The organism is Johnsonella ignava ATCC 51276 (assembly GCF_000235445.1).
GTDB lineage: Bacteria > Bacillota > Clostridia > Lachnospirales > Lachnospiraceae > Johnsonella > Johnsonella ignava.
On the sequence record NZ_JH378830.1, the window covers coordinates 314,933 to 430,275 of the forward strand.

Below are 115,343 nucleotides of genomic sequence, written 5' to 3' on the forward strand. Positions count from 1 at the left end.
AAACAGGAGAAATATAATGAAAATGAATATATTTGAAAAAATTTTCTTTTCGTCAGTATTAAGTATAATTATAAATTTTATGTTTAATTGTATTTTGTTTTGGCCTCTTGTTGAATTGTTATGGGCGCTGGATTCAAAATTGAATTTTTCAAAGTTTACAGAAGCTAGTATGGTAACTATGACTATTCAATTTTTAGCATTTTTCATACCATGGTCCATGTATAATATATACAGATATCATATATGGAAAAAAAATCAAAAGTCAAAAGCAGGTTATATGTGTACGTTAATTATACCTTCATTTTTTTTGTATTTATTGCAATTATAATAACTATATATGATTATATAACGTATGATCCCCATAGAGGTATTTTCCATATAGGGTAAAAAATACTATATTTTTAAATGAGGTGAAAATATATGGATGACTTCGAAAAAAAATATTTTTCATTGTTACAGTCTTTAAAGGAACAGATGATCTTATACTCTGTAAGCATAATTACTAAAAATCTACATTTAAGAAACTGAGGGAATATAATGAATAAATTTGAAAGACATTTCTTTTCATTAGTCGCAAGTATAATTATAAATTTTATATTAGGTTGTATTTTAGCTTGGTCGCTATTTTTCCTGTCATGGACACTAAATTTTTCAGGATTGTCAGAGATGAGTAAAGATGATGTTGCGAGCATAATTATAATATTCTTTGCATTTTTAGTGCCGTGGGTGATATATAATATATACAGATATCATATATGGAAAAAATTCCAAAAATCAAAAGTTATTTATATTTGTACACTTGTTATACCTTCTTTTTGTATTAGTCTCATTGTAATTATAATACATATAGATAACTATATAAGGAACGGTCCCGGTCCACATTCTTTTATGATCTAGAGGGGACTGTAAAAAAATCGCAGGCACAACCACCTGCGATTTTTTACATATCCTGTAGAACTATCTTATAATGTTACAATATAAAAACGATAATTACATTTTGCCGGGAGGGAAATAAAGTTTATAAAAATATTTATTATTTTTTGAAGCCGGTATATTATCATTGATTTCAACAATATCAATGTCATCATACATACTCTCCGGTTCGTCAATTGTATAGTCATAATAAAATTTATATTCAAAATCAGATTTAAACTGTTTAAATGAGTTATAGCGTTTATGATTAAAAATTATTGATGTTTCAAGTAAATATTTTGAACTAAACACATTTTCCCAGCTTTCAGGCACTTTATTAAATAATAGGGCGGCTATTTTAGTTCTGTCATATTTTCTTATATATTCATCTCCGAAATAATGGGGTGAAAAGCCTGAAGCTAAAATATCTTCTATATCATTTTTGTCTGTATAGAACTTTAGATTATAGGTTGTATCATCTAAATTTATTTTTACGGCGTTCTTACGCATTACACTGTATGGAACTTGATCGATTATTTGGTCAAAATCTACTTTCATACCATAATCAAACGCAAAGATCAGTTCTTTATGTTCGTCTGCTTCATGGTCCGGTGATACAATTATTGCTGAATCTATATTTTTTACATCAAGTGAACTTCCGACTTCAACTCCCATCTTTTTCAGTACGGAAATAGTATTTGTAAATGATGTATATACCGGATAAAAGCCTATACCGTATATATCATTGACATAATAATCTGAATCTTCTGAATCATGTTTATCCTGTTCTTTTTCTGATTTTTTTTTGTCAACTGTATCGGTTCTGAATTGTATATAGCCAAGACTCGGTTTTTCTGTATAGGTTGAGGAGTCAAGCTCCAAAAAATCTGCTCTATAAGCTTCAAGAAGTTCATTTTTGATATCTTCGCTATTGTCCGAAAATTTCAGTTCAAGATACATATCATCAATTTCTCCGTAGGTTATTGAAGAGAGCTTTGACGATTCCATACTGAAAACAGGATACACTGATTTTTTATATTCATCATCAGAGATAAGCTTTATATATTCATCTGCTATATCATAGTAATTTACTGTATATTTTCTGTATACTGTTTTTTTGTTTTTAAGGTGATAGGCTAAAATAATTTCAGCAGGCACATAATCCAATTGTTGGGAGTCCATTGAAATACTGAATGGAGAATCCTTCTTTTTATTCAGTTCAATTCCCTTTTGAACGATTGAATATATATTGTCAAAATCGGTGTATTTCATATTATTTATTGCATTAAGTATATAATCCTTATATACAGGTTTATCATTTATAGAATACAGTTCCTGCTTATAGTCTACATCATAAGAAAATGAATCATTGTCGTAATACTGTTTTAAATTTTCAAAGGATTCCATATAATGGCTTTTCAGGCTGTCTTTAACATTAATTACAATACCGGCACTTTCCAGAGAATCCCTGCCCGGCATATATCTGTCATATCCTGAGAGGTCAAATCTGTAAAATGAAAGAAACAGAACTGAAAATAAGGAAATTATAATAAGCTCATGAATATTTGAAAAGAGCTTTTTAAAATCCGCATTGTAGATTATCTCAAGTATGAGACATGAAATTACCGTGCCTGATATAAGTCCGAAAAATATCCAGCCGTTCGAATCTGTAATAGCTGCAAAAATCAATGAAAAAATGTTGGCACTTTCAAAAGCTATTATAAATTTAATAGGCGCTTTAGCATATTTAAATGCTATTGCATTTCCGGCTGCTTCAGAAGGTCTTATTTTGTAAAGTATAAAAGCTGATATAAAACATAAAACAGCTAAAAACATTATCATACAGAGCCGTACCGAATACGGTGAGTTATATGCAAAGCCGATAGTTGACGGCGAAATATATTTTAAAATATTAAATGACGGTATAGCATAGTAGGTGCTGAAATAAGCGTTTTTATAAAATGTGATTAATGAGTCTGCACAGTATGAAGCAAAATACAGTATAAAGCTGCCGAGTATACTTAAAAGGATTTTTCCTGTAAGCATCACTGCAAGGACTGTAACCATATGAAACATAAACATGGTACACATATTCACTATAAAACCGGTAAAGGTAATCTTTATAATAAGTAAAGTATCCAGGCAGCCAATAAAAATAAGCGGCATCGACAGTATAAAAAAGAGATAGGGTATGCCTACAATTAATATACTGTTTAAGCATATGATTAAAAACAGCTTTTCCCTCTTAACGGGAAGGCAGTGGTAAAAGTCGGTCCGGTTTTTATTTAATAAAAATGAGAATCCCGATATTGCTGTAACCAATGAGAGAAGCATTATAAAAAAAGTTATGTAATTATTGTTTCCACCGAAATATGAGGATAACATTCCCGTAAATTCAGCCTCAAACATATCCAGCGTTTTTTTGACATTTTCGGCTGTACCCGGACTGTAAAAGGGGGCATTTGCATTGTAATAATTTCTCATAAATATGGCTACAACTATAAATAGAAAAAACTGTATAAGCACTGAAAGCCCTACACTCCAAATTCTTCGTTTAAAGTCTTCTTTTATAAGATTAAACAATGAGTTTTTTGATGTCATATCCCTTTGCCTCCGTCTCGGTTATAAATATTTCTTCAAATGTAAGCGGTATTATTTCAAAAAAAATCGGTTCATATTTTGGGATTTTCTCTTTTATTTCCTGTTCAGATGCTCTTATAGTTAATGTATATATACTGCCTGATTTTTTTACTCCCATAATATGCAGATCATTTATAAGATTTATATCAAAATCAGGTTTTACAACTACCTGTACATTGTTTACACCGGATCTAAAATCACCGAGTGTTCTTGAGAATAAAATACCTCCTTTATGAAGAAGACCTATATGGTCGCATATATCCTCAAGTTCACGCAGATTATGTGAGGCTATGATAGGAGTAAGTCCTCTATTTTTTAGTTCTTCACAAAACAGACCTTTTACCGTCTGCCTCATTACGGGGTCCAGTCCGTCAAAGGTTTCATCACAAAATATGTATTTTGTTTTTGATGAGAGAGCGAGAATTACAGAAAGCTGTTTTTTCATACCCTTTGAAAATGTGTTTATTTTTCTGTTTTTATCAAGTCCGAACAGATTTATTGCATAATTAAAATATGTACTATCAAAAGTTTCAAAATATCTCATATAAAAAATCTTCATGTCTTCAGGAGATGCGTTTTTTAAAAAATATTGTTCATCTGAGATATAGAAAAATTTTGATTTTATTTTAGGATTTTCAAATACGCTCTCATTGTCTATCATTATTTTTCCGTCATCAGGTTTTAATATGCCGGATATCAGCTTTAAAAGAGTGCTTTTGCCGGCACCGTTCGTACCTACAAGTCCAAATACACCGCTTTCATTTATAGTGATGTTTAATTCCTTTATTGCAGTGATGCCGCCGAATTTTTTTGTAATATTAATGGTTTCTATCATTTATTACAATCCTCCTGTATATAGGTTATATACTAGCGTTAAAAAAACTACATAAATCAGAAGTATTGTAGCATCTGTATATATCTGTGTCAAATCAAAATTATTGAAGTGTGTATAGCCTGTAAATAAAAGAAACTGCCCTTTTAGAGGACAGCTCCGATACAAAATTACAACAAATATTGTATTTTAAATAAAATCGGTCAAACTAGGCACGCTCAACCTTGCCTGAGCGCAGGCATGAAGTACATATATGTATTCTTTTTGCACCGCCTGCAGTCTTAACCTTAACTGTTTTAATGTTAGCCTTCCACATCTTATTGGACCTTCTGTGAGAATGGCTTACACTATTGCCAAAATGGACTGATTTATCACAAATTGCACATTTTGCCATATTAACACCTCCTTATTACGGATCAAACTTATACTTAAAAAGTCCGCAGCAAAGCATATACTATCAGAAAGATGGAGGTTTTGCAAGCATTAAAAAGAAATTCTTCCAATTTTTTCAAAAGTAATGTATACTGTAACAGTAAAATCCTGAAACAAAAAGAAACACGGAGGAAAGGCATGAATAAAGGATTAATCAATAATAATTTCGGTCAGGTTCGCATATCGGGTGAAGTGATAGCAATGTATGCCGGACTGCAGGCTGTCGAGTGTTTCGGCATAGTCGGTATGGCTGCTATAAATATGAGAGACGGTCTTGTAAGGCTTCTAAAAAGAGACAGCCTTTCAAAAGGCATAAGTGTAAATATAATTGATAATAAGGTCAGTATAGATTTCCATGTTATAGTGTCTTACGGTGTAAGTATTATGGCAGTGTCTGATAATCTTATGACATCCGTGAAATATAAAGTCGAAAAATTCTCAGGCATGCAGGTTGACAAAATCAATGTTTTTGTCGAGGGTGTAAGGGTTATAGACTAAGGAGGAATATTTAAGTGAGTTATAATATACTTGATGCTTCAGCATTAAAAAAGGCGTTTTTAGCAGGTGCGGCAAGTCTTGAAGAAAAAAAGGAATGGATAAACGAATTAAACGTTTTTCCGGTACCTGACGGCGATACCGGCACAAATATGACAATGACTATAATGTCTGCGGTAAAGGAAGTATCGGAAGTATCTGATGAAAACATTCCGGATATATGTAAAGCTATATCGTCGGGGTCTTTGAGAGGGGCAAGGGGAAATTCAGGTGTCATACTCTCACAGCTTTTAAGAGGTTTTACAAATGTACTTAAGGAATATGACAGTGCAGACACAATTGTACTTGCCGCTGCTATGGAAAAAGCGGTAGAAACCGCTTATAAGGCGGTAATGAAGCCTAAAGAGGGAACTATACTTACTGTTGCAAGAAGCATGAGTGATAAGGCTATGTCAATTGCTTCTGAAGTTGAGGACATAGAGAGCTTTATGAAGGAGGTCATAGATGAAGGTGAAAAGACACTTGCAAGAACACCTCAGATGCTTCCGGTACTAAAGCAGGCAGGTGTTGTTGACTCGGGAGGACAGGGACTTATGCAGATAATGCGTGGAGTTTACGCATATATTACAGGTACTGAGCCTGACTATTCAAGATTTGAACGTCCAAGTATGGATAGAAGTCTTCATTCTCAATTCCAATTTGCTGATATAGAACATATAGATACGGCAGATATAAAATTTGGATACTGTACCGAATTTATAGTCAATCTTGAACATAAAATTGATGACAAGGATGTAGATGATTTTAAAAGTTATCTTGAGTCAATAGGTGATTCTATAGTATGTGTAGCAGATGATGAACTTATAAAGATCCATGTACATACCAACGACCCGGGACTTGCAATACAAAAAGCTCTATCTTACGGCTCCCTTTCAAGGATGAAGATTGACAATATGAGAGAGGAGCACAAGGAGAGGCTTATAAAGAACTCTAATAAATTGTCAAAGGAAAATGAAATTCCTAAAAAAAATGAAGTCGTAAAAACTCCACTTAAAGATTACGGTTTTATAAGTGTATCTGCCGGAGAAGGACTTTCTGAGATATTTAAGGGAATAGGTGCCGACTATATAATAGAGGGTGGGCAGACTATGAACCCGAGTACGCAGGATATGCTTGATGCGATAGATATGGTCGCTGCAAAGGATATATTTATACTGCCTAATAACAGAAATATAATACTTGCAGCGGAACAGGCTGCGAATATGAGTAAAGATAAAAAGGTTCATGTAATTCCGACAAAAACTATACCTCAGGGAATTTCTGCACTTGTAGCATTTATGCCTGAAAGCTCTATTGAAGAAAATACCGAAAATATGATTCAGGAGCTTTCCTGTGTGAAATCACTTCAGCTTACTTATGCAGTAAGAGATACCTTAATAGACGGTATAAATATACATGAGGGCGATATAATGGCGATAGGAGACAGAGGGATAGTATATGCCGGTAAGGACATTGAAAGTACGCTTATGGAATCCGTTAAAAGGCTTGTAGATGAAAAAACGGAAATTATAAGTCTGTTTTACGGTGCCGATGTAAATGAAGAAAATGCCAAAAAAGTTGCTCAGGATATAGAAAAACTATTTCCCGATATTGAGGTTGAGCTTGATAACGGAGGACAGCCTGTATACTATTACATAGTATCTATTGAGTAAAAAGCTGATTATTAATTAAATACTGATGTCTTGTAATTATGATTTAAATCAGAATATTTTAAATATAAAAGGGGTTGGAGAAAAAACAGCCGAACTTTTTAAAAAACTTAATATAGTAACTGTTGATGACTTGTTGCACCACTATCCGATAAGATATGAAAAGTATAAAAATCCCGGCGAAATTGATTTTAAAACATCAGAACCTTTGCCTGATACGGTTTGTATATATGCAGCTGTATCGGGATTTATAAAAAAATCAGTTTCAAACAATTACATAATAAACAGCTGTATGCTGTATGACGGAAAAAAAAGTATTAAGGCGATCTGGTATAACAGTACATATATAGCTTATAAGATTAAGCCCGGGTTTAAATATATATTTACAGGCAGACTTGTAAAAAGAAATGATGAGGTATTTCTCTCACATCCGGTTGTATATGGTATTGAGGAGTATAAAAAACTTGTTGGTACATTTAAACCTGTATACGGGCTGACCGGCGGTCTTAGCGGTAAGACTGTTATAAAAGCAATTAAAAACGTATCATATATAGTTGAATCTATTCGTGATTATCTGCCTGATAGTATAAGGATTAAATATAATCTTTTAAGCCTGGGGCATGCACTCAGGCAGATACATAATCCGCTTAGCGAGGAAGAGATACTGAATGCAAGGAAAAGGCTTGCATTTGATGATTTTTTTCTTTTTTTATATAATATAAGTCTGCTTAAGAATGAAAGAAAAAATATTAAAAGTTCCTACATACTTTCATACAGGCTTATAGGAGAGAACTATTTAAAAAAAGAATCAACAGGTTATGAAGATACCGGAAGTTGTGAGGGTGCTTACAACCTGCACAACTATATCTTTATTGAGGAATATCTTAAGGCACTTCCTTACAGTCTTACTTCGGCACAGCATAGAGTAATGACTGAAATTTTATCGGATATGTCAAGCAAAAGGCAGATGCACAGGCTTATACAAGGCGATGTCGGCTCCGGAAAGACTGCAGTCGCCTTCGGTGCGATTTTTGCCGCATACAGCTGCGGGTTTCAAGGTGCTGTCATGGTGCCGACAGAGATTTTAGCATGTCAGCATTATAAATTTCTGCTTTCAGTTATTTCCAATATGAAGAATCCTCCAAAAACTGCACTTCTTACGGGTTCTGTACCTAAAAAAGAAAAGCTTGCGATTTATGAACTTATTAAAAATCATGATATAGATATAGTAATAGGAACACATGCGGTTATACAGGAGGGTGTAGAGTTTTCAAAGCTTGCCGTAGTTGTAACCGATGAGCAGCACAGGTTTGGCGTAAAACAAAGGCAGTCTTTATATAATAAAGGTTCAGACAGTGTTATGCCTCATGTACTTGTGATGAGTGCAACTCCTATCCCAAGAACTCTTGCACTTATACTATATGGAGATATGGACTCTTCCGTGATTGATACAAAGCCTGAGGGCAGACTTCCTGTGAAGAATGTCGTTATAACTCCAAAGCAGCGTAATAAAGCTTATATACACATTGATAGAGAAATTAAAAATGGGCGTCAGGCTTATATAATATGTCCTCTTGTTGAGGAGAGTGAAGGAATAGAAGCAGAAAATTTATACAATTATAGGGAAAAACTTGCAAAAAGTATTCTAAAAAATTATAATATAGATATAATACATGGAAAAATGAAGCAATCTGATAAAGATAAGTCCATGAGTAAGTTTATTGACAGAAAAACAGATATACTTATTTCAACAACGGTTATAGAAGTAGGTATAGATATTCCAAATGCCACAGTAATGATGATTGAAGATGCACAGCGCTTCGGTTTGGCATCTTTGCATCAGCTCAGAGGCAGAATCGGAAGAGGAGATTTTCAAAGTTACTGTATTTTTGTCAAAACAGATCAAAATGAGCTTTCAAAAAAAAGACTTGATGTTGTCGGAAAATCAAATGACGGTTTTTATATTGCATCACAGGATTTAAAGCTGAGGGGGCCTGGAGAGCTTTTCGGGCTTATGCAGAGCGGAATTCCGGTATTTTCTTTTTCAGATATTTTTAATGATTCTAAAATATTTGATGATGCAAAATCTGCTGTTGATGATATAAATGACAGGAGTGTAGAAATATATGCAGATGAGGCTGCTGTGCTGTCTCAAAAGATAGAAGGATATCAAAAGGAATTTTATAATAAAATAAATTTATAAAGGGTGGGTAATGTTTAATAATAAAAAGGACAGATCGGGATTTGGAAGTAAAGGTCGCAGTGGTCTGTTCGGTAAAAAAAAGCCTGCGACTGAAGAAAACAAGGATATATTTGCTGATTATCTTGACAGAGGAATGTACGGAACAAGAGGAGAGGCAAATTCGGGGGCTTCACTTGAAAACGGCATGTATGGAAACCGTTCAGGTGTTTCACTTGAAAACGGCATGTATGGAAACCGTTCAGGTGTTTCGCCTGAAAACGGCATGTACGGGAGGCGTTCAGGTGTTTCACTTGAAAACGGTATGTATGGAAATCTAAAACCCCCTCAACCTAAGAAGATACCTAATGTCAACACAAGACCTTTAGATCCCGATATGCAGCGAAACAACAGGAGACCGGCTCCTCCGGCTGCACAAAATACAAGAAAGTTAAATAATGCAAGGCCTGCTGCAGGCGTACATAATACAGGAAACAGCAGAAATTTAGCTGCTCCCGGAAATATGCCGTCTGAGAGGGTTGCTCTGCAAAAACCTCCGCAGCAGCCAAATATGCGTACAGCTACAGCAAGTCAGATTAGAGGTGCTCATAATCCGGCAGGTGTCGGAATGGAAAATCTGCGGATGCCGCAAAATGCAAACCGTAAAATTCAAAACAGGCCGTATCCTGTAAACAATAATCCGGGGTTAGGTGCAGGTATGCAAAAACCAAGGGCTTCTCTTGAGGGAGGTATGTACGGGACTAATAATACAATGCAGCAAAATGCTTATATGCGGCAGCCTTCATCAATGACCGGAAAAAGCTTTGAAGAGATACAGGCATTAAATTCCGACAAATATTCAAGAGGAAAGACTAAAAACAGAAAGGCTGCCGGCAGGGCTCCGTACGCTGATTTTGGAAATAACACAAAAGTTAGAAATGTGCCATGGAAGCCTCAAGCATATGCACCGGCGAGGAAGGCTTCAGGTTTTAGTGCATTAAGGATAATTCTGCTTCTTTTGGTTGTTACATTCGGTGGCTATTTTGTGTATTCAAGAAAATATACAAAAACATTTTTCCCTAATACCTATGCCTACGGTATAAATATATCAAACAAAAGCCCTGAACAGGCTAGAGAACTTCTTAAGCAAAGTGTAAAAGATTACAGTATTAAGGTTAAATCTAAAAACGGAGAGGAAACCTTAAGTGCAAGTCAGCTTGGACTTAAGTATGTTTATGACGAAAGTCTTGATAATATACTTGCGTCTCAAAATGCACTTGTATGGGCAAAATACATTTTTGGAAAGTCTGAAATTAAACCTGAAAATATATTGCAGATCGATGATGCGGCATTAAAGTCATCATTAATATCAATGGGATTTTTTAATACAGGATATGTAAACGCCGATATTGAAAATTCAGTGGTATCAAAGTATGTAAGCGGTGTGGGATACCAGCTTGTATCTCCTGCTGCCGGCGATGGCAATGGTGCGGATTCTGAAAAGGCACAGGTTGCGATAAAGGCTGCCGCACTGTCTCTTGCTAAAGAGGTGGATTTAAACGATCCAAGTTTGGGTGTTTATATGGAGTCCGATTCTGCAAATGCCGACAACGGAATGCAAAAGCAGATTGATCTTATGAATAAAAGTCTTAAATCCGTTATAAAATACGATAACGGTACTGAGCTTAATATAGATGTTACAAGTCAGTGGATAAGTCTTAGCGGCAGTGGTGAGATAACCTTTGACCAAAAAGCGGTTGAAGATTTTGTGGCAGAGCTTGCCAAATCATATAATACCATATATAAACCGAGGACATTTACTGCCACTACCGGAGAGACCTTAACTATAACCGGAGGAAACTATGGCTGGAGAGTAAATCAGATAGGTGAAGCTGCTGCTATAAAGAAGCTTATACTTGAAGGTAAGGCTTCTGAACGGACCCCTGAGTTTTCAAAAACTGCGGCTTCAAAGACTGAACCTGACTATGGAAATACTTATATTGAGGTCAATCTGACAAGTCAACATCTTTATTATTATAAAAACGGACAGAAAGTTTTTGAATCTGATTTTGTTTCCGGGAATGAGGCTTCCGGCAAGTCTACACCGGCAGGTGTTTATCAGGTTATGTATAAACGTGAAAATGCAGTGCTTTCAAACGAGGGCGAAAACAATAATGCAAAATATTGGCTGCCATTTAACGGCAATATAGGTTTTAATGATGCACCGTGGAGGAGCGGTTTTGGAGGTGAAACCTACAAAAATGAAGGTTCGCAGGGTAATATAAATCTTCCTCCTGATGCGGCTAAATCTTTATTTGAAAGTGTTGAAAACGGAACTCCGGTGCTGTGTTTTAGAACTGATAACACGGATGATATTGTAAAAACACAGCCTGATCAGTCTGAGAGTGTGGCTGTGGCTCAGGCTGATGAACAGCCGACTGAAACTGTACCTGAAACTACGCCGCCGCCGCAGACGGCTCCGCCTGAAACCACACAGGCTCCAACAACGAAAAAAGGTAAAAAACAAAAGGCAACGACAGCGGCAGCAGGAGAGACTACTGCTGTTGTAAAAAATAAGAACAAAAATAAAAATGCAAGAAAGACACAGCCTTCAACGACAGTGTCTGCTGGTGCGTCATCTAATCAAACCTCTGCACCGCCGCAGACCAGTACGGCACCACGTACTACGGCTGCACCGACACAGCCTTCAAAAGTGGTAATAATTGAAGATACCGTACCTCAGGTAAATGAGCCTATAAGAGCCAATCCAAACGGTCCCGGCGTGAAAAAGTAGTGTGTTTTGGAGGATAGTAAATGCGTGTAATAGCGGGTACTGCCAGAAGACTATTATTAAAAACACCTGTCGGTAAAAATACACGTCCGACTTCAGATATTGTCAAGGAAACCTTGTTTAATATGATTAATGACAAATTATATAAAGCAAGGTTTTTGGATTTATTTGCAGGCAGCGGAGCTATAGGTATTGAGGCATTGAGCCGTGGGGCAGATATGGCTGTTTTTGTTGAAAATGATTTGGAAGCATGCAGATGTATTTCTTATAATCTTGAACATACAAGACTTGACATGTATGCTACAATATTGAAGATGGATGTGTTTTCAGCAGTAAGACTGCTTTCAGGAAGAGAAACGGAATCTGCTTTTGATATTATTTTTATGGATCCTCCGTATAACAAAGAGCTTGAAAGCAAATGTCTGAGGCTGCTTGCCGATTCAAGACTTGTAGATAATGATACTATTATCATAGTGGAGGCTGATAGTCATATGAAACATGTACTGTTTGAGGACTGCTGGAATATAATAAAAGTTAAAGAATATAAAAACAATAAACATATATTCTTAAACAGGAGGCAGATATGTCAATAGCCCTATATCCGGGCAGCTTTGATCCTATTACAAAAGGACATCTTGATATAATTGAGAGGGCTGCCAGAATGTATGATAAACTTATTATAGGAGTGCTTAAAAACAGTATAAAAGATCCTTTATTTACAGCAGCGGAAAGAGTTGAAATGATAAAAGACGTTATAAGTCATGTAAAGAATACAGAAGTTATAGCTTTTGACGGACTTTTAATTGACTTTGCCCACGCAAATAATATAAAAATTATTGTCAGAGGACTTCGTGCTGTAACGGATTTTGAATATGAATTGCAGATTGCACAGACAAATAAGGTGCTTGCTCCTGATATTGATACTGTATTTTTAACTACAAGTTTGCAGTATTCATACCTAAGCTCAAGTATAGTAAAGGAAATAGCTTCCTATGACGGGGATATAAGTGCTTTTGTAAATGAAAGGACTGCTTTTGATATTAAGAAAAAAATGAAAGATATGAGGTAACAAATGGGTAGGATTGAACAAGTAATAGGTGATATTGAGGATTACATAGAAAACTGCAAACCTGTGCCTTTGTCAGGTAATAAAATTTCGGTAAGTAAGGAGGAAATGAATGATCTTCTTACCGAGTTAAGACATCAGATCCCTGAAGAGGTAAAGCAGTACCAAAAGATTATCTCAAATCAGGAAGCAATAATAAATGATGCAAAACTTCAGGCAGATAAGCTTATTGATGAAGCGACCCGCAAAGCCGAACGTCTTGTAGATGAACATGAAATTATGCAGAAGGCTTATGATACGGCAAACAAGCTTATAGATGATGCAAATACTCAAGCACAGCTTATAATCGAAAAAGCAACAAACGAGTCTAACAGCATAAAAACCGCATCTATAAAATATACTGATGATATGCTTAAAAATATCCAGTCAGTAGTTTTTAATACTATGAATGAATCACAGACCAGTTTTGAGAATTTTATGGATGTGCTTCGCAGAAATTATGATGTTATCTCTCAAAACAGGCAGGAACTGTCAGGTACTCCGCAGGACAGTGTTTCAATAGATATTGATATCAATAAGCCTTGATGTTGAATAAGATTATTTTGTATATTTGTATATGGGATGATATACAGTATATATTTAAATTCTAAAGCCGGAGCAGGTTTAAATTGACCAGATGCTGTTGGCTTTATAATAGATAGTTCAGGGGAGGGATTATTTATGGAATATAGTGATGTAATCAAAGAACGGTTTTCTGTAAGGAGCTTTAAAAAGGATCCGATAGAAAAGGAAAAGCTTGACAGGATTCTTGAAGCAGGCAGGATAGCACCTACTGCCAAGAACTCTCAGCCTCAGAGGTTTTATGTGCTGAGTACTGAGGAAAGCTTTAAGAAGCTTGGAGATTCGAGAAGGATGGCATATGAAGCCCCGATAGTTATAATGGTATGTGCCGATATGGAAAAGGCATGTAAAATCGCTATTGAGGAAGGATATGATACTTCTGAAATGGACTGTTCGATAGCAGCCACTCAGATGATGCTTGAAGCATGGAATATAGGTGTAGGTTCAGTATGGGTAAGATGGTTTAATTCAGACAATCTGCATAGGAGTTTTAATCTTCCTGAACATATAAAACCGATACTTCTTCTCACGCTTGGCTATATGACAGATGACTGCCGTCCACGAGAGGGCTCTCATGATGTAAAAAATAAAATAGAAGATGAGGTTGTATATTTATAAAAGTTTTAAATCCCGGTCTTAAGTGTATATGCACTGGTATCGGGATTTATTATTTAATAAAGGAATACATAAAGATAATATAATGAATTCTTTTACAAATAGTTTAGATAATAATTTAATAACAAAAGAAAATCCTGTTCCTGAAACGGAGCCGCTTAGACAGGAATATTTTATATCATGTTTAAATGATATAATACAGGAAAAAACTCTGGAGGCAGGCAGAAGACCAACCTATAAAATAGTAACTTTCGGTTGTCAGATGAATGCAAGAGATTCCGAAAAGCTTGCAGGGATATTAAGTAATATAGGTTATGCAGAGGGTGAAAATGAGGAAACTTCAGACCTTGTAATTTTTAATACATGTACTGTAAGAGAAAATGCCAATGACAGACTTTATGGAAGATTAGGAAAGTTAAAAAAGCAAAAAAGTCTGAATAACGATATGCTTATAGGTATATGCGGCTGTATGATGCAGGAAAAAGATGAGGTTGAAAAGATAGTAAAAAGTTACAGATATGTTGATATGATATTTGGAACTCACAATATTTATAAACTTGCCGAGATTCTTTATAACAGGCTTCATGGCAGGAAAAGAGTTGTTGATATAATAAATGGCACTGATATGATAGTTGAAAAGCTTCCAAGCAAAAGAGTTTATAAATTCAAATCAGGTGTCAATATTATGTTCGGATGTAATAATTTCTGCAGCTTCTGTATAGTTCCCTATGTAAGAGGACGTGAACGTTCAAGACAGCCTGAAGATATAGTTGCTGAAATTAAAAGCCTTGTTGAAGACGGGGTAGTTGAAGTCATGCTTTTAGGACAAAATGTAAATTCCTATGGCAGGGGACTTGGCAGAAATATAAGTTTTGCAGGACTTCTTGCTATGATAGCTGAAATTGAAGGGCTTAAAAGAATAAGGTTTATGACACCACATCCTAAAGATCTTTCAGATGATGTTATAAAGGTAATGAAAAATAATCCTAAAATATGCCGTCATATACACCTGCCGCTTCAGTCAGGAAGTTCAAAGGTACTTAAGAATATGAACAGGATTTACGACAAGGAAAAATATCTTGAACTTGCACTTAAGATAAAAGATGAGATTCCGGATATAAGCCTTACGACTGATATAATAGTCGGTTTTCCTACTGAAACCGAAGATGATTTTTTAGATACGCTTGATGTCGTAAGACGTGTAGAATATGATTCTGCTTTTACTTTTATTTATTCAAAAAGGACAGGTACACCTGCAGCAAAATATGATATAAAACCGGATGAGGCAGTTATAAAAAACAGATTTAACAGACTTCTTAAAGAAGTACAACAAATTTCTACAAAGCGGGCTTTATCACATGTAGGACAGATACATGAGGCTTTGGTAGAAGGGATTGATGAACAGCTTGAAGGATATGTTACTGCAAGACTCGGTAATAATATGATAGTTCATATTCCCGGAAATAAAACCGAGATAGGAAGCTTTTTTAATGTTATGCTTGATCAGGCCAGGGGATTTTATTTTATGGGACACAGGATTTAAAGAAATTGTATATAAAAGAGCTATATATAAACTCTATATAAAGAGGCTATATTAAGACAACGTATATAAAATAGATGAGGAGGCGGTATTTTGTCGGGAATGACCCCTATGATGAAACAGTATCTTAAGACTAAGGAGGAATATCCGGAATGTATACTGTTTTACAGGCTTGGAGATTTTTATGAGATGTTTTTTGAAGATGCAAAGCTTGCCTCAAAGGAGCTTGAATTAACTCTTACAGGTAAAGACTGCGGGCTTGAGGAGAGGGCACCTATGTGCGGTGTTCCATATCATTCGGCTGAAGTTTACCTTGATAAGCTGGTTCTAAAGGGTTACAAAGTGGCTATCGCTGAACAGGTTGAGGATCCTAAGCTTGCAAAGGGGCTTGTCAAACGTGAAGTAGTAAGGATTGTAACCCCGGGTACTATAACAAGCTCAAATGTACTTAAGGATGATAAAAACAATTATCTGCTTAGTATATCCTATCTTTCAAATCATTTCGGTATAGCGGCGGTTGATATAAGTACTGGAGATTTTTTTGTTACGCAGGCAGACAGTGTACATGAATTATATGATGAAATAAGCAGGTATTCACCTTCTGAAGTGATATGCAATCATGCTTTTAAGATCAGTACAGCCGAACTTGATGTATTAAAAAATCAATATGGGTTTGGAATATCATTTTTAGACGATCAATATTATAATGAAAAGGAATGTAGAAATATTATATCCAGGCAGTTTAATATATCAGCCGGTGAACGACCGGGATTTTTTGCTATGCCGGAGGGTATAATATCAGCAGGGGCGGCACTTAGATACCTTTATGAAACACAAAAATCATCATGTCCGAATATACAAAGTATAAATTATTACAGTTGCGGTGAGTATATGATAATGGACGCAGGTTCAAAGAGAAATCTTGAACTTTTTGAAACTATGCGTGAAAAGAAAAAATATGGAAGTCTTTTATGGGTAATTGACAAAACAAGGACTGCAATGGGGGCAAGACTTTTAAGAAGTTATATTGAACAGCCGCTTATAAACACAGATGCGATAGAAAAAAGACATGAGTCGGTTGCGGAGTTTCTTGACAGGTATATAGACAGACAGGAACTGGGTGAATATCTCTCTTCGGTATATGATCTTGAAAGACTTATAGGCAGGATAAGCTCAGGGCTTGCAGGAACAAAGGATATGCTCGCCCTTGCAGCCTCACTTAAGATGCTTCCTCATATAAAGAATATTATAAACACCTTTTCAAGCAGACTTATATGCAGCCTGAACCAGGACTTTGATGTGCTTGAAGATGTTTATGAACTTATATTTAATTCTATAAGTGAGGATGCTCCCGCTTTATTAAAAGAGGGAGGGATAATAAAATCCGGATACAGCGATGAGATTGATAAACTTAGAAGTGCAGGCAGCGAGGGAAAGAACTGGCTTGCCAAACTTGAAACGAAAGAGAGAAAAAAAACGGGAATTAAAACCTTAAAAATAAAATACAATAAGGTTTTCGGATATTATTTTGAAGTTACAAATTCATATAAAGCCTCCGTACCTGACTATTTTATAAGAAGGCAGACACTTGCAAATGCCGAAAGGTATACAACCACAGAACTTGCTGAAATTGAAGAACTTATACTGGGTGCAAATGGTAAACTGATTGAGCTTGAATATTCTGTTTTTAATTTAATAAGAGAAAAAACCGCAGCACAGGTTGCCAGAATACAGGCAAGTGCAAAGACGATTGCCGCTTTTGATGTACTTATATCATTTGCAAATGCGGCATATAAATATAATTATGTAAAGCCGTCAATTAATTCAAAAGGAATTATCAGTATAAAGGAGGGCAGGCATCCGGTAGTTGAAAGAATGATAAAAAATGAGGCATTTATAGCCAATGATACCTTCCTTGACAATGCTAAAAACCGTATGGGTATAATTACAGGTCCAAATATGGCGGGAAAATCGACTTATATGAGACAGAATGCACTTATAGTGCTTATGGCACAGATAGGGGCATTTGTGCCTGCAAAATCTGCCGATATATGTATATGCGACCGTATATTTACAAGAGTAGGTGCATCGGACGATCTTGGAAGCGGTCAGTCTACATTTATGGTTGAGATGAATGAGGTTGCGGATATTTTAAAAAATGCTACAAAAAACAGTTTTATAATTCTTGATGAAATCGGAAGAGGTACTTCAACTTTTGACGGACTTTCAATAGCATGGGCAGTAGTTGAGCATATATCAAATACTAAGATACTTGGAGCAAAAACTTTATTTTCAACACATTATCATGAACTTACCGAGCTTGAAGGCAGTATATCGGGGGTAAACAACTACTGTATACTTGTAAAGGAAAGCGGTGATAATATAACATTTTTACGAAAAATAATAAAAGGTGGTGCAGACAAGAGCTATGGTATACAGGTTGCAAAACTTGCCGGCATACCTGAAAATGTTATAAAAAGGGCAAAAGAACTGCTTGAGGAGCTTTCAGGGGCTGATATAGCCAACAATGCAAGGGTGATAGCCTCAGGAAAGGGATATAAGCCTGTTCCAAGGCAGGATGAGCTTGAAGCATCACAGCTCTCAATATTTGATACTGTAAAAGATGATGAGATAATTTCGGAGATAAGAGATATTGATCTGTCGGTAATAACACCGATAGATGCACTAAATACCTTATATAGACTTCAAAATACTGTAAAAAACAGGGTTTGATGTCATGCAAACTTTATATAATATGGGGTCTTATTATGATTGCAATACTTGATAAAAATACAATTGATAAAATAGCTGCAGGTGAAGTAATTGAAAGACCTGCTTCAATAGTTAAAGAGCTTCTTGAAAATGCACTTGACAGCGGTGCAAATGCAGTGAGTATAGAGATTAAGGACGGCGGCACAAGTCTGATAAGAGTAACCGACAATGGAAGCGGAATTAAAAAGAATGAAATAAAGACCGCTTTTTTAAGGCATGCAACAAGTAAAATAAAGTCCGCTTCAGACCTTGAGTCGGTTCTTACATTAGGTTTTAGAGGAGAAGCGCTCTCAAGCATAGCGGCAATATCAAAAACTGAGATACTGAGCAAAATGCGTGGAGAACTTATGGGAGCGAGATACTGTATTGAAGGCGGTTTTGACGTCGCTTTTGAAGATGTCGGTACACCTGAAGGAACTACCGTAATTGTAAGAGATGTATTTTTTAATATACCTGCCAGACGTAAATTTCTTAAATCCGATCGTACTGAAACGGCATATATAAGCGAACTTGTACAAAAATTGGCACTTTCAAACAGAAATATCACTTTTAAATATATAAATAATAATAAAATCCTGCTGCACACACAGGGTAACGGCAGTCTTAAGGATATAGTATACCAGATATACGGAAAAAATGCAGCCTCATCAATTTTAGAAATAAATTATGAAAATGAGAATATTAAAATAAGCGGCTGTGTAGGAAAGCCTGAGTTCTGCCTTGCAAACAGAAATATGGAGATTATATTTATAAATGGAAGGTATATAAAGGATAAGTATGTATCAAGGGGGATTGAGGACGGTTTTGCAGATAAGATGATGCAGCATAAATACCCGTTTGCTATATTATATATTACGACAGACACACATAGTGTTGATATAAATGTACATCCGGGAAAGCTTGAAGTAAGGTTTGAAGATCCTGAATATATATATAATGCTGTAAAAGATGCAGTATCAGAGGTGTTTAAGAATGAAGCTCTTATAAGGCAGGTTAAAATAAAAGATGAAAAGAAAGCAAATAATGAAAAATATTATAAATATGAACAAAAAAATGATTTAAAAGCTCCTTTAAAAAGTGATGTAAAGTATTATGCAGAAAAAAAGACAGCAGAAAAAATTCCTAAGCCTCCTGAACCGTTTGAAGTAAAAAGAAGTGCTGATAAAAATATAAATAATGCCACACATTATAATACTATCTACGATTCAATAATTAAAAAAGATGAGCACAAAAGTGAGCAGGATATTTACAAATCTGATATAAAAACAGATATTGATTTTAAAAATAATGATGTAACTGCCGAAACAGTCAGTGTTCCCCATAAAAAAAATAATTTTTCACAGGTAAGTTTTTTATCTGAGGAGGCAAAGCCCTATCACAGAATAGTCGGACAGCTATTTAACACTTATTGGATAATTGAATTTGATGATAAAATGTATTTTATAGATCAGCATGCGGCACATGAAAAGGTCATGTATGAAAAATTTCTTAAGCAGTACAAAGATGCACAGATAACCTCACAGCTTTTAAGTCCTCCTCTTATAATTACCTTAAGTGATATTGAAGCCGAGGCGGCTTATAGATATAGGGATTATTTGCTTAAGCTGGGTTTTGAGTTTGAGAATTTTGGAGGAAAGGATTATAGTGTAGGTGCTGTTCCTTCACTGCTGCCGTCAGTTTCAAAGGAATCCGTGTTTAAAGAAGTGCTGTCAGGACTTTCAGAGATAAATACCGATATGGAACCGATTTCAGTAATTGAAAAGATAGCCTCCATGTCATGTAAGGCTGCGGTTAAGGGGAATCAAAGACTTTCATATTCTGAAGCGGATAAACTTATAGATGAACTTTTAAGCCTTAAAAATCCTTATAACTGTCCGCATGGCAGACCTACTATAATTGAAATGACAAAATATGATCTTGAAAAAAAATTTAAGAGGATAGTCTAGTATTTATATGCTTAATAATAAAATCATAATAATTGCCGGACCTACTGCCGTAGGAAAAACTGCCGTTTCAATAAAACTTGCAAAAAGAATAGGTACTGAAATTATAAGTGCCGATTCAATGCAGGTTTACAGAGGTATGGATATAGGTACTGCAAAGATAACCCAAAAAGAGATGGAAGGTGTAAAACACCATCTTATAGATGTATTGTCTCCATTTGAAGATTTTAACATTACAATTTTTAAGGATATGGCAGAAAATGCGGTAAAGAACATCCATAGTGCAGGGAAAATACCTATAATCACGGGCGGAACCGGATTTTATATACAGTCGCTGATTTACGGTATTAATTTTGAAAAAAAAGCTTCCGGGTCCGATGATTTAAGAAATAAGCTTGACAGAGAATATGACTTATACGGAGCCGATTATATGCATAAAAAGCTTGCAGCCCTTGATCCTGAGTCGTCCTGCTTAATTCATAAAAACAATAAAAAAAGAATAATAAGAGCACTGGAGTATGTAATGCTTACAGGAGAGAAAATTTCGGAACATAACAGGATTCAAAAAGAAAACAAGCCCCTTTATGATTTTAAGTATTTTGTTTTAAATATGGACAGAAATACGCTTTATAAGAGGATTGATATAAGGGTTGACAAGATGATATCTGACGGTTTTGTTGATGAAGTCAGAACTCTTAAGGAGAAGGGACTTACATCTAACTATATTTCAATGCATGGAATAGGATATAGGCAGCTGCTTGATTATCTGGACGGAAAATACAGTTTTTCAGAATCGATAGACCTTATTAAAAAGGATACAAGACATTTTGCGAAACGTCAGCTTACATGGTTTAAACATGAAAAAGATGTTATATGGATTGATGTTTTAAGATATTCTGATAATAAAGAGGCACTTATTGACCATATTATGGAATATATTGATTTTTAACATTATTTAGACAGAGTGTTGTTTTGTAAAAAATCCTTATGGTAAAAACAAACAAAATAATGTATTATATAAATTATATAACAATTTTGTGATGGAGGTAAATTTATGAACAAAAAAATAATTAGTACGAATTCAAATACTAAAATAGTTCTTTTAGCCGCATTTGCAGCTTTTCTTGCAGCAGGTATATCATCAGCAGACATAAGTAAATTTAATACAGGTCCGCAATATAAAACTACAGCAGATTATACCGTTTTAGGAAAGGTAAACCGCATCGCTAAGAAAAAAGTACCTAAGATAAAACATACTACGCTTAATAAAAAAGAAATTGATACCGAAGGCTGGAACCGGGAAAAAGATGGAAGATGGTACTATATTCAAAATGGCAAGAGGATTGTTTCCTCGTGGATTAAAGATAATGAGCGCTGGTTCAGATTCAATGAACATGGAATACTTGAAGAAAACTCTCTTATAAATGTAAATGAAAAGTGGTATTATGCACAGCAGGGAGGATATATAGCTGAACATCAGTGGTTTTCAATTAACGGTAACTGGTATTATGCTGAAGACGGCGGATATCTTGCATGCAATTTATGGAGATATATAGACGGAAAGTGGTACCATTTTAATGAACGCTGTGAACTTTCTGTAAATACAACAATCGGTGATTACAGAGTAAATGAAAATGGGGAAAGAGTTGAATAAATTAATCCGGCATATGGTGAAAGAATTGATATGTCAGGAATATGAAAAATAAAATTTTAAATATAAAAGACGGAATATTATTTACATGCTTGATATTACAAATCTTCCAGAAAAATATCTTGAATCAATGAAAAAGCTTTTAGGCGGAGAATATCCGCTTTACATTGAAAGCCTTGGAAAAAAAGCATATTCAGGAGTAAGGGTAAATACATTAAAAATCGCTCCTCAGAGATTTAAGGAATTATTTAAAAATGATTTTAAGCCTGTACCATGGACATCAAACGGTTTTTATACAACTCAAAAAACAAGTTTGTCAAAAAATCCTTATTATCATGCCGGACTTTATTATTTGCAGGAACCTTCCGCTATGGCACCGGCTGCTTTAGCAGATATAAAACCTCATTCAAAGGTGCTTGATCTTTGTGCGGCACCCGGCGGCAAAAGTACTGAAGCCGCCGCAAGACTTGGAGGAGACGGGCTTCTTGTATCAAATGACATAAGTGCCACAAGGGCAAAAGCACTGCTTAAGAATCTGGAACTTACGGGTGCGGGAAATATAATTATCACTTGTGAAAAGCCTGAAAATCTGGTGAAATGTTTTAGCGGTTATTTTGACAGTATAATACTTGATGCACCATGTTCAGGGGAAGGGATGTTCAGAAAAGACAGGGCAGTGCTTGAAGAATATAAAAAGAGAGGACCTGAGGCATTTACTGCTATACAGGCACAACTGATTGATATAGCCTCGAGACTTTTAAAGCCCGGGGGAAGCATAATATATTCAACCTGTACATATTCTGTCGCCGAAAATGAGTATGTAGTAGGGGGCTTTTTAAGATTACATAATGATTTTTATCTTGAACCGATTGATATATATAAGGGATTTTATAATTCAACACACCTTGAAGGGTCTGTAAGACTTTTTCCTCACAGAATAGACGGAGAAGGGCATTTTATTGCAAAAATTAAAAGGCGCAAGAAAGATGAAGATACTGATATATATACATATGAAAAAGAAGATTTAAATCACTGTATCAATAAATATACTGATAGTAAAGTCTCTAAAAACAAATCTGTAATAACAAAGAAAAAACATGGAAAAAGGGTGGAAACAACATCTAAAATACCTGAAAGTTGTATGGAATTTCTTAAGCATATATACAGAAATTGGGATAGAGACAGATTTTATATAAACAGGGAATATATATATTATCTTCCCGAATTTTATGTTTTGGATAATAACCTGCACTATTTAAGGACGGGGCTTTTGCTGGGAAGAATAAAAAATTTAAGATTTGAACCGTCTCAGGCACTTGCTATGAATTTAAAAGCAGATGAATGGGATAATCCGCTTGATTTAGATATAGATGACAACAGGGTTATAAAATATCTTAAAGGTGAAACCATAGAAGATACAAAGCTATATGACGGCTTCAGGCTTGTATGTGTATGTGGCTATCCGCTTGGTTTTGTAAAGCAAAGCGGATACAAATGTAAAAACAAGTATTATCCCGGCTGGCGTATGACTTAGACAGGTAAAACAAATAAATTTGTCAATTAACCCGATATAACGCATAAAATGCAGCTGATTAAAATACAATATAGAAAATAAAGAGATATCGGATGATATGATTAAATATTATGAGTAAATATAAAGATATGATTATGCACATAAGAGATAATATAAAAACATGCCTATTTGACCTTGACGGCACACTTGTTGATTCTATGTGGATGTGGGGTGAGATAGACCGTGAATACCTTGCAAGATATGGAATTTCATGTCCTGACGGTATCGAAAGAGAGATAGAGGGCATGAGTTTTACAGAAACGGCAACCTATTTCAAAAATAAATTTGAACTTCATGATGAAGTTGACAAAATAAAGTCAGACTGGGAGGAAATGTCGGTTGATAAATACAAATATGAGGTCAAGTTAAAAAAGGGAGTATATGATTTTTTAAATTATATAAAAAGAAATGGCATAAAGACCGGAATTGCAACAAGCAATGGACGCAGAATGGTAGATGCGGTGCTTGAGTCGCTTAATATAAAGAAATATTTTGATACAGTAGTTACGGGCTGTGATGTTAAAAAAGGTAAGCCGTCTCCCGATATCTATCTGAGGGCGGCGGACATACTTTCAAGTGATGTAAAAAGCTGTCTTGTATTTGAAGATGTTCCGGCAGGAATTATGGCGGGAAAGGCGGCAGGCATGAGAGTATATGCGGTTGAAGATGATTTTTCACTTCATTTAAAGGAGGAAAAGATTCGACTTGCCGACGGATATATAGTTGACTACCGTGATATAATATAATTTAAAAATTACAGCAATAAATACTGTTGAGCAGTTATAATATGATGTAGGTGTCAAATACTTTTGACACCTACATCATTTGGAGGAATATATGAATATAGCAGTTATAACAGGGGCATCTTCAGGTATGGGATTACAGTTTGCACTTAAATTGAACAGTCTTGATAAGGACATTGATGAGTTTTGGTTGATTGCCAGAAGAAAAAAGCGGCTTGAGATTCTTTCACGAAAGCTTGGCTCAAAAACCAGGATATTTGCACTTGATCTTGAAAAAACCGCTTCAATAGAGGAACTTCAAAAAGATTTAAAAAACAATAACCCTAAAATTAAATATCTTGTAAATGCGGCAGGTTTCGGAATTATAGGTGATGTAGGTGAGTATGATATGAGGATTGAAGCTGAGATGCTGGATTTAAATGTAAGAGGTGTTACGCTGCTTACCAATATATGTCTTAAGTATATGTCAGAAGGATCTTCAATATTTATGTTAGCTTCGGCAGCTGCGTTTATGCCGCAGCCGGGATTTGCCGTTTATGCCGCTTCAAAGGCATATGTACTTTCTTATTCAAGAGCATTATCTAATGAGCTTAAAAAAAGAAAAATCAATGTAATTGCAGTATGCCCCGGACCGGTTTCAACAGAATTTTTTAAAAAAGCCGAAAAAAAACATAGTATGGCATTTTATAAAAAAATATTTATGGCAGATGCCCGGGCGGTAGTTTCAAGAGCAATCTCGGATTCACTGCTTAGGAGGTCCGTGTCGGTTTACGGCTTTGGTATGAATATATTCAGATTTTGTACAAAACTGATGCCGCATGGTTTTTTGATGAAAATTATAAAATTGAAGTAATGAGACAGATATATATAAATGAGTCGGATTCAGGTCAAAGACTTGATAAGCTGTTAAAAAAATATATGCCGGATATTCCTTTGAGCCTCATATATAAGATGCTTAGAAAGAAAAATATAGTCTTGAACTCAAAAAAAGCTGATGGTTCTGAAAGGTTATGTGCAGGTGATAATATAAAATTATGGCTTGCTGATGAATTTTTTGAAAAATCTGAAAACGTACATAAGTTAAATCCTATCGTTAAAAAGCAGGATAGAAAGGTGGGTAAGATGTATGAAAAGGATATGCTTACCGCAAAGGATATAGTATACGAAGATGCCGATATTATAATGATTAATAAACCGGTAGGCGTACTTTCACAAAAAGCCGCAAGCGGAGATATATCGGTAAATGAGCTTTTAATAAATTACCTTATAAAAAAGGGTGCTATTGATGAGGAAAAATTCAGGCTGTTCAGACCGTCGGCATGCAGCAGACTGGATAGAAATACAAGCGGGCTTTTGATATGTGCAAAAACCTATAAGGCGGCAAAAAAAATGAGTACGCTTATAAAGGAAAGACAGCTTGATAAAAGATATGTATGTATAGTTAAAGGCATTGTTAATGAAAAAAAAGTTATAAAGGGCTGGCTTTATAAAGATGGTTCAAATAATAAGGTTAAAATCGTAACTGCCGAGTTTCCAGACTCAAAATACATAGAGACGGAATATACCCCGCTTAGAAGCCTTGGAGGCATGACATTGCTTGAGGTTAGGCTGATTACCGGAAGGACGCATCAGATAAGAGCACATCTTGCTTCGATAGGGCATCAGATAGTAGGAGATAATAAATATTTTTCAAGTAAATCAAATGAAGATGTACAGGATTATAATACTAAAGACATAAATACCGTCAATACAAAGGCAGTGTTTAAAAAATACGGTTTCAGATACCAGCTGCTGCACTCATATACTATAAAAATGCCCGATATAACCGGTGAGTTTTCATATTTAAGCGGCAGAACATTTACTGCACCGATGCCTGAAATATTTGAAAAAATTATGCCGCTGCCATAACCGTTTTTATTATTTATCATTAAAAATATTATAGTATAAACTTATAGAAAGGCATAGGCATGGCAACATGGAAATCGAGAGGACTTAGGGGTTCAGCTCTTGAAGATATGATTAATTATACTAATGAGATTTATAAATCGGAAGGACTTGCACTTGTTCAAAAAATCCCTACACCTATAACTCCTGTTAATATAGACAGAACAAGCCGACATATTACTCTTGCATATTTTGATAAGAAAAGTACGGTTGATTATATAGGAGTTGTACAGGGTATACCTGTATGTTTTGATGCAAAGGAATGTGCAGCCGAGATATTTCCTCTCAGCAATGTGCATATACATCAGATGGAATTTATGAGAGCTTTTGAAAAGCAGGCAGGAACCGCCTTTTTAATAGTATTTTTTACATCAAAAAACGAAGCTTATTATATCCCTTTTTCTACACTTTCAGAATTCTGGCAGAGAATGCTTGATGGGGGTAAAAAAAGTTTTTCGTATAACGAGCTTGACAAGAGTCTTTTAATAAATATAAAAAACGACTTCATGCTGCATTACCTTGAACAGCTTGAGATTGATTTAAAAAACAGATATAGATGATAATTTAAGGGAAAAAGATTTTATGAGAAAACTTGCTTTAAGTGATAAACAGCTGCTGTCAGTTGAAAAACCTGCAAGATATATAGGCGGTGAGATGAATAGTGCCTGTAAAGAGTTGCATAGTGACATTATAAGATTTGTGATGTGCTTTCCTGATGTTTATGAGATAGGCATGAGTCATATAGGGATACAGATTTTATATGATATGTTTAATAAAAGAAATGATGTATTTTGTGAGAGGCTTTTTTCACCGTGGGTTGATCTTGACAGGCTCCTGCGTAAGGAAAATATACCTCTTTTTTCACTTGAGAGCCAGCAGCCTGTAAAGGAGGCTGATTTTTTAGGTATAACATTACAGTATGAGATGTGCTATACCAATATACTCCAGATTTTAGATTTGTCAGGCATACCTATACACTCATGTGAGCGTACCGATGATATGCCGATAGTTATAGGCGGCGGTCCATGTTCATATAATCCGGAGCCGCTTGCCGATTTTTTTGACATATTTTATATAGGCGAGGGTGAGGTAAGATATGATGAATTATTTGAACTTTATAAAAAATGCAAAAAGCTGAAAATTGCAAGGGGGGATTTTCTAAGGCTGGCATCACATATTGAAGGAATGTATGTACCGTGTTTGTATGAGGTGCAGTATGATAATGACGGTATTATAAGCAGTTTTAAACCCGTTTTTGATGATGTCCCTGAAATTGTAAAGAGGCAGATTGTAACCGATATGGACAAGGTGCATTTTATAAATAAGCCTGTAGTTCCGTTTATAAAAGTAACTCAGGATCGTGTTGTACTTGAACTTATGAGAGGCTGTATAAGAGGGTGCAGATTCTGTCAGGCGGGGTTTGTATACAGACCTTTAAGAGAACATTCTGTCGAGTACCTTAAAAATTATGCACTTACTATGCTTGAGATAACAGGTGCACAGGAGATATCACTCAGTTCATTAAGTTCAAGCGATTACAGCGGACTTTCGCAGCTGCTTGAGTTTCTTATAGAATATACCGGAAAGCACAATATAAATATATCACTGCCGTCTTTAAGGATAGATTCATTTTCTCTCGATATAATGAAAAGAGTTCAGGATATTAAAAAAAGTTCACTTACTTTTGCACCTGAAGCAGGTACGCAGAGACTGCGTGATGTTATTAATAAAGGCATAACACAAGAAGATATAATAGGTGGTGCCATGCAGGCTTTTAAAGGTGGCTGGAACAAGGTTAAGCTTTATTTTATGCTTGGGCTGCCCACTGAAAATGAAGATGATATAAAAGGGATCCCTTTACTATGTGAAAAGCTTGCGGAAAAATATTATGAAATCCCTAAAGATGAAAGAAACGGCAAGGTGCAGATAACTGCAAGCTCATCATTTTTTGTTCCTAAACCCTTTACTCCTTTTCAGTGGTCATCTATGTTAAAAAGAGAACAGTACCTTGAAAGGGCATATCTTGTTAAAGACACTTTAAAAGAACAGCTGAATAAAAAAAGTATAAAATATCAATACCATGATGCTGAAGTAACTGTACTTGAAGGTGTATTTGCAAGAGGAGACAGGAAGGTTTGTGCAGTTATAGAAGAAGCTTACAGGCTTGGAGCATTATATGATTCATGGTCTGATATGTTTGATAATGATATATGGATGCGGGCATTTAAAAATACAGGTGTTGATTATGAGTTTTATACTTTAAGAGAAAGGAAAGTTGATGAGGTGCTTCCTTGGGATTTTATTGATATAGGTGTTGACAAAAGTTTTTTAAAAAGAGAATGGGAAGCCGCCTGCAAAGACAAGGTTTCTCCGAATTGCAGGCAGGCATGTCTGGCATGCGGTGCGAGAAAGTTTAATTCGGGTGTATGCTGTGGACATTAGGATAAAATTTTCAAAAACCGGACATATGAGATTTGTAGGGCATCTTGATATAATGAGGTTTTTTCAGAAGGTTATGAGAAAATCCAATTTGCCGATTAAGTACAGTGAAGGTTTTTCACCTCATCAGATAATGTCATTTGCCGCTCCGCTGGGACTTGGTATTGAAGGACTTGGTGAATATATGGATATAGAGCTGTATGATGAGGCATGTGCCGGGCTAAAATCAGATGAAGCCGTAAAAATTCTTAATGAAAATATGTGTGAAGGAATGGAAGTGCTTTCATTTAGGCAGCTTAAAGGACCTAAAAAAAATGCCATGTCGTCTGTTGGACTTGCAGATTACATACTTCTATTTAATTTATCAGGTATAAATGATGAAGATAATATACAGTCGAATTTCTCAGAAAATGATTTCAGAAAATATCCGGAACTGCTTATGTCAAATGAGAGTCTTTTAATTGAAAAAAAAAGTAAGGATAAAGTAAAAGTACTTGACATTATGCCGTTTATAAGGCATATTGAATATACGAGAAATACGGTTGTAAATAAAAAGTCTTTTTATGGAGATATGATATTTATGAATATCACACAAGGAAGCACTGATAATTTAAAACCGGAGCTTGTTTTACAGGCGCTAAAAAAATATGGAAGCATGCCTGACATAAAATGCAGTATTATAAGAACAGAGCTTTATGATGAAGGGCATCGTAGTTTGGAGGACTATGGAGAGGATATCACATAAAATTATTATTACCAGGTATAACAAAAAGATCATTTCAATAGTCTATGTGAATGGCAAAGCGTATGATATAGATACACATATACTGGGTGAACCGCTTTTGAATTCCATACATGTAGCAAAGGTAAAAAATATAACCCCGAATATAGATGCGGCATTTCTTGATATATGTGTACAAAAAGATAATAGAGGAAGGAACATGAAATGCTTCTACAGCCTAAATGATAATAAAAGTCATCTCTACCTTGATAAAATGCCTCACAGCAATCTGAAAGAGGGAGATGATATACTTGTACAGGTAATAAAGGAATCTGCAAAATCTAAAGTACCTATTACAAGTTCACATATATCACTTAGCGGTATATATGCAGTGGTATCAATAGGTAGGGGGAGGATTCATTTTTCATCAAAGATTAAGGACGGTGAATGGAAGCAGGAGATGTCTGAGGCTTTAAAGGAATATCTTGATGCGGACATTGATATACTTTTAAGGACAAATGCCTACAATGTTGATAAGGCACTTATTATAAATGATATAAAAACATATAAAGAAAAGCTTGGAGATATCTTTGAAAAGGCGGCTTACAGGACTTCACCCAGCTTTTTATATTCATCAGATAAAAGTTATATAAGTATGGTAAAAAAGTATCTCAACTCAGGGCTTATGGAGATACTTACCGATATTGAGCCTATTTATAATGAGATAAGGCAGTTTGTTGAATATCATGACAGCAGCTATCTGCCACGAATACGGTTTTATAATGATCTTCTTCAACCGCTTTCAAAGCTTTACAGCATAGAAACTCTCCTTTCTGAGGTACTTACTAAAAAGGTCTGGCTTAAGTCAGGGGCATATATAGTAATAGAATATACTGAGGGGCTTACTGTGATTGATGTAAACACCGGAAAACGCAGCAATAAGGGAAGTGCAAATGAAAATGCAAAACGTACAAACATTGAAGCTGCTATTGAGATTGCAAGACAACTTAGGTTAAGGAATATTTCAGGAATAGTGGTAGTGGATTTTATAGATATGAATACAAAACAGGATCAGGACGAGCTTTTTTGTATTATAAGCGATGAATTAAAAAAGGATCCGCTTAAAGCAGTTGCAGTTGATATAACCGCACTTAACTTAGTGGAAATAACAAGACAGAAGATAAAGAAGCCGCTATATGAGCAATTCATGCTTGACATATAGTACAATCTCTGGTATACATATTCATACATAAGCAACATATTCTTAATATTTCGTAACATTTATAATTTTTGCAGATCTTTAAGTCTATGTATGCAGTACTTTATGGTGCATCGGTATTAGCTGCCTATATAGTCGCTTATGTATATTTTGTTGTATAAAAGGAAGGAAATCAATATAGTGTTAAAAAAATCTTTATGTTTAATTTTGTCTATATTCATGTATATACTTACATTTAGCTTCGCAGCAGTTTCTCCGGGTATGTACGAAGTTTATGCCGATGAATACAGCTCATATGTCGGTAAATTAAATGTGAGTGCATACAGTGATAATCTAAAGACCTTTTACGGTGAAAAGCCCGTTGCAGGAAGGACTGTGTCTGCAAAATTAAGCATGTTTGATATGGGAGAAAATATAAAGATAGGTGATAAGGTTTATAGAGTTGAATCAACTCTTGCGGAAAATGCTTCTGAAAATATAATGGTTTATTGCGACAGTAAAGATGCCGCAATAAAGTATGGACTTAAAACTGAAAAGGTTTACAGAAAGTCCCCATCGGAAAGAACTGCCGCTAAAAAGGATTCCACGTCAAATTCGAAGAAGTCCTCACAGGAAACCAAAAAAACAGCACAAAAGTCAAAATCAGGAAGTGAAAAGGAAACGTCAGGTTCAAAGTCCGTGAGTACACATATATCCGGTAAATCTTTAGGCAAGTTCCAGATTACTGCATATTGCAACTGCCCTATATGTTCAGGACAGTTTGCCGGAAAAGCTACAAGCAGTGGTGTTATGCCAAAGGAAGGGCGTACCATAGCGGTAGATCCTTCAGTTATATCTATTGGAAGCAAAGTAGTAATAGATGGAGTTACCTATACTGCGGAAGATACAGGAAGCGGAATATATGGTAACAGGATAGACATATATTTTACCGATCATGCACAGGCACAATCATATGGTCTTAAGACCAAGGAAGTATTTGCCGCACAATAATAAAATATAATATAATTTTGGGAGAGTAAGATGAGTAATATACCTACACCGCATATTGATGCGAAAGAAGGAGAAATAGCACAGACGATACTTCTGCCCGGTGATCCTTTAAGGGCACGTTTTATTGCGGATAATTTTTTGGATAATGTAAGGCAGTTTAATTCGACAAGAAATATGCTGGGTTTTACCGGCACATATAAAGACAGAGAAATATCCGTTATGGGTACAGGCATGGGCTGCCCTTCAATAGGCATTTATTCATATGAGCTTATTAATTTTTATAAGGTAAAAAACCTTATAAGAATCGGTACAGCAGGCTCTTTAATGTCTGATGTTCATATAAAGGACGTAGTTTTCGGCATGGGTGCATGTACTACATCAAATTATCCGAATCTTATGGGGCTTAAGGGAACTTTTGCACCTATATGTTCATATTTCCTGCTTGAAAAGGCGGTAGCAGCTGCTAAAAAACTTGGAATTAACTACCATGTAGGAAATATTTTAAGCTCGGATATGTTCTACGGTCCCTACAAGGAGATATCAGGGGGCATGGATTGGTCCGATATGGGAGTTATGGCGGTAGAGATGGAGGCGGCAGCTTTATATACCAATGCTGCAGCGGGAGGTGCAAATGCTCTTTCCATACTTACTATAAGTGATTCTATAATTACAGGGGAGTCAACAAGCTCATATGAAAGACAGACTGCATTCACTTCAATGATGGAGGTGGCGCTTAGTCTTGCCTGAGATTTTATTTTTACAGGTTAAATAATGTAACCTGTGTTATCTGAATATATTTTCAGAGAAACACGGATTAAGTGTTTTCAGTGTAAAAATCTCAGGTATTTTGTTCAATTCCCGGAGGAATTTTTGACATATACACATCTTATTACATAAAATAATAAGTTTGGTTTTTCTTTTTAATATACTTAGGGCAGGAGATCTGTTCTAAGTATATTTTTTTAATCTTTACAAATTCTGTATATTTAGCTCAAAATTTATATTTGTTCATAAAAAAAAACATGTCTTGTTTATTTAAAAGAACAATATCTATATTGTAAATCCCTAGCTTTTTGGTATACTATCATTACATAATAAAAAATTAACAATTTTTTATGACTTATTCTAAAAAATATTATATTTTAAAGGAGGATGTTATGTATAAAGGCTGGGAAGGCTTTAATTACGGAAAGTGGAATGACAGGGTAGATGTAAGAGATTTTATACAGAGAAACTACACTGAATATACCGGTGATGAATCATTCCTTGCACCCGCAACAGAGGCGACCTTAAAACTCTGGAAAATGGTAATGGAACTTTCAAAAAAGGAGGCACAGGCAGGCGGTGTACTTGATATGGACACAAAGATTGTTTCAACCATTACAAGCCATGGTCCGGGATACCTTGACAGAGAGCTTGAAACTATAGTCGGCTTTCAAACAGATAAACCTTTTAAGCGTTCTCTTCAGCCCTATGGCGGTATAAGGGTGGCAGAGCAGGCGTGTGAGGCTTATGGCTATAAGGTTGATGATGAAGTTGATGAAATCTTTACAAAATATCGTAAAACACATAATCAGGGGGTTTTTGACGTATATACCCCTGAGATGCGTGCCGCAAGGAAATCAGGCATAATTACAGGACTTCCGGATGCATATGGCAGAGGAAGGATTATAGGCGATTACAGAAGAGTTGCTCTTTACGGCATAGATTACCTTATAGAGGATAAAAAACAGCAGCTCGGAACTTCTCTTGAGAGAATGACAGGTGATAATATAAGGCTTCGTGAGGAGCTCTCAGAGCAGATAAAGGCACTTAATTCTCTTAAAGAGCTTGGAAAAATCTATGGCTATGACATATCACAGCCTGCCCGGACAGCAAAAGAGGCTATACAGTGGCTGTACTTCGGGTATCTCGCAGCAATTAAAGAACAAAACGGTGCTGCAATGAGCCTTGGAAGAACCTCAACATTTATAGATATATATATAGAAAGAGATATTAAAAAAGGAATACTTAATGAAATTCAGGCACAGGAGCTTATTGATCACTTTATAATGAAGCTCAGACTTGTTAAATTTGCAAGAACTCCCGAGTATAATCAGCTTTTTTCAGGTGATCCTACATGGGTTACTGAGTCGATAGGAGGTATGGGATGTAACGGATATTCTCTTGTTACAAGAACCTCATTCAGATATCTTCATACCCTTACAAATCTGGGCACTGCACCTGAGCCTAATCTTACAGTGCTTTGGTCGCCCAGACTTCCTGAGGCATTTAAACGTTACTGTGCAAAAATGTCAATACTGACATCTTCAATACAGTATGAAAATGATGAGATAATGCGTACCGATCATGGTGATGATTATGCGATAGCCTGCTGTGTATCATCTATGAGAGTCGGAAAGGAAATGCAGTTTTTCGGGGCAAGGGCAAATCTGGCAAAATGTCTTTTATATGCAATAAACGGCGGTATTGATGAAAAGTCTAAAGTTCAGGTAGGACCTAAATTCAGACCGGTTGAAAGTGAATATCTTGATTTTGATGATGTCAAATCAAAGTTTGAAGATATGATGGAATGGCTTGCCAAACTTTATGTCAATACACTTAATATAATACATTATATGCATGATAAATATGCTTATGAAGCAGTACAGATGGCACTTCATGACAGAGAGGTAAAACGCTTCTTTGCCACAGGTATTGCAGGGCTTTCAGTTGTTGCAGATTCACTTAGTGCTATAAAATATGCAAAGGTAAAAACCGTGCGTGATGAGGACGGTATTGTATATGATTATCAGATAGAAGGTGATTTCCCTAAATACGGCAATAATGATGACAGAGTTGACAAGCTTGCAGTTGATCTTGTAGAAAGTTTTATGAGTAAGATCAGGAAGCACCATGTTTATAGGCATTCAATTCCTACAATGTCAATACTTACAATTACTTCAAATGTAGTTTATGGTAAAAAAACGGGTAATACTCCTGACGGAAGGCGTTACGGAGAGCCTTTTGCACCGGGTGCAAATCCGATGCACAGACGTGATACTCATGGTGCGCTCGCTTCACTTACTTCAGTATCCAAGCTGCCTTTCAGAGATGCACAGGACGGCATCTCAAATACGTTTTCAATAGTGCCCGGAGCACTTGGAAAGGATAATCAGGTATTTGCAGGAGATCTTGACCTTGACAGACTTCTTGAAGAAGCGGAGTTTGAAACTAAGGAATAAGAAAAAGCAGGCAGATAATATAATGCAAAGTATGAACTGCCATATGTAAAATAGGCGGAAGGCTTGACTGATATGTTAAAAAAAGAAAAGGACGGCAGCATTAAAAATGCTGCCGATAAGGCGGCAGGTGCATATATAAATGAAGATGAGCTTAATGCACTTGTAAGGATGATTGATAATAAGGTTTTGGCAGGTGCAGGGCATATTGATGTTTGCATGCATTTAGACAATGCTCCAAATATGCCCGGTTGCGAGGGTTTAAAATGCACCTCATGCATGATACCTAACCTTAATACTGAAAACGATTAATATCCATCTATGATATTATTGATGCATACAGATAATTTAGTATGCCTGAAATATATAATTTTAAAACGGAGGTAAAAAATGGTTACAGATTCACAGATTGATAATCTTGTTTCACTGCTTGACGGCTACTCAAAAAAGGGCGGGCATCATTTAAATATAAATGTGTTTTCAAGAGAGACACTGCTTGATGCACAGGAGCATCCTGAAAAATATCCGCAGCTTACAGTGAGAGTTTCAGGTTATGCGGTAAACTTTAATAAGCTTACAAGAGAGCAGCAAAATGATGTAATTTCAAGAACATTCCATGAAGGAATGTAATCAGGGTGGTATATAATCAATGCATGGATATATACATTCAATAGAGACATTCGGGACCGTTGACGGTCCCGGTGTCCGCTATGTGGTTTTTTTTCAGGGCTGTCCTCTGCGCTGTAAATATTGTCATAATCCGGATACATGGCAGACGGGAATAGGTGAAGAAGTAAGTGTTGATGAGATACTTGACGATTATGAAAACTATAAACCGTATCTTCATGGAGGAGGTATAACCTGTACAGGCGGTGAACCGCTTTTGCAGATTGATTTTATAAAGGAACTTTTTACAGAAGCTAAAAAGAGGGGTATACATACTTGTGTTGATACAAGCGGAGCAACATTTTCACCTGATAATCCCGAGATACTGCAAAAATTTGACAGACTTATAGAAGTAACCGATCTGTTTTTGCTTGATATAAAGCATATTGACAGCAGTCAGCATCTCTGGCTTACAGGACAAGGAAATGAACATATACTTGCATTTGCCGGGTATTTAGATAAAAACAATAAGGATATGTGGATAAGGCATGTTGTAATTCCTAAAATAACATATGATGACAAGCTTTTGTATGAACTGGGATATTTTTTAGGAGGACTTAAAAATATAAGAGCACTTGATATACTTGCCTATCATACCATGGGAAAAGTTAAATATGAAAATCTGCATCTGAAATATCCGCTTGAGGAGATCCCACCTCTTGATCTTGAACAGGCAAAGCACGCAAAGAAAATTGTATTTGACGGTTTAAAGGCAAGGCTTCTCCACGATAAAAAAAGGGATTTGACTAAACAAAATATTTTAAAATCTTAAAAGCAACCTTTTGTTTTAATTAACAAGAGGTTTTTTATATTTATCATATATTAAAATCTATTATTTAGATACAGTAACCGGTAGTAATCTTCAAAATATTTCATATTGACATTAATAGGGTTACTTCGTATAATCTAGTTGTTATTTGTTATAAGGTAAATGTACAGGATATTATGCAGCAGAGTCGGTTTGGTTTTTATACAAAAAAGCTTTAAAAACAATAATATTAAGCTGTTGTAAATTATTCTAATGTTCATGGTCGTGATATAATGTGCATAAATAATTATTGAAGCTATTTAAAAATTTATATAAAAGGAGAAGCTTATGTCAAAAAAATACGATGTAGTAATTAAGAGCAAGAGTATGGGACACGGAGAGGACGATGAAGTTCTGCTTGAAAAACTGATGGTTGGATTCCTGCACACTCTTGCCGGCAGGGAAAATCTGCCTGAACATATTATTATGTATGGTTCAGGTGTTTTGCTTTCCTGTACAGGTTCTGACAGCATTGAAGATTTAAAAGTGCTTGAAGAAAAAGGTGTAAAGGTACTCTCATGTGGAATATGTCTTGATTATTATGAAATAAAAGATGAACTTAAGGTTGGCGGCGTAACAACTATGGCAGAAGTAGTTGAAATTATGACAACATCCGATAAGGTGATTATTCCGTAAGAATTTTTTGCAGGCACCCATAGTTTTATGGGTGCCAAGTTTTATTAAAATTAAGGAGAAAATAATGGAAAAATTTCCGGCTTTTTGTACTACACTAATAGGTTCAATGCCAAGAAGCCCTGAACTGCTTGAACTTAAAAAGCAGTCGGTTTATGATGAAAATAAAAAGGCTGAATATATGGCTAAGGCATTTGAAGAAACAAAACGAATCGTTGAACTTCAAAAAAACGCAGGAATTGATGTTCCGGTTTGCGGAGAACTGTTAAGAGACAATTTTGTAAGCTTTGTTGCAGAGAAAGTAGATGGTATAAGTCTTATGAGTATGGATGAAATACTTGAAATAACTGCAAATTCGGATGAATTTAAAGAAAGCTTAAATCAAATGGATGCTTCGGATAATTCTATGAGCAATCCTATATGTACAGGACGAATTGATACAGATGCCCGTTTAGTTGATGAAGAAGTTGATATGATGAAAGAGTTTTCAGGCAATGACAGGTATAAAATTACAATTCCCAGTCCATATATTCTAACACGTTCCATGTGGTTAAAGGAAGTTTCTCAAAGTGCCTACTCAGACAGAAAGGAACTGGGAGCTGATGTTGTAAAGCTGCTTTTAAATGAAGTGGAGCATTTGATAGCTTCCGGAGTTAAGGTAATACAGATTGATGAACCTATTGTATCAGAGGTCGTATTTCAGAAACCGGGAGGAGACAACTCATTCTACTGAGGCGCCTTGTCTGAGAAGGTCAAGATTGACCAAGAGCTGAAATTTGCAAGCAATCTCTTAAAACCGATTCTTGCAAAAATAAAAGAACATGAAGATGTAATCAGTGCAATGCATGTATGCAGAGGAAATTGGACAACTGATGAAAGCGTGTTATTATCAGGAGCCTATGATAAGCTTTCAAAATTTTTCAGCGGACTTAAGGTAGATATGCTGGCACTTGAGTTTTCTACGCCAAGAGCAGGTGAAGTAAGTGAATTATTCCATAATAATCTGTTGGCAAAAAAAATTATTTTAGGATATGGTGTTATAAATCCTCGAACACAGACAGTTGAAGATGTTGATGAAATTGTTGCAAGGGTTGAAAAGGTACTTGAATTTTTGCCGCCTGAAAGGATTTGGCTTAATTCAGACTGCGGATTTGCTACTTTTTGTAACAGACCTTTAAATTCCTATGAAATAATTGAAGCAAAATTAAGAAATATGGCTAAAGCAGCTGAAATACTTAGAGGAAGATTATGATAAATTTTGATCAGGCTTCCAGTTCATTTCCTAAGGCACCGAATCTGCCTGAAGCGGTTGCCGAATTTATAAGAACGGGAGCGAGTAATATTAACAGGGGAAGCCTCAATATATCCTATGAGGCTTCTCAACTTGTATATAAAACCAGGGAATACCTGCTTGATTATTTCGGTGCCAAGAATAAGCAGGTCGTTTTTACAAAAAATGTTACTGAAAGCCTTAATTTAATTTTAAAGGGATATTTAAAAAATGGAGACCATATAATAATATCAGGGCTTGAGCATAATGCAGTGATGCGTCCTTTAAAAGCTTTGGAAAAAAGTAATATAAGCTATTCAATCATTCCCTCTGATGAGCAGGGAAGTATAAATGCAGATTGTATCCCGGCTTTAATAAAACCGGATACAAAGGCTATTTTAACGACTGCCGCAAGCAATGTGGCAGGGAATATTTTACCTCTCAGGCAAATAGGGAAAGTAGCAAGATTAAATCATATCCCTTATTTTGTAGATGCTGCCCAACTTGCAGGATTTTTACCTTTAAATATGGATGTACTGGGTATAGATTTATTGGCAATTACAGGTCATAAAAGCCTGCTTGGACCGCATGGCATAGGAGCAGTTATACTGTCTGATGAGATAGGCAAAAAAATAGAACCTCTTATTTACGGGGGGACAGGTTCAGTATCGGATAAATTTGACATGCCTGAAAGTTTACCTGATAAATTTGAAGCGGGGACACAAAACCTTATAGGAATTGCAGGGCTTTTGGCTTCAATGAGGTGGCTTAAAGAAAATCATATTCAGGTATTAAAAAATGAAATTGCTCTTACTAACAGATTTATAACGGGAATTAATGAGTTATCACTAAAATATCCTATAAAGCTTATAGGGCTTAATTTAGAACAAAGCGGTTATCTAATCGATATAGAAGAAGTAGAATGTGGATTAAATTTTGAGAATTTAAAGAAAAACTATCATTTACTTGAAGATAGAGAGCTTTTAATAGAAAAAATCCATCGTACCCCGGTTGTATCTGTTTACTCTGATGAAATTGACATAGCAAGCCTTTCATTTTATCTTGAAAGTGAGGGCAAGATTGCTACCAGGGTAGGTATGCAGTGTTCTCCTCTTGCTCATACTTCACTTAAGACGTTTCCAAAAGGAACTTTAAGATTTAGTTTCGGTTATAATGAAACTATTAAAGATGTTGACTATTGCTTAAAGCTGATTAAAGAATTTTTTTCTGAAGAGTAAAATAAGCAGAATTAATAAAACAGCATTATTACGGGAGGGAAAGGTGCAGGAAAAAACAAGGTTTGATTTAGTTTTATTTGATTCGCCTCATCATGCAATTTCATTTGAACAAAAAGCCAAGGCGATGAATCTGGGCGGCAGGCTGATACCTGTCCCCCGCATACTATCATTATCATGCGGTATGTGTTATCGTTCTCATATAAAAGACAGAGGACTTCTTAAATCTTTTATAAATAATGAAGATGTGAAATTTCAAAAGATTGTTGAGAATTTTGAAATGATGTAGGCGAAGTTATTAACAGGTATTTATTTGACAGTAACCTTTATCTTATTAAAATCTGAATTATTGTATTTATTTTTATAAAATGGTATAATCCTTCTTTAAAAATCAGGAAGGATAATAGAATATGAATATTAATATAAGTGAGCTTGATGCAAAGCTTAAATCAAATAAATTAAAAGTAGGTGTACTTGGTGCGACGGGTATGGTAGGACAGAGGTTTCTTTCACTTCTTGCCGGTCATCCGTGGTATGAGGTATCCGTGGTTGCTGCAAGTTCCAGAAGTGAGGGAAAGACTTATGAGGAAGCGGTAGGAAACAGATGGAAAATGCCTGTACCCGTACCACATAGTATTAAAAACCTTAAGGTGATGAATGTAAATAAAATAGAAGAAGTTGCAGGAATGGCAGATTTTGTTTTTTCTGCAGTTGATATGACAAAGGATGAGATAAGGGATATTGAGGAGGCATATGCAAGGACTGAAACCCCTGTAGTTTCAAACAATTCAGCACACAGATGGACGAAAGATGTTCCGATGGTAATACCTGAAGTAAATCCTGAGCATTTTGAAGTGATTAAATTACAGAAAAAAAGACTTGGAACAAATAAGGGTTTTATAGCGGTAAAGCCGAATTGTTCAGTACAGAGTTATGTTCCGGTGCTTGCCGCATGGAAAGAATTTGAGCCGTATGAGGTGGTGGTTACTACCTACCAGGCTATATCAGGTGCGGGTAAGACTTTTGAAGAATGGCCGGAAATGATTGAAAATATAATTCCCTATATCGGAGGTGAGGAGGAAAAGAGTGAGAAAGAACCGCTTAGGATATTCGGCAAGGTTGAAAAAGAGGGTATAGTGCCTGCAAAACTTCCTGTAATAAGTTGTCAGTGTGTAAGGGTTCCCGTGCTTAACGGGCATACTGCCGCAGTTTTTGTAAAGCTTAGAAAAAAAGCTGATAAGAAACTGCTTATAAAAAAACTTGCAGAGTATAAGGGAGCCGCTCAGGAGTTAAAATTACCTTCAGCTCCTAATGAATTTATAAAGTATATGGAAGATAATGACAGACCGCAGGTAAAGCTTGATGTAGATTTTGAAAAGGGAATGGGTGTAACTGTGGGCAGACTTCGTGAAGATGCTGTATATGACTGGAAGTTTATAGGACTTTCACACAATACATTAAGAGGAGCCGCAGGAGGAGCATTATTATGTGCTGAACTGCTTACCGCACAGGGGTATATATATTAAAATTACAGTATGGAAATTTAAGGAAAATATACTGTTTTACTAAATATTGAAAAGTAGTATTATATATATTAAAATATATAAGCCTTAGGCAGGTATATAAGTAATTTAACAAAGTAAAATCATATATGGTATTTGTATGAAAGGCAGTTTTATATGAAAAACCTATATATAGCTGAAAAACCAAGTGTTGCACAGGAGTTTGCAAAGGCACTTAAAATAAAGGCTTCAAGGAAAAAAGGCTGTATTGAATCACAGGATAGCATAGTTACATGGTGTGTCGGGCATCTTGTAACCATGAGCTATCCGGAAAAATATGATCCGATATATAAAAGATGGAGCCTTAACACTCTACCTTTTTTACCCAAAGTCTTTAAATATGAAGTTATTGAAAATGTAAAAGAGCAGTTTGATATTGTAAGTACACTTCTTAACAGAGCCGATGTTTCAACTATTTATATATGTACCGACTCCGGACGGGAAGGTGAGTATATTTACCGTCTTGTTGACGAGATGGCAAATGTGGCAGGGAAAAAAAGAAAAAGAGTCTGGATAGATTCACAGACTGAAGAGGAGATATTAAGGGGCATAAGTGAGGCAAAGGATTGGTCTGAGTATGATAATCTTAGCAGCAGTGCATATCTTAGAGCAAAAGAAGACTATCTGATGGGAATAAACTTTTCAAGACTTCTTACACTTAAATATGGTAATACAATAGCCGGATTCTTAAAAAAGGATAGGGCTGTCTTAAGTGTCGGCAGGGTTATGACATGTGTGATAGGTATGGTGATAAGACGTGAAAGAGAGATAAGAGACTTTCTAAAAATTCCTTTTTACAAAGTTATAGCCGTTCTTAGTAAAGAAGAATTTAACTTTCCGGCTGAATGGCGTGTTGATGCAGATTCGGCATATTTTGGTTCACCTCTGCTTTATAAGGAAAACGGGTTCAAAAAAAAGGAAGATGCACAAAAGCTTATAGATTCTATAATACCTGCAAATATGCAGGTATTTAAATCTGAAAAGAAAAAGGAAATTAAAAACCCTCCGCTCTTATATAATCTTGCCGAGATTCAGAATGAATGCTCAAAAAAATTTAAAATAAGTCCTGATGAAACGCTTAAGGCTGTGCAGTCTATGTATGAAAAAAAGCTTGTAACCTATCCCAGAACAGATGCAAGGGTACTTTCAAGTGCGGCAGCAAAAGAAATTCATAAAAACATAACGGGGCTTAAGGGGATTGATTTATATAAGGATTTTGCACAGGAAATTATAGCATCGGGAAAATATAAAAATATAGAAAAGACAAAATATGTAAATGACAGTCGTATAAATGATCATTATGCAATAATACCTACCGGTCAGACCGGTGCATATAATACACTTTCGCCAATTGGTAAAAAAATATATGATCTTATATGCAGAAGATTCCTGGCTATATTTTATCCAAGTGCATTGTATGAAAGATATAATCTTGAATTTATTGCAAATGCTAAAAAAAATACCGACTTAAAAAGCCCTGTTTTGACATGTGAGGACTTAAAGAAAGAACATTTTGTCTCATCATTTAAGCTTTTAAAAAGTGAAGGATATCTTAAACTATATAATTCAAATACTGATACACCGGCAAATTCAGATAGCGGTTTAGGTAAGGATTTTGTTTCAGATAAGAAAAGTGATATAAATATTGAGGATGATATTGATAAAAACATACAGAAACTTATAGAAATTCCGGCTTTCAGACAGATGATTTCAAAGCTTAAAAATGGGGATATAGTAAATATAGGAGGTTTTGATATAAAGGAGGGTGAAACTTCACCGCCTAAAAGATACACCTCCGGGTCTATGATACTGGCTATGGAAAATGCAGGGCAGCTTATTGAAGATGAGGAACTTAGAAGCCTTATAAAAGGATCGGGGATAGGGACTTCAGCTACAAGGGCTGAGATACTTAAAAAATTATTTACAATAAAATACCTTATGCTTAATAATAAAACACAGGTAATAACTCCTACACTTTTAGGAGAACTTGTATATGAGGCTGTAAATGCCTCTATATCGCATCTTTTAAATCCGGAACTTACTGCCAGCTGGGAAAAGGGGCTTAATTGTGTTTCACAAGGTACAATAACCTCAGATGAGTATATGGAAAAGTTAGAAAACTTTGTTTCTGTGAGGACTGCCAATGTTATAAGACTTAACAATCAATATGTTTTAAAGCAGGCATATGACAGGATAGCAGGGTTTTATAAAAGTTAAATTATATACAATGTATCTTAAATAAACTTAAAGATACACGGATTATTAAATCCTATAAATAAAAACTAATTGGAGAATTAGACTAATATGAACATCAGCGTTACAAAAAATGATATAAAGACAAGTGAATTGTTTGACCTGGGAAAAACAATTGCAGAGCCTCTTTTAAAAAGGTATGAGTATCCGTGGGAAGCACTTGGCGGAATAAAGGAATTTATAGAATTCATAGGAGGAGCTTTATCCCCTGACGATTACAATATGATAGGCGATAATATATGGATACATAAATCTGTCGCAATACCGCCTTCAGTATGCCTTGCCGGTCCTATGATAATATGCAGCAATACTGAAGTAAGACATGGTGCATTTTTCAGAGGAAATGTTATAATAGGTGAGGGAGCAGTTGCAGGAAATTCATGTGAATTTAAAAATTCAATAATATTTGACAATGCACAGATACCTCATTTTAATTATATAGGTGATTCAATAATAGGCTTTAAAAGCCATATGGGGGCCTCATCAATTACAAGCAATTTAAAGAGTGATAAAAGCCTTGTAAAAGTGCATCTGGGAAATGAAGACATAGATACCGGTATTAAAAAATTCGGGGCTATGGTAGGCGATTTTGTAGAAGTAGGTTGCGGTTCCATCCTAAACCCTGGAACGATAATAGGAAAACATTCAAATATATATCCTCTTTCAAGTGTAAGGGGTTGTGTAAAGTCAAATTCGATCTATAAAAGCAAGGACGAAATAGTAGAAAAAATAATTATTAAACTTAAATAATTTTACGGTTATTAAATGATAACGGATCATAACAATATAAATTTAAGTTTATGCTTATAAAAATACTTGGAGACAGGTTATGAATATCAAACTAAATAAGACACAACCGCTGTTTATAAAAATCCTTGATTTTATGGTACATATATCACTGGCTATATGCACGGCTTGGTTTATAGCATATTCATTTGCTTACAAAGTTACAAATACAGGTCAGTCCATGTTGCCGCTTATAGGTGTCAATGAGGGAGTTTTAGTAAATAGACTGGCTTATGTTTTTGATAAACCTGAACGTTTTGATATAATTGCATTTAAATCTTCAGAAAATGATGTGAATGTAAAACGTATTATAGGTCTGCCGGGCGAAACGGTGGTTATACTGGAAGGTATTGTCTATATAAACGGAAATCCCCTCGACACATCGGATGTTACCGGCAAGGATCTTGAAAAGGCGGCACTGGAAGGTATTGCTTCAGCTCCTGTAATACTTAAGGACGATGAGTATTTTGTACTCGGAGATAATCGTGAATCAAGTGAGGATTCAAGATTTTCAAAAATAGGCAATGTAAAAAGAAAACTTATAATAGGGAAATTGTGGCTGAGGATAATACCGCTTAAAAGAATTGGCTATTTGTATTAAAATTATTTTTTTAATTATTTTTTAAAATTTAAGAGGTTTAATTTTATGAAGGATTATATAACACAATTAATTCAAAGATACCCGGATTTGTCATCTATTGAGACCGATATAAGAGAAGCATACAGTATTATAAAAAATTCATATGAAAAAGGCGGAAAGCTTTTGATAGGCGGTAACGGTGGAAGCTGTGCCGATTCGGAGCATATAGTTGGAGAGCTTATGAAAGGCTTTGTAAAAAAACGCACACTTGATGAGGCTTATAAAAAAAGACTTGAAGAAATTGACACTGTTGCAGGTAAAAAACTTGCCGAATCTCTTCAGCTTTCACTGCCTGCCATAGCTATAACAGGGCATCAGGGACTCTCAAGTGCCTTCGCAAATGATGTGGATGCAGATATGACTTATGCACAGCAGGTAAATGGATATGGAAAAGAAGGGGATGTACTTATAGCGATATCAACTTCAGGAAATGCACTTAATCTTTATTATGCTGCAGTTACTGCCAGGGCTAAAGGTATGAAGGTAATTGCGTTGTCGGGAAAAACAGGAGGAAAACTTGCCTGCATTTGTGATAAAAGTATAATAGTTCCAAATAATGAAACTTACATGATCCAGGAACTGCATCTGCCTATATATCATGCACTTTGTCTGCAGCTTGAAGAATTTTTTTTCAGCGAATAATATATTTTGAAAGGCTTTTATGATAAAGAAAAAAGAAATTCTTGATTTTTACAAAAACAGAAAAGTTTTAGTTACAGGAAGCACCGGATTTAAAGGAGCATGGCTATGTCTTATGCTTTATATGGCAGGTGCCGAGGTTTACGGCTATTCACTAAAACCTGATGATACACAGCTGTTATTTGGAAAAATAGGACTTGAAGATAAAATTCATCAGTTTTATGCAGATATAAGAGATTTTGACAAGTTGTCAGCGGCTCTTAATGAGTGCAAGCCCGAATTTGTATTTCATCTTGCCGCCCAGCCCCTTGTAGTGGAATCGTATATACATCCCAGGTATACATTTGATACAAATATTATGGGAACTGTCAATATACTTGAATGTATAAGGCGTTCAGAACTTGAAGTTTCGTTTTTAAATGTTACTACTGACAAGGTTTATGACAATGAGGAAAAGGATAAGCAATATAAGGAAAATGACAGGCTTGACGGTTATGATCCGTATTCAAATTCAAAATCCTGTTCTGAGCTTGTAACTCACAGCTATAAAAGATCATTTTTTTATGATGGCGGCTGCTTTTTAAGTACGGCAAGGGCAGGCAATGTTATAGGCGGCGGCGATTATGCCAAAAACCGTATAATACCTGATTGTGTAAAAGCGGCTTTAGGTGATAAAAATATAGTTATAAGAAATCCTTATTCGGTAAGACCCTATCAGCATGTAATTGAACCGCTGTATACATATCTTATGATCGCTGCAAATCAATATAAAAATGCTGATATTTCAGGGAATTACAATATAGGTCCTGATGCAGATGATTGTCAAACCACATTGAAGCTTGTGGAAATATTTTGTCAGGCATGGGGGGGAGGTATGAAGTATACAGTTTCAGAAAGTACAGGTCCGCATGAGGCGGGTTTTTTAAAACTTGACTGCAGCCATCTGAAAAATGTATTTGGCTGGAAACCGGTATATAGCATAAAAGAAGCTGTTTACAAAACGGTTGAGTGGAATAAAAGGATTCTTGGCGGTGAATCGGCATCAGAAGTATGTATGTCGCAGATAGATGATTTTTATAAGATTTTATAAAGGGGGCGGTAAGTGAAATATCCTGCTGCAGGAAACAGAGCATCTGATTTTTCTTATGCCCGGAGGGCGGGGTATTTCAATCCTGCGTAAGTCGCCGTAGGCTTCAGTCTTGTTATATGACCGGTTGCCCGCAGGAATAAATATCAGTATGAATACAATAACTAAAATAAAACAAGCCATAATGGCTGATGTGCAAAATGAGGAATATACAAAAAAAGGTATAGAGCCTCTATTTTCAGCACCTGCAGCTGCACGTATTGTCGTTGTAGGGCAGGCACCAGGTATTCATGCACAGCAAAATAGAATATACTGGAAAGACAGGAGCGGAGCTTTGTTGAGACAGTGGATGGATATGAATGAGGAAGAATTTTATTCAACAGATAAGCTTTCAATACTTCCGATGGACTTTTACTATCCCGGAAAAGGCAAATCAGGAGATCTTCCGCCCCGTAAAGGTTTTGCGGCAAAGTGGCATCCTCTTATATTAAAGACTATGCCGGATGTAAAATTATTTATACTTATAGGTCATTATGCCCAGCAGTATTATATCGCACAAAGTAAAGGGCAAACTCTTACACAGATAGTTAAAAACTATAAATCCTACCTCCCGGAATTTTTTCCAATTGTACATCCTTCACCTTTAAATATAAGGTGGAGAAAGAAAAACCCGTGGTTTGAAGAAATTGTACTGCCTGATTTTAAAAAAAGGATTAAGGAGGTTTTATATGAACTATAATATAGAAAAAATTCTGCCGGCTACTCCTGCCATAATAGGATATGAGATAAGTAATTTAAAGAGGTGTAGATAATATGCCATATGATATATTTTTTGTAAATCTCGGTATTAAGATAGAGCATCTTCGAAATCATATTAGTGTATTTGGTTTTAAAATAACTTTTTATGGCATTATAATAGGTATCGGAATGCTTGCAGGACTTAAGATGGCATGTGCTGATGCTAAAAGAAGAGGGCAAGATCCTGAACTTTATATGGATTTTGCAATATATGCAATTTTGTTTGCAGTGATAGGTGCAAGGCTTTATTACGTTATATTCTCGTGGGATAATTATAAAGATGATTTACTGCAGATTTTTAACACAAGAGGAGGAGGACTTGCAATATATGGAGGTGTGATAGCTTCAATTATTACACTGCTCGTATTTTCACATATAAAAAGGGTGAAATTCATGTCTATGGCAGACAGTGGAGTGCTTGGACTTATAACAGGTCAGATAATAGGCAGATGGGGCAATTTCTTTAATGCTGAAGCGTTTGGAGGTTATACAAATAATTTGTTTGCAATGCAGATAAGAAGGGATATTGTAAATTCAAATATGCTTAATAATAGTGTACTTGAACATATGGTGAAAGTAGGCGATTATTATTATATTCAGGTACATCCCACATTTTTATATGAATCAATGTGGAATCTTGCACTGCTTATATTTATGCTTTGGTACAGAAAAAGAAAAAAATTTGAAGGTGAGATGTTTTTTATATATCTGGGAGGTTATGGTTTTGGAAGAGCATTAATTGAATCTCTCAGAACTGACAGTTTATTTGTTCCGGGTACAAATCTTGCAGTATCACAGCTGCTTGCACTGGTATGTGTTGTTATAGCGGCTTTGTCTATTTGTATAGGCAGAAGAAACAAAAAAACAGGTTTTAATTAAGAAATTTTAGTCATTTTGTAACTGGTTTTTTAAGCTTATAAAAACACTATATATTGTAGCAAATACCAAACACCAACACAATATACAGGAATGAATGCGGATTTTTTTCGTATTTATTCCTTTTTTTAGATTATAAATTTGCAGTTAATTATTGCAATTTTCTTATTATTGGATTAATATTATAGACATAGAGTGGTAAAAAGTGGAAGAAAGTGGAGGAGAGTATCATGCTTAAGTTCATGGGAGAGTTTAATAACTGTGTTGATATAAAAGGCAGAGTGGTAATCCCAAATAAATTCCGTGAACAGCTTGGAGAAAGCTTTATAGTTACAAAAAGTTTTGACGGCTGTCTGGCAGTCTATGACTTTAAACAATGGGAGTTTCTTCAAGACAGGCTTGGTCAGATGCCTATGGTCAGCACGGCGGCAAGAACAATAAGGCGCATAATAGTAGGAAGTGCTTTTGAAACGGGAACGGATAAGCAGGGACGTATACTTATACCGGCAGCACTCAGAGAGTATTCTTCAATAGAAAAAGAAGCCGTTATTATAGGAAATATTGATCATATTGAAATTTGGGGAAAGGAAGTATGGAAAAAGAAGATGGAAGAAATTAATGTGGATGAAACTGCACAGAAGCTTTATGATGCAGGTATTTATATATAATGTTCATGCATAAAAGTGTTCTGCTTTATGAGACTGTAGATATGCTGTCTGTTAAAAAAGACGGTATATATGTTGACTGCACTTTAGGCGGAGGCGGGCATGCATACGAAGTGTGCATGAGGCTTGATAAAGGCAGACTTATCGGTATAGATCAGGACAGAGATGCCATAGAAGCGGCTTCTCGCAAGTTAAGTACTTTTGCCTCAAAGGTAGATATAGTACATGATAATTACAGCAATATTAAAGCTGTACTTGATATGCTTAATATAAATATGGTTGACGGTATTTACCTTGATCTCGGGGTATCTTCACATCAGCTTGACAGTATAAAGAGGGGTTTTTCATATATGCATGATGCACCTCTGGATATGCGTATGGATATGCGTTTTAAAAAGACCGCTGCCGATATAGTAAATAAATACGATGAGGCAAGGCTTTACAGTATAATAAAAAATTACGGTGAAGATATATTTGCTAAAAATATAGCTAAACATATTGTATTAAACAGAGCTAAAAAAAGAATTGAAACAACAGGGGAGCTTGTGGAAATTATAAAAGCGGCAATACCTATGAGAATGCAGGTAAAAGGAGGTCATCCTGCAAAGAGAACATTTCAGGCTATAAGGATAGAGCTAAATGCGGAACTTGAAGTGCTTGAAAATTCTCTTGACAGAATGATAGAACTCTTAAAACCCGGCGGAAGGCTTGTAGTTATAACTTTCCATTCACTTGAAGACAGGATAGTTAAACAGATTTTCAGAAAAAATGAAAATCCGTGTATATGTCCAAGGGATTTTCCTATATGTGTATGCAAAAAAAAAGTATGGGAAGAGTTTTAACTAAAAAAGCAATTATTCCTTCTGAGGCAGAGCTTAAAGAAAATCCCCGTGCAAAAAGTGCAAAGCTTCGTGCATTTGAAAAAGTGATTTAAAAATGAAACAGATTAAGGTAAAATAAAAAGGGGGGCTGTACAATGAGCAATAATTCGGATAAGAAATTAAAGAGAAATTCTGTCGGTTCAAAGAAAAATTATTATGTAAATGATGATTCATATAAACAGGATTATATAGAGGAAGGAAGCGCATTAAGATATACTGACTATCCGCAGAAAAAGAAAAATACTAAAAGATATCCTAAAAAAAGTATTAGGGAAAGAAATGTTGAGGTAAGGAAAAATCGTGCCAGAGCAGCACTTGGAATTGATCTTCCGTTTCTTATACTGCTTACAGTAGCACTTGGGTTTACGCTTAATATGTGTTATAGCTATTTGCGTGTAAGGGCTGGAATTACTGCAAGTATAAGAAATATTGAATTAAAGGAAAAAGAGCTTGCAGCATTTCAGAATCAGAATGATACTATAGAGATGAATATAAAATCAAGCATTGACCTTGACCATATCTATGATGTGGCAACGAAGGAGCTTGGTATGGTTTATGCAAAAAAAGATCAGATAATCAAATACAATACATCTGAAAAGGAATATGTGAGACAGTATGAAGACATCCCGGACAGGTAGGAAAGGGCGCAGATACGGCGGTACTACAAAAAAGGGAAATCCTACAAAAAACAACAAAAGTTTAAATAGACAAAGTTCCCAGAATAAAATTAATAAAAGGAACAGGTCTACAGATCCTGATATATATACATTAAAAACTTCCAAAACTCCTCAAAAGACTAAAGTTGTTGTGGAAAGAAAAGAAGTAAGTACAAAAAACAGGGTTCTTACGGAAGCTATGCACCTGCGTCTTATGATAAGCCTCGGTATGATAATACTGGGGCTTATTGGATTGATGATGAAGGTATATGCTATACAGTCCGATTCAAAAGATTATAATCAAAAAGTCTTATCGCAGCAAAGATATGATTCCAGAGATATTCCTTACAGACGTGGAGATATAATGGATAGAAATGGAACCTATCTTGCTACAAGCAATAAGGTATATAATCTTATACTTGACCCTTATCAAATAAATCAGGCTCAGGAAAAGTATCTTGATCCTACGGTTTCATTGCTTGCAGAAGTATTTGAATATGATGAGCAGAATATAAGGGAGATAATAGCTTCAAACTCAGATGCAAGGTATATAAGACAGGAAAAAGAAGTAAGCTATGAAGTTAAAGAAAGGTTTGAAAAAAGAAAAGATGAGATAAACAAGGATTTTGCGGCACATGGTTTAAAGTCAAGGGTACATGGTGTATGGTTTGAAGATGCTTACCTGAGAGTTTATCCATATAATTCACTTGCCTGCAATGCGGTGGGTTTTGCAAATTCAGACAATACATTGGGTACAGGTGGGATTGAGCAGTATTATAATGATGAGCTTATAGGCACTTCAGGAAGAGAGTATGGGTATCTGAATGATGACTACAATCTTGAGCGTGTAATAAAACCTGCCTCTGACGGCAACAGCATAGTGTCCACTCTGGATTCAAATATACAAAAAATTGTTGAAAAACATATAAGTGATTGGGAAGCAGAGATGGGAAGCAAAGTTACCGCATGTATTGTAATGGATCCGAACAGCGGTGAGATACTTGCAATGGCTACAAGCAAGACCTACGACCTTAATAATCCCAGAAATATAGAAAAATATTACACTCAAGATGATTTTAATGCACTTGATGAAAACGGGCAAAATGAGATAATGAATGATATCTGGCGCAACTATTGCGTAAGCGATACTTATGAACCGGGTTCTCCGTCAAAGATATTTACAGTTGCTGCAGCACTTGAAGAAGGCAGTGTAAAACCTGAGGACAGTTTTTTTTGTGATGGAGGACAGTATGTAGGTGATCGCTGGATAAGATGTGCCGTGCGTTCAGGGCATGGAAGCGTAACTTTAAAGGAATCACTTATACGAAGTTGCAATGATGCCATGATGCAGATTGTTGCAGGGCTTGGCACAGAAAAATTCAGCACTTTTCAGCATCTTTTCGGCATAGGAGAAAAGAGCGGTATTGATCTGCCCGGAGAGCCTGATACATCATCGCTTATCTATCATATACCTGATATGACATCTATAGATCTTGCTACCAATTCTTTTGGTCAAAATTATAACTGTACTATGGTACAAATGTCAGCAGCTATATGCTCGGTTATAAATGGAGGGTATTATTATGAGCCGCATATTGTAAAACAGATACTTAATTCTCAGGGTTCAGTTATAAAAGATATAGAGCCTAAACTTGTAAGGGAGACGGTTTCATCAAGTACCTCAGCTTTTATAAGGGAGGCTTTAAGGGATGTTATAGAAAGAGGAACAGGAAAAGCTGCAAAAGTTGAAGGCTATGATGTTGGCGGAAAGACGGGAACATCACAGAAGCTTCCGAGAGGCTCAGGGAAATATCTTCTTTCGTTTGCCGGTTTTGCTCCTGTTGACGACCCTCAGGTGTTTTGCTATGTCATAGTTGATGAACCAAATACTGATAATCAGGCACATTCAATATATGCAAGTAATTTATTCAGTAAAATTATGACTGATGTGCTTCCATATATGGGTATATTTCCAAAAGATGAAGCTGCCGCACAAAAGATACAGGAAGAAAGAGATGCTAAACTTAAGGCACAGGAATCATCAGAGGCACAGAATAATGATAATTCCGCCGGTGAAAACAGCACGGAAAGTGTTTCATCAGACACAAAAACGCAGCAAAATAATTCCGAACCGAATTCATCGACTTCAGCTGCAAAAGAAAAAACTCCCAATACTTCAGGTGAGGGAAACGCTTCTGAAAGCTCTGAATATGAAACTGATGAATATATTGAAGATGCAAATGCCGATTTTGAAGGTGATGCAGCATCAGCCTCTCTTTCATCAAACGAATCATCTGCAGCACAGCAGTCAAAGGAAGATAAAAGCACTACTGCTGCCGAAACAAAAAAAGCTGTAAAGAAAGAAACTGCAAAATCCGAAAAAAACAAAAAAAAGAGCAGTAAAAACACATCGAAAAGCTCACAGAGCGAGACTACAGCAGTAAAATCTTCAAATAAAAAGAAGAAAAGTGAGTCATCTGTTGCCGGTACAGATGGAAATAAAAATAAAACCAAGAAAAAGACAGGAAATTAATTATGATAAATGACAGCATATGTGCACTGCTTATAAGTTTCATAGTATGTGCATCATTATGTCCGCTTTTTATACCTTTTCTGTATAGGCTGAAATTTGGTCAGCAGGTAAGAGAGGACGGACCGCAGGGACATCTTAAAAAAAAGCGGTACTCCTACTATGGGCGGTATTGTTATAATGCTTGCAGTTGCAGTTGGTGCGGGTATATATTCATTTAGATATAGAGAGATTTTTCCGGTACTTGCCTTTACACTGAGCTACGGGGCTATAGGTTTTGCAGATGATTTCCTAAAAATCAAAAAAAAACAGTCAGAGGGGCTTTCCGTAAAGGGAAAGCTCTGTCTTCAACTTTTAATTACGGCAATATTTGCATATTATCTTTATAAAAACGGTATCGGAAGCAGTGTACTTATACCTTTTACAGGAAGTATGAATACAGGTATTATGTTTAATCTGGGTATACTTTATATACCTGCAGTTTTTGTTATAGTTTTAGGTACTGATAACGGAGTTAATTTTACTGACGGACTTGACGGACTGTGTTCAAGTGTTACAATAGCTGTCGCAGTTTTTTTTACAATTGCGGCAATTAAAGAAAATATAACATTGGCACCTATGTCTGCAGCAGTAGCAGGCTCACTTTTAGGATTCTTGATATATAATGTTTACCCTGCAAAAATATTTATGGGGGATACCGGATCACTTGCACTTGGAGGTTATGTATCCGGTATGGCACTTGTTATGAAAATGCCGCTTTTTATAATAATTGTAGGCTTTATATATCTTGTCGAGGTGCTTTCGGTTATAATACAGGTGGGATATTTTAAAAAAACCGGAGGAAAAAGATTTTTTAAGATGGCACCTATACACCATCATTTTGAGCTTAGCGGTTGGTCTGAGGTGAGAGTAGCTGCAGTATTTACTATAATAACAATAATTTTGTCATTACTGACATTTTTAGGAATTAATAAATAAACCGGAGGTAGGCATTTATGGCTGATAAAGTTTTAGTGGCAGGAGCCGGAAAAAGCGGAATAGCTGCTGCAAAGCTTCTTACAGGACTTGGCGGAGAGGTTATATTATACGATAAAAATGAAACACTTAAAAAACATGTTGTTGCAGACAATTTTACTGATGAAGAACTTGAAAAGATATTTTTTAAATTCGGAACGCTGAAAAAAACCGATGTAGCGGATATAAAGCTCTGCATAATAAGTCCGGGGATAAGTCTTGAAGAGGATTTTGTTTATATGCTTGATAAAAGCAATATACAGATCTGGAGTGAAATTCAGCTTGGATATAAGGCTGCAAAAGGCAAACTTATAGCGATTACCGGAACAAATGGAAAAACAACAACTACCGCACTTACAGGTGAGATAATGCATGCGGTGTACGAAGAAACCTTTGTAGCCGGTAATATAGGATTTCCCTATACACTTACTGCGGCTGATACTACCGATAATTCGGTTACTGTACTTGAAGTTTCAAGTTTTCAGCTTGAAACAATAATAGATTTTAAACCTCATATATCTGCGATATTAAATATAACTCCGGATCACCTTAACAGGCACCATACTATGGAAAATTACATCATGATTAAGGAGGAAATAGCAAAAAATCAAACCGAGGAAGATTTTTGTGTATTGAATTATGATGATGAGATTTTGCGTGAATTTGGAAAAAGCGATCGCCTTAAAGCAAAAGCAGTATTTTTTTCATCAAAAGAAATACTTGATGAAGGAGTTTATATTAAAAACGGTACAATATTTGTAAAAGATGAAAAGGGAGAGACTGAGATTATTAAAACATCTGAACTTAATATACTTGGTACACATAACCATGAAAATGTTATGGCTGCAATTGCAATTGCCAGATGTATGAAAATCCCGAATGATATTATAAAAAGAGTGTGTTCACAGTTTCAGGCGGTTGAGCATCGTATAGAATTTGTTACTGAAAAACATGGCATAAAATATTTTAACGATTCAAAAGGAACCAATCCTGAAGCATCAATACAGGCGGTAAAGGCTATGCCCGGACCGGTAATACTTATAGCAGGGGGATATGACAAAGGTGCTTCCTATGATGAACTTGCAAAACTTTTTAAAGGAAAAGTCAGATACCTTGTCCTTATGGGACAGACAAAAGATGATATCGCCGAATGTGCAAGAAAGTATGAATTTAATGATATAATGTATGTGGAAAATATGCATGAGGCTGTAAAGGTATGTGCATCATATGCAGGTCCAGGTGATTATGTACTGTTATCACCTGCATGTGCCAGCTGGGGTATGTTTAAGGATTATGAAGAAAGAGGCAGAGAATTTAAAAAAGAAGTTCTCGCTCTGTAATTGAATCTTTATATTAAAATTTTAACAAATGTGGCTAATTAATTATAATGCTTTATGGAAGGAGTCATGATTATGTCTGATGCCAAAAAGAAAAAGGTGAAGTATTTTTATGATTACAGCCTTGTATTTGCAGTAATTTTCCTTACTATGTTCGGAATAGTCATGATTTATTCCGCAAGCTCCTATGCTGCACAGGTAAGGTTGCAAAAAGCTCCTTATTATTACATGCTCAGACAGGGAATAATCGCAGTACTGGGGCTTATACTTATGATTATAGTTTCGTTTATTGACTACCATAAGATCATAAAATCAGCAGGAATTATACTGACTATCGCCTATATATTAAATATACTCGTATTCTTTATAGGCAAGGAATTTAACGGGCAGAAAAGATGGATAGGTATAGGCAAACAATTTACAATACAGCCTTCTGAATTTGCAAAACTTGCACTTATTATATTTCTTGCTTATTTCATCACGGATATGGGCAAAGAAATGAACAATTTCATCGGTTTTATTAAAATAGGACTTTTTACAGGACCGCTTATATTAATGATAGCGGTAACGAATCTAAGTGCAGGCGTTATAATGTGCGGTATAGTATATGGCATGACATTTATAACAACTTCGCTGTATATGCTGCATGTAGCTGTATTTATTGCTTTTGGACTAATGTTAAAAATAATACCTATTATAGTAACAAAATTTGCATCATCGTCATTGCTTAATAATTACCGGCTTAAACGAATACTTGTATGGGTAAATCCGCAGAAATATTCGCTTGAAGGCGGCTTCCAGGTGCTTCAGGGGATCTATGCAATAGGTTCGGGAGGAATTATGGGAAAAGGTCTTGGTGAGAGTATGCAGAAACTCGGTTATATACCTGAGGCACAAAATGATATGATATTTACTATAATATGTGAAGAACTTGGACTGTTTGGAGCAGTGTGTACTGTAATGCTTTTTATATTTCTTATGTACAGGTTTATGGTTATAGCAACTTCAGCCCCCGACTTATACGGTTCACTTATAGTTGCAGGTGTAATGACCCATATAGCGGTGCAGCTTTTATTAAATATAGCGGTTGTAACCGGAGTGCTTCCGAATACAGGAATTACTCTGCCGTTTATAAGTTACGGGGGTACTTCAGTGCTGTTTTTAATGCTTGAAATGGGTATTGTACTTAGTGTTTCAAGAAGTATAAAACTTGATTATTAACCATGAGGTGTTTTATTTATGAATTTATATATGTCCGTAATTAAGAGTAAATGGTTCTGGATTATAAGTATACCTTTACTGCTTATTGTTATTTTGCTTAATATAAGGATAAAAACGGTAGTTGTAAGTGGAAATGCATGGTATACCGGTGAAGAAATTGAAAATTTTATATTCAAGGATGATATGTCAAGAAATACAGCAGTATGTCTTATGAATATTATAAATAAAAAAAAGGTTGAAATTCCTTTTGTGCAGGATTATTCAGTTACAATAACAGGCCCTTTTAAAGCTGAGATTATAGTGTATGAAAAAAGTATAGTTGCTTATGTGTTATATATGAATTCACGTATGTATTTTGATAAAGACGGAGTCGTTGTTGAAAGCTCTGATAAGGTGCTTGAAGAAGTGCCTCTTGTAACCGGGCTTAAATTTGGAAGTGTCAGTTTATATAAAGCTCTTCCGGTTGAGGATAAGAAGGTATTTACGGAAATTTTAAATCTTACACAGGTACTTTCCGTATACGGAGTCCATGCCGATAAAATCAAAATTAATTCTTCAGATGAAACATCTCTTACCCTGGGAGAAATTGAGGTGGTGCTTGGAAATTCAGAAAATATTGACGGAAAAGTAGCTGAATTAAAAGATATGCTTCCTAAGATAACAGGCCTTGAGGGAACTCTGTATCTTGACACCTATAGTGTAACCAGAGATAAAACTACAGCATATACTTTTAAGAAAAAGAATACCACAAATGCTGTAAATTAAATTTTATGCAAAGTTTTATAAGAAACCTGTTGAAATTTTTATCAAAAACATTTATCATATAAGTTGGCTATCGCTAGATATCCCAAGAATATTTTACGGGAGGAAATTGATTTGTTAGAAATAAAGATAAATGACACGGAAAACGCTGCCAAAATAATTGTTGTAGGGGTAGGCGGTGCCGGAAATAATGCGGTAAACCGCATGATAGAAGGAAGCATTGAGGGTGTTGAATTTATCGGTGTAAATACTGATAAACAGGCACTTCAGCTCTGTAAGGCACCCACACTTATGCAGATTGGTGAAAAGCTTACTAAAGGACTTGGTGCAGGAGCCAAACCTGATGTAGGACAGAAAGCCGCTGAAGAAAATACTGAAGATCTTGCGAATGTATTCAAAGGTGCGGATATGGTTTTTGTAACCTGCGGTATGGGCGGAGGAACCGGTACCGGTGCTGCACCTGTAATAGCGAGGATTGCAAAGGATTTAGGAATACTTACACTTGGAGTAGTTACAAAGCCTTTCAGCTTTGAGGGAAAACAAAGAATGGCTAATGCTCTTCAAGGAATAGAAAAACTAAGAGAGGTGGTTGATACTCTTATTATCATCCCTAATGATAAGCTTCTTGAAATTGTTGACAGACGTGTTACCATGCCTGAAGCTTTAAAGAAAGCTGATGAAGTACTGCAGCAGGCAGTTCAGGGTATTACTGACCTTATTAATGTTCCTGCACTTATAAATCTTGATTTCGCAGATGTGCAGACCGCTATGAGCGGCAAGGGAATTGCACATATAGGAATCGGTTATGCAAAGGGAGATGACAAGGCTCTTGATGCAGTTAAGCAGGCAATACAATCGCCGCTTCTTGAAACAACGATTGAAGGTGCAAGCCATGTTATCTTTAATATTTCCGGTGATATCAGCCTTATTGAGGCAAATGAAGCAGCAAGTTATGTACAGGAGCTTGCCGGAGAGGATGCAAACATTATGTTCGGCGCTATGTATGATGACAGTGTACCGGATGAAACAAGCATCACTGTAATTGCTACCGGACTTGAAAACAAGTCTGCCGCTTCTTCAAATAATCTTGTTAAGGGAATTAATGCAAGACGAGGAGCATCTGCACAGTCCGCTTCAACTTTACAAAGTATTGACAGTCAGCCGACTGCACCATCATTTATAAGAGGCGGTTCTGATAATGCGAATACAGTTTCTGACGAACAGAGTCAGAATGATGTTTCAAGACCGGCATTTAAGCCTAGGACAAATAAAGAAGTGCAGATTGTTATACCTGATTTTTTAAAGAACAGATAGAAGACAAAACTATGGACTGGATTAAATCAAAGAGATAATGGAGAATAATATCAGAGTATTATAAAAAAGCTTGATTTTATAATTATCCATTGTCTTTTTGGTGTATAAAAAAATAATGACTAAATGAAGCATCTGTTTAATAAAAAGGTATTCCCCCTTTGTTTTATACATAAGGGGGTTTTTAGCTTTAACTTCATCTGTTTCTATAGTGAAAAACTGCAAGTGATTTATATTATTATGTGATTTTGAGTATATACATTTAGAACTGTCTTTTGATGTATAAAAATAAGGAAACGATGATTTAATCATCGTTTCCTTTAGATTATATAAATCTGCCAAGTATAACAAATGAAATTATCATCATTATTATGCTTGCCATAAATATACCCAGAGATATTGCAAGAAATGACTGTCTTTTATCCATTTCAAGCATACTGGCAATAAGTGCCCCCGTCCATGCACCTGTTCCGGGCAGAGGTATACCTACAAAAAGTACAAGACCCCAGAAGCCGTACTTTTCAATCTGTGATTTATTTTTATCTGCTTTTTTATGCAGCCATGAAGCGAATGAATTTAAAAATTTAATTTTACTTTTAAGCATCCAGTTTATTATAGATTTTATTAAAAGCAGTATGAAAGGTATAGGAATAAAATTGCCTATAACACATATTATATAGCTTTCAAACGGATTTACCCCAAGACCTGCCGCAGCAAGCAGTCCGCCCCTGAGTTCAAGTATCGGAAACATTGATATTAAAAATATTGTAATATGTTTCGATAGAAATTTCCCGAAAAATCCGGTTAATTTTTGGACTAGTTTTTCTGTCATTATTTCTCCTTTCAATATCCCTGCACTTACTGCCGAATTTACAAAATGACCAGGATAGATTTTAACAGAAAAGTCTTATATATACAAGCTGTGTAGGTATAGTATTTGATTTTTTGTAAAATAAGTTGTAAAATAAGGCAAAGTATATTTTACTATGCTTTAAAAGGAGTTATTTTTTATATTTTACATAGAGATTTTGAGCTGTTTTTAGGTATATTTTATAGAGATATTCCTGAAATGCTTTTAGATATATTTTGGGAGACATTTAAATGAAGAAAAAGAAAAAATTTAAATTTTTTTTAAAGCCGCCTAAATTTACAAAAGGCTTTGGAATTAATTTTGACCTTATAAACCCCGTTTTACTTATAAAAAAAATACCACGTCCTTCAGATATAGCGGCAATGCCTAAATGGAAGAGACATATATTTATACAAAAATGTTCCATAACGGCAGGGGCGATTTTGATACTTATATTTTTTACAGTGATAGGTGTAAGAGCGTTTACATCAGGAGGCATATTCAGCACTGCCACTATGTCAAATGCAAGAAAGAGCAGCAGCTCTGATGCGATGTCGGAAGAAGAAAAACGCAGACTTGATGAAGAAGCAAAGGCTACGGCAGAGATAGAGGGCGTTATAGACAGTTATAATCAGATAGCGATAGCAAAAGTCGACGGATATTTAAATATAAGAGAAAAGCCTGATAAGTTTGCAGATGTTATAGGCAAGCTTTATGATGGCGGTGCATGTGATATATTAAATACTGATAATAATGAGTGGTACCTTGTAAAATCCGGAAATATAGAAGGTTATGTACATAAGACTTTTCTTGTAACAGGCGATGATGCGAAGCAGCTTGCAAGAAGTGAAGTAAGGGATATGGCAGTAATTAATGCAGATAAGCTAAATATAAGAGCAATGCCTGCTATTGATGCGGAAATAGTGTCAAATGCATATATGGGTGAGAGATATGAAATAATATCAAATGAAAATGGATGGATTCAAGTTCCTGAGGGCTATATGTCGGCTGAATATGCCGAGATTAAAAAAACGCTTGCTGAGGCAAGAAAGCTTGATCTTAGAAGTATGGTGCTTGATTTATATGATAATCTTGGTATGTCTGATGTACAGGGTTATCTGAATGTGAGAGAAGAACCCAGTGAAAACGGTAAAATTATAGGAAAGATGACAAGCAAAGCCGGGGGAGAAATACTTGAAAGTCTTGACGGCTGGTATAAGATACGTTCAGGTAAAATAACGGGCTATGTAAAATCCGACTATATACGTACTGGACAGGCTGCAAAAGATGAGGCGATAGCTGAGGCACAGCTTATGGCAATTGTAAATACTGATGTACTGAATGTACGTGCTGAGCCTAATACAGATGCCAAGATATGGACACAGATAAGTAACAGTGAAAAATATATAGTTGTTTCACAGCAGGACGGTTGGGTTGAAATAGAGCTTGAAAATGACAATAATGCCTTTGTATCAACTGACTTTGTTGATGTAAGATATGCACTTAATGAAGCAATTAAGTTTTCGCCTGTGGAGGAAGCGGCTATAGCAGCACAGTCAAGGAGGGCACAGATTGTAAATTATGCACTTCAATTTCTTGGAAATCGCTATGTATGGGGGGGAACAAGCCTTACAAACGGCTGTGATTGTTCAGGCTTTACTATGAAGATATTAGGTAATTACGGAGTATCACTGCCTCACTATTCGGGTTCGCAGGCACAGATGGGAAAAAAGATCTCGTCTGATCAGATGCGTCCCGGAGATTTGATCTTTTATTCAAACAGCAGAGGTACTATAAATCATGTTGCCATGTATATAGGAAATGGACAGATAGTACATGCGGCAAGCCGCAGAAGCGGTATTAAGATCTCACAATGGAATTACAGAAAACCTACTGTTATAAGAGATATGCTTGGTGATTAAGTAGATTGGTATATTAGAGAACCATACTATAAAGCAGCTGCTTATTGCTGTAAATATTAATAAAGGGGAATTTTTATGATGGAGAATTTTTTAGCTCAAACTTTTGGCAAAAGTCAGGTTTATACCGACATTAAAAATAAGCTGTTCAAGGAATATGATGTCAAAAAGGGATTAAGAAATGAGGATGGTACAGGTGTAAGAGTAGGTCTTACAAAAGTATCTGATGTTGTGGGATATGAGGTGGTAGATGGCGTAAAAAATAATGTACCGGGAAGTCTGTATTACAGGGGATATAATATAAATGATATAGTCAATGAACATCCTGAGGGGACAACCGGATATGAGGAAGTTATGTTTATACTGCTTTTCGGATACCTTCCTTCAAAAAAGGAATTTGAGAAATTCTTAAAAATCATAAGAGACATGTATACACTGCCTGATGATTTTCTTGAGGCAAGTCTTTTAAGGATGCCGGGAAACAACCTGATGAATGTAATGCAAAGAGCTGTACTGAATTTATATACTTATGATGATGAACCTGACAATGTTGAGGTTTTTCCGACCCTTGTAAAAGGGCTTTCAATTGCTTCAAAGCTTCCTGCAATAATGTGTTATGCTTATCACAGTAAAATGCATTACTATAATAGAGAAAGTTTATTTATACATTATTCAAATCCGGAATATTCAATTGCTGAGAATATCCTGTATATGCTTAGAGCCGACAAATTATTTACATCTAAAGAGGCTGCTCTTTTAGATACCCTGCTTCTTTTACATGCTGATCATGGCGGAGGAAATAACTCTACTTTTACAAATGTTGTGGTCTCTTCAACAGGAACTGATATTTACTCATCAATTACCGCATCTATAGGCTCTCTAAAGGGACCAAAGCATGGAGGAGCCAATATAAGCGTTACAAATATGATGAGATGTATACTTGACGAAACGGGTTACACTGATGATGAAACTGTAATATGTGATATAATAAATAGAATACTTGATAAGGATTTTTATGATCAGAGCGGGCTTATATACGGATTCGGTCATGCCGTTTACACTATAAGCGATCCGAGGGCAGAACTTCTAAAAAAATTCTGTAGGGAAGTTGCACAGGAAAAAGACAGGCTAAGAGAATATGAGTTTTATTTACTTTTTGAAGAGCTTGTTAAGAAGGTTGTACTTGAGCGAAAAGGGACTACAATTGCAAATAATGTTGATTATTACAGTGGTTTCGCTTATGAGATGCTGAATATACCGAAGGAATTATTTACACCTTTATTTGTATGTGCCAGATGTGTGGGCTGGCTGGCACATAATATAGAAAATAAGCTTTATGACGGCAGAATTATGCGTCCTGCAACTAAATATGTAGGGCAGTTTAATGAGTATATAAAAATTAAGGAGCGATAACTCTTTAATTAAACTGTTTTGACTGAACTTTTTAAATTAAGTTTTTAAATTTAACCTGTAAATTCTTTATAAATATGAATTAGCTCCAATAAATATTTAAATTCAAAATATTTTAACCAAACCAGTTGACAAACATTTGTTCGTATAGTATTATGTATGAACAAATGTTTGTATTGTTTGGAGGTTAAAATGAAAACTTACAAAAATAAATATTACCCAAATAAATATCATAAAAATAAACGTTATAAAAATACCTTAACCGCCTTTGTTCTGATGCTTGCTTTAGCCATGATGACAATATACTTTTTTATACAGACTGATACAAGGAGCAGAGCGGAGGACTCAAAAAATGTATACTATACTTATGTAAAAATAGAGTATGGTGATACGCTTGATACAATTTATGAAAAATATAATACTGATAAAGAAATAACAAAAACTGAATATAAAAAGACTATAATGAAAATAAACGGCATGTATTCCGAAAATATATATCCGGGCTTATTTTTAACAATAGCGGTATATTATTAGTATCAGTTATTAATACTTTCATACTATTAGTAATACATAGAGCTGCCTGGCTGTTATTTTATTATTAAATCTTAATATTATTAAATTTATAAGTTTATTATTTATAGTATTGTCAGCACGGCAGCCTTTGTGTTTACGGGATTATCAGTTTATCAGTCAGGATATGTTATCTTCTCTAAGCTTCACTGCATTTCTGGCTTTCTTTCTCCTGTCATCCTCAAGTGCGGCGTAGTGTTTTTTAGTAGTATTTACATCACTGTGCCCTAAAACATCAGCAACAAGATATATATCTCCGGTTTCTCTATATAGGTTGGTACCGTAAGTGCTTCTAAGCTTATGAGGAGTTATTTTTTTTAAAGGAGCAACTGCCTTTGCATATTTTTTTACCAGCTTTTCAACACTTCGTACACTTATTCTCTTCATCTGAAGTGAAATAAATAAAGCCTCTTCATGGCCTTTGGCAGTTTCCATATGTTTTCTTTCTGCAAGATAAGATAAAAGCAAACTTTCAAGTTCATCTGAAAAATATACAGTAACTTCTTTACCGCCTTTTCTGTGTACACGTATACCATCATTTTTTAAATCTATGTCATTTAAGTTAAGACCTACACATTCGGAGACCCTTATGCCGGTTCCAAGCATCAGTCCTACTATAGCAAGATCTCTTTTTTTAGTCTTTTCATGATACTGTTTTTGTTTTTTAGACAGTGAATCCCCATTTTCAATCTCATCTATCATAAGTGCAACTTCATCTATATCAAGTCTTATAATATCTTTTTCTACAAGCTTAGGAAGCAAAACCTTAGATAAGGTATTTTCATTTATTTTACCTGAATTATAAAAATATTTAAAAAAGCTTTTAAGAGATGAAATTTTTCTTTTTATTGAATTTTCCTTATTTATTATATTTCTCTCTTCCTCACGATATTTAAGATATTCCATATATTCTTCAAAATCGTCGTTAGTGAGTTTTTCAAGCTCATCCAGTGTGATTTGGCTTATATCTGAAAATTTTTTTTGAATTTCAGGATTGGTATTCAACAAAAATGTAAAAAAAACCTTAAGATCATAAGCATAGGCTATACGGGTCCTTGACTGCGTTCTATGTTCTATTCCTCTGAAAAAAGCCTTACAATAAGGTGGCAGCAGACTGCTGAGCTGACGCAGCTTAAGTATATTATATTTATCAACCTGTTCATTATAAGGAAGATTCTCCATATCTTATTTCATACCTTTCTTAAATTTTATTGCTATATTATTTATTATAACAGCTGTATTATAACAGCTTTAATATATATTTGCCATATATTATGATTTATAACAATTGCCAATAATTACATATACTACTACAACAATTCAATCATGCTTCTTGCTTTTAGATAAGCATTGTGGTAGTATCTATAAAGCAGGTGGATTTTATGTAAATCAGAACAGTACTTTAAACAGGCAGGTAAAAAAGCCCGACATGGTATTATATTACGATTTACATAGGAAGCTGGGTGAAAATCCCACACAGGGACGCTACTGTGATAACAAATTAAGATTAAACAAAGAACCACTGGTTTTTAGCCGGGAAGGTGTAATCTTTTATATATCTGTCATATGTATATAGTCATATACAACAGCTATATTGTAGTTTAAGTCAGGATACATCCATACTTGCATGAATATAAGTTCTACGCTCCCAGGAACTTGACTGCATATATAAATTTTAAAAATTTGTATTTTATATATTTATATACTATAAAGCTGTTTTTATTTTAAATTTAACAGCTTTATTTGTCTTACACTGTCATATTCCGGGTAGCTTTTAAAGACTTTTCGGGAGGGCATTTGCCTGTCCTGTTTTATCCTGAGATATGGCAGTTATTTTTATGCATTTGAAGACTGAAGAAATGGGAGGAATATTATGGCACATAAGCATGGCGGCAGCTTTTCAATGGATATGTATGCTTTTAATTCCAAGCTCAAATACCTTAATCCGGATTATAAACTTATATGCTCTGTATATATGCTGATAATTACAATATCATTGAACGATATATATGTTTGTATATATGTACTGCTTAGTATGTTTTTTATAAATATTTTTCTTGGAGGACTTGATGTTTTTGAATATATATCTGTTCTTAGTATGCCGCTTGGCTTTCTAGTATTTGCAGGGGTTGCTTTAGCGTTTGGAATATCATTTGAGCCGGTAGGAGAGTTTTATATAAAGGCAGGCTTTTTCTATATATATAGCTCAAAATTTCAGATTGCAGCAGCATTTAAAATTGCTGTCAGGGCATTGTCATGTATAAGTATAATGCAGGCACTTATACTTTCAACCATGTCATATGAGGTTATTTCAGCATTAAAAAACATGCGTATTCCAAAACTTATAATAGAGATTATGAATCTTATATACAGGTTTATATTTATATTGCTTGATGTACATGAAAACATGAAAAATGCAGCACTTTCAAGGCTTGGATATCACAATATAAAGTCTTCTTTTATAACTTTCGGAAGTACGGCAGGCAATATGTTTATAACTTCACTGAAAAAAGCTGATGATTATTACACTGCTATGGAAGCACGAAGTTTTAACGGAGATTTGAACTTCCTGCAGGAAGAAAAAAAAATCAGGTTGCATCATATAGTCGCTGCATTTGTATATATACTGTCAGTATTTGCCGTATGGGCAGTACATGTCAAGTATCTGAAAGGAGTCAAGTTATGAGCGAAGTCGTATTAAAGGCAGAAAACCTGCATTATAGCTATTCTAAAGGACATAAAGTTTTAAAAGGTATAACGCTTGAAATTCATGAGGGTGAAAAATTGATTATTCTTGGTGCTAACGGTTCAGGAAAATCAACATTTTTTCTTAATATAAACGGGGTTTTAAAAGCGGACGAAGGTAAGATTTATTATAAAAACAAGCTTATAAATAAATCAAATCTTAAAGAGCTTAAGCGCCATGTCGGTATAGTGTTTCAGGATGCAGACAATCAGATAATCGCTTCAACTGTAAGAGCGGAGGTAGGTTTTGGTCCTATAAATCTTGGATTTAACAGACAGGAGGTTATAAAAAGGGTAAATGACTCCTTAAACTACATGGGTATATCACATCTTATAGACCGACCTCCTCATTACCTAAGCGGAGGTGAAAAGAAAAAAGTCAGTATAGCTGATATTATCGCTATGGAACCTGAGATAATAATATTTGATGAGCCTACAGCATTTCTTGATCCTCAAAATAAATATATATTTGAGGAACATCTAAAAAAAATGTCCTTTGAAAACAGAACTCTTGTGATATCAACACATGACCTCGAATTTGCTTTTAGATGGGCAGATCGCATAGTTGTATTTTATGATGGCATGATAATAGCAGATGCGGATCCTATTTCAGTTTTTACCGATAAAGAAGTGCTTGATAAAGCTAATTTAAAGAAACCTATACTTTTGGAGATTTGTGAAATACTTAAAACAAAGCTTATTTTAGATACAAAAACAAAGCCTGCAAGGAATATTGATGAGTTTAAACATCTATTTGATTTAATATAATTTTATTTAAGATAACAAGGCTGTAAAATACATTTACAATACAGCTGTTATATATTAATTATAAAAGGAGGAAGTATGAAAATTCAGGAAAAAATTTTCATAGCTTTGGCAGTGTTATACTCATTTGTTTTTACACTGCCTTTTAATGCACATGCCATGCATATAATGGAGGGTTATCTTCCGGTAGGATATGCAGTTGCATGGGGGATTATTTCTATCCCGTTTCTGGTGGCAGGTTACTTTTCAATTAAAAAAACAATAGAGAAGGACCGGCATTCAATAACACTTGTAGCGATGTCCGGAGCATTTGTTTTTGTATTATCTTCGCTTAAAATACCTTCAGTTACAGGCTCCTGTTCACATATGACCGGAACAGGGCTTGCCGCAATACTTTTCGGTCCCAGTGCCGTAAGTATACTCGGCATTATAGTGCTTATATTTCAGGCACTGCTACTTGCACATGGAGGTTTTACCACTTTAGGTGCAAATACATTTTCGATGGCTATTGCAGGACCAGTTATCTCATTTATAGTTTACAAATTATGTAGAAAACTTAATGTTGGTAAAAATATTTCAGTGTTTATGGCTGCGTTTTTAGGTGATTTGCTTACATATGTAGTAACAAGCTTTCAGCTTGCACTTGCATATCCTATGCCTGATGGCGGAGTTATCGCATCAGCAGGCAGATTTTTACTTGTATTTGCCCCAACACAGCTTCCGCTTGCAGTTATAGAGGGATTTCTTACAGTAATTATAATTATAGCTCTCGAAACTTATGCCGAAGCTGAACTTAAGGAAATAGGCTTTATAAAAAGAGGAGGTAATTAATGTCAAAAATAAAAAAATTATTATATCATTGCTTATACTTACAGTGCTTTTAGCATTAGTTCCTTTATTTATCTTTAAAAATGCTGAATTTGGAGGCTCCGATGATGCCGGAAGTGAGATTGTAGCAGAAATTAAGGGCGGAGAATATGAACCGTGGTTTACACCGCCTATAGAAAGCTTGCTTGGCAAAGAGCTCCCGGGAGAAGTTGAAAGTTTGCTTTTTTGTGTACAGACAGGTATAGGAGTAGGAATTATAGCTTATTATATGGGAAGGTTTGTAGAAAGAAAAAAACAGGAGGAAATACATAAGTCAAAAAGTACATCAGCCTAAAATATATAAAATGTTGTGGTTATATTTATGCAGATATGTTAAGATAGTTGGAGATAATTATTTATAAAGTATAATATAGTAAAAAATACTTTACAGAAAAATACAAGGAGGCATTTTATGAGCTACTTAGAAATTGAAAAAGTAATAGGAAGGGAAATCCTTGATTCCAGAGGAAATCCTACAGTTGAGGCTGAGGTTTATCTTATAGACGGATGTATGGGAAGAGGAGCTGCACCGAGCGGTGCCTCAACCGGAGAATTTGAAGCACTTGAACTTAGGGACGGTGATAAATCTCGTTACCTTGGAAAGGGTGTATCAAAAGCTGTAAACAATATAAATACTGTAATTAATGATCTGCTTGTAGGTATGAATGCTGCGGATATCTATGCGATAGACTCTGCAATGATAAAGGCGGACGGTACAAAAGATAAATCAAAACTTGGTGCTAATGCAATTCTTGCAGTTTCAATTGCCGCTGCAAGGGCAGCTGCGACATGCCTTGATATTCCGCTTTATAGATTTCTCGGCGGTATAAATGGAAATAGACTTCCTGTGCCTATGATGAATATACTGAATGGAGGAGCACACGCTGCAAATACAGTTGATGTACAGGAATTTATGATTATGCCGGTAGGTGCTCCAAGCTTTAAAGAGGGACTTCGCCAATGTTCAGAGGTATTTCATTCTCTTGCAGCAATTTTAAAATCAAAGAAACTTGCCACTTCAGTAGGCGATGAAGGCGGTTTCGCACCTAATCTCTCCAGTGATGAGGAAGTTATAGAAATTATAATTGAAGCGATTAAAAAAGCCGGCTATGAGGCAGGCAAGGATTTTATGATTGCAATTGATGCTGCGGCAAGTGAATGGAAAACCGGAAAAAAAGGAGAATATAAGCTTCCTAAGGCAGGCACTGAATTTACGTCAAAAACTCTTATTGAGCACTGGGAAAAGCTTGTAGACAAATATCCTATAATTTCAATAGAAGATGCACTTGATGAAGAAGACTGGGACGGCTGGAAAGAGCTTACTAAAGTACTTGGCAAAAAAGTACAACTTGTAGGTGATGATTTATTCGTTACAAATACTGAAAGACTTGAAAAGGGGATTAAAAACGGCTGCGGTAATTCAATTCTTATAAAACTTAATCAGATAGGTTCAGTTTCAGAGACCCTTGAAGCCATAAAAATGGCACATAGTGCAGGATATACAGCTATATCCTCACATCGCTCAGGAGAAACCGAGGATACTACAATTGCCGATCTTGCAGTTGCACTTAATACATGCCAGATTAAGACGGGTGCCCCAAGCAGATCTGAGCGTGTTGCAAAATACAATCGCCTTCTTCGCATAGAAGAAGAATTAGGATGTGCTTCGGTTTATCCGGGCTTTAATGCATTTAATATAAAAAAATCTAAAAAGAAATGATAAAAATAATTTAAACATGGGAGAAGTCATAGCATATAAAGTTTGTGGCTTCTCCTGATTTTGTTAAACAGTATAGTTAAATTAATATATTGTTAAACTTTGGAAGATACACTATGATAAAGGGATTAAAAAAGGAAAATGGATTATAAAACAATAAGAGTAGTACCTGAAGACAGCTCTGAAGCAAAGCTTTATACACATACACCGCCGCATCACGCTGATGAAGTTTTTGCAACTGCAATACTTTCTTTTATAGAAGAACCTGTTGTTGTAAGAACAAGAAATATTAATATTTTAGAAAAAAGTCAGGGCATAGTTTATGATGTAGGTGGAAGATATGATGCCCAAAATGGATTTTTTGATCATCATCAGATTGATTTTAAAAGGGAAAGATCTGATAGGATAAAATATTCCTCGGCAGGACTTATATGGGAATATTATGGCAGAGAGGTTTTAAAAGTACTTGGATGTGATGAGAAATTTTTGCAGGAAGCACAAGCCATGGTTGATTATGAGCTTATTAAAGGTATTGATGCCAATGATAACGGGCAGTCAAGGGAAGTTGGAGAGATGTCAGTGTCAGCAATGATTTCTTTGTATAATCCAAATTGGGATGAAAATAAACTTTCAAAAGATGAAGCCTTCATAAAGGCATGTAATGCTGCAAGAGAAATTCTGGTGCTTGAAATAAAAAAAGTTCTCTCTAAATTAAAAGGTGGAGCAGTAGTACGTGATGCTATAACAAAGAGACAAGGTCCTATACTTATGATGTCTCGATTTATAGGAGGGTGGATAGAAGAGGTATTGTCAAGTACACTGCCATCTGCACGGGAAATTCTCTACGGTATATATGTAGGGCATGATAAAAACTGGTGTATACGTGCAGTTCCGCCATCCGCCGGCAATCTTATGGAACAGAGAAAGCCGTTTCCAGATAGTTGGAGAGGATTAAGCGGTGAAGCTCTTGAAAAAGCCTGCGGTATAAAGAATGTGGTATTTTGCCATAAAGCAGGTTTTTTTGCAGTTGCTGCTACAAAGGAGGCAGCAGTAGAAATGGCAGAAAAATCTGCTGAATTTCCGGATAAATTCTAATATTGATTAATTTTAGATTATTTTTATATAGTTATAAAAATATTATTTGAAATGGATTTTTAATTTTTTCTTAAAAAAAATTAAAAAAATAATCAGTATGTTCTTCATATTTATGGTATATACTACGTCATGGCAAAGGGAAATTAAGGGATTCATTTATGAGTTCTGTTTAAAACCTTAGCAAATTTTTTTAAAGGAGTTTATTATGAAAAAAAGAAATTTAATTTTAGCAGGTATAGTAGCAGCAGCAGCAATTATGAGTATGGCATGTTCATCACAGCAGCAGAATACAGTTTCATCTGCACAGCAAAAAGCAAGTGAGGAACTGTCTAAAGCTGGTGAGTCTGGATCTTCAATGATGGAAAGTGCAAAAGAAAGTGCAGAATCTATGATGGAAGATGCAAAGAATGCCGGAAGCAGTGCTGTTTCAAAGGCTGAGAAAGAAATGTCAAAGGCTGCAGGCGGCAAAGATGAAACTACAAAAGCCGGTGCAAAAGCTGATGACAGCAAAGAATCAACTGTAAAAGGAAAGATTTCAGATATAAAGGATATGCAGTTCACTATTACTGATGATAAAAACACTCCGTATCTTATTACATTTGACAAGAAGCCGGAAGGTCTTGATAAAGTCGCTGAGGGAGATACAGTGGAAGTAACTTATACAGGAAAGTTAAGTGAAGTTGATGCTTTTACAGGCAAGGTTATTTCTGTAAAGAAAGCAAAATAAATTCTTAAAAAGAAAGAAATACAGGAGTATTACTCCGGTATAATTAAAGAGTTAACTGACATTAAATTGTAAAGCCATATAAAACCTATAAAGGAAAGGGTCATCTTTAAATATTTTAAGATGGCTCTTTTCTAATGCGTTTTTTTATAAAATGCACTATAGAAGCTTTAAAGATATGTACAGATAAATATTAATATAATATTGAGTCTTTTCGGAAGGTTTTGATAAAATCGCTGAGGGAGATTACAGTTTAGAAACATAAAAGTTATATACATGAAAATTAAGATTTACAAATATAAATAGGATACTTAATATCCTAAGAATCATGAAATTAAGTATCCTATTTATTATTAATACAACTATTCGTTAAACGTGAATTTAGCGAATAAGTAATTCTATATAACCTTATTCTTCTCCCGGACCTTTATTTTCTGTAGTTTCAGGTGTAGGCTCCTTTGGCTTTTCCTTTGTACTCACACCCGGACCTGCCTCAGTGGTATCAGGTTCATCATCTTCAATAATTGAAGGTGATGAAGTTGTTTTGTCAGGCTTTGGAGCTGTAGACTCAATAGTTTCAGAACTGCTTTTAGACTTACTGTCTGAACTTTCCTTAGATTGAGACTCTTTGCTGCGGCTTTCAATATCAGAGCTTTTTGTATCTGAATTTGGCACTGAAGTTTGTTTCGATTTATCCTCATTTTCTTTTGAGTTTTTTTCCTGATCTTCTTTTTGAGGATTGGTCGGATTTGCACTTTGTGCAGGCTTTGTTTTTTCAGGTCCTATCTTGCCTGAATTGTCGTCAAGCGAAGGTGTAGTATCATTTTTATCCTTGCCCAGCCCACTGTCCTGGATTATCTTTTTATTGATTGATTCAAGTGTAGGGCTTGGTATATACGGTTCATCCTTATACAAAAGCTTGTGAAGTGCTATAACATTACTTTTTAAAGTAACCGGCACTACACAGTCTTTTTTACCTATATCGACACCTGCCTTATCAAATGGAAAACCGGTTGTATCTGTCAGGTGGTATTTTTTTATATTTGTCATAAACGGTATTAAGTCGTCAAGTGTAAGGCTTGTTGAGGTTTGAGGAAGGACTGTTTCTGCCAGCTTTTTAAGGGTGGCAAGATCAGCCTTCTTTGCCTTGTCAAATGCAAGAGATATTACTTTTCGCTGTCTTTGCGTCCTGTTATAGTCAGTGTCCATAAGTCTGAGTCTTGAATATGCTACTGCCTGAACACCGTCAAGATGATTCATACCTGCATGTTCAAGATGTTTTGACGGTATACCTGTACCTTTTACTGTAAAAGTTATAAATGAATTAATATATCTGAATTCAGGCTCGGTAATCTCGATATCAATCCCTCCCAATATATTAATTCCGTCAGCAACCGCTTTCCAGTTAAAGGTTGCATAGTCTTCTATCTTAAGGTCCAGATTCCTTTCAAGAGCAGGTACCGCCTGCTTTGCACCACCCCTGAAATAAGCTTCATTTATTTTATGATAAGTACCCTTTTCATCTATCTGGGCATAAGTATCTCTATATACCGATACAAGCTGAACATCACCTGTTTCTCGATTTATATTACATATAATATTTACATCAGACAGTCCTCTGTCAACATTGCCGTCTCTTGAGTCAACACCAAATAAAGCGACTGTGTAATAACCCTTTTGTTTTGTAAAATAATTATAAGCAAAATATATTATAAAAATAAGCAAAAGTAGAAAAAATATCCTTAAAAATATATTTTTCTTTTTCTTTCCGGTTTTTTTTATTTTATCCTGAGCCTCTGAAGATGCATTTCTCTGTTTTTTATTCATACTGCCAGTTTCATATTTGTCAGTCTTGCCATTTCTTTTAGCATCTCTGTCAAACTTGCGGGCATTATCAGTACTTCGGTAATATTCAGGCTCTTTATATCCTCTGCCATAGCCCTCAGGTCTGCGGCGTTTTTTATTATTCCCGTTATACGGCTGCATATGGTGCTGCAGATCCGCTTCATAGTCATCATCATAGTATGGCTCATACCCATCATCATAATCATAATCATCGTCATAGATTTCATTTGATTCATCATTTTCGTAATCATTATACATTTCTCTATCTGACAAATCAAAATCTATCCTGTCATCGTCATCATAGTAATTATCATTTATATGTCTTTTTTCCTGCTCCCTTATATGCCTCAATCTAACAAGGTCAGAAAGATATTTTCTTCGTTCTTCCTCCGACCTGAAGTTTAAATCTTCATCAGATCTCATAAAAACTCCTCTAAAAATTAGTAAAATATCTTATATCAATTATATGAATCCTTTATTTTAACAAAAGATTTTATGAGCTCAACTGAGCCTTTAATTCCCAGTCTTGCACTATTTAGACATAAATCATAGCTTTTTGAGTCTCCCCACTTTTTATTGGAGTAATAATTATAATAGCTTGATCGTCTTTTATCGGTTTTAATCATAAATTCTTTTGCCTTGTCATAATTTGTATCATGCATTTCCATAATTCTTTTAATTCTAAAATCTTCATCCGCTCCTACAAAAACAGTTGTAACATATTTAAGACCGTCAAGTGCATAGTCGGCACATCTGCCTACTATGATGCAGGACTCTTCTTTTGCAAGTTTTTTTATAGCATCAAACTGAGCAAGAAATATTTTATGGTTTATAGGCATATCCATATAAGCTGATGAAGTATAGCCAAGTGAATATGTATCCATTACAAGTGAATATAAGAAACTGTTTGAAGGTTTTTCGTCATGGTTTTCAAATAGCTCTTCACAAAGTCCGCTTTCTTTTGCGGCAATCGCAAGAAGCTCCTGGTCATAACACTTTATACCAAGCTCTTTTGCAAGCATCTGCCCTATCTGATGTCCTCCGCTTCCTGATCTTCTTCCGATTGTTATAACTAATTTTTCAGACATAAATCCGGATCTCCTTTTTAATATTTGTTTAAATTTCATTATAAATATTATACTGCCAAAAAGGTTAAAAGTATACTGCCTTTAAGAAAACACTAATTAAGCATTTCCACTAAAAAATATATTATAATTTATTACTTTCTATAAGTTCATTAAAATATTCAGGAAGAGGGGCATTAAATTCCATATACTGTCTAAAAGAAGGATGTTTAAATCCTATTCGTGAAGCATGTAGTGTCTGTCCCTGAAGTTTTTTTACAGGATGCCCGTAAACAGTATCACCTAAAAGAGGATGACCTATTGAAGCCATATGTACTCTTATCTGGTGAGTTCTGCCGGTTTTAAGCTGGCATTCTATATAAGTATGATTTTTAAATCTTTTAAGCACTCTGTAATGAGTGATTGCTTCTTTTCCGTCATCAACTACAGCCATTTTTTTTCTATCTATATTATGTCTTCCTATAGGCTTATCAATTATTCCTTCATCTTCATTTACTATGCCGCATACAATAGCTTTATAAAGCCTTTTTATACTATGTGCTCTAAGTTGTGCGGATATTGATACATATGCTGTATTGGTTTTACATATAAGCAAAAGTCCGGTAGTATCTTTATCTATCCTATGTACTATCCCGGGTCTTAGAATGCTGTTCATGTCTGAAAGATTATTGCCGCAGTGATATAACAGCGCATTTACCAGTGTAGAGGTATAACGTCCTGCCGCCGGATGAACAACCATGTCTTTTGGCTTATTTACAACAAGCATATCTTCATCTTCATAATATATATCAAGCGGTATATCCTGAGCAATTATCTCTATTTCTTCCTCGTCAGGTACACTGAATGTTATAATGTCTCCTGTTTCAACTTTGTAGCTGCTTTTACTTGCTAAAGCATTTACAAGCAGACTTCCATCTTTTATAAGTTTCTGTATATAGGATCTTGAAAATCCGAGTCCCAAAGAATTCACATAAGAGTCCAGCCGTTCTCCTGATAGCGTTGCTTCAATATTATAATGCTTCAAAATAAATCCTTTATAATTGTAGTACAATTACTTAAATATTAATTTTATTTTTTACTTTTTTTATTTCTGTCCGGTTCGTAAAACGGTTCGATCCTTTCAGAAGCACTTTTAGTGTTAGCGTCTGAACCTTTCTTCGATGATATAAAAGCCATGTCATCCTCCTTATATATAAAAACAGCAAGTATAAAAAGGAAAAAAACAGAAACGGTTATATAAATATCAGCCATATTAAAAACAGGAAAATTAATAGGTTTAAAATATATAAAATCAACTACATAACCATTTACAACACGGTCTATAAGATTACCTGACGCTCCTGAAAATATAAATAAAATGCATAAATAAAACGGAAAATATTTCTGTTCTGACGGCAGCTTATAAATAGTATAAGATATCATACCCATAACTGCAGCAGTAATTACATAAAAAAATATCATTTGATTTTGCAATATCCCAAATGAAGCTCCCCGATTCTTAACATAAGTAAATTCAATTATGTTAGGAATTAGCTTATACACATAACCTGACATAAGATATTTTGAGGCAAGTGCTTTTGTAAATATGTCCAGCCATACTGCAAGACTTGATACCAATATAAAAAATGTATATTGTGAGGTTTTATTTTTCATTATAATCATAAATAGTTTCAATGGCTCCTTTCATCTCATCATATGATATATCATGGCATAAAAAAGGACTGCCTATATTTTTGAGTAGCACAAAACCTACCCTACCCTCAGAATTTTTTTTATCTTTTAGACAGCTGGTCAATATATCATTTATATCAATTCCTTTAAATTTAATTGGAAGAAAAAAACTTTCCAAAATTCTTTTAAGCCTTGCAATATCCAAAAGATGCCGACTATGGCTGTTTTCATTTAGACGCAGGCTGTACAGATTGCTTAAATAAAGTGCTGATATACAGCCCAGACCTACACATTCACCATGTAAAAGTGCAGTTTCATCGGATGCTGTAATTACACTTTCTCTTTCAAGTGCATGACCTATAGTATGCCCTAAATTTAAAAATGCCCGGCAGCTCTTTTCATCAGGATCTTTTTCGACAATACTTTTTTTAATGGTGTTACTTATATAAACCAGATTGAGCAATGTTTCAAAGTCTTTTTTTATTATATTATCTACATTATTTTCTATAAAATCATAATACCGGTTACTTTTTATAAGAGCATGTTTTATAACCTCTCCCATTCCTGATAAAAAATTGCGCCTGTCAAGTGTATTCAGTGTTTCTATATTGGTATACACAAGTGCAGGCATATGAAAAGCTCCTATAAGGTTTTTAAATGATAAAAAATCAACTCCCGTCTTCCCTCCTATTGAAGAATCAACCATTGAAAGCAAAGTCGTAGGAAGCTGTATAAAGCGTATTCCACGCATATATGTCGCTGCAGCAAAGCCTGATATATCCCCTGTAACTCCGCCTCCAAGTGCAGCGATAAAATCACTTCTTTCAAAATTGTTGTAAACAAGGGTTTTATAAATTTTTTCAACCGAAGCAAATATTTTATTTTTTTCTCCAGGCTGTATTATATGTGTATAAACCTTGCATGAAGCCCCGCTTAAGGACTTCTTCACCTCATGTATATAAAAATTCTTTATATTTGCATCACATATTATGCAGACTTTTTTGCCTGCAAGTCCTATATCTGCAATTTTAGCTGAAAGCCCTGAAAAATTTCTGCTTATAACTATATCATATTCAGATATACTGCCTAAGGCTTTATTTATACTTATATGAAGTTGTGCAAATTTACAGTTTGAAATCTTATCTGAATTAAACATAACATTTAACTGAAACCATGAGTCTGCCTTTTTTTGTAACACTTTCCTCTCCGATGTATTTAAAACGTCCAAGTCCTCTGATTGAAACAATATCTTCAGATTTAAGCGCATATGAATGGGATATAATACATCTTGAGTTTACAAAAACTTTTTCAGCATCAACATACCTGACGGCATTACCCCTTGACAGATTAAAAACAGCGGAAATAAGTGCATCTATGCGTATAGATATAACATTAATCCGTTTAATGTACCCTGTATCGGAAATAGCTGTATCAAAGCAGTTTTCTATGCTTACAGCCACCTTTGTTTTTTTTACAGTTTCAAGGTTATCGGCAATTATACGGCTTATTCTTTTAAGAACCACAACATAAGCACTACCACATGACATCACAATATCTCCTGTCATACATCTGTCAATACCTAGATTCATAAGTGCTCCAAGGTAATCTCTGTGTGTAAGCCTGTCTGAAAATTTTTCATTTACAGGTTTTATATAAATGTAGTCAAAAATTTTCTGATTGATATCCGAAAGTTGCTCAAAATCATTTTCAAATTCAAAAACAACAGGAAAAAAGCAGACTACCTTTCTTTCTGCCGCCTCATAACCCCCGATAAGTTTGTAATTAACTTTCGGCAAGTCTTTGATTGAGAAGAAAACAGCCTGCTCGTTAAGATTCAAAAAAGATGTGTGTGTAAATACATCTCTTTTTAGTGCCCTGTCTGCCAGTTCCTTAATTCTTCTTGATAAAAAAATGGCATCTTTATCAATAACCATAAATATCCCCTACATAGTTCTGCCTGCAAACATAGACATAGGATCAGAGGAAGAAACATCGTCATATTTTCCTGACATAGATACTACTTCAGGTGCAACTATAAAAATATTGCCGGTTATCCTCTTTAATTTACCATTTGAATAATAAGCTACTCCTGAAGCAAAGTCAATTATCCTTTGTGCCAGCTCATTATTTATGCCATCCATATTGAGAATTACAACTTTTTGTTCTTTTATACAGTCTGAAATAAACCTAGAATCATTGAAAGTTGTTGGTTTCACATGAGAAAGTTCCATATTTGCAGGCTGTCCTTTTACAGGGGAAACCGGAGTTATGTTGCTATTGCCTCTGGAAAAAGAAGACCTGTTTATCCTGCCTATATTCCTTTCTGCACGATCAACACCGCTGCGGCTTTGTTCATCATGTCTTGGTGTGGTATTGTAATGCATAGCCCTTGAATAAGGAGGCTGATTTTCAGATTCGTCTAAAACATCATCTGCCTCATATTCACTGCCTTCATACAACTCATCTTCATCGTTCTCAATGTCTTCATCAACGGCTGAACGATTTATTTTGAAGAACCCCACAAAATTGTTTAATATACTCATTAAAAACTCTCCCTATCTTGCCCCGAATAATCCAGTGCCTATTCTTATAAAATTTGCACCCTCTTCAACAGCAATACTATAATCTCCTGTCATACCCATAGACAAAAAATTCATGCTAATATTATCAAGTTTTTTATTCATAATGTCAACAGACAAATTTCTTAATTTATTAAAAATTTCTCTGTTATCTTCGGGATTATGCACAAAGGGTGCCACTGTCATAAGCCCTTTTATTCTTAAAAATCTATAAAGGGAGAACCTATCAAGAAGCTCGGCTATCTCAGATGGTGAAAAGCCGAATTTGCTCTCCTCCCCCGCCACATTAACTTCTAAAAGTCCGTCAACAGTTATACCCGCCTTTCTTGCCTCAATATCTATCGTATCTGCGAGTCTTAGGCTGTCAACTGAATGTATAAGTTTTACCGCCTTAATTACTGACCTGACTTTATTGGTTTGAAGATGCCCTATCATATGCCAACAAATATCATCCGGAAGCTGTTCTTTTTTAGTAAGGAGCTCCTTTACCTTGTTTTCACCAAAATCCCGGATTCCAAGTTCATAAGCCTCATTTATCATATCTACAGGCTTAGTCTTGCTGACTGCAATAAGCTTTACATCTTCTTTTTTTCTGCCGCTTTTTTCACAGGCTTTTTCTATATTTTCATTTATAGTCTTAAGGTTATTGCTGATCATTTAAATCCTCCGTACCTTTTCTCCTTCCTTACAGTCAATCAATGTTTTTTAATATATAAAATCCCCTTCGCTGTATTTTGAAGTATCAATTAATATATGATCATACACTGAAAGACCATACTCAGTATTTTTCTTTATAATTAAATATTCATCATTTGAAGCAATGATTTCAATATGTTTAAATACTGCAAAACCTTTATTTATGTAGTAAACGCCTTTAAGCGGTGCTGTTTCTCCTATCTGAAATTTCTCTCCTGCTGTACTTTCAGGCATTACAATATTATCTCCTGATTTTAGGAAATCACCGGAATTTTGCTGTAATGCACCTCCTTCTGAAGAAAGAGCTTCAATATATACAAAATCATCATCAGAATAGTAAATTACAGCAGGCACAAAAACAATTGAAGCACCGTTTTCATCATAAACTTCTTTATTAAATCCTGTTTTTACACTATTTCCTCCCTTGGTAGTGTAGGACTTCGGGATTTTATAAAACTGCTTTTCAACAACTGAGCTTAGCGGGATTTTTAATCCGGTCTCATTGTCTGACTTAATACGGAAATTAACAAATCTTTCATTTTCATATTGAATCATAAATTTATTAAATGCAATTTTTCCATATGAAGCACCATCACTTCCTGTCAATTCAGAATAGCTTCCGGAAAATTCAAAATCACTGCCTTGAAATTCAACATTTAAAACATTTTTTCCTTCAAACCTTTTTTTATCCTCATCAGTAAGCTTAAAATAAACATACCAATTTTCAGAGTTTATAATCTTATATATCGGAGTCCCTGCCGCCACAAGCTCACCGGATTTAATAATTTTAGGCTGGTACTGTGCTTTATTAAAATCTTCAGAAGTAAGACTATCTTCGCCCCTACCCTCATAAGAATCAACTATAAATGATATAACGCCTGTGGAGGGTGCTTTTTCAACTACATATGTTGTATTTCCCGACTGTGCCATCTCACTGAATGAATTAAGTGTATCCGTACTTGTAAACTCGGATATATTTGCTGAAATCGAAGCTTTTGCATCATATACCATAGAAAAATCCAAGTCATTATATGAAAGCGAAAACTCTGACAGTTCTCGTTTAATTGATTTTAAATTGCTTTCGCTCAAAGTAAAACTTGATGCTGCATCCTCTTCAAGATATTGTTTTACATTATTTGAACTGTCAAGAGAATATATATTAGATCCATTAGGGACCCTTCTTCCCTCTCTTATAAAATAATTTATATATCCGGATTCAGGTGCGGACTGAACTTCTTCACTTCTCAATATAAGCCCTGTATATTCTGTGTCATCTACTATAGCTCCTTCAGTTACTTCATAAAAATAAACAGCTTTATGGCTTAAGTATGAATAAACGAAGAAACACATATATATAAACATAATAACAAAAATCAGCACGCCTACGTTTATCCTTATAGGCTTTCTATACTTGATTACTTTATTTTGTCCTGCCACAGTTAAACCCTTTTCAAATAAATGTTAGACAGCTCATGCAAGAGCTGTCTAACAGCAAATACAAAAATCTCTTACAGGGCGATAATAACATTTTTTTTGACACTTTCAGGCAGTTCCTCTTTATCTGCTGAAACGCTTAGTATAAAATGAATCTTGTATTTTTCACTGATTTTTTCAAGAATATCAATTGTTGAGGTCATATCTTCACCCTCAAGTGCCGCAACCTTAAGAAAACTGTCTAAAAAAAGACTTTCAAGATCTCTATCCTGTGAAATAATTCCTGAAATAAAACCAATGAAGCCCTCCGGCGAATCTATAGGATAATCGCTTACATTAATAAGCCTTATTTTATTGTTAAGCTCATACATATGCTTTGAACTTTTATCAAGATAAACAACAGAACCATCTGCATTTTTAATCGCTTCATTTGCCTTATCCAGAAGAAATTTGGTTTTCCCTTTTCCCTTTCTGCCTGCAATTATCTGAACCATGTATTTGACCTCCTTGAAGTGAATTATAGTTGTATTATAAGGTGTTTTTACTAAAACTTCAATACTAATTGGCTATTTTGTTAAGCAGCCTGCTCATATTTTTGTATAACGAGTCGGCAGTATTTACATCTGCTTTCAGCACCACAGCTATGTACTCACTGCCGTCGGTATATGAGCTACCTACTATAAGGCATTTGCCGGCAGCTGCCGTGGTACCGGTTTTTCCTGCAAAAATTGATATCCCCGGGTTAAGCTTAACTGCCTGTGTCATTTCGGCATCAAGCTCTGATGCATCCTTTAAATAAACATTGCTGTTTTTCCATAAAGCGGATACGGTATTTCCGGTTTTATCCAGATACTGCCCTTTGTATTCCTTACTTCCTGCAACAGTCCTAAATTCAGGATATTTTATAGCCTCATTAAAAATCAAATATAGATCATATGCAGTAGTATAATGCTCATCATCACTTAAACCGTGCGGATTCGTAAAATGCGTATCAACAGCAAGCAGTGCCTGAGCTTCCTGGTTCATCATTTCAACAAAATGCTCCTGCGTCCCTCCGACATGTACCGCTATTGCCTTTGCGGCATCGTTTCCTGAGGGCAGCAACATACCGTACAAAAGCTGTTCAAGTGTAAGTCTGTCTCCGGGATTAAGACCTGCCATACTGGTCCCTTTTTCATTGACATATACTTCCTCACCTACAACAACCTCATCACTTAAATTACCATATTTAAGTGCAACAAGTGCAGTCATTATTTTAGTTATGCTGGCAGGCTGCATTTTTTTAAAAGCGTTTTTTGAAAACAAACTTCTTTCACCGCCAACCCGGCATATAAGCCCGGCTCCCGGCGGAAAATTCTGTGCCTCTGAGCTGTCTGCATCAACAACTGCGAGATTTCTTGCAAATGCCGGACAGTATAATTGATTGTCATCAGTACTATAAAAATGTGTAAATCTGTTTTTTAGCACATAATCAGCCTTAGGCACTGAAGTAAAGTACATAAATACAACTGCCGATAAGCTTGCTGCTATAACTGTACCGGTCAGAAAAAGCAGCAGAATAAGCTTTTTGTATTTACGCTGTTTTTTTACCTTTAAAAATTTTTTTATATTATCCTTTTCTATATACATTTCTGAATTCAAAATCCCCTCTTTCCATTGCCTTTATAAGTAATTCAGCCGTTGCAAGATTTGTGGCAAGCGGGATGTTGTGCGTATCACACAGCCTTACAATATTGTTTACATCAGGTTCATGTGTTTTAGGGGTAAATGGGTCTCGCAAAAAAATCACAAGATCAATATTATCATGTTCAATTTGTGCACCTATCTGCTGTTCCCCTCCCAGATGCCCTGCCAAATACCTGTGTATGTTCAGGTTTGTAACCTCTTCAACCAGCCTGCCGGTAGTTCCGGTTGCATATAACTTATGCTTTGAGAGTATTCCTCTATATGCTATACAGAAATTTTGCATGAGTTTTTTCTTAGCATCATGAGCTATTAAACCGATATTCATAATATTGCGCCTCCTAAATTTTTGATTTTTATATTATGGAAAGCACTTATTAAATGTTTTCCATGCGAAAACCGCAGGCACTTTGTGCCGTTTACATGCGATTTCAGGCATATCCATTTAACGTATTCTGTTGTTTTTCTGCAGTCCCACATTAAGTGCAACACCTGCCCATATATACATGCTAAGCAGCGAGCTTACCCCGTAACTTATAAAAGGAAGCGGGAGCCCTGTATTTGGAAAGATGCCTGTAGCAACCGCAATGTTTGTAAAAAACTGAAAAGACAAAACTCCGGCAAATCCTGCACATAAGAGCCTTCCCTGCATATCTTTTGCTTTCATTGCCATGTATAAAAACTCATATACTACAAATGACAGCAGCAGAATAACTACCATACAGCCTATAAAACCAAGCTCCTCACCGACCACAGCAAAAATAAAGTCCGTCTGTTCCTCAAGCAGGTAATTTCCCCTTTTAACAGATGCAAGGGTATCATTATTTAGCCCTTTTCCGAACAGCTGACCTGAACCAATTGCCATTATAGAATTATCCTGCTGCATATTATCATCGGCGAAATGTGCTTTATCTATAAAGCTCAGTATTCTTTTCAGTTGGTAACCTCTTAAAAAAGATGGAACAAGTTCCCTTTTAAAAAGCTCTATATAAATGAATAAACCGGGCACTAATACAGCTATAGTACCAAATATCCATTTATAGTTTATACCTGCGACATATATCATGCATAAAATAGAAACAACAAGTATAAGGGTTGTTGAAAGATCAGGCTGCATGGCAACAAGCGCAAAAGGAACGGCTGCTATCGCTCCAAGTCCTATAAGGAAAAAAATATTATTAATATTATCCTTATATTTACTCAAAAACCATGCAAAAAACATTACCAGTCCTCCCTTTGCAAATTCCGAGGGCTGAAGTTTTCCTATAACAGGTACAACAATCCACCTTCTTGCAACACCTCTTGAAGTTCCAAGTATAAGAACCATAAGAAGTACAAGTATGCACAGCATATATATAGGTATGGCAAATTTCAGAATTTTATCATAAGGGATAAAAGAGAGTATGAACATAATACATACACCTATGCCCATCCCCATAAGCTGTTTGTTTACAAGTGCCATATCTCTATTGCTTGCACTCGAAATAACCAGTATGCCTATTATGTTAAGCAAAATAACATATATAACACATCTGAAATTGTAGTTTTTTAAATTGTATTTATCAAACATAAAATGCCTTTACCTCATTTTAACTTAAATTTAAACAAAAATCCAGTATTTTTTTTATTTTTTAGTATTTTTATCAATAGTTCAGAAATTTTTACATTTATTGATTTTTTTACTTATTTTTAAAGAGGTTTTTATTTACTTTTTTTATCAAATATTTTTAGATCGGGATTAAAAATATTTGATTTAACTTTTAATATTGTATATTAGATTTAATCCTCACGTCTTATGTCAAACACTCTGGCTGCTTCAGAATTTTCAATTTCTTCAAGGGTTGAAAATCCGAAATACAGTTTATAAATATTTTTTGCAACGGCTGCAGCATTTGATGACGAGTAACCGAAAGGTATATTTACAGTTACAGCTATCTCAGGTTTTGAATAAGGGGCAAAGGATATAAAGAAAGCATGGTTCGCCTTTGTTTTAGATTCCTGTGCCGTTCCCGTCTTTCCGGCAACTGAAACTTTAAGATCTTTAAAGACATTTTTTGCGGAACCGTTTTCAACCACACCCTTCATTCCCTCATGTACATATTCCCATGTGGAATCTTTTATATCTATATGTGAAGATATATTAGGTGAATAATCCTTTAAAATTATTCCGCCTCCGTCTGTAATCTTATTAACTACACTTAGTTCAAAAACATTGCCACGGCTTGCAACTGCCGCAACATAACGGGCAAGCTGAACATTTGCAAATGAATGAGTTCCCTGACCTATGGCTGACGGCTCGGGATTTTCATTTGAAATTTCCGGCTCCGTCTCAACAAGTTCAACTCCCGATTTGTGGTCAAGTCCAAAAAGTGAAGCATATTTCCTGAGTCTTGAAAGTCCAAGCTCTGCACTATACTCACCATTGTTTTGCAGTGAGAGCCTATGCCCTATGTCAACAAAATAAAAGTTACATGAATTTTGTATAGCTCCGACCACATTAAGCTTTCCATGGTGCCCAGGATATATCCAGCATTTTATAGGAGGAGTTATTATATCGTAATTACCGGTACAGTCAACCGTGTCATAAGGAGATATCACATTTTCTTCAATACCTGCAACAGCAACTATAGGCTTAAATGTTGAACCGGGAGCCTTCTTTGCCTGAGTTGCATTGTTGTAAAGAGGCTGGGACTGATCAGTTAAAAGCTTTGCAAAATATGTATTGTCAATACTGTTTACAAGCTTGTTGCTGTCATATCCTGGATATGAAACAAGTGCTTTAATCTCACCCGTATTTGTATCTACAACCACCGCTCCGCCGGTACATGGTTCAAGAGCAAGCTGTGCAGGAGTTATTTCAATTCTTTTGATCTTGTCTATCATAAAATTAAAAGCATAATTTTCACCACTTGAGCTCAGTGCATTTATAGCCGCCTCATCATAATTAAGAATTCCCTGATAATAAAGTGATAGGCAAAGTTCCCGCCCTGTAACACTTCCCTGTTTTATCATATATTTATATATGAGCTTTGAAAATTCCTTATCATCCTTCATAAGCCCCAGTGCATAGTCAATAAGTGCGATATAGATATCATCAGCATTTGAATATTTGCTGTTTATATTCAGCTTGCTTGTATCTATCCAGCTGTTTGAAATACCTGCATATAAAAAGTCTCTTAAACTTATCTCATCAGCCTTCCATTTAAGATAATAATCAGCATTTGTATCAATCTTTTCGTCTACTATAAGCTTCTGTGAACTGTTTGCTATTGTTTCATAAAGGTAATACATAAAGGCTTTTTTATCAGACTCAAGCATGTTCATAATTCTTGCATCAGGACTTATAAGCTCTGCACGTATTTCATCCATGCTTTTTTGACGATATTGAGTGAATTTATCAAATATACCTTTTTCTATGTCTGAAGCATCGGCTCTTGAAAATGCATCCATTGAGAGTACATCATTGTTTATAAGCTGAAAATATGCATTTTTAATAGGTATTTTTCTTTCAGTTGAATCAGTTTTATCAGTATTTGGATCATCAGCAATATCAAGCTTGCTTGCGAGTATTCCTGCAAGCTGCTGTTCTACAAGATGGTAGGTTCCTATCTGAAGCTCCCTGTCTATAGTAAGGTAGACATTATTTCCCGATATTGCCGGAGTTTCATAGCTTACTACCATTATATGTCCGAGATAATCCACTATCATTGTTTTGCTTCCCTTAGTTCCCCTAAGCTCTGATTCCATACTTTGTTCAACGCCTATAATGCCTACATTATCATCGTCTTCAAACTCAGGATTATCTTTTTTTAATTCTTCAAGTCTGTCTCCCTGTACTTTACCTATATAACCTACAACTGATGAAAAATATATACTGTCATTATAAACACGGTTTATTTCAGTTTCAATTTCAACACCTATAAGGTTTCCCGTATTTTCAAGTATATCGGTTTTTGTGTCTTCCGAGATATTTTTAACTATATTTGTCGGCGTATATCTATGATAACGGCTTCCTGCCATTGCGTATCGTATATTTATAATATTAAGGTTTTCCTGCTGCGAAATTTCAACAGCATTTTCGTGTTCATCCTTCATATCATTTAGCCGGTAACGTGCATTTGCACGCTCTATAAGTTCATAGGCAGTTATATCCGATTTTGTTTTATCATTTTTATCAAGTTCATCTATTGATTTAAGACCGTAAAAATCTCTTAAAAATCTCTTTTTTGCAATATCGGTAGAAAATGTAAATTCATAATTTCCGTCAGTATCAATTTCAATCGGCACTGTAACGTTTATATGCTCACCATGTTTTTCAAGAAGCCTTACAAGTCTAAGTACCATAAGATTTAAGCCGTTAGTATTATAGTATCCGGTTTCCATTATAGTAACTCCATAAGCAAGCTCGTTATAGGCAAGTAGATTACCGTTTCTGTCATAGATATTTCCTCTTGAAGCAGGCAGAAGCACTTTTTTCTCAGTTTTCTGAACATATTGTTCCTGGAAATCTCTACCTTTTACAAGTTGGAGATTAAAAAGCTTTGCAGCAAGTATAAATACAAGTATTGAGTGAATTATAATAAGCATTATAATTCTTGATGAAAGTATTTTTTTTCTTAAATCATTTAAAATTTCTAAAAAATCCCTAAGCAACTTTTTGACCTCGTTTTATATCAATCTCTTCAAGTTTTCTATTGTATGCCAGTAAAAATCTGTACAAAAATAACGTAAAAAGCAGAGTTATTATCATTTCAGGCAATATAATGATCCTGAAATAATATAAAAAATCTGCTTTCCCTCTTACAAAAAACCTGAAAATAAAAATAAATAGATTATATACGATTTCATTGACTGAACATATTGCAAGCGGCAGAACTATATAGTCCTCATAAAAATACTTTGACAAAGTTCCGTTTACATAGCCTATCCATACGAAAATTATTGTAAAAAAACCAAATGGTCCGCTATAAAACAGATCCATAAGTACCCCCGTTATAAAACCGTAAAACATGCCCTCTCTTTGACCGTATATAAAACTGCATGTGAATACAAATATTATCATAAGATTCGGTGCAGCCGATAAGAACGGTATAAATGGAAAAGCACAATTCTGAATTGCAAAAGCTATTAATATAATTGTGGTATTAATAATAATTCGTCTCATTATTTTATTAATTCCTTTAAATAATTTTCTAATGATAATTTAATAATTGCTTCCTAGTTATCTGCAGGCTGTGTATTATCATTATTATCGTTTAGATAATCTTCCTTTAGTTCAGTTATTATAAGGACCTCCTGAAGAGTATCAAAACTTGCAACAGGTACAAGATATCCGCTTTTAGTAAGCATATTCGGATCGGGAGCTATATCATAAGCATAACCTATAAGTATGCCGGGCAGAAATTTTCTGCTTATATTTGAAGTAACAATTTTGTCCCCATCCTTTATATCGGCACCCTGCCTTATATCATTCAACCTCAGTTTTCCCTGTTCATAAAGCTGAAGATCGCCTGCAACTATACAGTTTTCATTTGAATTTAAGGTCATGGCACTTACTCTGCTTACATCATCTATTATGGAACGCACGGTAGCATAATTTGAACCGACATCAGTTACTATACCTACAAGTCCTCCGTCCGCAAGGACATTCATATCAGCCTTTATCCCGTCAAGTGCTCCCTTATCTATCCTGAACACCTGAAACCATCCTACTGAATCCTTTGCAATTATTCTTGCTCCTACCATGTGGTATTTATTATATTCATCACTTAATTTATAAAGTTCTCTCAGCCTTTTAAGCTCACGGCTGTCTGCAGCAAGCCTTGTGTTTTCCATTAAAAGTTCATTTATTCTTGCGTTTAATTTTTCATTATCATCAAGAACCGTTCTTAACTTTTTATTTTCTTCAATATTGTTATATATAGCCCTGCCTGCTATATTTACTCCTGCCTGCACAGGCATAAGTATATAGCCTACACCTGTACGAAGGGGCAGAAGCCATGAATCCTTTACTGTTGTTATACCGATAGTTATAATACAGACAAGACTCAATGCCATAAGTATGAGCCTGTTGTCCTTTAGTTCCTTCATAAGTTTCCCTGTTCTCTAAAACTGTGATATATATTATCTCCTATTATTATATGGTCGTTTAAATAAATACCGACGCTTTTACATCCATTTGCCACTATCTCCGTAACTTTTCTGTCATCATCACTCGGGCTCGGATTTCCGCTTGGGTGGTTATGTATCATTATAACGTTTACCGCCTGATGTTTAAGTGCATCTATAAGCACTTCTCTTACTGATATAAGCGATGCGTTCACTGTACCTATTGTGATAAGAGAATCGCTTATAAGTCTCTGCCTTGTGTCAAGATAGGCAAGTCTTAATTCCTCCTGCTCAAGATGACGCATATCCTGCATATAATATCCGGCACAATTTGCCGGGCTGTTAAAACAGACCGCTTTTATAGCCGCCTCTCTTTTCCATATCCTTTTTGCAAGTTCACCTATGCATAAAAGCTGTACTGCCTTTACCTTGCCTATACCGTTTATCTTTATATATTCATCATAGCTTTTGTGCATAAGACATGTTATTCCTTTGGCAGGTCCTGATAAATTCAGTATATGATTTGCAAGTGCAACTGAATTCAAATTTTTAGTGCCTGTACGCAAAATTACGGCAAGAAGTTCGGCATCGGTAAGTGATGAAGGTCCGAACTCAAGACATCTCTCATAGGGTCTTTCATCACTTGGCATATCCTTTATACCTGTATTTATTATGTTCATTTAATTCCCTTTCCGCAGCTCTCCATGTACGGTCAAGGTTAATTGTAATATTTATACTGTAATTATATTATTTTCACAAAGCTTCTGAATTGAATTTAATATTCCGAATTTACCATGTTGCCAGGTAAGTCCTCCTTGAAAATATACATTATATGGTTCTCTCATAGGAGCATCTGCACTAAGTTCAATAGAAGCTCCGGAAATAAATGCCCCTGCCGCCATTATGACCTGCGAGCTGTAACCCGGCATATCCCATGGTTGAGGGATTACATGTCCGTCAACAGGTGCGGCAGCCTGAATTCCGAAGCAGAAAGCTTTAACCGCATCAGCCGTTTTTAATGTAATTGCCTGTATTATATCATGTCTTTTTTGTTCAGCTGTAGGATGGCATTTAAAACCAAGATTTTCATAAATATATGCTGCATATACAGCTGTTTTTAATGCGGCTGCGGTAACTGACGGAGCCATAAAAAGTCCTTGATAGAAGCTTCTGTTTACTCCAAGACTTGCTCCTACTTCTTTCCCAAGTCCTGGTGCGGTAAGTCTGTATGCCGCATTTTCAATACAGCTGTGAGAACCTGCTATATAACCTCCTGTAGGAGCAAGTCCTCCTCCCGGATTTTTTATAAGGGATCCTACTATCATATCGGCACCTGCTTCAATAGGCTCTTTTTCTTCAACAAATTCACCATAACAGTTATCAACCATACATATAACATCAGGTTTTAATGTTTTTATAAATCCTATTAACTCTCCAATCTGTTCAACTGAAAATGTAGGTCTGTCCGAGTACCCCTTAGAACGCTGGATTGTAATAAGTCTGGTTTTTTTTGATATACATTTTTTGATTTTGTCATAATCAAATGTGTCGTCGGGCAGCAGCTCTACCTGTTTATATGTTATACCATATTCCGCAAGGGAGCCTCTGCAACTTCTAATACCTATAACACCTTCAAGTGTATCATATGGTTTTCCTGCCGGGGATAAAAGTTCATCTCCGGGTCTTAAATTTCCGAAAAGAGCAAGGTTTAGAGCATGTGTTCCACTTATAATTTGAGGACGTACCAGTGCATCTTCTCCTTTAAACACCTCTGCATATACTTTTTCAAGATTATCTCTGCCTACATCATCATATCCGTACCCCGTACTTGTCCCGAAATGCATCTCACTGACTTTGTGTTCATGCATAGCATATATAACTTTAAGCTGGTTATGCTCACAGATTGTATCAATATTTCTGAATCTTTTTTCCAAAGCTTTCTCAGCTTTATTGCCCAGTTCAAACACTCTTTTTGAAATACCGAGTTTTTCATAAATCTCTTCAAGTGCCATATGTAAATCTCCAAAAATTATACAGGTATATGTACATATACCTGTATCTCTTATAATAATATAAATTTACTGATTTGTCTATTATATTGTTGAAGTACATTGCAGACAGAAAATAGAAATTTAAATTTTTCTTTTTTGTTTTTAAGTATTTATAATTTTTAATTTGTATTTCCTGACTGACTGTACTATATATTCTGCGTTTATTTTATCCATTTATCACCGGTATTATCATTTACATTTTTAAAATCTATACCATAAGCTTTTTTTATTTCTTCAAGCAGTTTTTGCGAATCTGAGTCAAAAAGCTTAGGCGTTATTATTATATCGGCAGTAATATATCTCTGATCTGAAAGCTGTTTTGTATAGATTATTCCATAATATTTATATGTTATATCGTCTCTCTTTCCGGTATCATAATATTTAAAATACTCTATTTTTTCACCGTCAATTGATATATTTTTACCTGTTTTCAGTCCGGGATATATTCTGTTAAGCCTGTTTCGTGAAGCATCAAGATTTCCTGAGACATCATCAGCGGCATTTACTCCGACAGTTATATGTACTCCATGACTGCCTCCTCCTATAATTCCCGGAGAAAGATTTACACTTCCTCCATAAGGTATATAGGCATCTCTGATTTTATTATCAATATCATTGTAATGCCCCACTCCCAGATAATTATAGTCGGATGCTTTTTTAAAATCTACCTGTTTTAGATTTTCATTCTCCCAATCATTTTGTTCTTCTTTAAAGAGCCAGTCTCTTTTTTTTAGAGAATCTTTTACAACCTCTTCAATGCTCTGTTTTTCACTCTCAAGTTCCTCGCTGCTTTTTTCAGATTCAGTATTTTCAGCAGCAGATAAGGCGGCAGGATTTTCCTGTAGATTTGTTATATCCTGTGAGCCTGAATTATTATTTGTTTTATCCGATGCAATGGTTTGTGAAGGCACAGCTGCCGGCTGTGCAGGGTCTCCACCTTTTTGTACCTGTTCGGTCAAACCGCCTGAACCTGCATTTACAGAACTTCCTGTACAGGCATTAAGCAAAAGAATGGGAAGAACTGTAAGAATGCCTGATTTCAGTATAAATATTGCTTTTTTACTGATTCCGCTCATTTTTAAAATAATACCTCCATATAACTTTATTATATTTTAAAATTTAAGTCATCTGTAATTATTTTAATTTTTTATGTAAAAATAGCTTTAAAAGAATATTAAGTTATTTCATAAAATATCGACTATTTTATCCCCTGAAAGTATCTGTTTACCTTGTCAGTACCGTATATATCAGAATTACATTCATGCGTTGTATCATCCCATGAAGAATGACTTTGTCCACCTATTGCTTTGATTTTTTCTGATGTAAGATTTATATAGTTATTTAGAAGTTTATCATAGCCGTATATTTTATTTGGCTGCCCATCTATTGTAGGATCTTCCCATGATACATCAACATGATAATAATTTCCGTCATCCAGCTTTACTATATTCCATGAATGTCCATTTCCCGCTACTTTAATGGATTCAAGACCACAGCGTTTTGCAAGCACATTAAAACATTTAGTATATCCGTCGCATACCGCTTCATGATTTATAAGTGCACCATATGCCGAAAAGTCTTCATCAATATTGGCATTTGCATTACGTCTGGCTGCAGCATAATCTATATTTGACACCATGAATTTGATTATTTCCATTTCTCTTTTAAATCGCCAGTCTTCACTGCCTTCAGGAATTTTGCCCTCTATATATCTGTTGTAAAAATCATCGGCTGCAGCAGCCACTGCAGCTTTCGACATAGCATATCTTTCAGGATTTTCTATTTCAATCTCATGCTTTATATAATTGCCGTTTTGGTCTACATTAACCTTTGCAGTTACACTTTTACCTATATAAGCCGGATCATTTAATATTTCATAGGCCTCTTTTTTTACAAAATCAGGTATATTGTCAGCATATACATCTAAACAACTTATAAGCGGAATACCTGATAACAATAATAAAATAAATATAGTTAAAAATTTTTTCACACTTGTACCCTCCTATACAAATTTAATGCAAATATATATTTTTTTATTCATCCCAACTGTGATATACTGCCTGTACATCATCTTCAGCGTTTAAAAGTTCTATTATGCGGTTCATATTTTTAATATCATTCTCATCACTTAAAACAACTTTATTTTGTGGAATCATCGTGATTTCCGCATCAACCATAGGTATCCCTGCTTTTTCAACAGCCTCTCTTACAGCCCCAAAATCATCAGGTGATGTAAGGATTTCATAACTGTCATCCTCAACTATAAAATCATCCGCTCCCATATCAAGCACAAGCAGCATAAGTTCATCAGTTTCCATGTCAACTTCCGATTTATCTATTATAATCTGCCCTTTCTTATCAAACATATATGATACACAGCCCTGTGCCCCGACATTACCGCAACCTTTTGTAAAAGCGGAGCGCACATTTGCAGCGGTACGATTTTTATTGTCGGTAAGTGTCTCAACTATTATAGCAACACCCGAAGGACCGTAGCCTTCATAGGTATTATGTTCATAATTTACCGCTGATACATCCCCGGCTGCCTTTTTAATACCCCTTTCTATTGTATCATTAGGCACATTATTTGCTTTTGCTTTTGCTATCACATCTCTTAATTTTGAATTATTGTTTGGATCAGGACCTCCCTCCTTTACCGCAACAGCTATCTCTCTGCCTATAATGGTAAAAATTTTACCCTTTGCAGCATCATTTTTTTCTTTTTTATGTTTTATATTTGCAAATTTTGAATGTCCTGACATATATTCTCCTTTTAATAAATTTTATAAAATCCTTTTTGTTTTTATTGTTTTAATCAGTTTAATTCAGTAGTAAGATTTTTAAGCCATTTGTATTTCCTGTATCTTATATAACCTAAAATCGTCTTGTATATTTCCTCACTTGTTACCATCGCATATACTATATAAACCGGTACTTTTAAAACAAGCCCCCCTATAAAAGCAAGAGGTACTCCTATAAGCCATACTCCGCTTATATCAATTAAAAAGCTTGCTTTGGTATCGCCTCCGCTTCTTAATATTCCCACAAGGTTTACAGTACTCATACCTACAAACGGCTGCAAAAATGCATGCATTAAAAAGCATATTACTACATCATGTCTTACCTTATCACTTATATTAAACATAAATGAGTAGCGTTCACCTGCCAAAAGACATATTATTGACGCAAATACCCCCATTAGGACAGAAAGGATATAAAAATATGAAGCGTATTTTTTTGCCTTTTCAAGATGGTCGGCTCCCATTTCATTTCCCAGTATTACCACACTTGCCGCTGCAAGACCCATAAATACTGTAAGTGTTATATCCGTAAATGTCGTTGCAACAGTTACGGCAGCAACCGCATTGTCTCCCATACGCCCATAAGCTATCGAATATATGGTAATTCCAAGTCCCCACATAAGTTCATTTGCAATCACAGGAGTTGAATTTACCAGAAACTGTCTGAATATATTGTTTCCGAAGCTAAACATTTCTTTAAGTGAACATACAAGAGGCGATTTCTTAAGCCTTATAATCAAAAGTACTGCAATACATTCAGCAGCTCTCGCAATAAGTGTTGCATATGCGGCTCCCTGCACTCCTAATGCAGGCATACCGAAATTTCCGAATATAAGCATATAGTTTGCAGTTATATTTATAATTATAGCACTTATACTTGTTATTACAGGTATTGTAACCTGTCCGGTTGCACGAAGTGCATAAACATGTATATTAGTTACAGCTGTAAAAGGATATGAAAAACATACTATTGTAAGATACGAAATTCCAATATTTACAGTTTCAGGTGATTCTGTAAATATTTTCATAAGTATTTCAGGTATAAAAAATGCTGCTGCACTGAATATAAAAGAAGCACTTACTGCTGTTAAAAGCCCAATACCTAAAACCTTTCTTATGCTCTTTACATCCTTATTGCCCCAGTACTGTGCAGACAGAAGACCCGTACCGCTTGATATGCCGAAAACTAAAAGTGCAAATACAAAATACACCTTATTTCCAAGACCTACGGCAGCAATAGCACCAGTACCCAGACTGCCTATCATAATAGTATCAAGCATATTTACTATCATATTCAGCAGATTTTGCAATGTAACAGGTACAGCTATCCCAAGCATACGTTTTAAAAAGGAAATATCTTTAATCATATCTGAAAAAACAGAAAATGATATTTTATTATATTTACTCATTTTTATATTGTTTCTTAACTTCTTTTCCGGGTCTTTCATCCATATCTTCCCCTTCCGCTTTAAGCTTTTCCACCTTAAGCGAGTGTATCATTTTATTTTCCACCCTTACTGCACTGAATCTGCATCCATGCATATCAACATGAAACTTCTCTCCATCGGCAGGTATACGGTCAAGTTTTGAAATTATAAGACCGTTTAAGGTATCAAAATTTTCTTCCTCCTCCTCAGCAAATTCTATACCAAGTGCCTCAGCAACATCATCAAGATCCGCCATACCCTGTATATTAAAGCTGCCATCCTTGTTTTTTATAATCATTTCTTCGTCAACATCATATTCATCCATAATGTTTCCAACTATTTCCTCAAGTATATCTTCCATCGTTACAAGACCGGCAGTCTGCCCATATTCGTCAACTACAACTACCATATGTGTCTTTTTTGACTGCATTTCCTTAAAAAGCGTATCAAGATTCCTTGTTTCCGGTATAAAGTGTACAGGTCTTAAAAGTTTCGGTATGGAACTCACGCTCATATGTGAATATCTGCCACTGCTTTTATTTGCATATATAAGTGCATCCTTCATATTAAGTATACCTGTTATATCATCTATATCTTCCTTATATACCGGATAGCGTGAATTACTTCCCTCATTTAACATAAAGTCAACCGCCTCTTTAAGAGAACTTTCGCCGTCTATACATACAAGATTTTTTCTATGCGTCATGACATCAGAAGCATCCTTGTCATTCAACTCAAATATATTGGTTATCATTTTTGCTTCGCCTGAATCAAGTATTCCCTGTTCATGCCCTTCATTTACCATACTCATTATATCTTCTTCAGTAACATTGTCTTCATGTTTATCCATATCTATACCTAAAATTTTAAGTATTACAAATGAAAGAGTATTCACAATAAATATTACAGGTGTTATAAAAAACATAAGCAGTGAAACGGCACCGACCATCCTATATGCCCATCTCTCAGGCTCTTTAAGTGCAAGTCTTTTAGGTATTACTATACCGAAGCTTACCGTAATCGCCACCATGGCTACAATAATTGCAAGTCTAATGATTATCTCCAATATACTTGTCTGTATATTAAAAATTCTATATAATGTTTTTGAAAGATCTCCTATTATGAAGCATCCCGTTATAAATCCTATAAAATTGGATACTATCTGAATGGTATTTACAAATTTACCCGGTCTATTTATAATCCTTAAGATTTTTCCTGCCTTAGTATCACCTTCTTCCATGCTTTTTTCCAGGTTTGTGGAATTAGAATTTTGTATTGCCGATCCAAATGAAAAGAAAATAAAATCAATTATTATAAATGCCGTAAAAATTACCAATCTGCTCCACGAGTTTCCATCTTCCATGACTATAAAAAGTTTCCTCCTAAGTAAATTGATGCCGGAACCCCGACATATGTATTCTAACATAAAGATTTATTTATAATCAAGTGTTATACATATAAAAAGGTAGGTCCGTATTAGATTTAGTATAGAAAATCCCTGTACATATCTCTGGTGTAATCCTTGATCCCGACAACAAGCTCTCCTTTTGTGTAAATTCTTGGGATTCTCTTGCTTAAATCACATACCAGTTCATAAGGGAATTTATCACATAGCTTTGCAAGAGCTTCAACACTTATAAATTCAGAGCCGTCCCGTCCTATAACTGTAACCTCGGTACCTATATCCGCATCAGGTATACAGCTTACATCAACCATCATCTGATCCATGCATACCCTACCAAGTATATAAGCCCTTTTACCATTTATAAGTACATACCCCTTGTTGCTTAAGCTTCTGGGATATCCGTCCCCGTAGCCTATAGGTATAGTGGCAACTCTGACTCTTTTATCAGCCTTATAAACTCCGCCGTAGCTTACAGTTTCACCTTTTTCTATATACTTAACATATGTAATCATTGATTTGACGCTGAGTATAGGCTTTATATCCATATTTCCTACTCCGGTTTCATCTGAGGGAGATATACCGTACATTATAATTCCGGCTCTTACCATATCATAAGTATCTCCTATGTTCCTGATTATAGCAGCAGAATTTGATATATGTTTTATCCTGGGTTCTATTCCCTGTTTTTTCAGAAGAAATAAAAACTTCTTAAATCTTCTTAGCTGGGCGTAGGCAGAATCAGTATTACTTTCATCTGCCGCATACATATGTGTGAATATACCTTCTACCTGTATATAATCAAGATCATGAATCTGTTTTACAAGCTTTGCCCCGTTTTCATTATCCTTTATACCTATGCGATTCATACCGGTATCAACGGCTATATGTATATAAGCTATCCTTGACTGTTTTTTAGCTTCATTTGATATGCTTAGTGCCTGCTTTAGGGTAAATACGGTAGCTCTTATATTGTTTTCAACAAGCTCCCTGTAATCATCTCCCGGAAGCGGACCAAGCACAAGTATAGGCTTATAAAGATTATGATAGTACAGGTTAAGTGCTTCATTAAGTGTAGATACCGCATAAAAATCGACCAGATTTTCAAGGGTTTTTGCCACAGGTATATCGCCATGCCCATAGCCGTCAGCTTTAATTACACCTGCTATCTTGGTTTCATGCGGTATATGTTTTTTAATTTCCTTTATATTATTTTCAAGTACATCAAGAGCAATCAATGCCCTTACTCTTTTATAATTAACCATATTTACTGCCTCAGGTTTATAGTTTTTATAATAATTTGCTGCTATTTATAGCAGGATAATGTATGCTTACAACAGCTTCATAGGTATATTACCTCTAGATTTTTATACCGTCATTTTCATAACTGAAGGTATACATTCTATAGTATCTCTTGCAAGCACCCCATGTTCACCGTATTTTTTTTCTGCCTCAGTACCTGCAAGCCCATGTATATATACACCCAGTGCCGCAGCCATTACTATATCAAGTCCTACACAAAAAAGACCTGCTATAATACCTGTAAGCACATCACCGCTTCCTGCCTTTGCAAGTGCGGGAGTCCCTGACATATTTTTATATATATGTGCATCATATGAAACAGTCAGTGTATTGTGCAGTTTTAATACAGTATTAACATTATTATTTAGTGAATAACTGAGAGCACTTTTATAAGGCTCCTCTATAATTTGTCCGGTCGGAGTGCCTGTAAGTCTTGACATTTCCTTAGGATGAGGAGTTATTACAATATCCTTATGTAAATACTGCAATAAATCTGTATTGGCTCCTATACAATTTAAAGCATCCGCATCAACTACAATAGGTATAGCTTTATGCATTAAAGCTTGTTTTACAAGTGTATATACATAATCCTCAGTACCAAGTCCCGGCCCTGTTACTGCGATATCTGCCCATGACAACATACTGTTGATTTTAATTATAAAATTTTTATAATTATCAGAAAAGTCATCTTTATCATATGATGAAATAATAGCCTCGGGAAGCATGCTCTGCAATATCTGTCGATTGCTTTCATGTGTAAATATATTTACAAGACCTGCTCCGGTTCTGTAGGCTGCATATGCTGACAGATAAGCAGCTCCGCTCATACCTTTTGAGCCTGCTATAATAAGCAGCTTTTTAAAGCTTCCTTTATTTGAATCTTTTTTTCTTTTAGGAATCATATTTAAAGCTTCAGGCTTTAAAATCTTACAGTCATACATGACTTTTTCTCCTTAAATATATCAAATGTATCGCATAGACAAATATAAACATCATTTTAAACATAACAGATGCTTAAAGCTGCATAAGGTGATTTATATTGCGTACATTTATGTTTTTAACAGAATATTAAATTAAATAATAAAAATGCCCGGCTGCGGAAATATCTTATCCGCACCCCGGCACCTGCAGAGTGTTGAAATTTTTATTGATTTTCAGTAAGACTGCTTACCCTGTACGAAAGCTTCATAAGAAAATCTGAAAGATGGACATTTTCGACTATAACATCTTCCGGCACTTCAAGATCCGTATGTGCAAAATTCAGTATCGCCTTTATTCCTGCGTTTACAAGTCTTTTTGCCACCGCAATCGCCTCATTTTTAGGTATACTTAAAACAGCTATCTGAATCTGATGTTTTGATATATAATCCTCAAGCGTATCAAGGTGGTAGATCTTTACTTTCCTGATTTCCTTTCCTATAAGCTGGGGTTTTACATCAAACATCGCTTTAATTACGAACCCCCTCTTTTCAAAATTAGTATAATTTGTAAGTGCATTTCCCAGATTTCCGGCACCAATCACTATAAGATTGTGCTGTCTGTCAATACCAAGTATCTTTCCTATCTCATTGTAAAGATACTTTACATTATATCCATAACCCTGCTGACCGAAGCCGCCGAAATTATTTAAGTCCTGCCTTATCTGAGAGGCAGTTACTTTCATTCTGACACTGAGCTCCTTTGATGAGATGCGTTCTATGCCTTCCTCACTTATCTCACCTAGATATCTGTAATATCTTGGGAGCCTCGCAATAACCGCCTTTGAAATTCTTTTATCTTCCATTAAAATATCTCCTGTTGTTAAGAATTCTACCAACTTGTAGTAGTATAGCGTTAATAAACAATATTGTCAATACATTTTATGTATTTTTATTCATTTTTATTGTAATAAGAAATTATAATACAGGACTTTAAAACATTGTGTCATACTTCACAAATATAAATATTACTTAAATAATGAAAATGCAATAAACCGGGCATACAATCAAATAACTATTTAAATATTTTCAAAAATCTGAAAGTTAAAGTAAATTCATGTTTTTTTATGATTCTGTTTCACCGCTTTCTAAACCTGCCTTGTCAAATTCATATTTGACTGCCGCTTTTGCCCTCTTAACCGCTTCTTCATCAATATCCTTATTTGATTTAAATTTATTTACAAACTCAGGCACAAGATCTATTATCTTTGAAAGCGCATCCTGATTTCTTACATTTACAAGCCTTGATCTGCCGTTTTGTATTATTAAAATTGCGGCAGGACTCATTTTTGCGTTCATACCGCCTCCACCGCTGTATTGTGCATTTTTTTCAAATCCGCCTGCTGCCATACCGCAGGTTACATCTACAAGCGGCAGAATTATAGTATCATCAATTTTTATAGGCTCCCCTACAACAGTCTTGGTATTTATAAATAACTCCATTCCGTCAAACAGTGAACTTATTGAAGATATTAATTTTTCATCCATGACCAAACCTCCGTTTAAATATAATTTTATAAAAATTTCTTAAGCAATTTCTTTACATCCCGGTCAAAATAAAGCCTTGATATCACACCGAGTATAACACGTATACTTACCCTGCCTTTCAGCCTTGTATCAGTTTCTATAATACTTTCATCAAAGACCGGTATTACATCAAATTTATTTTTATATAAAGGTATACAAAGTGCTGTATATCTAAGTATGTTCCCGGTAGAGTAAGGATCTCCCGTACCGAATTTTATATAGCCGTTTATACTTATGGGAAGACAATGGGCTGATATTTTTAAAAACCCGTTGAATATTTTTTTTACCGCTCTACGGAGTGATTGATCACTTAATAATCTTAAAAACTTCTTTTTTGCCTTTTTACTGCCGTTTGCAAGCCTTATTAATTGCTTTTTGACCTTCTTATACAAGGCAGTAAGCCTGTTTTTAAGCTTTCTGTATATCCTGCTGGGTGAAAATATATATTTTATTTTATAAAACAATGAAATCCGTTTGCTGCCCGGTATCTTCTTTTTGATTTGTTTTTCTCGAATAACTTTTTTGTCTGCTTTATTTTTCTCTAATACGCATTTATTATTTTCGGTCTTTTCTAAGGTGGAGCTAGTAAGTATTCTGCTATCTTCATTAGTTTTAACAGCTTTATCCGATTTATTTGTCTTATCCCTGTCAGAGATAAAAGATTTATTTTTTCTTTTTAAAATTCCAATACCACATACCTTAAAAACTGCTCCGTCCGCAGTGCTGTACTCTATATGTATAAAATGCACAAGCCAGCTTACACATATATAACAGTCAGCCCTGTCTGTATATTTAAAATTTATTTTATACCTTACAGGCACTGAAAGAATCAAGAATATTACTAAGATAAAAAGCAGTATTAAAAATAGGAGAACTATACCTATTGCCTTTAAAATACCCCATAATATCAAAAGCATATCTCCTCCTCAAATATAGTATGGATTATAATGTAATTATACTATATATTTTTTTATATCAAAACCTCCTGTTTTATTATAGACCTCATAAATTATACTGCCGGCAAGTCTAAAGGCATCCATTCTGCCACAGGCAATACCTATAATTATCACATTATCTTTTTTGGTATAATTTCTCAAAAAAAATATGCTGTGCACTATTGTGAGAATACCTTTATTTTTATTAGAATCGTTATTTTCAATTATAATTAAATAAGCAAAAAGTACACTTTTATTCCTTTTAATATTTTTTATAATATTTTTTCTTTCAGGTTGTGCTTCTTTTGAAATATATAAATTCTTATACCATCTCATAGATATTCTCCATATTTTATATTAAAAGCAAAATATCACAGTATAAATTTTTATACTGCTGCAAAATAAATATACATAATTGAATTTCACTATATATGTTCTTCAAGATATTTTAAAAGCATATTTAAAGCAGCTTCAACTGACTGTTCTCTTACCTGTCTGCGATTTCCGGAAAAATGAAATTCCTCAGAAATTACCTTGCCTTTTACATATAAGCCTATGTAAACAAGTCCAACCGGTTTTTCATCAGTACCTCCGTCAGGTCCTGCAATACCGGTTATTGAAAGCGAAACATCACTGTCTGAATTAAATGCTATCCCTTCAGCCATTTCCTTTGCAGTCTGTTTGCTTACCGCACCATATTTTTTCAGAGTTGACTTACTTACATCAAGCCTTTTTCTCTTGGATTTATTAGTGTAGGTTACAATACCTTCTTTAAATACTTCAGAAACCCCAGGAACATTTATAAGCCTTGCTGAAAGGAGTCCTCCTGTACAGGATTCCGCAGTTGAGATGCTAAGTTCATGTTTTTCAAGCAGTTTAACAATTGTTTTTTCAAGGCTTATACTATTTTTTTCATTTAACTGTATATCGGAAAATCTTGATTTGATATTCCTGCTTACAGGCTTTATTATAGCTTTTGCTTCATCTTCAGTATCTGCCGAGGCACAAATTACAATATGAGTCTCATTATCTTTTGATATAAATTTTATATCTACATCTTCATTTTCCGTAAGATCACCGACAATATTTATAGCTTCATGCTCGGATACTCCGTAAAGCTTAATTATTTTCTGCCTTTTGACCATATCTCCCATTACATGCCTCCTTTACTTAAAACCTTATAATTTTTAACTATATAATCAATTAATGATATTATAGTAAGTGCAAGCATCACATATATCATTATATTTGTAAAGTTTGATAATGTATCAATGTCCATTATTAAAAGACATATACAAAGCATTTGTGATACCGTCTTTATCTTTCCCCAAATACCTGCGGCTATAACAATTCCCGAGTCTGAGGCTACAAGTCTGAAACCGCTTATTATAAATTCTCTCGATATTATTACTGTAACTATTATTGCATCTATACGTTTAAGCTGTATAAGGCATATAAGTGCTGAACATACAAGAAGTTTGTCCGCAAGAGGGTCCATAAATTTCCCGAAATTTGTTATAAGATTATATTTTCTGGCAATAATCCCGTCAAGTGTATCAGTAAGTGCGGCAATTATAAAAATTGTAAGTGCGGCAACTCTAAATCCTGCATCTTCTCCTTCCTTATACATTAAAAAAAATATAAAGAAAGGGATCATTATAACCCTTAATACAGTAAGCTTATTAGGCAGATTCATGATATCTCTCCTATAAGATCATATTCTGACGCTCCGGTAATTCTAGCCTTAACAAAATCACCATTCATATATACAGCTTTTGAATTTATAAAAATATATCCGTCAACACCGGGGGTATCCATATATGTTCTTCCTACATACACATCCTCATCAATAAGCCTTCCTTCAATTAAAACATCAAGTTCGGAATCTATAAGGCTTTTTAAGTGTTTTTTTGATATATCCATCTGAAGCTTCATTATCTTCTTTTTCCTTGACTCTTTTATATTATCATCAACCTGATTATCAAAATCCGCAGCAGGAGTACCTTCCTCCATACTATAACAAAAAACACCAAGTCTTTCAAATTTCATTTTTTTAACAAAGCTTATAAGCTCCTTGATATCTTCGTCTTCTTCACCCGGAAATCCTGTTATCAGTGTAGTTCTAAGGATTATATCAGGCATTGCTTTTCTAAGTCTGTTAATTATATTTACAAGATCTTTGCGGCTGGTCTTTCTGCCCATACGTCTTAATATTTTATCGGATGAATGTTGTATAGGTATATCAAGATACCTGCATACCTTTTTTTCAGTTGTCATAACATCTATAAGCTCATCATCAATCTCCTCGGGATAACAGTAGAGTATCCTTATCCATCTGAAACCTTCAATTGCACATAATTCTTTTAGAAGTTTAGGCAGAGCCTTATATCCGTAGATATCTTTACCGTAGACGGTAGTTTCCTGTGCTACAAGTATAAGTTCCTTTATTCCGTCATTTGCAAGCTGTCTTGCTTCATCAAGCAAAAGCTCTATGGGATAACTTCTGTAATTTCCTCTTAAAGACGGTATTATACAATAGGTACAGTGCTTATCACAACCTTCGGCTATTTTAAGATAGGCATAACATCCGCCGGTAGAATGATACCTTTTTTTTGAAAGCGCAGGAAGTCTGTTAAGATCGAGAAATTCATCAATTTTAGCTGAATGGATTTTTGAAAAAATACTATCTATCACTTCAGCTATTTTGTCATAACTGCTTGTTCCTAAAAGTGCATCAACTTCAGGTATTTCTTCCTTTATTTCATCCTGGTACCTCTGTGCCATACATCCTGTTACTATAAGTGCTTTAAGTTTTCCTTCTCTTTTAAGTTTTGCCGTTTCAAGTATGGCTTCCACACTTTCCTGTTTTGCATCAAGTATAAAACAGCAGGTATTAACTATTATAATATCTGCTTCCTTTTCATCATCAGTATAGGTATACCCTCTTTCAGCCACAAGCCCGAGCATATGCTCCGAATCCACCAGGTTTTTATCACAGCCTAAGGATATAAGACAAATTTTCATTTACTGCCCTTCATCTGCAATATTTTTATCATCAGCACTGTCTTCAGACTTTTCAATGTCGCCCTCAGCGACTATCTTCACTCTCTGTTTATATAAATCATCAATTGCAATAGAAAGCGGCTTTTTATAAAGAAGCATTTTTGTAGCTATAAGCTGCCTTGCTCTTTTCGCAGTTGCCATTACTATCGAATACCTGCTTTGTACAACAGGTTCTTCTCCGGGCATGCCGCCGCTGTTTACAACCTCTATTAAATCACTGTATGACGGATGTAACATATATTTCCTCCTTAAAGGACCGGCTTTCACCGGTTTTTATTTTATATAAATCTTTATATTGACATGCAGCACGCCTGTAGTTTTTAAAATTAAAATATAATTTATCGAAATTTTTCATTTAAAAACTTTTACAGCTGCTGCCAATGGTTATTGTAACCATTCGCATTAACTTAGTCAAGTCAAACTGAAATCTCATTATAAAAGCATAGGGCAATAGTGCATTCGAATTAAAATTTATTTAATCCTCTTTCCAGTTCATCTATAAAATCTAAATTTCTATTTACTGCCATATTTTCGCACTCAACAAGGTTATTAAGACTCTCTACAGCTTTTTCAAGGGTATCATTTATAATAATATAATCATAATCCTTTATAAAAAAACTTTCATCTGCAGCACGTCTGAGTCTTTTTGTTATTTCCTCACCATCTTCCGTACTACGATTTTTGAGTCTTTGTTCAAGAATTTCTGCACTTGGAGGTGCTATAAATACCATAAGTGCATCTTCAAATCTTTCTTTTATCTTAGCAGCCCCCTGTATTTCTATCTCAAGTATTACATTTTTTCCGCTATTAAGCTGTTTAACAACATACTCTCCCGGAGTTCCGTAATAATTGTCTACGTAGAGAGCATACTCTATAAAATCACCGTTTTTAATTTTTTTTTCAAAGTCATCCCTGCTTATAAAAAAATATTCTCTGCCATCCGTCTCCCCATATCTGGGTTTTCTTGTAGTAGCAGATATGGAAAGACTATAATTATCATATTTTTCTATAAGTTTACTTATTATAGTCCCCTTTCCGGAACCTGAAAATCCGGAAATTACAATTAAAGTACCTTTTTTCATAAAATATAATATAAAATCCTCATTTAAATTTATTAAAATCTCACTTTAAATACAAGCTGTTTAAACAGCTTTACAGCTGCCTGTAGGTACAATACCTACGGGCAGCTGTAAAGCACTATTTTATATCACTTATAATTCTGTTAAAATCCGCTCTTTCAAGCTCATCAGAACTTAGTGAATATGCAAAATCATCAATTGTCCATATAGCAAGCTTAGGATCTTTTTCATCATCACCTTTAAAAGTAACCTTTGTGGTTCCTACATTGGCATCCCCGACATTGGTATATTTACTATAATCACCGCTTATATCACCGTCTGTCGACTCATCGTAAACACCTTTTCTTATAATAATCTCATGGTCGCCCTTATGATAAACAACCTCAATCATATCACCCTGAATTGCCAGTATTTTAATATCATCATAACCCTCTATTTTTTCAGGAAGCTTAAGATCAAAGCCTACAATCTCCTGTGCCTCATTCATATCTTTACACTGTACAAGAGGATTTGGTTCTGAAACATTATTTTGTGAAGCCTGATCTGCTTCATTTTTTGAGTCAGAAGATATATTGCTGCCTGTATCAGATTTTTTTGATGAATCTGAACATGAAACTGAAAATATGGCAGCAGCAAATATACAGGATAAAAAAACCGGCTTAATAAATCTCTTTTTAAATTTTGTTCTTAAATGATTTTTTGCCATAAAATATAACTCTTTCTTAAAATAAATAAAATAGCTTTTTGCAAAATAGATAAATTAATAATTTTAACACTTTTTTATAAATAAGATGATTAAAATTTATACAACCTTATGTAACCGAGTCTATGTTAAGCAAGCTTTAATATTTTATACAGCCGCTTTATAAATATTATACATATCATCATATGATAATACCATAAATGCACCTATTGTCCTCTTTTTTCCAAAAGAACAGTTTTCACTAAGTGCTGTAAGCTCCTCATCTGAAGGAGTTCTCCCCATAAGCTCGGTAAGACTTATAGGCATGCCTATGCTTTTAAAAAACTCCTCACTTTTTTTAATTGCAATTTCACATGCTTTTTCATCAGAAGCTTCCTCAATTCCATATACATTGCGTGCAAGCTGTGCAAATCTGCCTAAATTTTTTTTGCATACATACCTTGCCCAGCTTCCCCATATTGCAGTAAGAGTTGCACCATGTGTATAATCATAGATAGCTGAAAGTGCCATCCCTATCTGATGACATGCCCAGTCTCCATCCTTAGGCAAATCACCACGGCTGCCAAGCCCCGTTATACCTATATGTGAGAGACTTCCTGACCACATTATCTCACTCATCGCCTCATAATCGGAAGGATTGTCTACTCCTATTCTGCCATATTTTATTATATTCCTTAAAAGACCTTCAGCTATCTCGTCAGTCATATGATTTCCGAGTATTGCAGCAAAATATCTTTCAGAAGTATGCATAAATATATCAGCAACACCTGCACTTATTTGATACTTTGGCAATGTATATGTAAGTTCCGGGTTCATTACTGCAAATCTGCATCTGTTAAAATCTCCATTTATCCCTCTTTTACTGTATGGCTTTGTCTCATCATTTGTTATAACTGCCGAATCACTTGTTTCAGAGCCTGCCGCACTTATTGTAATAACCCCGGCATGAGGAAGTGATTTTACAGGTTTTTTAATACCTGCAAAATAATCCCATATATCAGTTTCAGGATTGTAAAGCCCTAATGCGACAGCCTTGGCAGTATCAAGCACACTTCCACCGCCTACTCCAAGTACAAAATCACATTTGAATTCAAGTCCTTCCTTTATTATTTGTCTTGTACGTGAAAGCACCGGATTCGGAACCACACCTCCCATAGATATATATTCTATTCCTTCAGCCTTAACCTCATCTTCAATTCTTTTTAAAAGCCCTGACTCAACTGCACTCTTACCCCCATATACTATCAGAAGCCTTGTTCCGCCATACATTTTAATGAGTCTTCCTGTTTCTTTTTCGCTGTCTTTTCCAAAAACAATCCTTGTAGGCGTATAATACTCAAATTTTTTCATATAAAAACCTCCTTAAACTATAATTGTATACCGGATTTATACTGCATATAAGCCGATCCGTCTGATAAATTAATGAACTATAAAATCTTTGTATGTATAATTATAGCATATTTTATATTTATATTACAGTAAAAAGACCTGTATAGCATAACTCTATGTTAATTTATATAATCATTAAAGTAAATAATTAAAATACTCATTTCTATAAAACAGGGATTTTGAATATTTTTAATATCCAAAATCCCTGTCTGTTTAGATAACAACTTAAATTCAAATTATACTTTACTGCAGGCTTGTTATCAAACTATATTTAATCATTTTCATTTAACCATTTTATAAGTACTTCTACATATCTGTCAGGTTCATCTACAAAACACATATGTCTTGAATAGGCAAAAAGCTCCCATTTGGCATTTGGTATAGCATCATACATAAGCTTTGCAATGTACGGTGAACACAGATCCTCCTGTCCGTCTATTATAAGGCATGGTTTACTGAAATCCTTAAGTTTGTCCATATAGTTATAATCTTTCAATGAACCTGTAGGTGTAAACTCATTAGGACCCCATCCGGCAATATAAGCTTCAGTTCCCGCTTTTTTAGGACGTGTAAGACATTCAGGGCTATTTTCATCAAATGGTCCTGAGCAATAACGCCTCATAAATTCGTCAATTGCCTCCTCATACTCCGCTTTCTGATAATCTCCGGTCCTGTCGGCTTCAGCTATGGCTGCCTGCATATTTTGCGGCAAAAATGCAATACGCCTTTTTTGCTCACTTTCCCAGATTGCATTGTATGGCAATGTACTTGAAAGCACATAGCTCTTAACCCCTTCCGGTTTGTAATCACATTCATATATGATGCTAAGCATACCTCCCCATGACTGTCCGAGAAGATGAACCTCATTAAGTGAAAGGTGTTTACGCAATGCATTAAGTTCGTTTACCCAAGTCTCCTTTGTCCAAAGCTCCGGGCATCCGTCAATAAATGAATTTCCGCAGCCTATCTGATCATACATTATAAGCTGCCTTTTATCCATATCAGCAACCCTGTCAAGAACTTCAAAATAATTATGTGTTGAACCGGGACCTCCATGAAGAAGTAAAAGAGGTTTTTTACCTTCGCTTCCTTCACCTACTATTCTGTAATATGTTTTACTGCTTAAATACGGCATATATCCTTCCGTAATCTTTGCCATAGCTCCAACCTCCTATTATGATTAGCTTTCCGGAACTACTATAATATCTTTTGTATATTCATTAAGAACCTTACAACCGTCTTCCGTTATAAGTACAAGATCTTCGATCCTTACACCTATACCCTCATCCGGCAGATAAATTCCTGGTTCAACTGAAAAGCACTGTCCGACTTCAATTATTTCATCATTTACTGAGGAAACATCACCGACTTCGTGGTCTTCAAGCCCTATTGAATGTCCTGTTCTGTGTGTGAAGTATTTTCCATATCCCTTTTCTTCTATATAATTTCTTGCAGCAAGGTCTACGTCTTTCATTTTATTTCCGGGCTTTGCAGCTGCAATACCTCTTAAATTAGCTTCAAGTACTATATTGTAGATCTCTTTTTGTCTTTCGCTTACTTCACCTATAAATACTGTTCTGGTCATATCTGAGGCATAATTTTTGTAAAAGCCGCCTATGTCAAGTATTACGCAGTCTCCATGTTTTCCCTTTGTATCATCTGTAACATGATGCGGATCTGCAGCTCCTTTTGCATAAGCTGTAATTGGATCGAATGAAACCTCATTTATACCATGTTTTTTATAAATCTCTCTTACCTTTGCATTAAGTTCTTTTTCTGTAAGCCCTTTCACTACCCAAGGTATAAGCTCATCCATAACCTGATCATTCAGCTTTGAGGATTCAATCATTAACTCCTGTTCCTTGGCATCCTTTATCTGTCTTATTTTGTCAACTATGACAGAACCGTTTACAAACTTGCTCCCTGCTTTAAGCTCCTGGAATCTTAAAAGAAATTTTGCCGGCCATACCTTGTCAATTCCCATAACCTTGTCTTTTTCCACAAAACGTGAAAGTATCTCCACACCGTCTTCAGTATCGTCATAATAAGTGATCCCAACACCAAGATCAGTTTCCTGCGGAAAAAGCCTGTTGATTATAAAATTATGCTTTCCATTTACATTTATATAGAGTGCATGAAGCCTCTCACCCGGATATATCCACTTACCCGTAAGATAAAAAATTGCGGGCGGATCAGTTATGATCATCTGCGGAATACCCTTTTCTTCCATTTTTGCAAGAATACGGCCTAACTTATTTGTATCCATTTCTTTATACCTCCGTTAAATATATTTTAATAATTTGCTCAAAGAAATTACCTTAGGTCAAGGCTATTTTAACATGGACAACACTATAATTCAAATACTTTTTAATCAAAAACCCCAAACAGTATATATAATTATTATAATACTATAGAAGTTTTTTATATGAATTGTCGGAAAGAGCATCATTATATTCCTGAGGTGTTCCATAAGAAATATGTAAATCAGTTTCAAATCTTCTTATTTTCATATTATGTTCAAGCATTATATTATATACTCCGCTTACATAATATTCTGAATATGCGCATTTATCAAGATATTCATCTACTGCCTTTTTAAATATGTCCTTATTTTTAAAATAATAGGCACCGCATATTGCATCATTACTTATAACCTTTTTTTCAGCCGATTCTTTCACATATCCGTATTGATCAGTTCTTACAAAGCTAAAACGAGGGTCTGATGAATTAAATGTAAGAAGTCCTCCATCTATATCGTATACATCTTTACTGTTGCAAAAATCATAAAATTTCCTACATATAAAAAGATGATCGCAATCATTAAACATGACCGCTTCATCATCACCTATATTTTCTATACCGTTCATACAGGTAAGTACCGCTCCGTCGAGAACTTCAGGAATTACGGCAATTTTAGCCATAGGATAGATTTTTTTTATTTCATTATCAATTTTATATTTTTCAATATGTTCCCTTAATACTACAAAAGTCAGGCTCTGTATTTCAAGAAATTTTACAATTGACTGTACCGCCCAATAAAAAAACGGTTTTCCGTATATATTTATTAAAGGTTTGGGCAGGTTTAATCCCATACTTTCAAAGCGTGAACCTCTGCCTCCCATAGGCATTATAAGATTTAATTTTGACATATTTTATTCCTTTTAATATTTATTATTTTTAATTTTTATATATTTCAATATATCCGTAATTCTCATACTTAGTTTCTCTTGCATCTTCATATAAAAATTTTTCTCTGCCAAAGGCAAAACCTGCAAGCATTTTAAGCGTCTGAAATGCCTGTTTTGTAATTTTTACATTTGATATCTGATCATCTTCACGCCATGTTATAGGATAAAATATAAACTTCTGTTTTAACGCAGCGGCTGCAAACAGCATATAGCAGTTAAATGTCAGATTATCCGGAAACTTCATATAATAGCCGTCCTTAAGCATATCCGTTGAATACATATTAAGTCCTGCACCGAGATCAAATATTTTCTTTTTTAATACAATTGAAAATTTCATATTAAATACTATATTTCCAAATATCCTGAATTTTGAATAACCTGGTAGCTTTGAACCGTTCATAAACCTTGCGCCAAGACAACAGTCATATTTTCTGTATGCCCTTTTCCTAAGCAGCGGCAGGAAATCCGCTATACTTCCCTGATCATCTCCATGAAGAACTATAATATAATCAAAACCGTTATCAACAGCATATTTAAAAGCCACCTTATGTGAACCGCCCAGCCCGTAATTGTCATTGTTCCTAAAAAGTCTTATTGTAAGATCTGTTGATATAGTTTTTAATTTTTCAATTACCGCATTTTCACCATTATCAGTACTTCTGTTGTTTATTATTATTGCTTCACTTATATAAGGTCTTATACTTCCATTAAGCTGGTCAATAACCCTTACTATCTGTTTTTCACAATTATACATCGGTATAAATACTAAAATTTTGTCTTTCATATAATTACCTCCTTATTTTAAACTTTATGAATATCCTATTACTGTAAATACTGATGCCTTGCTTTTAATTGCCGCCTCTATACCTGTCGGAGAATCTTCAAATATAATTGCATCCTGCGGATCTATTTTAAAATAATCCATACATTTTATATATCCTTCAGGATCAGGTTTTTTATTTTTTGTGTCATCACCCGATATAATTAGATCAAATAATTCAGTATGTCCGAAATATTTTAAAATATCCTCACAGTTTTTTCTTGATGCTGTAGTTACTACTGCGGTGTAATATTGCTCCTTAAGCTTTTTAATAATTGTAAATAAAGGCAGGTTTACCAATGCATCGGAAAGATACTTCGGATAAAGTTCTTTCTTTATACGATTAACCTCGTCAATATCCTTACTATCTCCCATTATTACCGGAAGAAATACTTTATAGTGCCTGCCATTACATTTTTTATAAAAAAAATCCATATCAAGACTGAATCCGAAACCTTTCAGTGCAGCCTGGTATGCCATAAAATTTACTTTTCTGGTATCATATAATGTACCGTCAAGATCAAACATGGCAAGTTTATCTTTTACATGTTCATACATGGTATTGCAGCTCCTTTTAATGTCATTATAATATTCCATAACTTCATCTAAACAACGGCATCATCATAAAACTCATTTTGATTTTCAAATAAACCTATCACGTCATTAAGCACTATAAGCATACCGCAATAAAATAAAAGTGCTCTTTTACCTATCTTTTCAATCTTATAAGGCATAAGTCTGAGCCAATGTATTATCTCGTGGTAATAAATACTTTTTACTTTTTTTTCACTGAAATTATTCCTCAAATAGGAATCCAGTTTTTTCCATAGGTACATGTATGCATCAGATTTAATAAATGTAAAATCTACCCTGTTGTCATTTACTTCGACGGATGATGATGCCATTAAAAATTCATAATTTCCATGAACTGACTGCAACAGCTTGGCATAGTCAAGGTTCGGGCAGTCATGGACATTTCCTGTATTTGGATCGATTATATAAAAATCGTCATCACTGTCATGGCTGTTTATACATATAATATTTTCTATCGTCAAATCTCCATGTATATCGGAGTAAATATCTTCATCAAATATTTCCTTAAGGTGCGATATATTCAGATATTTCATATAATAAGAGAAATTTTTATAGCTTATACCGTTTATAATTATATCATCATATTTCATAAGCGGCTTAAGTCTTTTTCCTTTTTCTATTTTCTGTATATTTTTTATCACCTTATCATTAATATATTTTTCTATTGTCTGTTCATCCGCCTTCCTGACATTTGCAGTATAAAGCTTTCTCTCAAGACAGCCAAGTGCCTTTGATATCAAATTCCATGTTGACTCATAAGGATGTGAATGCAGGTAAACGAACATACCTGAGGCTTCACTGTTATAAGGCATATCATAATAACATATACCGTCCTCCTTGGATTTTTTTATAATATCAGGCAGCGGAATGCTGGCTTTATGTTCTTCTATCCATTTGATCTGATCATAAAGTTTGTCGGCATCTGCATTAAATGCATACTTTCTAAAAAAGTTTTTTTCACCGTTAGTACATAATATAGTTGTAGCATTGGAGCCTGCTGAATAATCTCTTAAAATCAGTATATTCCTGTTGATTTTAAGATAGCTTTTTATATAGTCTTCTTTTTTGCCCGAAAAATACAGTTCAAGGAAATTACGTCTTTCTTCCTCGTTTATATGAGGCAGTAAGTTTAAGTATTCTTTTTTATCACCGCTATTTTCTTTTTTTGATATAGCCGAAGCTATAAATGACATTGATATCAAAAGCACAGGAGGTACAATGTAATAAATTCCATACCATACAACATTTTTACCGATTAAAAATCCGCTGTTTGTAACTGAATTTTTTTCAAATAAAGTTATAAATACATCACTCCACTGACTGCCACTTCCCTGCTCACTTAAAAATGCTCCGAAACAACTGTATGAAAGTAAATACAGGCACCACATAGTCATATTTATAGTTAAAAGTTTTGTTTTGGATATTTTTACAACTATATCCTTAAAACTCCATATAAGTGCCCATGAAAAGCTTAATATTTTTTCTTCAATAGCAGGATTGAATATCTTTGCCACAAGCCTTATAATTTTCTTTACACTGTTTTTAAATATATATGACAAAATCAGTATGAGCAAAAGGCATACGGCAAGTATTACATAATATCTGAAAGTATTTAATATACCAAGTGCTCTTGGTGTTTTTCCTGCTCCCGATATTAAAAAAAAGCCAAATATTACCCCGACTACCAATATATCAAGATACCTGTCCATTACCACGGTAGCAAGAGCAAAACCCTTTCCGTTTTTAATCTTTTTTCCGGCAGTATAGGCTCTTATAATATCACCCACCTTAAACGGCAGAAGATAATTAACTACATATCCCAGTGATAAAGCTCTTATAAGATTTTTTCTGTCAGGTTTTTCATAAGTTTCAATAAAAAGTTCCCATTGCAATGTTCTGAAATAATGTGCGGCACATATTATAAGTATTGACAGTACTAACACAATAACCTCCTATAATCTTTTCTTGATTTTTTGTTTATTTCTGATATTTTTTAAAAATACAACTTAAAATAATAAAAAATGAAACTATATATGACATCAAATATGCCGGCAGATAATACATAAGATACGGGGCACTTGATGTTACAAAAATCAGCGGTATCCTTCCTACTACTCCTAAAATTATAAATACCGTAAACCAATCTTTTTTATATAATTTATATAGAAGGCAAAATGCTATCAAAATAAACGGAATAAACAAATTCCAGAAAATTCTGTATAAAAATGTAACTCTTCCGCCATTATCAATACCCGCTATTATTCTCAGCATATTTTTTCGCAGGTTTCTGTTAATCGGCTCATTAAGCTTTGAGTCAACTTGTTTATACCAAATTTCCTTTGTTACCTTTTCTTCTTCCCAATCCACCATCGCTTGCCGAGGAATAATATTTTCTTTAAGCAATCTGTCCATTTCATTTTCATCCTCAAATATATCATCATATACATGTATACCCGAACGTATCAAAGGATAGTCGTCTTCGATTGTAGTAATACCGGCTGAAGCCAAAAAATTATTCCACATTGCCATAAATGTTATTTTAGGATGTTTTATAACAAGCTTAATATAGGCTTTAATGTATTTATTATAATATTTATCATAATATTCTTTATTTTTATCATTTTTATATGGCAGCCTAATCAGATCTTTTCTCCAAAAAAGTGTTTCAGCCGTTTCATCAGGATTTTGAAATATCTTATCTGTATCTACCATTAAATCAATATCAGATAACAGTTCATCATCTCCTTCTTTTTCAGCAACACGTACAAGATCGGGAAGCGGCATAAATGTTGCAGTTAATGAATAGCTGGAATTTAGGTTCAGTGTATTGTTGCATTGTCCAAGCATTATAACAGCCGCCACTGCAACAATGCAATATGTATAAATATGAAGCCCTTTGTCTATATTCTTCTTCATAAAAAACAAAAGAATGGGAAATATTACGACATAATATACGCCCTCCGTCCTCCATGCGGATATAAGGATACATAAAATCATCAATTCATTTAACTTAACTTTATCTAAAAGTATATTTTCTTTTTTAGCAGTCATTATCTCTGCTATAAACAAAAATTCAAAAAAACTGCATAGTGTTATCCTGAATCCTGAATGAACATACGAAAGGACAGGCAGAAAATTAACGGTCAAAAATAGGATTATAATATAAATTTTCCTTATATTTTTATCAGCCACATATGCAAAGGTAAGAGATGAAATACTGTATCCGACTATAATTGATATAATATAAATCTGCATTATAATTACACCTGTTGCAAACGGCAGAGTCTGAAGGCATACTGCATAATACAGGCTTGTAATAAAATGCTGCCATGCATGTATAAAATATCCCTTCATATAAAATAAGGTTACTAAGTTATCGGTTCTAAACGCTCCCGGCCAGATTGTTATGAGAATTATGATATTAAGTATGAAATAGGCTGCAGCTATATGTATAGCGGTCTTATATTTGTCCTGATTTCTTTTTTTTATAAAGACTCTTGTCAAATATATAATTCCGTATAAAAAGAATAAATGCAAACCTTTATAAAATAAAACATCAATTCTATGTCTGTCTTGAAAATAAAGCCTCTGCCATCCGGATATATTCATAACAATCCATATAATCAGCGCAACTGCAAATGATT

At 35.0% G+C, this 115,343-nt stretch carries 104 protein-coding genes, 2 pseudogenes and 1 riboswitch (1 of these 107 cut by a window edge); of the genes and pseudogenes, 58 read left to right on the plus strand and 48 right to left on the minus strand.

The window, feature by feature from the left end:
• Positions 1–990: 990 nt before the first annotated feature.
• From HMPREF9333_RS03885 to rpmB, 3 genes are all read right to left on the minus strand, one after another.
• On the minus strand, positions 991–3,513 hold the full coding sequence (locus tag HMPREF9333_RS03885) for a DUF6449 domain-containing protein (protein ID WP_005539937.1): 2,523 nt from the start codon (positions 3,511–3,513) through the stop codon (positions 991–993).
• Complete coding sequence (locus HMPREF9333_RS03890; RefSeq protein ID WP_005539938.1) at positions 3,488–4,387, minus strand: ABC transporter ATP-binding protein; 900 nt, start codon at positions 4,385–4,387, stop codon at positions 3,488–3,490. Before HMPREF9333_RS03890 ends, HMPREF9333_RS03885 begins: the two co-directional genes overlap by 26 nt.
• 205 nt (positions 4,388–4,592) lie before the next feature.
• Positions 4,593–4,778 (minus strand): 50S ribosomal protein L28, encoded by a 186-nt coding sequence (rpmB, locus tag HMPREF9333_RS03895; protein ID WP_005539939.1) that lies wholly within the window; start codon positions 4,776–4,778, stop codon positions 4,593–4,595.
• A 176-nt stretch (positions 4,779–4,954) separates the two neighbouring features.
• Between rpmB and HMPREF9333_RS03900 the strand changes: the two genes are divergently transcribed.
• From HMPREF9333_RS03900 to ftsZ, 48 genes and pseudogenes are all read left to right on the plus strand, one after another.
• Positions 4,955–5,314, plus strand: a complete 360-nt coding sequence (locus HMPREF9333_RS03900; RefSeq protein WP_005539940.1) for an Asp23/Gls24 family envelope stress response protein — start codon at positions 4,955–4,957, stop codon at positions 5,312–5,314.
• A gap of 14 nt (positions 5,315–5,328) precedes the next feature.
• The gene (locus tag HMPREF9333_RS03905; RefSeq protein WP_005539941.1) at positions 5,329–7,023 is read left to right on the plus strand and encodes a DAK2 domain-containing protein; all 1,695 of its coding nucleotides are present in this window, start codon (positions 5,329–5,331) and stop codon (positions 7,021–7,023) included.
• 25 nt (positions 7,024–7,048) lie between these two features.
• Complete coding sequence (recG, locus tag HMPREF9333_RS03910) at positions 7,049–9,223, plus strand: ATP-dependent DNA helicase RecG (RefSeq protein WP_005539942.1); 2,175 nt, start codon at positions 7,049–7,051, stop codon at positions 9,221–9,223.
• A gap of 10 nt (positions 9,224–9,233) precedes the next feature.
• Positions 9,234–11,993, plus strand: a complete 2,760-nt coding sequence (locus tag HMPREF9333_RS03915) for a L,D-transpeptidase family protein (RefSeq protein ID WP_005539943.1) — start codon at positions 9,234–9,236, stop codon at positions 11,991–11,993.
• A 20-nt stretch (positions 11,994–12,013) separates the two neighbouring features.
• Positions 12,014–12,583, plus strand: coding sequence for a 16S rRNA (guanine(966)-N(2))-methyltransferase RsmD (gene rsmD, locus HMPREF9333_RS03920; protein ID WP_005539944.1), 570 nt, complete (start codon positions 12,014–12,016; stop codon positions 12,581–12,583).
• Positions 12,574–13,059 (plus strand): pantetheine-phosphate adenylyltransferase, encoded by a 486-nt coding sequence (coaD, locus tag HMPREF9333_RS03925; RefSeq protein ID WP_005539945.1) that lies wholly within the window; start codon positions 12,574–12,576, stop codon positions 13,057–13,059. The genes rsmD and coaD overlap by 10 nt, the downstream gene beginning before the upstream one ends.
• A gap of 3 nt (positions 13,060–13,062) precedes the next feature.
• Entirely contained in the window at positions 13,063–13,641 is a 579-nt protein-coding gene (locus HMPREF9333_RS03930; protein WP_005539946.1) for an ATP synthase subunit B family protein, read from the plus strand.
• Positions 13,642–13,776: 135 nt separating this feature from the next.
• Positions 13,777–14,295: a nitroreductase family protein gene (locus tag HMPREF9333_RS03935; RefSeq protein WP_005539947.1), complete on the plus strand. Its 519-nt coding sequence runs from the start codon at positions 13,777–13,779 to the stop codon at positions 14,293–14,295.
• A gap of 82 nt (positions 14,296–14,377) precedes the next feature.
• Positions 14,378–15,835 carry a tRNA (N6-isopentenyl adenosine(37)-C2)-methylthiotransferase MiaB gene (gene miaB / locus HMPREF9333_RS03940; protein WP_005539949.1) on the plus strand — a complete coding sequence of 486 codons (1,458 nt, stop codon included), beginning with the start codon at positions 14,378–14,380 and terminating at the stop codon, positions 15,833–15,835.
• 99 nt (positions 15,836–15,934) lie between these two features.
• A complete protein-coding gene (gene mutS / locus HMPREF9333_RS03945; protein ID WP_040882251.1) occupies positions 15,935–18,565 on the plus strand; it encodes a DNA mismatch repair protein MutS in 2,631 nt (876 codons plus the stop codon).
• Between the two features lie 35 nt (positions 18,566–18,600).
• Positions 18,601–20,550 (plus strand): DNA mismatch repair endonuclease MutL, encoded by a 1,950-nt coding sequence (gene mutL, locus HMPREF9333_RS03950; RefSeq protein ID WP_040882252.1) that lies wholly within the window; start codon positions 18,601–18,603, stop codon positions 20,548–20,550.
• 7 nt (positions 20,551–20,557) lie between these two features.
• On the plus strand, positions 20,558–21,496 hold the full coding sequence (miaA, locus tag HMPREF9333_RS03955) for a tRNA (adenosine(37)-N6)-dimethylallyltransferase MiaA (RefSeq protein ID WP_005539953.1): 939 nt from the start codon (positions 20,558–20,560) through the stop codon (positions 21,494–21,496).
• A gap of 105 nt (positions 21,497–21,601) precedes the next feature.
• Complete coding sequence (locus HMPREF9333_RS03960) at positions 21,602–22,201, plus strand: hypothetical protein (RefSeq protein WP_005539955.1); 600 nt, start codon at positions 21,602–21,604, stop codon at positions 22,199–22,201.
• An 85-nt stretch (positions 22,202–22,286) separates the two neighbouring features.
• Positions 22,287–23,732, plus strand: coding sequence for an RsmB/NOP family class I SAM-dependent RNA methyltransferase (locus tag HMPREF9333_RS03965; protein ID WP_005539957.1), 1,446 nt, complete (start codon positions 22,287–22,289; stop codon positions 23,730–23,732).
• Between the two features lie 110 nt (positions 23,733–23,842).
• Positions 23,843–24,517, plus strand: coding sequence for an HAD family hydrolase (locus HMPREF9333_RS03970; protein ID WP_005539958.1), 675 nt, complete (start codon positions 23,843–23,845; stop codon positions 24,515–24,517).
• 91 nt (positions 24,518–24,608) lie between these two features.
• Positions 24,609–25,367, plus strand: a complete 759-nt coding sequence (locus HMPREF9333_RS03975) for an SDR family NAD(P)-dependent oxidoreductase (protein WP_005539959.1) — start codon at positions 24,609–24,611, stop codon at positions 25,365–25,367.
• Entirely contained in the window at positions 25,313–26,422 is a 1,110-nt protein-coding gene (locus HMPREF9333_RS03980; RefSeq protein WP_050798097.1) for an RluA family pseudouridine synthase, read from the plus strand. The genes HMPREF9333_RS03975 and HMPREF9333_RS03980 overlap by 55 nt, the downstream gene beginning before the upstream one ends.
• Positions 26,423–26,481: 59 nt before the next feature.
• Entirely contained in the window at positions 26,482–27,018 is a 537-nt protein-coding gene (locus HMPREF9333_RS03985) for a Holliday junction resolvase RecU (RefSeq protein WP_005539961.1), read from the plus strand.
• 22 nt (positions 27,019–27,040) lie between these two features.
• Positions 27,041–28,900 carry a TIGR03960 family B12-binding radical SAM protein gene (locus HMPREF9333_RS03990; protein WP_005539962.1) on the plus strand — a complete coding sequence of 620 codons (1,860 nt, stop codon included), beginning with the start codon at positions 27,041–27,043 and terminating at the stop codon, positions 28,898–28,900.
• Positions 28,890–29,642, plus strand: coding sequence for a TIGR03936 family radical SAM-associated protein (locus tag HMPREF9333_RS03995; RefSeq protein WP_040882256.1), 753 nt, complete (start codon positions 28,890–28,892; stop codon positions 29,640–29,642). Before HMPREF9333_RS03990 ends, HMPREF9333_RS03995 begins: the two co-directional genes overlap by 11 nt.
• On the plus strand, positions 29,623–30,840 hold the full coding sequence (locus HMPREF9333_RS04000; RefSeq protein WP_005539964.1) for a ribonuclease E/G: 1,218 nt from the start codon (positions 29,623–29,625) through the stop codon (positions 30,838–30,840). Before HMPREF9333_RS03995 ends, HMPREF9333_RS04000 begins: the two co-directional genes overlap by 20 nt.
• Positions 30,841–31,098: 258 nt before the next feature.
• On the plus strand, positions 31,099–31,827 hold the full coding sequence (locus tag HMPREF9333_RS12170) for a 3D domain-containing protein (protein WP_169311755.1): 729 nt from the start codon (positions 31,099–31,101) through the stop codon (positions 31,825–31,827).
• A 30-nt stretch (positions 31,828–31,857) separates the two neighbouring features.
• On the plus strand, positions 31,858–32,574 hold the full coding sequence (gene deoD / locus HMPREF9333_RS04010) for a purine-nucleoside phosphorylase (RefSeq protein ID WP_005539966.1): 717 nt from the start codon (positions 31,858–31,860) through the stop codon (positions 32,572–32,574).
• Between the two features lie 410 nt (positions 32,575–32,984).
• Complete coding sequence (pflB, locus tag HMPREF9333_RS04015; protein WP_005539968.1) at positions 32,985–35,051, plus strand: formate C-acetyltransferase; 2,067 nt, start codon at positions 32,985–32,987, stop codon at positions 35,049–35,051.
• 72 nt (positions 35,052–35,123) lie between these two features.
• Positions 35,124–35,360, plus strand: coding sequence for a hypothetical protein (locus HMPREF9333_RS04020; protein ID WP_040882166.1), 237 nt, complete (start codon positions 35,124–35,126; stop codon positions 35,358–35,360).
• Between the two features lie 78 nt (positions 35,361–35,438).
• Positions 35,439–35,678 carry an autonomous glycyl radical cofactor GrcA3 gene (grcA3, locus tag HMPREF9333_RS04025; protein ID WP_005539972.1) on the plus strand — a complete coding sequence of 80 codons (240 nt, stop codon included), beginning with the start codon at positions 35,439–35,441 and terminating at the stop codon, positions 35,676–35,678.
• A 19-nt stretch (positions 35,679–35,697) separates the two neighbouring features.
• Positions 35,698–36,486 (plus strand): pyruvate formate-lyase-activating protein, encoded by a 789-nt coding sequence (gene pflA / locus HMPREF9333_RS04030; protein ID WP_005539974.1) that lies wholly within the window; start codon positions 35,698–35,700, stop codon positions 36,484–36,486.
• Positions 36,487–36,810: 324 nt separating this feature from the next.
• Positions 36,811–37,158 carry a sulfurtransferase-like selenium metabolism protein YedF gene (gene yedF, locus HMPREF9333_RS04035; protein WP_005539976.1) on the plus strand — a complete coding sequence of 116 codons (348 nt, stop codon included), beginning with the start codon at positions 36,811–36,813 and terminating at the stop codon, positions 37,156–37,158.
• A 64-nt stretch (positions 37,159–37,222) separates the two neighbouring features.
• Positions 37,223–38,407 (plus strand): cobalamin-independent methionine synthase II family protein, encoded by a 1,185-nt coding sequence (locus tag HMPREF9333_RS13475; RefSeq protein ID WP_263639686.1) that lies wholly within the window; start codon positions 37,223–37,225, stop codon positions 38,405–38,407.
• Positions 38,404–39,663, plus strand: coding sequence for an aminotransferase class V-fold PLP-dependent enzyme (locus HMPREF9333_RS13245; protein ID WP_005539983.1), 1,260 nt, complete (start codon positions 38,404–38,406; stop codon positions 39,661–39,663). The genes HMPREF9333_RS13475 and HMPREF9333_RS13245 overlap by 4 nt, the downstream gene beginning before the upstream one ends.
• Positions 39,664–39,706: 43 nt before the next feature.
• Entirely contained in the window at positions 39,707–39,949 is a 243-nt protein-coding gene (locus HMPREF9333_RS04055; protein WP_005539984.1) for a DUF3343 domain-containing protein, read from the plus strand.
• Positions 39,950–40,070: 121 nt separating this feature from the next.
• Complete coding sequence (asd, locus tag HMPREF9333_RS04060; protein ID WP_005539985.1) at positions 40,071–41,186, plus strand: aspartate-semialdehyde dehydrogenase; 1,116 nt, start codon at positions 40,071–40,073, stop codon at positions 41,184–41,186.
• A 153-nt stretch (positions 41,187–41,339) separates the two neighbouring features.
• Positions 41,340–43,439, plus strand: coding sequence for a DNA topoisomerase (locus HMPREF9333_RS04065; RefSeq protein WP_005539987.1), 2,100 nt, complete (start codon positions 41,340–41,342; stop codon positions 43,437–43,439).
• Between the two features lie 87 nt (positions 43,440–43,526).
• Positions 43,527–44,225 carry an LbetaH domain-containing protein gene (locus HMPREF9333_RS04070; RefSeq protein ID WP_005539989.1) on the plus strand — a complete coding sequence of 233 codons (699 nt, stop codon included), beginning with the start codon at positions 43,527–43,529 and terminating at the stop codon, positions 44,223–44,225.
• Positions 44,226–44,304: 79 nt separating this feature from the next.
• Positions 44,305–44,862 carry a signal peptidase I gene (lepB, locus tag HMPREF9333_RS04075; protein ID WP_005539990.1) on the plus strand — a complete coding sequence of 186 codons (558 nt, stop codon included), beginning with the start codon at positions 44,305–44,307 and terminating at the stop codon, positions 44,860–44,862.
• A 45-nt stretch (positions 44,863–44,907) separates the two neighbouring features.
• Complete coding sequence (locus HMPREF9333_RS04080) at positions 44,908–45,543, plus strand: D-sedoheptulose-7-phosphate isomerase (RefSeq protein ID WP_005539991.1); 636 nt, start codon at positions 44,908–44,910, stop codon at positions 45,541–45,543.
• Between the two features lie 22 nt (positions 45,544–45,565).
• On the plus strand, positions 45,566–46,630 hold the full coding sequence (gene rfbG / locus HMPREF9333_RS04085) for a CDP-glucose 4,6-dehydratase (protein ID WP_040882261.1): 1,065 nt from the start codon (positions 45,566–45,568) through the stop codon (positions 46,628–46,630).
• Between the two features lie 148 nt (positions 46,631–46,778).
• The gene (locus HMPREF9333_RS04090) at positions 46,779–47,366 is read left to right on the plus strand and encodes a uracil-DNA glycosylase family protein (RefSeq protein WP_005539994.1); all 588 of its coding nucleotides are present in this window, start codon (positions 46,779–46,781) and stop codon (positions 47,364–47,366) included.
• A 74-nt stretch (positions 47,367–47,440) separates the two neighbouring features.
• Positions 47,441–48,304: a prolipoprotein diacylglyceryl transferase gene (lgt, locus tag HMPREF9333_RS04095; RefSeq protein WP_005539996.1), complete on the plus strand. Its 864-nt coding sequence runs from the start codon at positions 47,441–47,443 to the stop codon at positions 48,302–48,304.
• A gap of 227 nt (positions 48,305–48,531) precedes the next feature.
• A complete protein-coding gene (gene mraZ / locus HMPREF9333_RS04100) occupies positions 48,532–48,969 on the plus strand; it encodes a division/cell wall cluster transcriptional repressor MraZ (protein ID WP_005539998.1) in 438 nt (145 codons plus the stop codon).
• Between the two features lie 41 nt (positions 48,970–49,010).
• Positions 49,011–49,900, plus strand: a pseudogene (rsmH, locus tag HMPREF9333_RS04105) (16S rRNA (cytosine(1402)-N(4))-methyltransferase RsmH).
• 42 nt (positions 49,901–49,942) lie between these two features.
• Positions 49,943–50,485: a hypothetical protein gene (locus HMPREF9333_RS04110; protein WP_005540002.1), complete on the plus strand. Its 543-nt coding sequence runs from the start codon at positions 49,943–49,945 to the stop codon at positions 50,483–50,485.
• Entirely contained in the window at positions 50,463–53,036 is a 2,574-nt protein-coding gene (locus HMPREF9333_RS04115; RefSeq protein WP_005540004.1) for a peptidoglycan D,D-transpeptidase FtsI family protein, read from the plus strand. The genes HMPREF9333_RS04110 and HMPREF9333_RS04115 overlap by 23 nt, the downstream gene beginning before the upstream one ends.
• Before the next feature lie 2 nt (positions 53,037–53,038).
• Positions 53,039–54,011 (plus strand): annotated as a pseudogene (mraY, locus tag HMPREF9333_RS04120) (phospho-N-acetylmuramoyl-pentapeptide-transferase).
• A 17-nt stretch (positions 54,012–54,028) separates the two neighbouring features.
• Positions 54,029–55,387: a UDP-N-acetylmuramoyl-L-alanine--D-glutamate ligase gene (murD, locus tag HMPREF9333_RS04125; protein ID WP_005540008.1), complete on the plus strand. Its 1,359-nt coding sequence runs from the start codon at positions 54,029–54,031 to the stop codon at positions 55,385–55,387.
• A gap of 72 nt (positions 55,388–55,459) precedes the next feature.
• The gene (locus HMPREF9333_RS04130; RefSeq protein WP_005540009.1) at positions 55,460–56,605 is read left to right on the plus strand and encodes an FtsW/RodA/SpoVE family cell cycle protein; all 1,146 of its coding nucleotides are present in this window, start codon (positions 55,460–55,462) and stop codon (positions 56,603–56,605) included.
• 18 nt (positions 56,606–56,623) lie between these two features.
• Positions 56,624–57,370 carry a cell division protein FtsQ/DivIB gene (locus HMPREF9333_RS04135; protein WP_005540010.1) on the plus strand — a complete coding sequence of 249 codons (747 nt, stop codon included), beginning with the start codon at positions 56,624–56,626 and terminating at the stop codon, positions 57,368–57,370.
• Between the two features lie 111 nt (positions 57,371–57,481).
• Positions 57,482–58,681 (plus strand): cell division protein FtsZ, encoded by a 1,200-nt coding sequence (gene ftsZ, locus HMPREF9333_RS04140; RefSeq protein WP_040882169.1) that lies wholly within the window; start codon positions 57,482–57,484, stop codon positions 58,679–58,681.
• 322 nt (positions 58,682–59,003) lie between these two features.
• On the opposite strand, the gene HMPREF9333_RS04150 is transcribed toward ftsZ, so the two are convergent.
• On the minus strand, positions 59,004–59,510 hold the full coding sequence (locus HMPREF9333_RS04150) for a COG2426 family protein (RefSeq protein WP_005540012.1): 507 nt from the start codon (positions 59,508–59,510) through the stop codon (positions 59,004–59,006).
• 269 nt (positions 59,511–59,779) lie between these two features.
• On the opposite strand from HMPREF9333_RS04150, the gene HMPREF9333_RS04155 reads away from it, so the two are divergent.
• From HMPREF9333_RS04155 to HMPREF9333_RS04165, 3 genes are all read left to right on the plus strand, one after another.
• The gene (locus tag HMPREF9333_RS04155; RefSeq protein ID WP_005540013.1) at positions 59,780–61,450 is read left to right on the plus strand and encodes a C40 family peptidase; all 1,671 of its coding nucleotides are present in this window, start codon (positions 59,780–59,782) and stop codon (positions 61,448–61,450) included.
• Between the two features lie 75 nt (positions 61,451–61,525).
• Positions 61,526–62,860: a citrate synthase gene (locus tag HMPREF9333_RS04160; protein WP_005540014.1), complete on the plus strand. Its 1,335-nt coding sequence runs from the start codon at positions 61,526–61,528 to the stop codon at positions 62,858–62,860.
• A 189-nt stretch (positions 62,861–63,049) separates the two neighbouring features.
• Positions 63,050–63,391, plus strand: a complete 342-nt coding sequence (locus tag HMPREF9333_RS04165) for a LysM peptidoglycan-binding domain-containing protein (RefSeq protein WP_005540016.1) — start codon at positions 63,050–63,052, stop codon at positions 63,389–63,391.
• 156 nt (positions 63,392–63,547) lie between these two features.
• On the opposite strand, the gene HMPREF9333_RS04170 is transcribed toward HMPREF9333_RS04165, so the two are convergent.
• On the minus strand, positions 63,548–64,609 hold the full coding sequence (locus HMPREF9333_RS04170) for a tyrosine-type recombinase/integrase (protein WP_005540018.1): 1,062 nt from the start codon (positions 64,607–64,609) through the stop codon (positions 63,548–63,550).
• A 231-nt stretch (positions 64,610–64,840) separates the two neighbouring features.
• A riboswitch (cobalamin riboswitch) is annotated at positions 64,841–65,063 on the plus strand.
• A 237-nt stretch (positions 65,064–65,300) separates the two neighbouring features.
• Between HMPREF9333_RS04170 and cbiQ the strand changes: the two genes are divergently transcribed.
• The 7 genes from cbiQ (at position 65,301) to HMPREF9333_RS04205 (ending at position 71,343) form a co-directional block, all read left to right on the plus strand.
• Complete coding sequence (gene cbiQ / locus HMPREF9333_RS04175; protein ID WP_005540020.1) at positions 65,301–66,113, plus strand: cobalt ECF transporter T component CbiQ; 813 nt, start codon at positions 65,301–65,303, stop codon at positions 66,111–66,113.
• Positions 66,110–66,940 carry an energy-coupling factor ABC transporter ATP-binding protein gene (locus tag HMPREF9333_RS04180; RefSeq protein WP_005540022.1) on the plus strand — a complete coding sequence of 277 codons (831 nt, stop codon included), beginning with the start codon at positions 66,110–66,112 and terminating at the stop codon, positions 66,938–66,940. The genes cbiQ and HMPREF9333_RS04180 overlap by 4 nt, the downstream gene beginning before the upstream one ends.
• Positions 66,941–67,015: 75 nt before the next feature.
• Positions 67,016–67,768, plus strand: a complete 753-nt coding sequence (locus tag HMPREF9333_RS04185; RefSeq protein ID WP_005540024.1) for an energy-coupling factor ABC transporter permease — start codon at positions 67,016–67,018, stop codon at positions 67,766–67,768.
• A 28-nt stretch (positions 67,769–67,796) separates the two neighbouring features.
• A complete protein-coding gene (locus tag HMPREF9333_RS04190; protein ID WP_005540025.1) occupies positions 67,797–68,099 on the plus strand; it encodes an energy-coupling factor ABC transporter substrate-binding protein in 303 nt (100 codons plus the stop codon).
• 117 nt (positions 68,100–68,216) lie between these two features.
• Positions 68,217–69,524: a phosphopyruvate hydratase gene (gene eno, locus HMPREF9333_RS04195; protein ID WP_005540026.1), complete on the plus strand. Its 1,308-nt coding sequence runs from the start codon at positions 68,217–68,219 to the stop codon at positions 69,522–69,524.
• A 138-nt stretch (positions 69,525–69,662) separates the two neighbouring features.
• Positions 69,663–70,616: an MYG1 family protein gene (locus HMPREF9333_RS04200; protein WP_005540028.1), complete on the plus strand. Its 954-nt coding sequence runs from the start codon at positions 69,663–69,665 to the stop codon at positions 70,614–70,616.
• A gap of 205 nt (positions 70,617–70,821) precedes the next feature.
• Positions 70,822–71,343, plus strand: a complete 522-nt coding sequence (locus HMPREF9333_RS04205; RefSeq protein WP_005540030.1) for a hypothetical protein — start codon at positions 70,822–70,824, stop codon at positions 71,341–71,343.
• Between the two features lie 405 nt (positions 71,344–71,748).
• On the opposite strand, the gene HMPREF9333_RS04210 is transcribed toward HMPREF9333_RS04205, so the two are convergent.
• From HMPREF9333_RS04210 to HMPREF9333_RS04420, 43 genes are all read right to left on the minus strand, one after another.
• Positions 71,749–73,608: an LCP family protein gene (locus HMPREF9333_RS04210; RefSeq protein ID WP_005540032.1), complete on the minus strand. Its 1,860-nt coding sequence runs from the start codon at positions 73,606–73,608 to the stop codon at positions 71,749–71,751.
• Positions 73,609–73,643: 35 nt separating this feature from the next.
• Positions 73,644–74,273: a cytidylate kinase-like family protein gene (locus tag HMPREF9333_RS04215; RefSeq protein WP_005540034.1), complete on the minus strand. Its 630-nt coding sequence runs from the start codon at positions 74,271–74,273 to the stop codon at positions 73,644–73,646.
• A 121-nt stretch (positions 74,274–74,394) separates the two neighbouring features.
• Positions 74,395–75,294, minus strand: coding sequence for an RluA family pseudouridine synthase (locus HMPREF9333_RS04220; RefSeq protein WP_005540036.1), 900 nt, complete (start codon positions 75,292–75,294; stop codon positions 74,395–74,397).
• 44 nt (positions 75,295–75,338) lie between these two features.
• Positions 75,339–75,932, minus strand: coding sequence for a signal peptidase II (lspA, locus tag HMPREF9333_RS04225; RefSeq protein WP_242822310.1), 594 nt, complete (start codon positions 75,930–75,932; stop codon positions 75,339–75,341).
• Positions 75,913–77,139, minus strand: a complete 1,227-nt coding sequence (gene aroB, locus HMPREF9333_RS04230) for a 3-dehydroquinate synthase (protein ID WP_050798100.1) — start codon at positions 77,137–77,139, stop codon at positions 75,913–75,915. The genes lspA and aroB overlap by 20 nt, the downstream gene beginning before the upstream one ends.
• Positions 77,090–77,875 (minus strand): YlmH/Sll1252 family protein, encoded by a 786-nt coding sequence (locus tag HMPREF9333_RS12855; RefSeq protein WP_005540041.1) that lies wholly within the window; start codon positions 77,873–77,875, stop codon positions 77,090–77,092. The genes aroB and HMPREF9333_RS12855 overlap by 50 nt, the downstream gene beginning before the upstream one ends.
• A 9-nt stretch (positions 77,876–77,884) precedes the next feature.
• Positions 77,885–78,484: a cell division protein SepF gene (locus HMPREF9333_RS12175; RefSeq protein WP_005540043.1), complete on the minus strand. Its 600-nt coding sequence runs from the start codon at positions 78,482–78,484 to the stop codon at positions 77,885–77,887.
• 12 nt (positions 78,485–78,496) lie between these two features.
• Positions 78,497–79,177 carry a YggS family pyridoxal phosphate-dependent enzyme gene (locus tag HMPREF9333_RS04245; RefSeq protein WP_005540045.1) on the minus strand — a complete coding sequence of 227 codons (681 nt, stop codon included), beginning with the start codon at positions 79,175–79,177 and terminating at the stop codon, positions 78,497–78,499.
• A 48-nt stretch (positions 79,178–79,225) separates the two neighbouring features.
• Entirely contained in the window at positions 79,226–80,653 is a 1,428-nt protein-coding gene (locus HMPREF9333_RS04250; RefSeq protein WP_005540047.1) for an HlyD family efflux transporter periplasmic adaptor subunit, read from the minus strand.
• Positions 80,654–80,724: 71 nt separating this feature from the next.
• Positions 80,725–81,144 carry a hypothetical protein gene (locus HMPREF9333_RS04255; protein ID WP_005540049.1) on the minus strand — a complete coding sequence of 140 codons (420 nt, stop codon included), beginning with the start codon at positions 81,142–81,144 and terminating at the stop codon, positions 80,725–80,727.
• A gap of 64 nt (positions 81,145–81,208) precedes the next feature.
• Positions 81,209–82,291: a D-alanyl-D-alanine carboxypeptidase family protein gene (locus HMPREF9333_RS04260; RefSeq protein WP_242822311.1), complete on the minus strand. Its 1,083-nt coding sequence runs from the start codon at positions 82,289–82,291 to the stop codon at positions 81,209–81,211.
• On the minus strand, positions 82,260–82,661 hold the full coding sequence (locus HMPREF9333_RS04265) for a methylglyoxal synthase (RefSeq protein ID WP_005540053.1): 402 nt from the start codon (positions 82,659–82,661) through the stop codon (positions 82,260–82,262). The genes HMPREF9333_RS04260 and HMPREF9333_RS04265 overlap by 32 nt, the downstream gene beginning before the upstream one ends.
• Before the next feature lie 117 nt (positions 82,662–82,778).
• On the minus strand, positions 82,779–83,903 hold the full coding sequence (locus HMPREF9333_RS04270) for an FtsW/RodA/SpoVE family cell cycle protein (protein WP_005540055.1): 1,125 nt from the start codon (positions 83,901–83,903) through the stop codon (positions 82,779–82,781).
• 209 nt (positions 83,904–84,112) lie between these two features.
• Positions 84,113–86,986: a penicillin-binding transpeptidase domain-containing protein gene (locus tag HMPREF9333_RS04275; RefSeq protein ID WP_005540057.1), complete on the minus strand. Its 2,874-nt coding sequence runs from the start codon at positions 86,984–86,986 to the stop codon at positions 84,113–84,115.
• Entirely contained in the window at positions 86,979–87,497 is a 519-nt protein-coding gene (mreD, locus tag HMPREF9333_RS04280) for a rod shape-determining protein MreD (protein WP_005540059.1), read from the minus strand. Before mreD ends, HMPREF9333_RS04275 begins: the two co-directional genes overlap by 8 nt.
• Positions 87,498–87,550: 53 nt before the next feature.
• On the minus strand, positions 87,551–88,423 hold the full coding sequence (gene mreC / locus HMPREF9333_RS04285) for a rod shape-determining protein MreC (protein WP_005540060.1): 873 nt from the start codon (positions 88,421–88,423) through the stop codon (positions 87,551–87,553).
• The gene (gene radC, locus HMPREF9333_RS04290) at positions 88,420–89,121 is read right to left on the minus strand and encodes a RadC family protein (protein WP_005540063.1); all 702 of its coding nucleotides are present in this window, start codon (positions 89,119–89,121) and stop codon (positions 88,420–88,422) included. The genes mreC and radC overlap by 4 nt, the downstream gene beginning before the upstream one ends.
• 51 nt (positions 89,122–89,172) lie before the next feature.
• Positions 89,173–90,453, minus strand: a complete 1,281-nt coding sequence (locus tag HMPREF9333_RS04295) for a methionine gamma-lyase family protein (protein ID WP_005540065.1) — start codon at positions 90,451–90,453, stop codon at positions 89,173–89,175.
• 200 nt (positions 90,454–90,653) lie between these two features.
• Entirely contained in the window at positions 90,654–91,568 is a 915-nt protein-coding gene (locus tag HMPREF9333_RS04300; RefSeq protein ID WP_005540067.1) for a hypothetical protein, read from the minus strand.
• A gap of 122 nt (positions 91,569–91,690) precedes the next feature.
• A complete protein-coding gene (locus tag HMPREF9333_RS04305; RefSeq protein WP_005540069.1) occupies positions 91,691–92,482 on the minus strand; it encodes a hypothetical protein in 792 nt (263 codons plus the stop codon).
• A gap of 43 nt (positions 92,483–92,525) precedes the next feature.
• Positions 92,526–93,254, minus strand: coding sequence for a YebC/PmpR family DNA-binding transcriptional regulator (locus tag HMPREF9333_RS04310; RefSeq protein WP_005540071.1), 729 nt, complete (start codon positions 93,252–93,254; stop codon positions 92,526–92,528).
• Between the two features lie 53 nt (positions 93,255–93,307).
• The gene (locus HMPREF9333_RS04315) at positions 93,308–94,702 is read right to left on the minus strand and encodes an MATE family efflux transporter (RefSeq protein ID WP_408611219.1); all 1,395 of its coding nucleotides are present in this window, start codon (positions 94,700–94,702) and stop codon (positions 93,308–93,310) included.
• Positions 94,695–96,083 carry a hemolysin family protein gene (locus HMPREF9333_RS04320; RefSeq protein WP_040882175.1) on the minus strand — a complete coding sequence of 463 codons (1,389 nt, stop codon included), beginning with the start codon at positions 96,081–96,083 and terminating at the stop codon, positions 94,695–94,697. Before HMPREF9333_RS04320 ends, HMPREF9333_RS04315 begins: the two co-directional genes overlap by 8 nt.
• 119 nt (positions 96,084–96,202) lie before the next feature.
• Positions 96,203–97,387, minus strand: coding sequence for an alanine racemase (gene alr / locus HMPREF9333_RS04325; protein WP_005540077.1), 1,185 nt, complete (start codon positions 97,385–97,387; stop codon positions 96,203–96,205).
• A 102-nt stretch (positions 97,388–97,489) separates the two neighbouring features.
• The gene (locus HMPREF9333_RS04330; RefSeq protein WP_005540079.1) at positions 97,490–98,365 is read right to left on the minus strand and encodes an NAD(P)H-hydrate dehydratase; all 876 of its coding nucleotides are present in this window, start codon (positions 98,363–98,365) and stop codon (positions 97,490–97,492) included.
• Positions 98,366–98,568: 203 nt separating this feature from the next.
• Positions 98,569–99,207: a redox-sensing transcriptional repressor Rex gene (locus tag HMPREF9333_RS04335; protein ID WP_040882176.1), complete on the minus strand. Its 639-nt coding sequence runs from the start codon at positions 99,205–99,207 to the stop codon at positions 98,569–98,571.
• A 259-nt stretch (positions 99,208–99,466) separates the two neighbouring features.
• Entirely contained in the window at positions 99,467–99,889 is a 423-nt protein-coding gene (locus HMPREF9333_RS04340; protein WP_005540082.1) for a GerW family sporulation protein, read from the minus strand.
• A 26-nt stretch (positions 99,890–99,915) separates the two neighbouring features.
• Positions 99,916–100,845: a DUF2953 domain-containing protein gene (locus HMPREF9333_RS04345; protein WP_005540083.1), complete on the minus strand. Its 930-nt coding sequence runs from the start codon at positions 100,843–100,845 to the stop codon at positions 99,916–99,918.
• Positions 100,846–100,881: 36 nt separating this feature from the next.
• Positions 100,882–101,199 (minus strand): hypothetical protein, encoded by a 318-nt coding sequence (locus HMPREF9333_RS04350; protein WP_005540085.1) that lies wholly within the window; start codon positions 101,197–101,199, stop codon positions 100,882–100,884.
• Positions 101,200–101,288: 89 nt separating this feature from the next.
• A complete protein-coding gene (locus HMPREF9333_RS04355) occupies positions 101,289–102,017 on the minus strand; it encodes a nicotinamide-nucleotide amidohydrolase family protein (protein WP_005540086.1) in 729 nt (242 codons plus the stop codon).
• Positions 102,017–102,559, minus strand: coding sequence for a CDP-diacylglycerol--glycerol-3-phosphate 3-phosphatidyltransferase (gene pgsA / locus HMPREF9333_RS04360; RefSeq protein WP_005540088.1), 543 nt, complete (start codon positions 102,557–102,559; stop codon positions 102,017–102,019). The genes HMPREF9333_RS04355 and pgsA overlap by 1 nt, the downstream gene beginning before the upstream one ends.
• Positions 102,556–103,887 (minus strand): 30S ribosomal protein S12 methylthiotransferase RimO, encoded by a 1,332-nt coding sequence (rimO, locus tag HMPREF9333_RS04365; protein ID WP_005540090.1) that lies wholly within the window; start codon positions 103,885–103,887, stop codon positions 102,556–102,558. The genes pgsA and rimO overlap by 4 nt, the downstream gene beginning before the upstream one ends.
• Positions 103,888–104,163, minus strand: a complete 276-nt coding sequence (locus HMPREF9333_RS04370; protein ID WP_005540092.1) for a DNA-directed RNA polymerase subunit omega — start codon at positions 104,161–104,163, stop codon at positions 103,888–103,890.
• 227 nt (positions 104,164–104,390) lie between these two features.
• Positions 104,391–105,008 carry a guanylate kinase gene (gene gmk / locus HMPREF9333_RS04375; RefSeq protein WP_005540093.1) on the minus strand — a complete coding sequence of 206 codons (618 nt, stop codon included), beginning with the start codon at positions 105,006–105,008 and terminating at the stop codon, positions 104,391–104,393.
• A gap of 115 nt (positions 105,009–105,123) precedes the next feature.
• Positions 105,124–105,711, minus strand: a complete 588-nt coding sequence (locus tag HMPREF9333_RS04380) for a hypothetical protein (RefSeq protein ID WP_005540095.1) — start codon at positions 105,709–105,711, stop codon at positions 105,124–105,126.
• A 144-nt stretch (positions 105,712–105,855) separates the two neighbouring features.
• On the minus strand, positions 105,856–107,058 hold the full coding sequence (locus HMPREF9333_RS04385; protein WP_005540096.1) for an iron-containing alcohol dehydrogenase: 1,203 nt from the start codon (positions 107,056–107,058) through the stop codon (positions 105,856–105,858).
• A gap of 310 nt (positions 107,059–107,368) precedes the next feature.
• Positions 107,369–108,256, minus strand: coding sequence for a proline iminopeptidase (gene pepI / locus HMPREF9333_RS04390; protein ID WP_005540097.1), 888 nt, complete (start codon positions 108,254–108,256; stop codon positions 107,369–107,371).
• Positions 108,257–108,277: 21 nt separating this feature from the next.
• Positions 108,278–109,363, minus strand: a complete 1,086-nt coding sequence (locus tag HMPREF9333_RS04395) for a M24 family metallopeptidase (protein WP_005540099.1) — start codon at positions 109,361–109,363, stop codon at positions 108,278–108,280.
• Between the two features lie 142 nt (positions 109,364–109,505).
• Positions 109,506–110,246 carry a sugar phosphate nucleotidyltransferase gene (locus HMPREF9333_RS04400; protein ID WP_005540100.1) on the minus strand — a complete coding sequence of 247 codons (741 nt, stop codon included), beginning with the start codon at positions 110,244–110,246 and terminating at the stop codon, positions 109,506–109,508.
• A gap of 28 nt (positions 110,247–110,274) precedes the next feature.
• Positions 110,275–111,069 carry a glycosyltransferase family 2 protein gene (locus HMPREF9333_RS04405; RefSeq protein WP_005540102.1) on the minus strand — a complete coding sequence of 265 codons (795 nt, stop codon included), beginning with the start codon at positions 111,067–111,069 and terminating at the stop codon, positions 110,275–110,277.
• Positions 111,070–111,093: 24 nt separating this feature from the next.
• A complete protein-coding gene (locus HMPREF9333_RS04410; protein ID WP_005540104.1) occupies positions 111,094–111,663 on the minus strand; it encodes an HAD family hydrolase in 570 nt (189 codons plus the stop codon).
• Between the two features lie 47 nt (positions 111,664–111,710).
• Positions 111,711–113,642 carry a lysylphosphatidylglycerol synthase transmembrane domain-containing protein gene (locus tag HMPREF9333_RS04415; RefSeq protein WP_005540106.1) on the minus strand — a complete coding sequence of 644 codons (1,932 nt, stop codon included), beginning with the start codon at positions 113,640–113,642 and terminating at the stop codon, positions 111,711–111,713.
• Between the two features lie 34 nt (positions 113,643–113,676).
• A protein-coding gene (locus HMPREF9333_RS04420; RefSeq protein ID WP_005540108.1) for a hypothetical protein crosses the window boundary here: on the minus strand, positions 113,677–115,343 show its 3' portion. Its footprint extends 64 nt past the window's final position; the window shows 1,667 of its 1,731 coding nt (coding positions 65–1,731); its start codon lies beyond the right edge, outside the window; it ends in the stop codon at positions 113,677–113,679.

What these genes read in the sequence shown, in the direction of transcription:
- rpmB (WP_005539939.1), bottom strand. Translation starts at nt 4,778, where the DNA reads ATGGCAAAATGTGCAATTTGTGATAAATCAGTCCATTTTGGCAATAGT.
- HMPREF9333_RS12855 (WP_005540041.1), bottom strand. Translation starts at nt 77,875, where the DNA reads ATGGTTATTGATAAAGATGCCATTTTTTTATCAAGAAGAATTAAGGAA.
- HMPREF9333_RS04340 (WP_005540082.1), bottom strand. Translation starts at nt 99,889, where the DNA reads ATGGATGAAAAATTAATATCTTCAATAAGTTCACTGTTTGACGGAATG.
- HMPREF9333_RS04070 (WP_005539989.1), top strand. Translation starts at nt 43,527, where the DNA reads ATGAACATCAGCGTTACAAAAAATGATATAAAGACAAGTGAATTGTTT.
- HMPREF9333_RS04065 (WP_005539987.1), top strand. Translation starts at nt 41,340, where the DNA reads ATGAAAAACCTATATATAGCTGAAAAACCAAGTGTTGCACAGGAGTTT.
- deoD (WP_005539966.1), top strand. Translation starts at nt 31,858, where the DNA reads ATGAGTAATATACCTACACCGCATATTGATGCGAAAGAAGGAGAAATA.
- HMPREF9333_RS04090 (WP_005539994.1), top strand. Translation starts at nt 46,779, where the DNA reads ATGAATACAATAACTAAAATAAAACAAGCCATAATGGCTGATGTGCAA.
- lepB (WP_005539990.1), top strand. Translation starts at nt 44,305, where the DNA reads ATGAATATCAAACTAAATAAGACACAACCGCTGTTTATAAAAATCCTT.
- HMPREF9333_RS04115 (WP_005540004.1), top strand. Translation starts at nt 50,463, where the DNA reads ATGAAGACATCCCGGACAGGTAGGAAAGGGCGCAGATACGGCGGTACT.
- HMPREF9333_RS03960 (WP_005539955.1), top strand. Translation starts at nt 21,602, where the DNA reads ATGAACAAAAAAATAATTAGTACGAATTCAAATACTAAAATAGTTCTT.
- rsmD (WP_005539944.1), top strand. Translation starts at nt 12,014, where the DNA reads ATGCGTGTAATAGCGGGTACTGCCAGAAGACTATTATTAAAAACACCT.
- HMPREF9333_RS03930 (WP_005539946.1), top strand. Translation starts at nt 13,063, where the DNA reads ATGGGTAGGATTGAACAAGTAATAGGTGATATTGAGGATTACATAGAA.
- HMPREF9333_RS03935 (WP_005539947.1), top strand. Translation starts at nt 13,777, where the DNA reads ATGGAATATAGTGATGTAATCAAAGAACGGTTTTCTGTAAGGAGCTTT.
- lspA (WP_242822310.1), bottom strand. Translation starts at nt 75,932, where the DNA reads ATGATTATAATGAAAAATAAAACCTCACAATATACATTTTTTATATTG.
- HMPREF9333_RS04160 (WP_005540014.1), top strand. Translation starts at nt 61,526, where the DNA reads ATGATGGAGAATTTTTTAGCTCAAACTTTTGGCAAAAGTCAGGTTTAT.
- HMPREF9333_RS03975 (WP_005539959.1), top strand. Translation starts at nt 24,609, where the DNA reads ATGAATATAGCAGTTATAACAGGGGCATCTTCAGGTATGGGATTACAG.
- HMPREF9333_RS04330 (WP_005540079.1), bottom strand. Translation starts at nt 98,365, where the DNA reads ATGTATGACTGTAAGATTTTAAAGCCTGAAGCTTTAAATATGATTCCT.
- HMPREF9333_RS04270 (WP_005540055.1), bottom strand. Translation starts at nt 83,903, where the DNA reads ATGTTTGATAAATACAATTTAAAAAACTACAATTTCAGATGTGTTATA.
- HMPREF9333_RS04315 (WP_408611219.1), bottom strand. Translation starts at nt 94,702, where the DNA reads ATGAGTAAATATAATAAAATATCATTTTCTGTTTTTTCAGATATGATT.
- HMPREF9333_RS04135 (WP_005540010.1), top strand. Translation starts at nt 56,624, where the DNA reads ATGAATTTATATATGTCCGTAATTAAGAGTAAATGGTTCTGGATTATA.
- HMPREF9333_RS12175 (WP_005540043.1), bottom strand. Translation starts at nt 78,484, where the DNA reads ATGAGTATATTAAACAATTTTGTGGGGTTCTTCAAAATAAATCGTTCA.
- mreD (WP_005540059.1), bottom strand. Translation starts at nt 87,497, where the DNA reads ATGAGACGAATTATTATTAATACCACAATTATATTAATAGCTTTTGCA.
- asd (WP_005539985.1), top strand. Translation starts at nt 40,071, where the DNA reads ATGAATATTAATATAAGTGAGCTTGATGCAAAGCTTAAATCAAATAAA.
- lgt (WP_005539996.1), top strand. Translation starts at nt 47,441, where the DNA reads ATGCCATATGATATATTTTTTGTAAATCTCGGTATTAAGATAGAGCAT.
- miaA (WP_005539953.1), top strand. Translation starts at nt 20,558, where the DNA reads ATGCTTAATAATAAAATCATAATAATTGCCGGACCTACTGCCGTAGGA.
- HMPREF9333_RS04395 (WP_005540099.1), bottom strand. Translation starts at nt 109,363, where the DNA reads ATGGATACAAATAAGTTAGGCCGTATTCTTGCAAAAATGGAAGAAAAG.
- HMPREF9333_RS04165 (WP_005540016.1), top strand. Translation starts at nt 63,050, where the DNA reads ATGAAAACTTACAAAAATAAATATTACCCAAATAAATATCATAAAAAT.
- coaD (WP_005539945.1), top strand. Translation starts at nt 12,574, where the DNA reads ATGTCAATAGCCCTATATCCGGGCAGCTTTGATCCTATTACAAAAGGA.
- HMPREF9333_RS04405 (WP_005540102.1), bottom strand. Translation starts at nt 111,069, where the DNA reads ATGAAAGACAAAATTTTAGTATTTATACCGATGTATAATTGTGAAAAA.
- yedF (WP_005539976.1), top strand. Translation starts at nt 36,811, where the DNA reads ATGTCAAAAAAATACGATGTAGTAATTAAGAGCAAGAGTATGGGACAC.
- HMPREF9333_RS04350 (WP_005540085.1), bottom strand. Translation starts at nt 101,199, where the DNA reads ATGAGATGGTATAAGAATTTATATATTTCAAAAGAAGCACAACCTGAA.
- HMPREF9333_RS04335 (WP_040882176.1), bottom strand. Translation starts at nt 99,207, where the DNA reads ATGGAAGATAAAAGAATTTCAAAGGCGGTTATTGCGAGGCTCCCAAGA.
- HMPREF9333_RS04150 (WP_005540012.1), bottom strand. Translation starts at nt 59,510, where the DNA reads ATGACAGAAAAACTAGTCCAAAAATTAACCGGATTTTTCGGGAAATTT.
- cbiQ (WP_005540020.1), top strand. Translation starts at nt 65,301, where the DNA reads ATGGCACATAAGCATGGCGGCAGCTTTTCAATGGATATGTATGCTTTT.
- HMPREF9333_RS04130 (WP_005540009.1), top strand. Translation starts at nt 55,460, where the DNA reads ATGTCTGATGCCAAAAAGAAAAAGGTGAAGTATTTTTATGATTACAGC.
- grcA3 (WP_005539972.1), top strand. Translation starts at nt 35,439, where the DNA reads ATGGTTACAGATTCACAGATTGATAATCTTGTTTCACTGCTTGACGGC.
- HMPREF9333_RS03990 (WP_005539962.1), top strand. Translation starts at nt 27,041, where the DNA reads ATGAGAAAACTTGCTTTAAGTGATAAACAGCTGCTGTCAGTTGAAAAA.
- eno (WP_005540026.1), top strand. Translation starts at nt 68,217, where the DNA reads ATGAGCTACTTAGAAATTGAAAAAGTAATAGGAAGGGAAATCCTTGAT.
- HMPREF9333_RS04080 (WP_005539991.1), top strand. Translation starts at nt 44,908, where the DNA reads ATGAAGGATTATATAACACAATTAATTCAAAGATACCCGGATTTGTCA.
- HMPREF9333_RS04110 (WP_005540002.1), top strand. Translation starts at nt 49,943, where the DNA reads ATGAGCAATAATTCGGATAAGAAATTAAAGAGAAATTCTGTCGGTTCA.
- HMPREF9333_RS03900 (WP_005539940.1), top strand. Translation starts at nt 4,955, where the DNA reads ATGAATAAAGGATTAATCAATAATAATTTCGGTCAGGTTCGCATATCG.
- rimO (WP_005540090.1), bottom strand. Translation starts at nt 103,887, where the DNA reads ATGAAAATTTGTCTTATATCCTTAGGCTGTGATAAAAACCTGGTGGAT.
- HMPREF9333_RS03965 (WP_005539957.1), top strand. Translation starts at nt 22,287, where the DNA reads ATGCTTGATATTACAAATCTTCCAGAAAAATATCTTGAATCAATGAAA.
- HMPREF9333_RS04295 (WP_005540065.1), bottom strand. Translation starts at nt 90,453, where the DNA reads ATGGCACTTGAAGAGATTTATGAAAAACTCGGTATTTCAAAAAGAGTG.
- recG (WP_005539942.1), top strand. Translation starts at nt 7,049, where the DNA reads ATGTCTTGTAATTATGATTTAAATCAGAATATTTTAAATATAAAAGGG.
- HMPREF9333_RS04300 (WP_005540067.1), bottom strand. Translation starts at nt 91,568, where the DNA reads ATGAGCGGAATCAGTAAAAAAGCAATATTTATACTGAAATCAGGCATT.
- HMPREF9333_RS04170 (WP_005540018.1), bottom strand. Translation starts at nt 64,609, where the DNA reads ATGGAGAATCTTCCTTATAATGAACAGGTTGATAAATATAATATACTT.
- HMPREF9333_RS04205 (WP_005540030.1), top strand. Translation starts at nt 70,822, where the DNA reads ATGAAAAAAAGAAATTTAATTTTAGCAGGTATAGTAGCAGCAGCAGCA.
- pgsA (WP_005540088.1), bottom strand. Translation starts at nt 102,559, where the DNA reads ATGAATCTGCCTAATAAGCTTACTGTATTAAGGGTTATAATGATCCCT.
- HMPREF9333_RS04200 (WP_005540028.1), top strand. Translation starts at nt 69,663, where the DNA reads ATGGATTATAAAACAATAAGAGTAGTACCTGAAGACAGCTCTGAAGCA.
- HMPREF9333_RS12170 (WP_169311755.1), top strand. Translation starts at nt 31,099, where the DNA reads ATGTACGAAGTTTATGCCGATGAATACAGCTCATATGTCGGTAAATTA.
- radC (WP_005540063.1), bottom strand. Translation starts at nt 89,121, where the DNA reads ATGAACATAATAAATACAGGTATAAAGGATATGCCAAGTGATGAAAGA.
- HMPREF9333_RS04215 (WP_005540034.1), bottom strand. Translation starts at nt 74,273, where the DNA reads ATGTCTGAAAAATTAGTTATAACAATCGGAAGAAGATCAGGAAGCGGA.
- HMPREF9333_RS03985 (WP_005539961.1), top strand. Translation starts at nt 26,482, where the DNA reads ATGGCAACATGGAAATCGAGAGGACTTAGGGGTTCAGCTCTTGAAGAT.
- HMPREF9333_RS03890 (WP_005539938.1), bottom strand. Translation starts at nt 4,387, where the DNA reads ATGATAGAAACCATTAATATTACAAAAAAATTCGGCGGCATCACTGCA.
- miaB (WP_005539949.1), top strand. Translation starts at nt 14,378, where the DNA reads ATGAATTCTTTTACAAATAGTTTAGATAATAATTTAATAACAAAAGAA.
- pflA (WP_005539974.1), top strand. Translation starts at nt 35,698, where the DNA reads ATGCATGGATATATACATTCAATAGAGACATTCGGGACCGTTGACGGT.
- HMPREF9333_RS04185 (WP_005540024.1), top strand. Translation starts at nt 67,016, where the DNA reads ATGAAAATTCAGGAAAAAATTTTCATAGCTTTGGCAGTGTTATACTCA.
- HMPREF9333_RS04155 (WP_005540013.1), top strand. Translation starts at nt 59,780, where the DNA reads ATGAAGAAAAAGAAAAAATTTAAATTTTTTTTAAAGCCGCCTAAATTT.
- HMPREF9333_RS04245 (WP_005540045.1), bottom strand. Translation starts at nt 79,177, where the DNA reads ATGATCAGCAATAACCTTAAGACTATAAATGAAAATATAGAAAAAGCC.
- gmk (WP_005540093.1), bottom strand. Translation starts at nt 105,008, where the DNA reads ATGAAAAAAGGTACTTTAATTGTAATTTCCGGATTTTCAGGTTCCGGA.
- HMPREF9333_RS03970 (WP_005539958.1), top strand. Translation starts at nt 23,843, where the DNA reads ATGAGTAAATATAAAGATATGATTATGCACATAAGAGATAATATAAAA.
- HMPREF9333_RS04320 (WP_040882175.1), bottom strand. Translation starts at nt 96,083, where the DNA reads ATGGAAGATGGAAACTCGTGGAGCAGATTGGTAATTTTTACGGCATTT.
- HMPREF9333_RS04355 (WP_005540086.1), bottom strand. Translation starts at nt 102,017, where the DNA reads ATGGGAGATATGGTCAAAAGGCAGAAAATAATTAAGCTTTACGGAGTA.
- HMPREF9333_RS04370 (WP_005540092.1), bottom strand. Translation starts at nt 104,163, where the DNA reads ATGTTACATCCGTCATACAGTGATTTAATAGAGGTTGTAAACAGCGGC.
- HMPREF9333_RS04410 (WP_005540104.1), bottom strand. Translation starts at nt 111,663, where the DNA reads ATGTATGAACATGTAAAAGATAAACTTGCCATGTTTGATCTTGACGGT.
- mraZ (WP_005539998.1), top strand. Translation starts at nt 48,532, where the DNA reads ATGCTTAAGTTCATGGGAGAGTTTAATAACTGTGTTGATATAAAAGGC.
- murD (WP_005540008.1), top strand. Translation starts at nt 54,029, where the DNA reads ATGGCTGATAAAGTTTTAGTGGCAGGAGCCGGAAAAAGCGGAATAGCT.
- HMPREF9333_RS04345 (WP_005540083.1), bottom strand. Translation starts at nt 100,845, where the DNA reads ATGCTTTTGATATTATGGGGTATTTTAAAGGCAATAGGTATAGTTCTC.
- HMPREF9333_RS04020 (WP_040882166.1), top strand. Translation starts at nt 35,124, where the DNA reads ATGTTAAAAAAAGAAAAGGACGGCAGCATTAAAAATGCTGCCGATAAG.
- HMPREF9333_RS04000 (WP_005539964.1), top strand. Translation starts at nt 29,623, where the DNA reads ATGGAGAGGATATCACATAAAATTATTATTACCAGGTATAACAAAAAG.
- mutS (WP_040882251.1), top strand. Translation starts at nt 15,935, where the DNA reads ATGACCCCTATGATGAAACAGTATCTTAAGACTAAGGAGGAATATCCG.
- pepI (WP_005540097.1), bottom strand. Translation starts at nt 108,256, where the DNA reads ATGGCAAAGATTACGGAAGGATATATGCCGTATTTAAGCAGTAAAACA.
- HMPREF9333_RS04265 (WP_005540053.1), bottom strand. Translation starts at nt 82,661, where the DNA reads ATGAATATCGGTTTAATAGCTCATGATGCTAAGAAAAAACTCATGCAA.
- HMPREF9333_RS03915 (WP_005539943.1), top strand. Translation starts at nt 9,234, where the DNA reads ATGTTTAATAATAAAAAGGACAGATCGGGATTTGGAAGTAAAGGTCGC.
- HMPREF9333_RS04380 (WP_005540095.1), bottom strand. Translation starts at nt 105,711, where the DNA reads ATGGCAAAAAATCATTTAAGAACAAAATTTAAAAAGAGATTTATTAAG.
- mreC (WP_005540060.1), bottom strand. Translation starts at nt 88,423, where the DNA reads ATGAAGGAACTAAAGGACAACAGGCTCATACTTATGGCATTGAGTCTT.
- alr (WP_005540077.1), bottom strand. Translation starts at nt 97,387, where the DNA reads ATGGTTAATTATAAAAGAGTAAGGGCATTGATTGCTCTTGATGTACTT.
- mutL (WP_040882252.1), top strand. Translation starts at nt 18,601, where the DNA reads ATGATTGCAATACTTGATAAAAATACAATTGATAAAATAGCTGCAGGT.
- HMPREF9333_RS04310 (WP_005540071.1), bottom strand. Translation starts at nt 93,254, where the DNA reads ATGTCAGGACATTCAAAATTTGCAAATATAAAACATAAAAAAGAAAAA.
- pflB (WP_005539968.1), top strand. Translation starts at nt 32,985, where the DNA reads ATGTATAAAGGCTGGGAAGGCTTTAATTACGGAAAGTGGAATGACAGG.
- HMPREF9333_RS04400 (WP_005540100.1), bottom strand. Translation starts at nt 110,246, where the DNA reads ATGTCAAAATTAAATCTTATAATGCCTATGGGAGGCAGAGGTTCACGC.
- HMPREF9333_RS04210 (WP_005540032.1), bottom strand. Translation starts at nt 73,608, where the DNA reads ATGAGATCTGATGAAGATTTAAACTTCAGGTCGGAGGAAGAACGAAGA.
- HMPREF9333_RS04255 (WP_005540049.1), bottom strand. Translation starts at nt 81,144, where the DNA reads ATGGTTCAGATAATTGCAGGCAGAAAGGGAAAAGGGAAAACCAAATTT.
- HMPREF9333_RS13245 (WP_005539983.1), top strand. Translation starts at nt 38,404, where the DNA reads ATGATAAATTTTGATCAGGCTTCCAGTTCATTTCCTAAGGCACCGAAT.
- HMPREF9333_RS03885 (WP_005539937.1), bottom strand. Translation starts at nt 3,513, where the DNA reads ATGACATCAAAAAACTCATTGTTTAATCTTATAAAAGAAGACTTTAAA.
- HMPREF9333_RS04180 (WP_005540022.1), top strand. Translation starts at nt 66,110, where the DNA reads ATGAGCGAAGTCGTATTAAAGGCAGAAAACCTGCATTATAGCTATTCT.
- HMPREF9333_RS04385 (WP_005540096.1), bottom strand. Translation starts at nt 107,058, where the DNA reads ATGAAAAAATTTGAGTATTATACGCCTACAAGGATTGTTTTTGGAAAA.